Genomic DNA, 115,343 nt, shown 5'->3' on the forward strand with positions numbered 1-115,343 from the left:
ACCAGGCCCTCCGCGTATCCGCCGAGAACCAAGCGGCGCACTTCCAGGTAGCCCGGCCGCCAACGCGGGTCCAGAGGCCGCGTTGCGTCGGCGATTTCTCGCACCACCCGGTGGCCTTCCCGCTCGGCAAACCGGCGCGCGGCCGCCAGCGCCTCCACCGTGGACCCCCCGGCAGAACGACGGTCCCATGTGCCATGTCACCCGGCTCTGCCTGTGGCAACCACCGTGCTTCGGCACACCCGGGCGCACACCGTCCGGGCGGGACGCCTTGGTCGAGCGCATCAAAACCAAGGCACTGCCCGGAAACGGGGTGAGAGGCCGCCTGCGGGGAGCTGCTTTCGGCCGGGAGGCTTCCGGACCCGTGGCGCTGCCGACCGGGGGGAGGGAGCCCGAACGCTGCACCCGGGGCGGCGGCCACGCGCGACAGCGGCCGGGAACTCCGGGCGGCCGCGATCCGGGCCCTGCTCGCCCGCATAGCTCCCGCTGACCCGACAGAAAGCCCCCATCCGGGCCGCGTCCCGCACAGTGTCGCGTTCGAGGAATGCAGCCGCACGGCCCGCGCCGCCCCGATTGGCCGGGAGAGAGCACTCTGTCCGGGTGGGGTTCACTGCTCGCCCCGCGCGCCAACACCCGGCCCCACACGGTCAGGGGATGCGATAGCGACCGCTGCGGAACGACCATCGGACGGGCTCCTCCCAGCCCCCGTGGCGCTGTCGACCGCGGGCAGACCCGGCAGCCGTCACACGTCGCCGGCACCGCCCCCGGTCGGCAGCATCCCAACCACGGCCCTTCCCCGGCCGAGGGGCCCCTGCTCGCGGGCGTCGATGCCGAACAGGTCCGGTCATCCCCGAACCCCTTTTGAGGGTGGCACTTCCCCCGCACGCAGGTGGGAGGCCGGACAGGTGCGGCACGCTGGAACTGGCCCGCCCGGATGGGCCGCAGGCCGGTTCGAAGGGGTGGGTGTTGTGGACAGACGCTGAGGGACCTGGGGGCTGCGCACAAGGGTGCGGTGGGGGTGCTCCGGGAGGACGGCAGCGAGCCGGGGCCGGTGTACTTCGACGTGGGCAGCGGCGGGCACATGCCGTCGTCGACGGCGTGGCACGCGTACGACGGACGGTTCGGCCGGCCGAGGGCCGCCCGGCTGCGGGGGCCTGTGCGTGTGGGTGGCGCGGGGCGGCCGAGTACCCGCTCGAGTGGACCGTGCTCGACGACCAGCGCCCGCTGTACGAGGCCGACGTCGACCTGACCGCGCCGGTCGCGGACTACCAGGCCCACCTCACTGTGGTCCGGGACATGGTCGTCCCGCTCTCCGAACCGCTCCATGCCCTGTTGTCCGCTCTGAAGGAGAGCCTGGAGGCCGCCGCGGTGACGGACCCGCTGGTGGCGTTGAAGGCGCTCGCGGACCTGCGGTATCTGATCGCCGAGGCGGGAGCGGACGCGGCTGTGGCGGTGCGGACCGGCAAGATCCCGATGGAGAAGGTCGCCACCGCGCTCGGGACGAGCGAGGCGGCCCCGCCCGCCGCTACGTGAACGGCTTGTTTCACCTCTTCTGAACGAGGGCGTGAAGGGTCCTGCCCGGGTTCCGGCAGCACGCTTGGAAGGCGTGTACAGAACTGGGCAACAGCCTGGGGAGGCGGGCTCGTTGGACTCCTCGACGGGGAAGAAGGGAGCAGCATGATGGACAGCCGTGCGACCGCCTCGACCACCGCCACGGCGCTGGAGTGGCAGCTGGCCCCCGCGGTGCGCGGGGCTCTGCACGAGGTGGCCGCCCTCGCGGCCGCGCTGCAGGAAGCCGGTGGGATGCCGCCCACCACGCGGTCGCCGACCTGCGCGACGCGCTCTTCCGACTCGACGACTTCCTGCCCCACGACTACGCGACAGGCCACGACCAGCATCAGGATTTGCAGGCTTTCCCCCCGCCCGAGCGTCTTGCTGCCCTGCTCGCGGCGGCCGGCCACCCCCTCGCCCTGGTGCGTACCCTCCTCGAGCAGGGCAGTGTCGACGCCCTCCGCGTTCAGGCGCAGGACCAGCTCCGCGCGGACCTGCGGGAGTTCGCCCGGACCGTGGGCGGACGCGATGACCTGCTGCGCCGCGCGGGCAGGCTCGGACTGTCGGAGAGCGAGACCGCCCGCGTTGCCGGAGTCTCCCGCACGACCGTACGGGCCGCAGAGGGCAAGGGCACCGCACAAAGCTGCGATGAGGATCTCTGACATCCAGGCAGCATCGTCACTGTCGGTGGGCATCCGGCCTCAGCACCACAGATCAGCTCGCTGGTAGGCCGGCCCAGTACGTCGGCGTCCAGTCAGGATCGACCGTCGGCACCGATGCGTGGGCCTGGTACGCCGAGCCGTCCGAGGGGGGCCTGGTGGGGGAGCGGGAGCACTGGCAGTCGCACCGACGATCTGAGCGACCCTCAGCGCGCCACGGCCGAACTCCTCAACTACGCGGCCGCCACCTGGAACAAGCAGGACCTGCCGCTGCGCGAGCATGCCCAGGCCGTAGCCCGCACCTTGCGCAGCCGGCAGGAGGGGATTTGTCCCTCTCAGTTCATACGGACTCGGCGGGCCTTGGCAACGAGTCTGCGAGGCAGCTTCGGACCCGCACATGCGTATTCGACCAGTAGGTCCCGATAGGTGGTGTTCGCGAGTTCCGGCGCCAGGGTGATCAGGGCACTCAGGTCGTCGGACGAGCCGGAAAGGCGTGTGCAGTAGGCGGCGCTCGCGGCGCGCAGGGTGACTTCGTGAGGCTCGTATTCCAGGCCCTGATCGGCGAGGCTCGCGGCTGCGGCGAAGTTGCCCTGCCCGGCGCGCACGTCGGCTAGGTCCAGGTAGAGGGACCAGTTGGCGGAGTCGAGGAGCAGCGCGCTTTCGAAGGCAGCAGCAGTCTGGTCCAGGTCGCCCATCACACGCCAGGTTGCCGCTCGTGCGACGGCCGTCCACATGACCCGATCGTCGGCATCGGCGCGGTCACACAGCGCAAAGGACAGTTCGTACCGACCGCAGGCCCGCGGCAGCCGGGCCATGGCCGCCAACGACTCCGGCACGGGGTCCCGTTCGGACACCACGTCGAGGGCATGGAACCCGGGCGGGAACCGCTCCCGCATCTCGGCGGTGTCCACGCCGCTGCCACGCCGCCGCGGCCAGGTCGGGTATGCGGTGTCGTGACGCCCGCCCACCCGCACCGGCCCGCTCAGCCGGATCAGTCGAAGAGGCCGAGGTCTGCCAGCTGCTGCCGCTGCTCCGGCGGGAGTGGCATGCGAGCGGGGAATCCTTGCTGCTGTCCCTTCCCGGGGCGGGCGGGGCGGGGTCGTGATCGCCGGAGTGATTGTCGGCAGACGGTCTTTTCACGAGCGGGTCGGCCGGTTCGGGGGGATTGCGGCTTCGATGTGGGCGAGGTGGGCGGCGAGGATTTCTTCGAACGCGGCGCGGCGATCCGCCCCGAGGGGCCGGACGGCGCGGGCGAAGTGGGCCAGAGCGGGGAAGCGTTCGGGGTCGGCGCCGAGGACTGTGACGCGGAACAGCTCCATGCCCTGTTCGTGTTCTTCCGGGGTGATGGTGCTGACTCCGGCCTCGGCAGAGATCAGCGCGGCGATGAGGACCGCGAGCCGGTGGTAGCACGCCGGGATTTCTTCGTCGGGCAGTCCCGACGCGCGCAGGGCCTGGAGTACCGCTTCCACGACCAGCCGGGAACCGGCGCCTCCCGACGCGTAGCGTCCCCAGACCGCAGCGAGCTGGGGTTGCTGGCCGAACGTCTCTCTCATGCGCAGGGCCAGGGCGGTGATGCGCTGCTTCCAGTCGCCTTCGGCGCGGTAGCCGTCCATGGAGGTCAGGAGGATGCGGTCGGCGAGCGCGCGCAGCAGTTCGGTCTTGCTGCGGAAGTGCCGGTAGAGGCTGGAGGAATCGGTCCCGAGCGTCGCGGCGAGTTTGCGCACGCTGAACGACTCCGTGTCGCTCGTGCGCAGCAATTCCCCGGCTGCATCAAGGATTTCCTCGGTCGACCAACGCCTTCGGCCTGCCATCTCGCCCCTCTCGTCGGACACATCCTACCGTTGCACTTGGTGTTGCACGCACCGCGTGCATAATGAGGTCTGAGCGTGCCGAGCGACCCGCAGGCAACGGGGCCGACGAGGCACGCGTTGCCCTGTCACTCGGGTCGGGCAGCCGATGCGGAGCTCGCTCCTACCGATGCGAAAGGACGCACCGTGAGGAAACCCCTGGATCCGGCGGCGCTGGACGCCGCCATCGAGAACGTCCACCACGCCGGGATGCCCGGCCTGTTCGCCGAGGTGCGCGACGGCGACCAGGTATGGCGAGGCGCGGCCGGCGTCGCCGATGTCACGACAGGTCGCCCCATCACCGCCGACATGCGACACCGCGTCGGCAGCATCACCAAGACCTTCACCGCCGCAGCCGTTCTCCAGGAGGTCGAAAGCGGCCGGATCGGGCTCGATACACCGATCGGCCGGTACCTCCCGAAGCTGGTTCCCGGAGAACGCGGCAACGCGATCACGGTACGGATGCTGATCAACCACACCAGCGGCCTCGCCGAGTACCTCCCGTACGCCTACCCCTCCCTCAGGGCAATGCCCGTCGTTGCGGACACGAGTCCCCAGAGCCTGGACGACCACCGGTTCACGCGGTTCGACCCCGTGGAACTGATCGGGATGGGGGTCACGGCGCCTTCTGTCGGTGTTCCGGGCGCTGCTCCGGGGGTGTACTCCAACACCAACTACCTGCTTCTCGTCGAACTCCTGGAGCAGGTGAGCGGCACTACGGCCGAGCAGCTCATCACCCGGAACGTCATCGAACGCGCCGGCCTTCGGGACACCGAGCTCCCCGCGGAGCCGTACGTGGACGGGCCGCACTCACAGCTCTACGAGGCGTGGTTCGGCATGATCGACCCGCCGCGCGACTACAGCGTCTACGACATGTCATGGGTAGGGCCGTCGGCCTCGCTGATATCCACTGTCACGGACCTCAACCGCTTCTTCGGCATGCTGATGGCCGGCGAGATCGTCAGCCTGTCGTCGCTGGCGCAGATGCGGCGCACCGTCCCGATCATCTCCCAGGAGGGAAAGATGATCGACTACGGCCTCGGCCTGTACCCGATGGAGGCTCGGAACCAGGGCCAGGGCGCCTTCTGGGGCCACGGTGGCACGGTCTGGGGAGGTGGGGCGCTGGCCATGATCCGTGCCGACGGCAAGCGGCAGATGGCGGTCGCGGTGAACCTGCAGAGGTGGAACAGGCTCGACTCCTCCGGCAAGCCGCAGCCCCATCCCATCGACGACGCGCTGGCGACCCTGTACCGCGTGGCGATGTACGGCTGACCGGCCGCCTGACACAACCGCCTGCCTCGCCACGGGCCCCGTCATCCGCGCAAAAAGAGAAGGCTCATCGACCGCGTCGAGCGCCGCGCCGCTCGGAGGACCTTTTCGCGGAGTGTGGCCCTACGCCCCCCTGGAGCTATGAGTTCCGTCCGACAGAACGACAGCCCCAGCCGGCAGTTGCATCGTTTGGACCGGTGGTTGCCGGTGCGGCAGACGGAGTCCGCCGTGTCCCCACGCTTGGGTGTGGGGTGCGGCGGGCACCCTCCGGAGCTGTCGACCTCGCTCGGTCCGACCCGTCAGGCACTCCTGCGGGCGTGTATCCAACACTGCGGCGCCGGCTTTTCCGACGGGCCACTGGCGAAGAGTGCGGCGGTCTCTGCGGAGGTCCGTGGCGCAGGATCCCGGCTCGGGCGTATCGATCCCCTCATAGTGATCAACGCATGCCACTGTGGCGTGCCGCTCGAGGTCGGGCGACTCCATCCACGTCCCGGTGCGCTGGAGGCGACGCCGCGACGGGCGAGCAGGGGCCGTAACGCCTCACGGCCCGGGGCCGGATCCAGCGGCCGCGGCCTTTCCGCAGGTAGCCGGCGAGCTGCGGATGTACCAGCGGTCGGAGGGTTGCCGAAGCCTGGTCGGGCGGGTGGTGGCTGTCTGGACGACGAAGTCCCCGTCGTCAGGACGGAGCACGCGCGGACGGTCTCCCGTCCAACGAGTGAGCAGACAGGGGGAGGCCGATCATGTTGAACGGCTGGACCACGCCGCGGACGGTGTCCTCTTCGGCCTGCAGCCGGTACTCGGGCACACCTCGGCCGTGCCGACGCCCGGGCAGCTGGGCGGGGCGGTGCAACTGCTCGGCCCCCGCAACAAGAACCCACGCCTCACCGTGTGGAAACTGCGCAGGTCACCCCGCATAGGACGCGGCCTGTCCTCAATGGAGGGCATGCTTCCGACAGGGCTTCTCGAGGCAGGCTGTGTGCTTGTGAGAAGGCCCGGCCCTCCTGCCCGCATCGGAACCCGGCCGCCGCCATCGCGGTGAAGTGTGCGGCCTTCTACACCGCCGAGTCTTCAAGGCACCGAACTGGCCCGCGGACGAACTCGTCTCCCACCTCGACCTGACCTTCGCGGTCTGCGCGGTAGGGCGGGTCGTCCGTACGCCGCGCCTGACCGGAGAAGGGCGGGGCGTCACGCTGCCGTGGGTACGGGGGCGGCGTGGAGGCTCAAGGGTTGAGGTGCCAGATGGACGCGTTGAGGGCGCTCGCGAAGGCCACCCACAGCATGTAGGGGACAAGAAGGAGTGCCGCTGGGAGGCTGAGGCGCCGGAAGTGGATCACGGTCGTGCCGAGCGCGGCCAGGAGAAGCAGGATGTCCAGCAGCGCAAGTCCGTACTGGCGGGCCGTGAAGAACAAGGGGGTCCAGGCGAGGTTGAGCGCGAGCTGGATGGACCACCAGACCAGTGCCGTTCGGGCGCGGTCGCGGTCGGGGTGGCGCCAGACGAGCCACGCCGCGATGCCGATCGTGGCGTAGAGGACGGTCCAAACGGGACCGAAGAGCCATGCGGGAGGAGCCCACGCAGGCCGGTCCAAGGCCTCGTAGACCATGCCCGCGTCGGCGGAGGCGAAGGCGCCGAGAGCAGCAACGCCGTAACTCACGGCGAGGAAGAACAAAAGGGCCCCAAGGCTTCTCGCCCCGCGCCGGCGCAACGGCGGCGTCGCAGAAGTTGCCACAACCTACTCCTGGTGACTCGGTGAACTGGGCGTCCGGATGGTGGGTCCGGACCCGGGGGCCTTGCTTGGCGTCTGTCCCCTGTTTCGTCTTTCACGCGGTCATCGGATGCATCCGAGGTGCATCCGGCCAGGATATTGCCAGCGCCCGCTGGCTGGCCGGCGCGGACCCGGAGAGCGCCGAAGCGGTGGAGGCCTTCTGCCACGCGGCCTCCCTGCACACGCTGGGCCAGGGCGCCTCTCCCCGTCCGGCGTTCCCAGATCCTGGTTGACGCCTCGGGGCAGGCCGGCACGTGGTGCAGCGAGCAGCCGGCGTTCGCCGCCGCATGCGACGCAGTAGCCGCCGCGACCGTGCGGCGCGCGGAGCGCCGTCTCCCCGGTTCGCACGGAGCGGCGCCGAAGTTCCTCGGGCATCTGCGGGCCGGGGCGGCCACGACCGAGGCCGCGGCCGACGCCGGCATCACCAGCGCGACGGCCTACCGGCATCGCCACCGCGATCCCGACTTCGCCGAAGCCATGGACCAGGACCAGGGCACGGCCGACGAAAGCACCCCGGAAACTGGCGTCGCCGCCACTGACGCACACGGGAGCGCCCTCTACGAGCCCCACCCACTCATGGCGTGCTCCGCCAGGGGGCCCTCGCCGCGGGGGTCCCGCCGGAGGCGGCCCACGATCGGCGTGGATCAGACACGGATTTCGTGGTGCATGCCAGACGACGCGCGTCTTTGAGGCGAGGCCGCGCCATCGACGGGCACGGCTCGGTGCCGGGGGTCGGGCGAGGCGGGAGCCGGCCCGGGACCGCATCTCGCCCGCGGCCCTGCGGATGTCCTCGCTCGGGGTGGTGGCGGTGACGCCGCCGAGTGGGGTCCAGAAGGTCCGGTGTCTCGTCGATGCCGGGCACAACCCCGTACGCGCGCGTCACGGCACAGTTTTCCTGGCGCACCGCACGGTCCGGGCGGCTACCCTGCCGTGTCCGGCTGTGGGACGCAGCAGTGGGCCAGGCCTCCGGGCGTCCTCGACGACAAGGCCGGGCGCATCCTCGCCGCGTACGGCACGACCCTCGTCGCGGGATCGATCGCCTGAGGCATGGTGCCAGCGGCTACCGACCCGGCCGCTACGACGTTATCGGCGCCCTGGCCTGCCTCGCAGACATTGCGGTGATCAGGCGGGCCCACGCTCGCACTGACTGCGTTCCAGCCCCGGACCGCCGGCTCAGGCGATTCCGGACATCCGGGACGAGTCGCGCCGAGGTCGTATCGAAACCCGATCGGCACCATAGGCCGGAGAAGCAGGCTGTGCTGTTCGGCCACTGCCGGTAGCTGAGCTGAGTGACTCGGTTCGGCCAGGGGCGTGGCGGCCGATCCAGGTCGGGTAGGCCGGGCGCCCCGGGTGGTACTGGTCACGGCGCCAACTCGCAGCGGCGTCGCAACGCCGGGAGGAAGGGAAAGCGCGTGAGTCGCGTCTTGATCGTCGCAAGTCATGACCGGTCCGGCCTGCGGCCGGTACTGGAGGCCGCCGACGCGATGGTGGTTGTGGGTGAAGCGGCTGACGCCGTGGAGGCCGTCAAAGCCGCCAAGGAGTATCGGCCCGATGTCGTGATCATAAATCTGCCTTCCCTTGCCGGCCAAGGCGCGCTTGAGGCCACCCGTCAGCTGTTGGGGCTCGGCTTCCCTCCGAAGGTTCTCGCGATGACCACCTCCAGCCCCGACGGGAGGGTCCTTGAGGTGCTCCGCGCCGGAGCTTCGGGCTTCGTCGTGCAGGAGTGCAGTCCCGACGAACTGATTCACGCCGTGCGGATCGTGACGGGCGGCGGCAACGTCCTCGATCCGGAGATCATGCAGACGCTGACTCGAGGCCGTCCCTCAGCGGGCTCCCATGATCTGTTGGAGACAATGGGCCGCCTCACGGACATGGAGCGGCAGATGCTGGCCCTCATCGGTGGCGGGCACACCAACCAGCGGATCGCAGATGAGTGCCGTCTGTCCATCACCACTGTGAGGAGACACGTCTCGCGGCTGGTCCAACGACTTGGACTGGACCATCGGATCCAGGCCGCGGTTTTCGCCTGGGAAGCCGGGATCGTCGGACGGGACTGACTGCCGCAGACGGCAGGACGGGCCGCTGCGAGAGGCACAGATACCCGGCCGACGCTCAGCCGTCCCAACGAGGCGGCCTACGTCACCGACCCCGGATCAGGCTGTGATCGAGGCGGAGCGACGGACCCGGGCCGCTCGCCCTCGCCCGCAGGGGCAGTGGCGCTGGCAGCGGTGGCCGTGGCGGAGGCCGCCGTTGGACCGGGCCGTGCTGCGGGGGTGTGTTCTACGGATTCCTGTCGATGGTAGGCACTACCGGGCGGCGTTGAACGAGTAGGTGGCGGTGCCTTTGAAGAACTTGTAGTCGTCGAGTTTGCCGAGCTCGAACTCGTAGGTGCCCGCCGGGGTGTCTTCGAACTTGGCCGTCCGGCCTGCGCGGCACTTGATCTTCTCGGTGCCGGAGACGTAGTTGAAGCCGTCGGTACGCCGCAGCAGTACGGTCATGTCTCCGTTGGGGTGGTCGCACTTCTTGACGGTGAAGTGGATGCGGCCCCGAATGCCCGTCTCGAACTCGGGTGTCAGCCAGATGTGCTGGTACTCGAAGTTGACGGTCCGGCTTGCCGCGTGGGCAGGCGCCGCCTGTGCGACGGCGAGGACCGCAGAGCAGCACAAGGTCGCGGCGACGTGCGACAGACGTCGCGGTGGGGTGCGATGACCGGGCATATTGCACACTTTCCCTCGGTGTGTACGATTCGTTACTCATCTTCCCGGAGAGGGCGCGGCCGAGGGCATCGCACGTCCAGGTGACGACGGCGCCGTGAGATTGACCGGTACTGGCATGCCCCGCCTAATGCTGCCCATACGTCCTGGTTGAACAAGTTCATCGGTGCGGCGGCGGTGCTCGCCGGCGGGACGATCATGCCGCCGGACCATGGGACCGAGCCACTGGCGCCGAGCCATGCCGGCCCCATCCGGGCTACGGCCGCGGTGGCGGTGCACCTGCTCTGCCTCGGTCGCGCCAACCGCTGGGCGGCCGACTCCGTGCGCTGTGGCGGCGAACCGGAGGCCGAGCAGGAGGCGGACCGATGAGCACCCCCGCCGGCTTCGATGAGCTGATCCACCCCGCCCTCGACTGTCGGTGGTCGCTGCCGGCCGCCAGCGAGTGAGCGGACTTCACGTTCGTCCGCGACAGCCTCTCGCTCAGCGACTCCGCGCTCTCCCAGCAGCAGCACAGCTTGGAAGGGGTCGGGTGCGTGCAGCTCCAGAAGGAGGGCGGCGGCCGCAACCGCCGTACGAAGGTGCGGCTGACGGACCGCGGTCGCACCGCCTTCGAGGGACATGTGGCGGCGCTCCGGGCCATCGTCGACAGCGCCGGACCGGCGACCGGCGCGGCACGACGCCAGCCCCACGCGGAGGCGGGCCGATGGCGACGTTCGGGCGCACGGGTGTCCAGCCGGTGATCCGGGCCCGCGAGCTGACTGTGGCGTACGCCGCTGTCGCCGTCCTGCACGACGTCGACCTGGACATCCACCGTGCTGAGGACTTCGCCGCTCGGGCCCTAGGGTGCGGGGAAGACCACGACCCTCGAAGTCACGGGAAGACCGGGCCGGTCGCGCCCGCAGTCCGTCAGAGGCCGGCACACAGTGACGGGTCAGACAGGGGACCGACCATCCCATCCGTTTCGCTGACGGCAGTCATTTCTGCAGGCACCGACGGCCGACCCGGTGAGGAGCGACGTCGTCCCGGAAGCCGTTGCCGTCGAGCGCCTTGCCGCGCTCAGGGGCGCGCTTGGGGCGCTACGGGCCCTCGACGGGAGTCTCACACGGAGTTGCTTGCGCTCCGTGCCGTCGGCCACGGTCACAGGCTGGAGCACCGGGACCTCACGGACGGCATCCTGACCGAGGCGGGCGTGAACCGGGGGACAGCCCTGCGCGCCCACAACGGCTGATGTCCGGCTGCTGAGCCTGAACCTTGGGGTGGCACTGACGCTTGCCGTCCTTCGGCGGCGACGTGTGTGACCAATTCCGAGGTCAGCCCAGGGCAGGCGAACACAGAGCCGCGAGCTCCAGGGACCTCAACATCGCTTCCCGGTCCGCCGGCACGTACTCTTCCGCAGCGGCGGCCGCGTCCAGGACCTCCCCGATCTCCGAGGCCGTGAGGCTGCGCGCCTCGGCCGCGGCCAGCAGGCAGTCCGCCCGCCCTCGGGGCAGGCCGCGCTCCGAGGCGATCAGGTCGCGCAGCGCTTCCTCGCGCACCGCGAAACGGCTCATTCCGCAGTCGAGGCCGTCGTCGTCCAGCTCGTCCGGGTAGGGCGCGCGGGCCCAGGCGCCGTTCTCGTACCAGTACACGCAGCCCAGCTCCCAGCCCTCCAACAGCTCCCGCAGGCGCTCGTACGGCAGCCAGTCCGGCGCCTGCGCCAGCATGTCGATCGCGGGTTCGTGCCATTTCACGGCACTGGACTCGTCCTCGCCGTACAACAGGAAGCGGCCCTCTCCCATGTGCTGCAACGTCCACCAGGTGCAGCCGCGGTCGTCGAGGTGCAGACCCTGGCCGTCGATCCACGTGCCGCCGCGGCGGACGTCCCGGGTCTCCGCCTCCGCCGTGGCCTCCAGTACGGCAACCAGGGCCCAGCGCGCCCACAGCACTTCGGCCGCCGGCAGGTCCTCCGGTCGGCCAGGCCTGTCGATCGCCATGTCGTGTCCCCCGGTCCGTCCAGTCCGCGTACGGCGTCTGCGTGATCGCCGAACCGCAATCGTAGAACAGCACCTGGACGATCCGGACTTGGTGCTTGTCAGCGCCCCCTCGCGGACAGCACCTGCGGTGCTTGCCCGGCGTACTCGGCCCGGACGTGCGGGCAAGAGACGTGGGCGGGCCCGAGCGGGCAGCTCGCGATCGGCGAAAGCGATCGCGAACTCCGGCGGCGGCGCCCTGCTGGCTGCGCCGTCGCCGCTTGGGAGCGTGCGCAGACCGGGGGAGTGCCGGCCGTCAAAGTGATGTTGATGGTGTGGCAGGGTGAGGGGTATGTGGGCCTTCGGGGCCTGTGAACGCGAGAGAGGTATGTCATGAACGAGGCCGAACTCAAGGCGCTGTTCGACGAGATCGACACGGACGGCGATGGGCGGATCAGCATCGTCGAACTGGCGGAGGGGTTCAAGGCCGAAGGTGCCCAGGAGCACCTCGCCGAAGAAGTGGAGAAGGCCATGGTGGCCGATGTGAACAACGACGGGGTCCTCGACTTTGAAGAGTTCCGCACCCTGCTGAAGTAGCGGCAGGCCTGACAGCCTGAGCCGTTGGGCAAGCCCCCGCGAGAATGGGTGGCGCAGGTTGTGTCGTTTCGGGCTGTCCAAGCCCGGGCGCAGGACGTCGGCGCAGGTCCGGGCCCGGGCACCTGGCTCGCCCAGATACCTGCGCACCGGGCCGATGCCCGAGGCCGCCCAGTGCTCGCCCAGCGCGGCCGGTACGGATCGGTGGAAAGTGTGCGGAGCTGGGGGTTGGACCGGGCGGTGCAGGGGCCCGGGCCGTTCGTGGTGGGCGGTCACGGCAGCGGCGTCTGTCAGGAGATCCGATCGAGACCCGCCGGGGGACCGGCAGCTTGGGGTGTCGATGACGCCGTTGCGGGGGTTACCCCTGGCCGCACGTGCACGTGCGGCGGCTGGTACCCGGGCTCACCCGGTTGCTGTCGGCCGCACCAATGACCCTGGTGGATGACAACGGCGCCACTGGGCAGCTCGTACCACTCTTCCCTGTAGAAGATGGGCCGACGGTCCGGTCCCATCAGCCGACCGCCACCCTGCCGGTCGGGCTTCGTGGCCGGCACCCGGGCGTCCACGTGCCACAGTTCCTGGCCCTCCGGTACGCCCGCGTCGCGCGCTGCTTGGGCCCTGGTCCCGTCCCTGCCACGGCCGAAGCGGAGCGTGTGCAGGCCTGCGCGCCGGTGTTCCAGGTCGTGGTGCCCCACAAGGTGCTGCGGGTACGTCAGGCAATCCGGCCCGCTTCGCCGGCGAGTTCTGTCGGCGCGTCGCTGAGGTCGGTGACGATACCGAAGAACGGGCGGTCGATCTCATTGCCCTCCGGGCCAGTGTGTCAGCTTCTCGGTTCGGGGCAGAGGGTGAAGGCCGTCGTGGTCCCAGGTGAGGGTGACGGCGTGCGGTTGGTCCGGCGTGGTGGTCGTCTGTTCGCATAGGGTCATGCCGTCCCGGGCGAAGACGGAAGGCTCTGTCGAGGGAGGACAACTGATGGTCTGGCTGGCGACCGCGACGGGTGCCGCCTTGGTGCTGATCGTCCTCCGGGACGTCTTCCACACCTTGTGGCACCCGACGCGCCACGGTGGGCTGAGCCGACTGGTCATGACCGCCGTGTGGCGGTGTTCGAAGATGCTGGGACGCCGCCGCGGTGCCGGCCTCGCCGGCCCGGCCGCAATGGCGGTGGTGGTGGCCATGTGGTCCCTGACGGCGGTCGTCGGCTGGGCCCTCATCTATTGGCCCCACATGCCGGAAGCCTTCACCTACACGTCCGATCTGCGGCCCGCCGACCACGCCTCGTTTCCTGACGCGCTCTACGTGTCCATGGTCCACATCTCCACCCTGGGCCTCGGCGACATCGCGCCGGGCGAGGGCTGGTTGAGGATCGTCGCCCCGATGGAGTCCCTCGTCGGCTTCGCCCTGCTGAGCGCGACCGTGGCGTGGACCCTGGGGATCTTCCCCGCCCTGGCGCGGCGCCGCTCACTCGCTCTGCGGATCTCGCACCTGGTCCGCACGCATCCCACGACGGAGCAGGTCGACACCGACGCGGGAGCCGCGATGCTCGACGGCCTCGCCACCGCCGTATCCGTCATCTCCGTGGACTACCTGCAGTACGCCGAGTCGTACTACTTCCTCGACGGCGACGATCAGACCTCGCTCGCATGTCAGATTGTCGGCGCCATGAACCTGGCGGATCAGGCCTCGGCCGCCCGCCACCCCGACGTGCGATTTGCGGCGGGCGTACTGAGGACCGCCCTGGACGACCTCGCGGGCGTTCTCGACAATCGCTTCCTGCATACCGCAGCGAGAGCGCGTCAGGTCTTCCAGGCCTTCGCACGCGACCACGGTCACGCAGGATCCGCCTGATCCTCCGCCCCCTCGTCCGCCGCTGCGGCGGTGCGGAGATGCGGGGGTGCGGAGATGCGGGGGTGCCAGCAGCCCGGCGGCTCACCGGCGGCTCGACCACCCTCATCGGTGTCGCCCTGTACCCCCAGCCCGGCCCCGGTTTCCCCAGGCGGCCCCCAGGCAGTGCTGCGCTCCCACACGGATTTCCTGCTGCTGTTTCCGCACGACCGGCGCATCGTCCTCGAAGTCGACGGATCCCAGCACTGCACCCGCGCCGCGGCCGATGGCTTGGCCGCCCTGTTTCGGCCCCGCTTTGCCGGTCTGCGATGGCTTCAATTTTCTCGAGCCGCACCCGACAGCCTCCCGGACGTGTCTCGGCCCCGGGACCTGCGCCGGCTCCACGCCCTGCTGCTGCCTCAGCCCGACCTGCCCCTGCCGTTCGCGACCAAGCCCGCACCATGCTCGACCACTAGGAGTTGTCGTCAAAGTGTCAGGCCCACATCAGGAGCGAGGCGAGGGTGACGTCCTGGCACGGCACGCCTGTACCCAGGCCGCGCTGACACAGCTCACCACCGACCTGCACCGACGTCTGGGCGGTGCCCCACATCAACGGGAAAATGGTGTGGGCGATGCCGCGGCATCGCAGCCAGGTGCGGATGGCTTTCGCGCTGTAGCCCTTGTCGCCAATGACGTGATCGGGCCGGATGCGCGGGCGGCCAGGCCCGACGCCAGGCACCCCGTATCGCGTTCTCCCGCAGGTAGGCCGGCGACCGGCGACGACCTGTCCGAACAGCACCACCGGCTCGTCAAGAAGTATCCGGACCCCCGCATGGGGCGTCCCACCCCTTCGTCAAGGGCGATGGGCTGACGAGCAGTCATTGATCTCCAGGCGCTGTCGGGGCACGATGCAGGAATGACCGACCAGCGCTGCGACCACGGACTGATAGTCGGCCAGTGCGGACACTGCAAGCCGGTGCCGCACGGGCTTACCGCCACTGTCTGGACCACCCGTGGCGGTTCCGTCTTCCACCGGACAGTCGCCTGTGAAGCTCTCGCCGACGGCCAATCGCGCGCCGCACGCTTCGGCCGGGACGTTCACCAGCCGACCCGTACCGCACTTGCCGACGCCATGGCCCAGGGCCGCGGCGCCTGCATTCCCTGTTTCCCCGCTTACAGGCCGTCCCGCACCGCCAAGCCCTGCCTCGTCCGTGACAACGGCCGGTGGCTGCCCGGGCTGCTCACCGAGTGGCGGCGCGGCGGGGACGGTCGGTGGAGCGGCGTGGTCTCGTACGCCGCCGACGGCGATCAGGTCACCGTCCTCAAGGACCAGGACGACTTACGCCCCGCCCCTTGAACCGCCAGCCGCCGCCTCCCACGCCCCCGCCCGCAGCCCCAGCCAGCCTGGCCGTCGATGGGTGATCGGGGGATGCACCTGACGGCCCCAGTCGGATGCGGTAGGTCTGTCCGGGTGGGTGAGATACGCGCAGGGCGGCGGGCTGACCGACGCACAGAGCCGCGCGGGAGCGAGTCCGGTTGCAGGCCGTCGCCGCGCCGATCGACGCGTTCGGTGTGCGCGTCAGGCGCCCCTGCGGTCCACCCGGATATCGTCCCGCTCGGCTACAAGGCAGCCATCTACTTTCACCGAAAGCGCACCTCGCCACGGCCCGTCACAGCGTGCCCGCCCTCACCCCGGACCGTCGCCGGATAAATCCTCCGCCGCCCAGAACCTGTCCCGAAACCGAACACCTCCAACTGAAGAGCGTCCGGGCCAACTTCCCGGAAATCGACGCACTCACCAGGCATGCCCGGTCCTTCGCGATCACGCTCACCGAGCGACAGGGCGAGCGACTGCCGGACGCTCTCCGCTGTCAGACGGGAGACTTCGCCGGCCCCCACACGCTCGCCGCAGGCATCGGCCGCGACCGCGAAGCCGTCATCGCCGGCCTCGGCCTTCCCTGGAACTCGGGCGTCGTCGAAGGCCCGTCAACCGCATCAAGATGATCAAGCGCCAGATGTTCGGCCGTGCAGGCTTCCCACTCCTCCGCAAGCGAGTCTTTCCATTGTGACGCAGAGTCACGACTCCAGAGAAGCTGAGCCATAACCGCGAAAGGGAATCGTTCGCCGACGGCTTCGGGAGTCACCGCGTGACCCCCATCGCTTGATCGAATTCGATGAAGTCGGAAGTCGCTGACGGCTGGGTCGAAGTCGTGAGGGAGCTCCACGATGCGGTCACGGCGTGCGGATTGATCGACGTACTGGGTTACTGCAGTGAGCACTGGCGGTGGCGCGGAAACCCCATGGGGCGGTCGCGATGGTTGCCGGGGAGGTCAGTCCCAGCGCGCGGTTGTCCTTACCGTCCCGCATGTGGTCGAGCCACCGTTCGTACCACCTGAGGAAGTCCTGTGCGGAGGAGACGTTCGGGGGCCAGAAGCCGTCCGCGTTGCCCGCGACCACACGGCCGGTGAGGGGGCCCGTCACTGCGATCAGGCACAGATCGGTGCAGCCCATCTCGACGATGTGGAGGAACAGGTCACCCTGCAGCGCGTCCGGGTGGTCGACATGAGTGAATCCCCGCTGGCTGCCGTCCGCCGGTTTCCGGTTCATCGTGAACAGCCTGCACTCCTCGAGCGGGAGGAGACCGTAGAAGGGGCCGGCACCGCCGCCCCCGAGTTCGATGAGAAACGCTCGGTAGGCCGCAGGGAGGACGATGCGGTGCTCCGCCTCGAAGGCGTCGGCTTCCCAAGCGCTGATGCGCGGGCCGAGGCGGAACTGGTGGCGCTCCGCACCCACCGAGTGGCTTCGTTGCGCCTGGTACGGGATTTTGGCCAGCTTGGAGCGTATGCGGGTGATGCGGGAGTCCATCGGAGGATCTCTTCTCTCGTCCCTGGGACTCTACCGAGTGCTCCGGCAGAGACACATCCAAGGGTGTGGAAAGCTCCTGCTTGCGGGCGCGGCCGCCGACCTGGTCGCGGCTGGCGGCACGGTGCGCAGTGCGCGACGCCTGAGGGTCGCAGTACATGTCCCCACCCGGCCAGCGGCACACCTGCCGAACCCGTGATATCGACTTGGCCGCCTTCGGGGTGCCTCCCGCGCCCATCGACAAACGACTCGCGTTATCGGTACTGGCACAGATGGCGACCTGCAGAGCATCGGGGGCACCGCGCCGAGCGCCCTCGGCGTACGCGCCCGCCCGGTCCCGGCAGATGATCTTCACGCCGGGGCGGCGGTCCAGCCAGGCGGCCAGCGGCCCGGTCTCGCGCGTCGGGAGCAGATGGACCACGCGACGGTCTTCGACGCCGGTGAAGACCGTGGAGGAGGTCTGGCCTCGACGGATCGCGAAGTCGTCCACGCCCAGCAGCCGCGGAGTACTGGACCGCGGATCGGGCAGGGCCATGACCCTGCGCAGCAAGGTCGTCCTTCCCGCACCGGAGCCGAGGTGGGCCGCCAGGCGGGCGCCGACCCGCCGCCGGCCGCCTCCCCGGGCGAGTCCCACCCGCTCCAGGGCTCCGTTGAGACGCGTGGTGAACCACGAGTACGGGACAGTCGGCCGGGAGACCGCTCGGCGAACGTCCGGCGCGGGCAGTCTGCCGGCCCGCAGAGGGAACGCCTGACCGCCTGCCGGATCACAAATTGCTGCTCAGCCAGCGCAAGGTCCTCCAGCCTGTGCTGGTAAAGGTCGCGGACCCGGTCCGAGAAGCGGAGGCAGTCCGGACATGCCGCCCTTGCCGCTCGACCTGTCGCCATGACCTCGACCGTGCCGAACGCGGCCGTAGCCGCCTCGACCTTTACCTCGTCGATCCCGTCGAACACCAGTGAGTCCCAGAACAGTGCATCGGTCTGCATGACCAGCACCGTCGCCGTCCACCGCCGACCATGGTGCAAAGGAGAGAAAGCCGATGGAGCGTCAGCTGTGAGTGCCAGACGGCACGGCGCACGCCGTCTTGCACGAGCTGCCTCCTCGCAATCGAACCCGCGATAACTCTCCGAGACCGCTCCCTGAAATCTGTGCCAGAGCCGAGAACGACAGCAGATGTTCACGACTTCGAGCGGCGTGGGTCGGGGGGCACCGTGCATGCCATCGGCAAACGACAGCCAGAGTCGGAACGCGATGTGATACCCGATCCACCCGAGGTCACACCGGCCAGGAAGAGGGTTCGCATCATCGAGCGATCTTGCACCCGACATGGGCTTTAAATGGGCTTTGGTGGCGATTCGGTGCCTACTCTCGGGGCGGGCGCGCCGATGCGCCCCTCACGTCACTCCCGCGAAAGGGCGATCATGGCTACCGTCACCGCTGACCCGATCACCACCAAGCTGGCCCGGCTGTTCGACACCACCGACAACAACAACGACGGCTACATCGACTGGAACGACTACCAGCGCATCGTCGACCGCTACCTGAGCGCCTACAAGATCGACAAGAACGACCGCCGGGCCCATGCGCTGCTGGCCGCGCACCAGATGCAGTGGATGGAGCTGCTGAGGCACGCGGACGGCAAGGACCGCCTGTCCAAGGAGCAGTACCACCACGCGAGCCGCGCTGCGAGCGTGGACACCAGCCGCTTCAACATGGTCGAGGGTCTTCCGCACGCCATCTTCGACGTCATGGACACCGACGGCGACAACACCATCAGCAAGGCCGAGTTCAAGAAGCACCTGGAGGTCTGGGACGTCACCGATCCCGCCGCCATGGACGCCTTCAATGAGCTGGACGTCGACGGTGACGGGGCCATCAGCCGACAGGAGTTCATTCGCGCGATCAGGGAATTCTTCTACTCCTCGGACTTGCACGCGCCGGGCAGCCTGTTCTTCGGGCGCCTGTCCCGCTGACACGCGGGCTGTCGACCGGCACGCAAAGCCCCGGCAGTCTGGTCCCCGCTCTACGGGGCCCCGGGCTTCGCACCCTGAACGCGGTCCGGGTCGGGAACCATGGATGGTGGCTCCGGACCCGGACCGCATTCGACTGTACGGGGGAGGGCCTTCGGCCTCGCAAGCGTTGTCCACATCGCATCCGGCGCCGACACGACAGGACCGGCCAGAGCAGGCCCGCCCCACGACAGGATCGCGAGCTGCACGCACCGCCGATGGGCGGCCTGCCCCCGCCGATAGAAGCGCTCCCACAACCCGGAATCGCGCTGTGCCAGCTTGTACTTCGCTTTGGCAAGCTGGGCTCGCAGGGCCGTCGATGCAGTCCCACGGCCTGGCGTTAACGGTTCGAATTGGCCCCACGTTTCCGGTCTGGGGTGGCCCCACTTCGTGGCTAACGCGACGACTGTTCCGGCCCGAGGTAGCCCCGGGTTCCGGCCTCAGCCGGCCCAGCCCGGGGGACTCGGTCGGGGAGGCTTGATGTCGCGGGGCGGTCATGAGAGAGAATGCTGCGCATGACGACTTGAAGAGCACCGGCCGGGCGGCAGCACTGGGTCAAGGTCGCGTCCTGGGACACGGTCAAGGATGGTGATCGCCGAATCTGCGCCGCTTGCGAAACCGAGGTCTGCTCCTACCGGTTCCGCTTCTATCCACCTGAGTCGGCGATGTTCGAGCGGTGCGTCGGCTTGGCCTGGTGCTCCGGATGCCGGATCTATTCCGGTGCGATGGTTCACGTTCCCCGAACACATGTCGTCGTCGACGCGCTGGCTTCCCTTGCTGCGGACGAGCGCGATCGGCTGCTTCGCAGCGAGGTGAAACTGATCAGGTATCTCGAGAGCCGCGGCGGCCGGCAGTGATCGATATCCACCGGGTGACCGGTGATCTGTGAGAGCTACTTCTTCGTCTGCTGCTGCTTCGCTTTGGTCTGCGCGAGGCGGTAGGACTCAGTGCCGGTTTCGATGATGACGCCGATGAAGATGAGCCGGTCGACGATGGCCGCGCTAAGACGTGGGTCGGTGAACGTCTTTGTCCACCCTCCGAACGATTCGTTCGAAGCGATGGGGGCACTGTTCTTTTCCTCCCTCTCGGTCAACAGGGGCTTCGGTCCAGTCTCGCAGGCGACGCCAGGCGGTCACGCCCGAGCAGCCAACCACACCGGCGGGCACATCCCGCCAGGCCACACCTTTACGCAGCACGTAGACGATGCCCGCCAGTGCGACACGGTCAGGCACCCGAAGCCGGCCTGGGTGTCGGTGCCTTCGCGCGGGCTGGGGTGGCAGCAGTGGGGCTATGCGCTCCCACAGGTCATCTGGGACAAGATCATCGGACACCCCGAAGACCCTGCCCACGAATATCACCGGCTGCCTGCCGACACGACGATCTCATTGTGAAACGATCAGTCGGTTGAGGCGGAGGCCTGTCCGGCGTGCTCATGCAGCTCCGTCGTCTCCTCCACGACGGCCGTCAGCCGCACAAGCTTGACCGTCCGGCCTGGGCGCTGTGCATAGTGTGCTCATGGATCGATTCGCGGGTCAGGTCAGCCTCGAATGGTGGGCCAATCGCGAGGTCTGCCTTGAGAAGTACGGCATCGACATCATCGTCACTGTCGACGAGGTCGGTACGTGGCAGGCAACCGGGCGGCATGCCAACCTCCTCGACACGACCCAGCGACAGGGCTGGGACTTCCTGATGGAGACGGACCCCCACTTCTCCGTTGTGTTTCCCGGCGAGGACAACAGTGGAATCTTGGTGAGAGTCTTCGAAGCAGAGGATGGAACCCTCACGCTCATGGAGGCGCCGAACGGGCACGGTTCGGTGAACATTACCTTCGACCTCACCTGAGCTCAGTTCCATGGGCAGGAACCGACTTGGCCGCCCTACCCCCCAACATGTCGCTCCTCGCTGATCTCTCAGAAGGAAGTTCGCAGACGGCGAAGGCATGTGAAGCTGCAGGCCAGTTCGAGCAGGCCTTGATGCAGATCCGCGCATCGTTCGTAGCGGACGCGGAGCCGCTTGAACTGATGCAGCCAGGCGAAGGCGCGCTCGACGACCCAACGCACCATGCCCCGGCCGGAACCGCGGGTGACGCCGCGTCGTGCGATCAACGGCTTGATGCCGCCCTTCCACTGGAGGCCGCGGTACTTCGAAGTCGTAGTCCCGGTCGGCATGCAGACGTCGGGGCGTGCGCCGGGGGACGTCCCCGCCGACCCCGAATCGGCGGAACGGCGTTCAGCACCGGCAGGAACTGGGCGACGCCATCCGTCGTCCTGGTTCCCGCCGGTCAGTGTCACGGAGAGCGGCGTTCCGTGGCGGTCGACGATCAGGTGGTGCTTGGAGCCGGGGCGGGCGCGGTCGACGGGCCCGGGGTCGACGTGATCCCCCCTTTGAGAGCCCGGACGGGCGACCCGTCCACGGAGCAGTCGTCCAGGTCCGGTCCAGCACGTCGGCGCGGCGAAAGTCGGCCAGCAGGGTGGTGTGCAGGCGCGGCCGGACACCGGCCTCGGTCCAGTCCCGTGGCGGGGCCCGGCCGTTACCCCGGAGCAGCCCACGGTCTCGGCGGGGACATCGCGCCACGCGACACCGTTCCGCAACACGTACATGACGCCGGCGGGTGCTGCCCGGTCGGGAGAACGCAGCCGCCCGGGATAATGGCGGCGCCGTTCGGGAGTGGGCGGCAACAGCGGGGCCACCCGCTCCCACAGGTCGTCAGGACGCAGGGACGGGGGAGAAGGGAGTGGCGGCGGGGCTGGTGGTCAACCAACCGTCCACTTCTGATTGGCGGCGCCGGTGCAGGTCCAGGTCTGCAATCGGGTGCCGTCGGCAGAGGAGTTGCCCTTGGCATCCAGGCACTTGCCCGCCCCGGTGTTGATGAGGTCACGGGCGGCGGTGTACGTCCACTTCTGGGCGTTGGTGCCGTTGCAGGTGTAGAGCTGGACGACGGCGCCGTCGGCGGTGGAGCCGCCCGCGACGTCCAGGCACTTGCCGAGGGCGCGGATGGTGCCGTCGCCTTCGATTGTCCACTGCTGGGCCGCGTTGCCGGTGCAGTTGTGCAGCTGGATGGGGGTGCGGTCGGCGTCGGAGCCGCCGGCCACGTCGACGCACATGCCGCCGATGCCACGGATCGGGCGGGCGGCGGGGGCGCTCGCGGAGGAGGCGCGGACATAGTCGACGGTCATCGTCTGCGGGAAGGAAGTGGAGGCGTCCGGGCTGCCGGGCCAGTCCCCACCGACCGCCAGGTTGAGGATGATGAAGAACGGGTGGTCGAAGACCCACTTGTTGCCGCCGGTGTCGGCCGGGGTGAGGGTCTTGTACGTGGTGCCGTCCACCGACCAGACGAGGGAGTGCGGGCTCCAGTCGACGGCGAACGTGTGGAAGTCGTCGGCGAAGGCGCGGCCGCCGGGCAGGTTGTACGCGGCGCCGAGGCCGCCCGCTCCGGAGTAGCCGGGGCCGTGCACCGTACCGTGCACGGTGTTCGGTTCGCGGCCGATGTTCTCCATGATGTCGATCTCGCCGCTGTTGGGCCAGCCCACGCTGCCGAGGTCGTTGCCGAGCATCCAGAAGGCGGGCCAGATGCCCTGGCCGCGGGGGATTTTGATGCGGGCCTCGAACCGGCCGTATGCCTGGGTGAAAGTCTTGGCGGTGTTCAGTCGGGCCGAGGTGTATTGGCACTGCCCGTACCAGCAGCCGAGGCCGGCGTCGGTGTTCTTCCGCGCGGTGATGACGAGGTTGCCCTGGCCGTCGAGCGCGGCGTTCGAGGTGCTGTTGGTGTAGTACTGCAGCTCGTGGTTGCCGAAGCCCGAACCGCCTGTCTCCAGTGTCCACTTGGCGGGGTCGGGAGCGCGGCCGGCCGGGCCGTCGAACTCGTCGGACCAGGTCTGCGCGACCACTGCTGCACCGGCGGGTGGGGTGACCGAACGAGTGAAGGACATGAGAACCGCCGCGACCAAGGCGATGGTCACGAGGAGCACCACTCGGCCGAGAGAACGGCGACGTGCGCGATGAGCAGCAGCCATGGGCATGGTTCCTTGTCTGGGTGGGGGAGGAGGGGGCAGGACGGGCGGAGCCGTGAAGAGTGACCGGAGGAGGTACGAGAGCGCTCTCAACCGTGACGCCATGTCACCCGCGGCAATGAGTCTTACGGAGGGGTGACCGTCAGGGCAACATCAGACGTCGCTGCTCGCACGCCTCTGAGCTGCGTCTTTCTCTTGCGGCCTTCGGCTTGACGCTCTCTTAAGGCTGGCTTGAAGCAGAGACGTGTGAAGAGGAGCCTCACGTGATCGTCGGCCGGACGGCCGCCTCGGGCACTCCGCGCGGGCATCCGGACTGCGTGCTGCCGGCCACGAATCCAGCCCGGCCGAAGGCTCCTCGTCCCTGCGTAGGTGTGGGGCGTCGCGCCGCCCGTCGATCGGTGCACCGGCGTCGGTCCGCGACACACGGGACACATCGACGAGCAGCGCCGTCGGCCCCGTACGGGGCCGGGCAACAGGTCCTTCCGGGTGCTCGCGCCCGGAAGGACCTGCTGTCGCGCCGGCCTCAGGCGGTGTGCAGGGTCAGGCCGTAGCGGCCGAGGATCTCGTTGATCGGCTGGAACCACGTCTGGCCGCCGGACGAGCAGTTGCCCCAGCCGCCGGAGGTGACGCCCTGTGCCTGGTCCCCGCTGAGAAACGAGCCGCCGGAGTCGCCTCCCTCGGCGCAGACGCTGGTCTTCGTCATCTGGTGGACTGCGCCCTGGCTGTAGTTGACGGTCTCGTTCTTGGCGAGGACGGTGCCGCAGTGCCAGCGTGTTGTGGACCCCGACCGGCAGATCGAGGCGCCCACGGGTGCCTCGGCGGAGCCGCGTACCAGCCGGTCAGGGACGGTGCCCCAGCCGAGCACCACCGGTACGGTCCACCAGCCGCTGTGGATGCCCACGTAGGCGTAGTCGTTGCCGGGGAACGAGGATCCCTGGAAGGTGCCCATCGCGGACCCGTCCCAGCCGCGCACGGCGGCCCCCGCCTGCCCGCAGTGCCCAGCCGTCACGAAGCCGCCGTACACGGAGAAGCCGATCGAACAGCGGACGTTGCCGGTGTAGTACGGGTCGCCGCCGACGGTGCCTGCGGCGTACGTACGGGGCGCCTGCGCCGTCTCGGCGACGGTGACGGGGCCGCCTGCCCGGGCCAAGTCGACGAACGCCCGTACGGCGGGAGCTTCCCGCTCGGTACGCACGACCGTGACAACGACGCTGTTGGTCTTCGGGTCGACGTGCCAGCCGGCCACTCCGGTGGGGGCGTGCAGCGTGTCCAGGCGCGCTTTGGCGCGGTCCAGCGCGGCGGCGCTGTGCCGGACGAGGCGGGTGTCGGCGCCCAGTGCCTGCACCGCGGACTCCTCCGCGCGGTCGGTCACCGCGACAACGAGCCGGCCGGTGGACGGCTCGTACCACGAGCCGCCGTACGCACCACCCGCGGCCTGCCGTGCGGTCTTCTCCACGGCGGCGGCGGCCTTTTCTGCGCTCAGCCGTTCCTCGGCCTGGGAAGCGGTGAGGCCGAGGTCCCGGCGCATCGCGTCGAGCAGTCCGGCCGAGGCGGACGGCGCTGTGGCGGACGATGCCGCTGCGGGCTCCCGAAGTGGGACGGCGCTCGCCACGCCGGCGTGGGCGGCGCCCAGGCCGACGGTCAGGAGCAGGGCGCCGAGGGCGGCGCGTAAGGGGGTGGTGTCTTTCACGAGACCTCCTGGTGTGGGGGATCGAGCGCTTGAGAGCGCTCTCACAGAGAGTCGGGAGCCACGCTAACCGACGTCTCTTGTCAGGTCCATACCAAAGGCTCCGGTCGAAGAAGTTGGTCAGCGCGATCCGGATTGACCGGCCGTGCAACGGGAAGACGTCCGGCCATGGGCGTACCGCAGATGCGGCCGACCGTGGAGGGCCGGTTCCGCCACCGCGGGGCCGAGCTGGCGTACGACGACACCGGCTCGGGACCTCTGGTGGTCTACGCCCACGGCGGTTTCGTCAGCCGGGCCGTGGAACGGCGCATGGACCTGTTCGACTGGGCGCCGGTCCTTCGGGCAGGGTGCCGCTTGGTCCGCTTCGACGCACGGGCGCACGGCCGTTCCACCGGCCGGCCCGTGGAGGAGGACTACACCTACGCCTCGCTCGCCGACGACCTCCTCGGCCTGCTCGACCACCTTTCCGCCGTGGGGCCGGTGGACGCGATCGGCATGTCGATGGGCTCCGGAACCTGTCTCCACGCCGCCGTTCGGGCGCCGGACCGCTTCTCCCGCCTGGTGCTGCTCCTCCCGCCGACGGCCTGGACGACCCGGGAGGAGTACGCGCGGGCCAACCGGGCTGCCGCCGCCACCATCGAGCGGCACGGCCCGGAGAGCTGGCTCGCCGCTCGGGGCCGGGCGCACCGCCCCGCCGTCGTCGCGGATGTCCCCGCCTTCCCTCCCACGCCGGCGGAGCCGCTCCTGCCGTTCGTCCTGCGCGGCCTGGCCCGCTCCGACCTGCCGCCGCCGGCCGCGCTCGGCTCCCTTCGCTGCCCGGCCCTGGTCATGACCTGGGTGGACGACCCCGGCCATCCCGTGTCGACGGCGGCCGCCCTGGCCGACTACCTGCCCCGGGCCGAGCTCCACCTCTCCCGCACCCGTGCCGACGTGCGGACCTGGGGACTGCGCATCGCGGACTTCCTTACCGGCGCCCGCCCCTGACGCGCCACGTCACCGTCGTCTGAGCCGCGGCGGAACAGCCCCGCGGCAGGGCACCTCCGGCCGGCCCCGCGTTGTCGCGCCGGGATCGCCCCATCACCACGCACCGCGGCACCGAACCCGTGGCCGACGCGGCGCGGCCGGCCCCGCGGTCGCGCCGCAGTTTTTTCGGTCGACCACCTGGTGCAGCGCACCTCACCCACCTGCCGCGCTGCGCCAGTACGCCAGTGGCCCGATGGACATGGGGCGACTTCATCGAGGACGTGGACCCGCTGGTCCCGTGCCGCGGAGACCTGATGGCGGCTCGGTCCGTGCTGGCCTCGCACCGGCTCGCGCTCGGCGAGCCGACCTTCCGTCTCGCCATCTCAGAGGCGGGCACGCGGGGCCAGCCCGCGCCGATAGCGCGTGCGCGGGTGAGGCCCGGTGCCCAGAACGCTCTGGGGGCTGCCTACCGCGCCCAGTAGACCCCGAGCCGGGCCAGTGCCTTCAGCTGCTCCCGGGTGAGCCGGTCGCGGGGGGCTTTCTGGTTGCCGATCCAGATTCCCACCCGGTGTTCGGTGCCGTCGGGCGGCTGCTCGACGACCGTTCGTCCCGGCAGTCGGCTTTCCAGCGCCGTGTACTGCTGGAGGGCCTCCAGCTCCATCAGGAAGGCCGTACCGCAGGCTGTAGGTGCCTTCACCGCCGTCGTGCGGGGCTGCATTCGACGATTTCTCGCGCAGCAAGCAGTCTGCTGGGGTGGTCGCCGATGAGTCTGCTGGTGATGAGCAGTGCGCTGATGATGGGGACGCCTTGATCTTTCAGGTGCTGCTGGACGGAGTCCATGTCGATACCTGCGGCGAGGAGGGCCCTGCACTCATCGATGTGGTCGGCTGTCCGCTGGGCCTGCTCGGGGGACAGCCCGCTGACTGAGGCGAGTAGTTCTTCTGCGGTGGGGCTCGGCATGGTGGGGATTTTTTCAAAGATCGTCTGCAGGCTCCACGGGGTTTCAGCTGCCGCCTCTTGCGCCTACCGCGCCCAGTCCATGTCGGCTTCGGCGAGGGCTGCGAGTTGGGCGGCGTTGAGCTTGTTGCGTCTGCTTTTGGCGTTGGTCAACCAGATGCCGAGCTACACGGCGTGCTCGTCGCCGTCGAGGTCCACCGGTCTCGACATGTGCCCTGGGGACCGTCACCGACCCCGTACGCACCGTGTACTGCTGCAGGGCTTCCAGGCCCGTCTGGAAGGCTGTCCCACCCGCGCGTGGCCCGGACGCCGCCGCCGTCTTCGCCGGCGTCGTGCGGGCCGGAGTGGCCTTCTTCACGCCGAGCGCCTCGAGCCGCTGCTGCTCGGCGTTCAGTCGGTCCGAGTTCCGGCGCTGCGATGCGAGCCACCGTCCGACGCCTGCGCGGCCCGCCTATACCCGGCACCCTCACTGGTCCACGGCCCGGTCGTCGACACCGCCCCACTGCATCGGTTGTTGGGGTGGCCCGGTGTGGGTGGTGATGTAGGTGGCTTTCTGGAACGCCTGTTGTTCGGGGGAGAACGCACTCTTCGTCGAGGAAGTGGTGTTGCCGAGGCTGAGACCGCCGCCGTGCTTGCCTCAGGGCCTGGGTGCTGGGTACGACGCACGTCGACAGAGGCATGCTGGTTTCTGCTGGTCGCCCTGCAGCGCGGCAGGGAAGGGCCCGCAGACCGGCTTCTCGGGGGCAGATTCGTGTTGCGTGACTGAGTCGGGGTGCATCGAACGCGACGGGGCAGCAGGGCTGGGGAGGCTGGCGGGTCGCGACAGGTGTTGCGCTCACCCTCGCGGAAGTCGGAAGACGGAAGACGGGCAGAGCCCGCTCTCAGAACCACGCCATGCACGCGACGTGCCTGGATACCGGAGCGAGTGAAGCCGCTGTCAGAGCAACAGCCCGCCCTGTCCCCTGAGCGTATGCCGTTGGTGGTGCAACTTCGTGATCTACGCCCGTACAACCGGATTGCGCCATCGTAGGTCAACGGGTCATGCTTTCATCCCAAGTACTCGTCAAGGGCGACTCAACCGCCACCCTCCGCCGCGACCACGTGAGCATCGAGCTTGAGGGCGGCCGGGTGCGTGTCGCCATACCTCTCGTTGCCATCCAGAGGGCGGGTCTTGATGGCGAAACGGCCATCAGGATCGTCCTGACCGACGGGGAGCCTCGCTCGATCCAGGGCGGCAACCCCACCGCCACCGAGGCGTTTCTCGCCGCCCTGAACGCTGTGCTCCCCGAGGAACGGGACCCGGCCGGCAGCGCCCTGGTCACCACCGAGGAGGATTCGTCCCCCTTCAGGACGTGGCACGTGGCGGCGGGGGGCGGTGCCGTCCTGCTCGTCTACGTCGGCTATGTCTCCTGGATCGGCGGCACGTACGGCATCCCCCACGCGGCCCTCTCCACCGTGTCCATCCTGGGGGCCCTGTTCGGCGTGCTGTGCACCGGCGCCGTTGTGGGCAGCTTCCTCGACCGGGTGACGCTCGCCCGACGCGGCATCACCGTCGTCGCCACCCGAGGCCACTACCCGAACGGAAGGCGGCAGAGCTACTTCACCTACACCGACACCAGCGGCAACGAGTACTACAACCACAGCAGCCGCTCGTCGCTGACTCTCCACCTCGTCTACGACCCGCAGAGCCCGGGCACCAGCGCCGTCCGGCAGACATTCGCCTGGATGACGGTGAAGCACATCCTTGGACTGACCCTCGCCCTCGGCCTCGCCTGGCTCTGCGTGCTGGGGATTGCCGCCCCCTTCCGCTGACGCGTGAGCGCGCCGGGTCCGTCGGACGGCTTTCCCGGGCGCGCAGCAACGCGCCGCAGGGCCACACCTCCTGTGAACGCATCTCAAGTAGCCAACAAAGGCTCATCACCTCGCGTCACACCACACCTGATGCGTCCCGCGAGTAACGGGTTCCCGCCCGTCCCGTAGCGGTACGTGGACGCGGTGCTCGCCGATCCCGAGGCAACGGCGGGTACGGTGCGTGTCGGCTGGAGCGAGGAGTACGCATTGATCACGGTCGATGTCCAGCACCGCGGCAGCACGGCCCTGCTCAGCGCCAGCGGCTCGTGGGATGCGGGGAGGAACATGGGGCGGCGGGGCGCTCACCCACCGACCGTGGGGCAGGATGGACGCGATGCCCGGCCCTGTCCTGCGTTGAGGAGCAGCCCATGAACCACTCCGCCCCCACGACCGCGCTCGACAGGGAAGCCCTGCGCGCGGTCATCGAAGCCGCGATCGTGAACTACCTCGACGGTGCCGAGGAAACGGATACCGCCGGCCTCGCCGCCCACGTCACGGCCGCCGTCGAACGGCTGCTGGCTGCCGGACCGCCAACCGAACCGGTTCCGGAGGGCGACGAGATCTGAACCTTCTCCGGCACGAACGCCAGCACGGGCACGCGCCGAAGGACTGACCGAAGGCCCGCCGCCGACAGGCTGCGCTGCCCGGCTGCACCTCGGCTGAGGCGCTCGGGTGTACGAAAGCGCGTCAGTGGCTGTCAGTGGCTGAGGCGCCAGTCGACGGGTTCGCAGCGCACCCCGGGCGCCGCTCACGCACCGCCGACGGCGGCAGCGGGGCCATCCCGACGGGCATGGTCAGCCCTGGACCGCCCGGACGGCCGGGGATCGGCAGCACATACCGCGCCGCTTCGCCGCACTGCCCGCCTTCACCGTGACATCGCTGTTCCGATGGCCCGGCCGTGCGGATCGCCGCAGGCCAGCGACACCTCGCCGTGGGGCACGCCAACGACGTCGGCTGGTCCTGCCCGCAGCGCACCCGGCGCAGTTGCTGCCGCGCGAACCCCGCGAGCGGCTCCGGGGCCGCGAAGGCCGTCGCCGTCGTGAGCGCCACCGACACGGCCGTCCGGACGGAAGTCGTTCGTCCAGCTCGCAGCGCCGTGCAGGCCTGCAGGAGGTCGCCACACCTGCATGCTGCCGGTCAGAACGCACAGCAAGCTCATCGCCTCGTGCGCCTGAAGTGGGCATCCGAATTGTCGAATCCGAGATAGGGCCCGAGGCCGACCGCTTCGGGAGGGTGCGAGCCGGTGGCGGCGCCCGAGCCGGCCGGACCGTGTCCGCAGCGACACGGTGCCGTACGGGGTGCTCCTGGCGGGCGGGGACGCCGAGGCCGGCGAGCGGGTTGCTCTGTCCTGACTGTTCAGGGTGACGTAGCTGCACGAGGCCGAGGACCACGGTGAGTGAGACATCGCCGGTGCTACCCGGGTACCGCCTTCCGCCCGTCCGGGCGATCGCGGAGGTGAGCTACGGCCCTGGTGCGGGCCCCACCTCACCGGGCGTTCAGCGGAGTGCGAGGGCCATGTCCGCCGTCCGCCGTCCGCCGCCCACCGTTCCCCTTACCCAGCCACCACGTTCGCGAGCAGACCACCCGGCCGCAGGCCATCGTGTCGGCGGGTGTTGGCCAGATCCGACAAGGGTTCCTTCGATCCGGGTATTCCGGTGGATGCCCTTCGGCGCGGCGCAGGCCGGCCATCGGCCGGTGGACGGCCTGCGCCGCAAGGGGATGATCAGCGAGCCAGGAAGGCGAGGATGCGCTGGTTGACTTCCTGCGGCTTCTCGGCGAGGAGATGGTGACCGGCGCCTTCGATCATCGCACCGTCCGATCCGGGGGGCAGTATGGCGATGATGTCGGCGAGTGTCGCCTCGTCGACCACGGGGTCCTCGGTTCCGTGCAGGTACAGGGTGGGCTGGGAGGGCAGCTTGTCCAGCACGCGGGCCATGTCCCATTGCGGGGTGCCGAACGTCGCGGCCGGGAAGTTCTGCCGGTAAAGCTCCAGGCCGAGGTGGAGCCTCTCCGGCGTGTTGAGTCCTTCCTTCATGGCCTTGCGGTCCTCGGTGGAGTCGTAGCCGGGGACGGTCCCCGTCCAGTGGTCCCAGAGCCAGTCGAGGTAGGCGAGGTCGTTCGCTGCGACGAGTTGGTCGGCTATGGCCATCTGGAAGAAGTAGAAGTGGACGTACCGCTCGATCCTGGCGGGATCCGCGCTGTCGCGGTCGTAGAACGGCAGGGGCGGGACGTCGTTGACGACGACCTTGGCCCACCGCTCGGGTGCGGCCGCGGCGGCTCCCCAGGTGGTGAAGCCGCCCCAGTCGTGCCCGATGAGGACCGCGTCGGACCCGCCGCCGAGCGCCTCGTGCAGGGCGTTGGCGTCGGCGATCAGATCGGGAAGGCGCATGCTGCCGTCCGGCGGGATCTGGGAGGGGGCGAAGCCCCGCATGGTGGGGACCACGGCGTGGTATCCCGCCTCGGCCAGTGCGGGCATGAGGTAGCGGTAGAGCCTTGGTGTGTCGAAGCCGTGCAGCATCAGGGCGAGCGGCCCTTCTCCTGCTTCGACGTAGGCCAGCTCCAGACCGTTGACGGTGATCCGCTTGTGTTCCATCTCCAGCTCCTTGTTGGGCGAGAACCTCTAAAAAGAACGTTCTAACTAGTCGGAAGCTAGCAGATCGTTCGCGTGATCCACAAGCTAGAACGAACGCTCTATCCAAGGCGTTCAACGGTGTATGCGGCGGGCCCCCTGATGCGGTGTCAGGCGGCGGCACGGGTCTGAGGGGACCGGCATCAAGCAGGTCGCCCAGGGAGGCCCAGGCCGCGCTCGGTTCGGGCCAACACGTCTTCCCGTGGTGGGCGGGCCGGGGGAGTGGCCGCAGTCCAGTTGCCGACCAGGAGTTCGCCGACCTGTGTCGGCGTCACTGTTCAAAGAGGCCGACCCGGCGAATGCCGTCACCGCCTGCGCCCGCGCGCTCGCTCGTCAGCTGCGCGACTCCGAGTGGGTGGACGCTGCCCGATGAGCGAGACCACACTGCAAGTCGCGGGCGGTCCCACGCTGTCGAGTAGCCGTCCACCGAGTCTCCGGTACTGGCGGGACATGGTGGTAGACACCCTTCGCGAAGCCGAGTCACCGGTGACGGTCGCGGAGGAGCACCTGGCCCGGCTCGTCGACGCCTGCACGGGGCGAGAGCCACCCGCCGTGCGGACCGTACGCATTACCGGCTCGAAGTCATGTGTCAACCAGCCCTCGTCGCCGGCCTCACCGCCAAGGCCGGGCCGGACCTTCGGCCTTCATGCCCGGCCATCAGGCGTCGAGGATCAGCGCTGGGTCGGGGCCGTCGGCAGTGGCTTGGGCGGGTAGTTGCGCAGGACGAGGGAGGTGGTGACCGGTCCGTAGCGGGCGAGCGAGTCCACGACCTGCTCAAGGCGTTCGGCATGAGAACAGTGCACGTCGAGCAGCAGGCAGTCCTCGCCGGTCAGGCGGAGGGTCGAGACGACCTCGGGAGTCCGGGCGGCAGCGGTCAGTGCTTGGCTCAGCTGTGCGTGGGTGGTGCGCAGCCGGACGACGGCGTGAATGTTCAGTCCGACCGAGGCTGGGGCGACGACGGCGCGGTATCCGGTGATGATCCCGTTCTTCTCCAGGCGTTGGATGCGGGCGCTCGCTGCCGGCTGGGACAGCCCGACTCGGCGCCCGACCTCGGCTCCGGTGAGCCGGCCGTCGGCCTGGAGCAGGTCCAGGATGGCGCGGTCGATCTCGTCGAGTGATTCCATCGTTGTCGCCACCACTTTCTTTGCGATCACTTGCCGAGCCTTCTCATCGGCGCTGATCCGTCAAGAATCGCCCCCAGGCGTCCCCGTGAACTGACCGGGGCCACGATCGGATGGGCGGTGGACGATGGCTGCGTACGTCATCATCCCGGGAATCGACGGTTCGGATGACCGGCACTGGCAGAGCTTGTGGGAGAAGCGATGGGGGCGCTCGGCGGTCCGGATCGCACCGGACTCGTGGAGCAGGCCGGACCTTTCGGACTGGGTTGCCGCGATCCAGGCTGCCTACGAGGTCGTATCCCAGCGGGACGAGCGGGTGGCGTTGGTGGCTCACAGCCTTGGCTGCTGGGCGGCCGCGCACTGGCTGGAGCGGACACGGCCCGACGCGGTGGCGGCGTTCCTGGTCGCGCCTCCCGATCCCCGGGGGCCGGCGTTCCCGCGTGGGGCGGCGCCGACGTTTCTGGACCTGTCCGCTCGCCCCCTGCCGTGCCCGAGCCTGATGGTGGCCAGTGACGACGACCCATACTGCGACCCGAAGGCGTCCGCCTCCTTCGCGCAAGGGTGGCAGGCGCAGGGCCACCTCGTCGAAGGTCGAGGCCACGTCAATTCCGCCAGCGGCCTCGGTGAGTGGCAGGCAGGCCTGGAAATGCTTCGCGGGCTCGTCGACTGCTGAGCTGACCCATCCGACGCGGAGGCCCCGCGTCGGTGCCGGTCGCAACCCCCGTTCGCCAAGCCCGCGCGCGGTCTGATCGACCCCTGCCGGAACCACCCGTTCTCCCAGGTCACCGCAAGGCGGGAATCGCGCGCGGGTGTGCGTCGAGCGGGTCAACCGCTGCCGCGGCAGGCCTGTCGTTTCCCGTCGATGAAGGCCCCGTCGGGGGGCGTCTTGCCCACGCAGGAACTGGGCGCGGGGGCGGGCCCGTCGGCGCCCGGTACGGCACGGCGGGGTCAGGCGGCCTCGAGGGAGTCGATCCAGGCGATCAGGCGAGCGCCCTCACGGTCCATGACCCCCGGGTCCCGCAGGGCGTTGGCCAGCAAGGACATGCCCTGATAGGCGCCCACCAGGGCCAGGGCCTGGCCCTCGGGATCCGGCTGGCCGAGCTCGCGGAATTGGTGCTCCACCCAGGTCAGCAGCAGCCGGATGACCCTGCCCGCCTCCACGTCCAGGCCGCCCTGGTCGCGTTTTCCCAGCTCCGCGGCGAGAGTGCCGGTCGGGCAGCCGTAGCGGACGGCGAGGTCACGCTGACTCACCCAGCCCTCGATCAGGCCTTTGAGGCGCTCACGGGGATCGGGGAGCCGGCTCAGCTGGCCGAGGAGCAGGTTCAGATTTCGCTCGTGCTCCGACAGGGCCGCGGCGACGAGTTCGTCCTTGGTCTTGAAGTAGTAGTACACGTTGCCCACGGGCACCTCGGCCGCGCGCGCTATGTCGGCGATGGTGGTGCGCTCGGCGCCTTGCCGGTGGACGACGTCGGCCGCGGCTTGCATGAGTCGCTGCCGCTTCGCGCCGGCGACTCGGGCGCGGGCGGATTCCTTTGGGTGAGTCACCCGACTAACCATACGGCCGCGGACGTGCTACGCTCAGCGAGCAAGTCAGTCAGTCAACTAACTAAGAAACCGTGATGTGAGGAGCCCTTCGTGATCGTCGTCACTGGCGCCACCGGAAACGTCGGCCGCACGCTCGTCCGCCTGCTGGTCGAACAGGGACAAGAGGTCACCGCAGTCGCCCGCCGCATCACCCGGGCCGACGTCCCGCCCGGCGTGCAAGTCGTCGCCGCCGACCTCGGCCAGCCGGCCGCCGACCTGCCCGCCACGGCGGCCGCGGTCTTCCTGCTCGTCGGAGGGGACCTCATGATGACCGGAGATCCCACCGCAGTTGTCGCTCCGTTCGCGAACTACGGCAAAGTCGTCCTGCTTTCCTCCCAGGGCGTTGTCACCCGCCCCGACTCCCTGTCTCACGGACAGGCCTTCGCCGCCTACGAACAGGCCGTCATGGACTCCGGCACCGACTGGACTCTCCTGCGTCCGGGCGGTTTCGCCTCCAACGCCTACGCCTGGGCACCGTCGGTCAGGGCGAGCCGCACCATCTCCGCACCCTTCGGCGACGTCGGGCTTCCGGCCATCGACCCCGACGACATCGCTGCCGTGGCCGCCGCCGTCCTCACCCGGCCCGGTCACACCAAGGCCAGCTACGAACTCACCGGCCCTGCCTCGACCACCCCGCTCCAGCGGGCCGCCGCCATCGCCGACGCGATCGGCGAGCAGGTCACCTTCACCCATCAGACCCGGGAGGAGGCCCGCGCCCAGATGCTCACCTTCATGCCCGCCCCGGTCGCCGATACCACCCTCGACATCATCGGCACCCCCACCCCGCACGAGCAGACGGTCAGTCCCGACGTCGAGAAGATCCTCGGCCGCCCCGCCACCACCTTCGCCGACTGGGCCAGGCGCAACGCCGCCGCCTTCGCGTGACCGGCGGCGCCGCCACGCATCGCGCGGCCGCACGGGTGCCGTACCGGGGAAACCGACCGTGCATCAGAGCTCCGAGAAGGACCATCGCTCTGGCTGCCGACCAGATCGGCCGTGCTGTGACCTCCCGGGCCGGAAATCCGGTTCCGGGACACCGGCGATCACCATGGGGTAGCCGCACAGGTGTGCCCCCGCAGGCAGCGGATCGCAGGACGACCGCGCCCCCGCTGGACCGCGGCGCCGGAGGCGCCGGTGTCCGCCTGGAGGGGAGGGGAGGGGGGCGTGAACGGCTGGCAGGCTCTCGCGAGCGGCTGAAGCGATGCGGCGGGCGCTCGAATCTGACAACTGCTATGCGCTCGTACACATCAACAAGGGCTGCCTGAGACCGAGATGGCCATGATCCCCACAAGCACGACGCGATCCCCGCGTCGAGGGAAGTATCTCGGCAGGCACGATCCGGGGCGGAGGTGCCTTTCTCCACACCCGTGCCGCGGTCGGCGTCGCCGGCCGCACCGAAGCGCTGCTCGACGAGATCTGGGACGACGTCATCAGTGCCCATGCGCGCGGCCTGGCGCTCGCCCCTGCGGGAAGTGCGCTGCCGCCGATCCTCGACCGCCTGTAGCGGGAGCCGGCCCAGACGGTCGTGTCCGCACGCACCACGGCCCGGGCTGGTGCGACGGTGGAAGGAGGAGACTTGTAGGGCTCGCGATCCGTGGCACAGGCAGTGCTCCCTGACCAGCGGTGCCTCCGCTGTCTCAGGCCGTGCCGCAGCAGCCCAGTCTCACGGACTTGGCACTCCCTCACGGCTGTGCCCTCGCCGGCACCCCCACGGGCAGAGCTGGCTCCACGAAGACCAGACGAGCCCTTGACCGGATGGCAGGACGGGGCCGCTCCGGCGGTATTCAGATCTGTTGGTCGTTGCTGTGGTGGCCGAGGGCGCGGCCGAAGCGTTCGGAGATGGCCGGCATCAGGCTCTCGCCGTCGGCTGGGCGATCCAGTCCGAAGACATAGCCGGGGAAGTCCAGGTCTTTCTGCACGGCCCAGATCCCGTCGTGGTCCTCCGGCGGAAGGATGCGCGCCGGGTCGCCGACGGCGACCCAGCCGATGGGCACCACGGAGTCGGCGGGCAGCACGGTGCGCAAATGTACGATGCCGTTGATCCGCACCTCGGAGCGGGTACCGATCCGTGCTCCGTTGAAGACGCGGCTGCCGGTGGCCAGAAAGACTTCATCCTCGACCCGGCAGCCGGTCAGGTAGGAGGTAGGGCCCACCAGGACCTGCCGTTCCAGGACCAGCGGATCCCGGCGGGTGCCGCGCAGAACCGCGTTCTCCATCACGATGCTGCCCTCGCCCACATCCACCGGTCCTCCCTCGGCGGTGAGCACCGCGCCGAAGAGCACCCGGCACCCGGACCCCACGCGCACATCCCCGCACAGCGTGGCGGTCGGGGCGACATAGGCCGTGGGGTGGACGGAGGGCGAACGGCCCTCATGAGTGATGAACATGGCCACGATCATGCCGCCTTTCCGTGCGCCTGCGGGTGTGCGCCACGTTCGGTCATGAGGAGGGGGAGCCGGTCAACGCGGCGACGCACTGAGCGAATTCGGTCCGCTGACGGCCGGTCAGTGCGGCGTACAGCGGTGCCTGCAGCTCGTCGGTGAGCCGCTCGGCGCGCTGCCACCGGGGGACCAGGGCCGCCGCGACGGGATGCGGCTCCCGCCAGCCGTAATGGGCCGCCTGCTCGACGCCGAGGTTGACGACCATCGCCTCTCGGGCGCTCAGCCCGCTCAGGCGCACCGCCGTCAGATGGCAGGCGCCACGGTGTTCCCGCAGGACGTGGAGGCGCTGCATCGCCGCACCGACCGGGTCGTCGCCGGGTACGGGCTGCTCGCGCCAGCCGGCGAACAGCGGTAGTGCGTCGGCGTCGGCGGCATCGATCAGCTGCTGTGCCAGGCGGTTGAAGTGTTCCACGTCGGCTTCGCCGGGAATGTGGGCGCGTCCCCACGTCCGGACGGCCCGTGCGTAGCAGGCGGCGGCCTCCTCCGCCGGCATCACGGATCGTCCGGCCCGCCATCCGGTGATGACCAGCTCGGGGCCGAGGAAGCCTTGTATTGCTTGGACCACCGGGGCCGGCGCCTCCCCGAGCACTCCGAACCGGCCGCGGCAGTAGAAGCCGCGCCCCGGGGCGAACCCGGCGCGCAGGCCGATGGCAGCGGTGGCGTCGTCGGACATGAATTCGTCACCGAAGTTGTGGAGGGGTCGGGCCACCGCGGAGATGCAGTCGAGGATTTCCATACGTTGAAGGTCGCTCACGGCAACTCATCAGGTCAAGGGGATGATTCTGGAGGTGACCCTTTAGGTAACCTATCGAGTCATGCTGGATATTCGCCGTCTGCACATGCTCAAGACCGTCGCCGCCCGCGGCTCCATCACCGCGGCCGCCCAGTCCCTGGCGCTGTCCGCCGGTGCCGTGTCCCAGCAGCTGGCCGCGCTCAGACACGACGTCGGGGTCGATGTCCTGCGGCCTGACGGGCGAACCGTCGCACTCACGGAGGCGGGCCGCGTCCTCCTCGAGCACGCCGACCGAATCCTCGCCGCCATGGAGGAGGCCGAGTGCGCTGTCGCAGCCGTCAAGGGCACGGTCGGCGCCACCGCCACGCTCGCCGCGCTGCCGTCGACCGTCGCCAGGATCGTGGCCCCCGCCCTGACCGCGCTGGGCTCGGACCATCCGCAGCTCGCCGTGACCTGCCTCGTCACCGACCAGGCGCAACTGCGGGAACTCACGCTCGGCACCGTCGACGTGGTGCTGGGGCAGCGCTACCACCACCTACCGGAAACCGCACCCCAGGGCATCGCGGTCTCCCCGCTGCTCGACGATCCGCTGCTGATCGTCACCGCCGACCGAACCGACGGGCATCCGGTCACCCTGCGCGAACTGGCCACCCACAACCTTGTCCTGCCACCAGCGACCACGGACTGCGGACAGGCCATTCTGCATGCCTGCCGCCAAGCCGGATTCACACCCGCGACGCGCTATGTCACCGCCGACATCGCCGCCCAGCTCGCTTTCGCGCAAGCCGGCCTCGCCACCGCGCTCATCCCTCAGACGGCCATCGACCCCGCCACACCCGGAATCCGAACCGCACCCATCGAGGACCACCCGATCCTGCGCCTCCTGTTCGCCGCTACCCGTCACACCGAAGCGACCAACCCGACGACCGCAGCCGTTACCGCGGCACTGCGCACAGCAGCGCACCAGAACCGCACCACGCACCTCCCGCGGTCCTGAACGCCATCCCGTATGAGCGGGAGTCACCCACGATGCCAGCGCGGTGTCCGCGACGATGACGACGCGGAGCCGGAGGTCGTCCGTGCCGCGGCCGGGCGGGAGGAGACGTCGGCCGGCCCCGGATCGCACCACTGGCGCCATCGTGATGTCCCACCTCTGATCCCAGCCAGTCGATGTACCGGTGAGTGAACATGACCAGCTTCCCGACCTGGTCCAGGAGCGGGACGAGATCGGCGGCGGCTGCCCGACCGTCGGACCAGACGATGCCGCGGTAGGTGCCGCCGGTGATCAGCCGCTCCTTCTGTGTGCGCGAAGGCTGAGCTCTCTGCCGACCGCCCATCTACAAAGGCCTACGCTGGGCACCGGTGTGCATGGTGCTGCGCCGACGAGACGATGGGCGTTCGTAGTCGGCCAGAGGGGTCGCGGCTGCAACACCCAGCCACAGCCGGCGGATGCGTGGCCAGGCCGGGCGGGGCGGCCGCCTTGCGGGCGGGGAACGGGGACGCGGCGGTGACCCCGACCATCTGCCAAACGTCGTCCTGATCGGCCGGGGTGAGCGGGGCGCCACTCCCTCCGCGCAGCATCGCCCGGCCGGGGCGGAATGGCTGCGGGCAGCGGCCGTCGGCCGCATGCCGACGGGTTCGCCTCGGGGACATTGCGCCGCGATGAGTGCAGCCGCGCATCGGACCAGGGCCTCGCGCGCGTCGGTCTCGGCGTCGTCGAACGCGTTCGGCGCAGTCCGCGGCTGCGTCGTTGTCGAAGGGACCGGTATCCCAGTTGCCCATGCTGATCCCGTCTGTAGGTTTGTTCGCTTCGGGGCAGCTTGTCCGCCGGTACTTGACGCCGACCGTATGGCGCAGTCCCATGAATACGGGTGAAGGGGGAGCCGGGTGACCGACGAGGACAGCGACGCTGAGGTTCGGGACGACGAGCGCCCGCGAGTCCCGGGTCCGTCGGGATTTGCGGACCATTTCTGGCTGGTGGTGCTCGCGCTGATCGTGGTGATTCTCTTCCTGGTCGGTCTCATGGGCGTGGACACCGGGCCCGCGCACCAGGACGGGTATACCGGCTGGCGTTGACCTCCTCTCTCCTCCGTGATGGCCCGGGTGGACCATCGCCCGGGCGGTGGCGACCTCGGTCTGGAAGTCGACCGTGTCGTCGATGCGGGCCTGCCACCAGTTCGGTGTGGTTCCGGCGGGCGATGATGCTGCTGGCCTCCGCCGGTGGCAACACCGTGCCGGTGATCGCGCGGCTGGTCCAGGCGCAGAAAGGACACCGTCTGCGACGTGATCCTCGCTTCAACGAGATCGGGCTCGTAGTCAACCCACGGTGGGGGGTATGAGGCCGTCCCCACCTGCTGTGCCCCACCGGGGACAGGACCACCGCCAAGCGCTTCGACAAGGCTCTCAGCGTCACCCTCAACTCGGTCGTCTTCCGATCCAGCGGACAAGACCTCATCACGGTCGGCACCTACATCTAGATGACCTCACGCCTCCTGGAGCCCGCCCTGCTCGTCCTGGCCGTACGGGGACGGGTCAAGCGCTGACACCAGCGCGCCGGCTCCCAGCCTCCGGAAGGTGGGGCGGGCCTCGTCGGGCCGGCCACGGAGCGCAGGGCGTGGCGTTCGTCGGGGGTGAGGTCGGACAGGGTGCGGGCGATCAGGGCGGGGAAGTCGTGGTCGAAGTCGGCTGGCTGCGGGGTGCGGCCGGTGCGTCGGATCTCCAGGAACCGCATGACCGACAGGTCCAGGTACAGGGGCAGGCCGTGGGAGCGGTCGGTGATGACCTGGCGGATGTCTGGGCTGATGAGCGGCTCGCCGTAGCGGGCGAGGCGGTCGTCGCAGTCCTCGGGGGAGAAGTCCCCGACAAGGACCTGCCGCCCGTGGCCGTGTAGTGGCCGGGCGGCGCGGGCGGCCGGACGGCGGCGGGGAGGGCCAGCTGCAGCGTGGTCGTTTACCCGGCCCGCTTCTTACGTGGTTGGTGCGAAGAGGGCACCTCAGGCCGGATATTGTCTGGGCGAGAGACGGTGGCACCGGAGCGCGGTCGAGAGGGAGTGCGTGGATCATCCGAGGCCCGCGGAGCTGCTCGTTTCCACCTGGAGGTGGTCCCCAGCCCGAGCGGCGTGACGCACCACCTGTTCCGGCGGCGTGACCCGGACCGCGCGGTGTGTGACCAACAGAAGTGGGCACGCCGGTTGACGTGAACCCCGCCATCAAACGCGCCCCCCGGTGGCACACTTGTGCCCCAGGAGTGGTTCCGTGCTTCTGTAGGGGGAGATCGTCTTGGATCCTGCTGTCGCGGCTGTCGCCGCCACCGCCGCGACCACGCTCGTCACCGCGATGACGACGGACGCGTGGGGGCACACCAAGCAGGGCTTCGTCCGACTGCTCGGGATCGGGCGCGCCGACGAGGGCGCCCGGGCCGGGGCCGAGCTGGAACAGGCGCGGGCAACTGTCCTCGCCGCGTACGAGCGGGGCGACGAGTCCGCCCTGGGCGCGGCGCACGACAACTGGGCGGCCCGCCTCGGGGCGGCACTGGAGACGAACGCCCACCGGTCGGCCGAGTCCACGGGGCTGCTGCGCGAGCTGCTGGCCGGCCGGCCCGGCGCCGAGGGCGAGATCCGCGCCCTCGACGCGGCGCTCCACCGGTCGGCCGACAGCGGCGTCTACAACCAGGTGATCCACGAGGGTGGCGCGGGCGCGCAGGGGCAGGGAGCCAGCATCACCATCAACAACAACCATTACGGGCCGGGTGGTTCATCGGCGCGGGCGCCGATCGGCGAGTCTTGACCGAGCCGCGCTACGAGCAGCACGTCGCCGCCGGCGCGGTGGCGGCACAGGGCCCGAACGCGACCGCGACCGTCAACCACTACTACGGGACGCGGCTGCCCACGATCGACGCGTTGCCGGCCCCGGCCGCCCCGGACACCGCGTGGTTGATGGCCCAGCCCAGCCGTCTCCTCGACGCGCGGAGCCACGTCGTCCCCTTCATCGGCCGGACGGCCGAGCTGGAGCGGCTGCAGCAGTGGCGGGACGCGCGGGACGCACGGCTGTCGGTGCTGCTGCTCCACGCGCCGGGCGGCCAGGGCAAAACCCGGCTGGCCACGGAGTTCGCCGAACTGTCCCGGAGCCCCGGCCTGCCGGCGGCCGAGCGCTGGGACGTCCTCCAGGCGGGTTTCCGGGGCGGGCCTCCCAGTCCGGCGCCGTCACCGCCCGCCGGCAGAGCCGGTGTGCTGCTCGTCGTCGACTACGCCGACCGCTGGGCGTACAGCGAGCTGGAACGCCTGCTTGCCGATCCGGTGCTGCACCAGCAGCGCCCCACGCGCGTCCTGCTGATCGGCCGTACGGTCCGCTGGTTCGCGGCCCTGCGCGCTGAGCTCGCCGACCGTCGCGCCGACGCCGATGACCTGCTGCTGCCGTCCCTGGACGAGGACCGGCTGCGGATGTTCACCGCGGCACGGGACCGGTACGGCGCGAGCGACCTGTACGGCCTGCCGGACCCGGCGGACGTCGAGCCGCCCGCCTCCCTCGGCCGCCGCGACTTCGGCCTGACGCTGAACCTGCACATGGCCGCCCTGGTGTCCGTCGACGCCCGTGCGCGCGGCAGGCGGCTGTCCCTCGCGGAACCGCACGAACTGTCGGCGTACCTGCTGGACCGCGAATACCGGGCGTGGCAACGTCTGTTCGACGCGGGCGGGCAGGGGCAGGACTATCGGACCCGGCCCGCGGTCATGGCCAAGACGGTGTTCACCGCCGCCCTCACCGGTGCGGTGGACCACGACACCGGGCTGGCGGCGTTACGGTCCCTCGACCTGCCGGGCCACCCGCAGGACCTCCTCCTGGACCACCGGTTCTGCTACCCGCCCTCCGAGCGCGAGCTGGTCCTGGAGCCGCTCTACCCCGACCGGCTCGCCGAGGACTTCCTCGGCCTGCTCACGCCCGGGCACGACGTCAGCGCGTACGACCCGGACCCCTGGACGAGCAGTGTCCCGGCCGCCCTGCTGAACGGCGAGCTGCGGCCCACCGTGTCCCCGCGCGCCGTGACGTTCCTGGCGTCCGCCGCAGACCGCTGGGACCACATCGGCGAGCGGGTGCTCTACCCGCTGCTGCGCGCCGAACCCGGCATCGCGATCGCCGCGGGCAGCCCCGCCCTGACCGCGCTCGCGGCCCTCGCCGACACGCGCGCAACTGGGGCGGGCGGGGCGGCCGAGCGAGGTGGTGCAGCCGCGCAGCGCATACCCCCGTCCCTGCTCGCGGCGCTGGAGGCCGTCGAGTCGCACCTGCCCTCGGGCCGTCACGCGGACCTGGACAGCGGGATCCTCGCCGTCGTCGAGACCCTGATCGCGCACCGCCTGGCCTCGACCACGGACCTCGCCCAACGCGCCTGGCTCTACGGCACGCTGGCGTGGCGACGGGCCAACGCCGGGCGCCGGGAGCAGGCGGTCGCCCCCGCCGAGGAGGCCGTACGCCTGCACCGTGAACTCGCCGGGGGCGACCCCGCCCACCTGCCCCAGCTGGCGAACGCCCTCAGCGTGCTCGGCGACCGGCTGTCCGCCGCGGGCCGCTGGGAGGAGGCGCTGTTCCTCGCCGAGGAGTCGGTGGCGATCAGCCGCCGCCTGGCCGCGTCCGACACCGCCCACCAGGACCGGCTGGCGGACTCGCTGGCGGGGCTCGGCGACCGGCTCTCGCGGCACGGCCGGACCGAGGAGGCCCTGGCCGTGACTCAGGAGGCGGCCGGGCTGTACCGGCGCCTGTGCGAAGCCGACCCGGTCTACCGGCCCGACCTGGCGGGGCTGCTCAACAACCTGGGCATGCGCCTGCTCGACGCGGGCCGCGTCGAGGAGGGCCTGGGCGCCGCCGAAGAGGCCGTTGAGCTGTACCGGCGCCTTTCCGACGCCGACCCCGATGCCGAGCGGCACCACTTCGCCATGTCGCTCGCCAACCTCGGGCTCGCGCTGCGCGCCTCCGGCCGCTCCGAGGAGGGCCTGGAGATCGCGGAGGTGGCCACTGACCTGTACCGCGGGCTCGCGGAGGCGAACCCCGCCGCCCACCAGCCCGACCTGACCACCGCGCTGATCAACCTGGGAGCCTTCCTCGGCGACCTGGGCCGCGGGGAGGAGGCCCTCGCCCCGGCCGAGGAGGCGGTAGCCATCCAGCGGCAACTGGCCGATTCCGACTTCGCCGCTCACTGCCTCGACCTGGCGAAGGTCCTGAACAACCTCGGCACCCGGCTCCTCGCCCTGGGCCACGAGGAGCGCGCCCTCGCGGTCACGCGGGAGGCCGACGACCTGTACCGGCGGCTGGCGCTCGCCCACCCCACGGTGGACCTCCCCGAGCACGCGGACGTACGCCACCGGCTGGCCCTGGTCCCGGCCCGAGTCCGGGAGGAGGCGCTCGCCGCCACCCGCGGGGCGACCGAGCTGTACCGGCGGCTGGACGAGACCGCCACAGCCGCCGAACTCACGGACACGGCTACCCTGCTGGGCAAGACAGGCCAGACGCTGGCCCGCCTCGGGCGCTTCGACGAAGCCGTCACCGCGGTGGAGCGGGCTGCGCTCGTCCACGTCGGGACCGGTGATCGCCGGCGCGCGGCGCAGCTGCTCCTCGAGTCCGGCCACGCCCTGATGGGCATGCGGCGCACTGCGGACGCGGCCGCGCTCTTCGACCGGGCCGCCGGCTATTTCCGCCACACCGGTGATGTCGTCCTGGAGGGCACCGCGCTCACCAACCTCGGCACCGCTCTGGCCGGTGACGGCCGTGCCGACGAGGCCGTCACCGCCTGCGAACGCGCCGTGGCCATCTTCCGGGGTTCCACCGAGCGGCTCTTCGAGATTGCGATGCTCACCAACCTGAGCAACGCGCTGACGGCCGCGAAGCGGTTCGCCGAAGCCGCGGACGTCAGTCGGCGCGCCGCCGCCCTCGCCGACGAGAGGGCCGCCGCATCCTCCGGCGGAACGGGTGACGGAACGGGTGACGGATGCCGACGTGAGGGCATCCCGCTGCACAACCTCGGCAACGCCCTCATCAGACAGGGGCGGTTCGAGGAGTCCATCGCCCCTACGCGGGAGGCCGCGGCCATCTACCGCGAAAACGGCGACCACGGCCGTGAGGCGGACTCCCTCGGCAACCTGGCCGACGCCCTGTACGCGACGGACCGGCTTGACGAGGCGATCACCGCCTACCGTCGTTCGGCCGCCCTCTTCAACGAGACCGGCGAGCGCGGCAAGGAGGGCCGGATGCTCAGCCGGCTCGGCACCACTCTGGTACGCACCGAGCGCCACGGCGAGGCCGTCACGGCCACCCTTCAGGCCGCCGCGGCCTTCCGGGAGCTGGGCGACCGCACCGGTGAGGCGTTCGCGCTGATCAACCTTGGCAACGCCTTTACAGCGACCGGCCGCTACGCGGAGGCGGCCACCGCCTGCGGGAAGGCGGCCGCGTTGCTGCGCGAGACCGGTGACCGCGGACACGAGGCCGACGCGCTGGCAAACCGCAGCGAGGCCCTGGCCGGAGCGGAGCGTTACGAGGAGGCCGTCACCGCCTGCGAGCAGGCCGCCGCCGGTTACCGCGAGGTGGGCAATCCCGCACGCGAGGGGGCGCTGCTGCACAGCCTCGGTACCCATCTCTTCCAGCTGCACCGAACCGCCGAGGCGATCACCGCGTTCGAGCGGGAGCTCGCCGTGAGCCGGGAGGCCGGCGACCGCGACGGCGAGCGGTCGGCGCTGCACAGCCTCTCCCTCGTCCTCGTCTACGAGGGCCGGTACGCGGACGCCGTGAGCGTCTGCGAGCAGGCCGCCGCCGGGTACCGGGAGGCCGGCGAGCACGGCACCGAGGCCGAACTGCTCGGCCGGCTCGTGTCGGTGTTCATGGAGCTGGGGCGCGTCGAGGAGGCAGTCACCGCACGGGAGCGGGCGGTCGCCGCGCTCCGGGCGGCGGGGGACGTGCGGGGCGAGGGAGCGGCGTACGGCGAACTCGCCGAAGCCCTCGTCCACGTAGGCCGGTATGAGGAGGCCGTCACTGCCGGCCGGCACGCCGCCCGCATCCACCGGCGGTCCGGCGACCGCGCCGGGGAGGCCCGGGCGCTCACCGTCATCGGGCGGGCGCTGATCGGGCAGGGAAAGCCCAAGAAGGCCGTCTCCGTCTGCACCGAAGCCGTGGACCTCTTCCGCGAGGCCGGTGACGGCCGCACCGAGGCCGAAGCCCTGCACCAGCTCGGTGACGCCCTCGCCGCGGCGGGCCGGAGGGCGGAGTCCGCTGCCGCCGTGCAGCGGGCCGCCGTCCGGTACCGGGACGCGGACGACCAGCGCGGCGAGGGCCTCACCCTCTACCGTCAGGGCGAGACGCTCATGGCGGAGCGCCGGTACGAGGAGGCCGTCACCACCTACCGGAGGGCCGTCGCGCTGTTCGAGGCGGTCGGACTCCCCGGCCTCGAGGGTTCCGCGCTCCTCAACCTGTACCGCGCCCTGCGGGAGCTGGACCGGGGCGAGGAGGCGGTGGCCACCCTGCGGCGGGCCGCCACCGTCTACCCCCGGACGGACGACCGCGAGCGGGAGTCACAGGTCCACTTCCACCTCGGCCAGCTCTTGGAGCAGATGGGCCGGCGCCAGGAGGCCGCCCCCGCCTACCACCGCGCCGCGGAACTGTTCCGCGCCCGGCAGGACCACGGCAACGAGGGCCAGGCCCTGTTCCGGCTCGGCATCGTGACCGTGGGCCTCCGCCGGTACGAGGAATCCGTCCCCGCGTTCGAGCGGTACCTGCGGATCTGCCGGGAGACCTCGGACGGTACGGGAGAGGGCACGGCTCTGCTCATGCTCGGCGGCCTCCTGGTCGACGTGGGCCGATACGAGGAGGCCGTCACCGTCAACGCCCAGGCAGCCGAACATTTCCGCCGCTCGGGCAACTCCAACTCGGTGAACCTGGCCCTGAGCCACAAACAGAAAGCCCTGCGCGCCCTGCGCCGCGCCGGCGACTCGTGACGGGGGACGGGGCGGCGACTCGTGACGGGGTACGGGGCGGAACGGCGACCCGCGTGGGCGGGGCCTCGGCCTCCGGCGTAAGGATCAGCGGCAGGAGAATGGGTGCGGCATCGGATCCGCGCGGGATCGGGGGGACCATGGCGCACCCACGCCGGTGCAGAGGCAGAGGCTGCGGCGGCATGAACGCCGTCGTACGCCGCGACACCTATCGCGTTGGGTCCTGCCGTGCGTTCTCGAATCACCTTGGCCCCCGCTGGCTCCCGGTAGGGCGCCATGGTTGTGGGCAGTCCGCGCCGACACGGGTGTGCGGGTCAGGGCCAGTACCCCCACCGCTACGCTCACCGTCGCCCATCAGGGCATGTAGGGGCGTTTCGTGGACATGGCACGCCACGGATCCCCCGCGGGTCCAACGTTCGCTGTGCCGTTTCCAGTGGAAGCGGCTCGCTGGAGGTGTCCTTGAAATGACGGTGGAACACGCATGCGGATGTCTCTCACGCCCCCTTCGGCGGAACTGCCGGCCGACCTGCCGGATGTCGAACTCTCCGAGGACTACGAGTCGCTGGCCATGGACGCGTGCCAGTTCCTTTCCGACACCGATGCGCGGTTCGTCGTCTCCGGGTTCGGCCAGGAGGAGTGGCCGGGCAACATCTCGTACGATCTCTCCTCGTTGATCGAGCAGCCTCCGCGGCGATCGACGCTCTGCGCTCGGGCCTCCCCGCCGAGATCGACGGCCTTCGTACCCGCGGGGGACGCGACGGAGATCCGATGCACCTCGGGCACGGCCATGGCGTCCGGATCCAGACCGGGAGGTCCTGTCACATGCGGAAGCACTGGAGCTCCTCGCCGGTCTGGCCCGTAGCCTGACGCCGTCGTCAGCAGCGGTGCGCCCGCTCCAAGGAAGTGCGGAGCGGGCGCACGCGCGGCTCAGCGAGCCGCGGTGAGCGGGCCCAGCAGGTAGTTGCCGGGGGCGTCGGGGTCGGTGCTGAGGTAGAAGTCGACGATCGCGGCCCGGTACTCCTGGCGGCTGATGACGCCGTCGGCGTTCAGGTCGACCCGCTCGAACGCGGGCCCGGACAGCTCCTCGGGCACACCGAGCGTCCGGTACAGCGCGATGTACTCGCTCCGGCTCAGAACGCCGTCCCGGTTGGTGTCCGCGGCTTTGATGACGGCGTCCGCGATGCCCATCACCGCGCTCTCGAAGTGGGCGGGCGCGGTGACGCTGTCGGCCATCGCGGCGGTGAACTCCTCCCGCGAAACCTGCCCGTCGCCATCGGTGTCGGCATGCTTGAGCAGCAGCTGCCACCACTGCCCGAACGCGGAGTGGATCGCGGTGCGGTTGGCCAGGTCGTCCTCGGCCGCGACCCGGGCGAAGACCCCTGCGGTCGCCTCCAGGTCCCGCTCGGTGAGCCGGCCGTCCCCATCCTGGTCGAACCAGCCGAACAGAAGGCTGAACTTCTGGTCCGTCATCGTGCTGTTCATCGTCGTCTTCAAGCCGAGGGCCGCCGCCATGCTCGGCGAGCGGCGTGTCCCGCCAACGCTAGAGCGGCCCAACCGACGCTCTTGACCCTTCCGACCGAAGTCCTTTTGACGCCAGGGTCGGCGGCGGATCGCTCCGGGCGCCAGCCGCGTGCCGAGCAGGTCACGCCAGTGCACGCCTGTCCGCGCCCGGTGCAGAAATGACTTCAGCGCACCACGCGCCATTGGTGCCGACCCCGCCCCGTCCACCCGCCGGCTCTCCCTCGACCGGGCCGGCTTCACCAGCTGCTGCACGAAGCCGCCGTCGGCGACACCATCCGCATCGCTGACGCCGCCCGCCTCTTCAGGTCCGTGGCCGACATCCTTGCCCTGCGGCCGATCCTGATCCGCCGAGGGCTGCACCTGCGCGTCAAGTCCGGGCTGCTGTCCGGCATCGGACTCGCCTCCGACGACCCCGGCACCAAGACGATGGTCTCCGTCCTCGCCGCCGTGCTGGAGTTCCAGCGCGACATGATCAGCGAGAACACCCGGGAGGGCGTCGCTGCCGCCGAAGCCGCCGGGAAGGTATTGGGCCGCCCCGCCCCGCCCCGCCGCGCTGGACGAGGCGTGGCCGCCGACGTCGTGCAGGCGTACCAGCAGGGCGCCGCAGTCAAGGCGCTCGCCCGGCTGCACGGGGTGGACCCGAAGACCATCCGCCCCGTCCTGGACGCCGCCAGTGCCCGCCAGCTGCCCGAGCAGCTCGACGTCCTCCCGGACTCGCCCGCCGAGCAGCAGCCGGAACCGGACCCGGAGATCACCCTCGACCTTCCCGGCTTGCTCGCCGATCGCCTCGCCGGCGTTGGTGGCGAGACCGTCCACGCGGCACTCGCCACCGGCCGGACCATCCGCCGCGGCACAGGGCCACTCCCTCCGCGTCACCGCCCCGCTCCAACTCCACCGCACCGCGCTGCAGCAGGCCGCTGCCCTCGCCGACGAAGCCGCGGGCCCCGCCAAGCGCCAAGGCCCACAGGGTCTACGCCACCCGCATCACGGCCGTCATCAGGGGCTTACCGCTAACCACGTCCCGATTGATCCCCGAAGCCGCATCCGCTCCGGCCGCGGCCCCCGGCGCCGGAAGCCGGCGAAACTGCATGCCGACGAGGGCTACGACTACGAACACTTGCGCCGATGGATCCGCGAGCGCGGCATCCGCCACCGCATCGCCCGCAAGGGCATCGAGACCTCACAACGGCTGGGCCGACACCGCTGGGTCGTGGAGAGAACCGTCTCCTGGCTGGCCGGCTGCCGACGGCTCCACCACCGCTACGAACGCAAGGCCGAACACTTCCTCGCCTTCGTCGGCATCGCAAGGGCAATCAGCGTGATGTTCCAACGCTGCTGGTCCAGACACGCAAGGGCGCGATCTCAGGCTCCGTCATGGCCTGCTCCAAGTGGCCCTCCGCCTCGTCCAGGTCCGACCAGGCGACAGCGCCCGGCATGTTGTCGGCCAGAAACCCCTCGATGATCCGACCAAGATGGTCGGCAACCACGTAGGTGTCGTTGAACGGCAACTCGTCCGGAGGAACGGAGCCGGTCGAGCACCGGAGCTGCCCGGCCTGCCCGTCGTGCCACACATAGAACGTCGCCACTCCGGAGAAGCCCAGCTCGCGAATGCGTTCCCGGATGCCGGCAGCAGTCTGTTCGAAGGCAGCGACCACCTCGGCAGCGGACAACGGACACCCGTCCTCGTCCCCTGCACCCAGCGACCAGGTGTTGGTCTCCCACTCCACCCGCCGGTTACCCGGCTCCAATGCCAGCGGCTCTTCGGCCACCTCAGCGATCCATGTCAACAGCACTGAAGCAGTATCCCCGCCTGGTTGCCGTCGGTGAGGTCGGTCGCCTCCCAGGCTTCGAGGGCGTCGGCGACGTGGATGAGTGGATCGGTACTGCTGCTCACGGAGTTTGACTCTCTGTTCAAGCAGGGCACCGCGGGCCGGTGGTACCAGGGGGCTTCGCCGCCCAATGCAGTTGCCTTACGGCCGAGCCCCAGAGCTACTGGGCTGTCTCGGTCGACTCCTGGCTCCGGCGTAGTTCGTTCACCGCCTCTGCCGCCTCCCTGCGGACCTCGGGGTGGGGGTGGTGAAGGAACCGCTCGACGATCGGCAGTGCCGCCAGGTCGTGAGTCGAACCGAGGATTGCCAGGACGTAGTCCAGGAGCAAGGGCTCGAAGCCATCCGCACCGATGGCGAGCGGCTCCACCACCCGGTAGGGAAGTTCGTAGTGCGTGGAGGCGGTGCAGGCTGCGTGCAGCGCGGACTCCCGCACCGGGTAGCCCTCATCAGAAAGCGCGACCGTGACGAGGCGCTCGACGGCCCGCTCGGCGTCATCCGGCGTCAGGCGGCCCGTCTCCAGGACGTCGCTGATGACATCAAGGCAGAGGTCCCGACGGCCCGCATCGGAGCCGTTCAGCTTCTCCCAGGCCGATTCGATCAATGCCGTCAGGCCCTGATATCCGTCCATGGCCAGAGCATAGGAGACGGTCGCCGCCTGGTCTCAGGGATAAATGACGGGGTCAGGGCGGTGAAGCGGCCTGTGTTCCCTTCAGCGTCGGCCGTCCAGCTCTTCGGCTGCTCTTCGCCTTCGAGGTTGGGTTGTGGGCCCATCGGCCGGGCTGGACCGTGTCGCGTCTGGCGCGGGTTCTCCGGACGGGCCAGCGGTTCGGTTTCTTGATGGCGCGTGGGCAGTCCCGGTTGCGCCGGGCCGGAAGAAGGCGGCTGCGCGCCTCCCGTCCGGCTACGGCGAACGAGTGCGTGAGCTTGGCGGTGGTCGCTCCGAGCTGGGGCGGGATGCTGCGGCGGATGACGCGGACGCACTTCAGGTAGGAGACGCGGTCGGCGTCCACCGCCGGGCGGGCGAGCGCGGCTGTGTGGGCAAACTGGCGGATGGCGTGGTGGACGGCGAGGTAGGCCCAAAGCTCCTGCCGGACGCCCTCCGGTGTGCGCGACCTGATGGGCCCGCCGGGGCCGAGGTGATCCTTGATCTCGTCAAAGGCGAGCTCGATCTCCCAGCGTTCTTGGTAGAGCGCGACGAGCTCGGCGGCCGGGTACTGCTCGGGCTCCAGCAGAGTCGTGCCTAGTGCCGCATCAGGCAACGTTTGCTCTGTCCTGACGTGTCGCCCGGTTGCTGTGCCGGGCGGCACCGGACGGCCAGAATGATCACTTGGCTGAACGCGTGCAGGTCCGGGAGATTGACGACGACGGCAGACGGCCGCTTCGGATCATCCGCAGAGGTGCCGGCTCGGTGGCGACCTGGCGGCGAGCCCACCGAACGGCTCGTGCTCCGCGCGTCCGAGGCCCGGGACCGCACGGCGTTCGTCGAGTTGTTCGCCTCGCCCGAGGTGGGCACCTACATCGGCGGCGCCCTGCCCCGCGACGAACTCGAGCGCGCGATGCCCGAAGTGCCGGGCGGACGTCCCGGCTGTTTCGTGGTCGAACGCGACGGAACGATGATCGGCATGATCACGCTGGACCCACGCGACGTCGAGCGCCGGGGCACGTCCACCCCGAGGCCGGGGTGACCGAGCTCGGTTATCTGTTTCTGCCCGAGGCGTGGGGACATGGTTACGCCTTCGAGGCGTGCGCGGCGGCACTCGACTGGTTCCCCAACTGCTCCCCGCACGGTCGCCCCGCGGGGAGGGAACTGACGATGCCCGCTCCTGTCCTCGCGCGGCCCGGCTACCGTGACGGTTAGGACCCGCCGCCGGGAGGAACCGTTCATGAGCGTACAGCCCGACCACTCACCACTCACCCCCCAAACGCTGCTATGAGTACGGGAAGGTGGCTGTGGGTTTGTCTACACCGCTACGTCCTGACCGCCGCTTTCGGCTGGACAGCCGCGGTTTTGGTGTTGCCCTTTCTGGGCGACGATCCCTTCTGGGCGTCGTTCGGCGCGGGGCTGGGAGTGGGGCTGATCGGGGTGCCGCTCCTCACGGTCGTGACCATGTTCGTCCTCGTCCTGCTGGCCGGTCGGCGGTTCGAGCCGCCGACCGGGCGCATCGGGGTGTCGGCGGGGAGGCTGGAGAGCCTCGGTGGCGGCCACGGCGTGCCACCAGCCGCGCGGCAGGTAGAGCATGTAGTACGACGGCGAGCTCATCGACGGCTTCGACGACGACATGGGAGCAGTCCTCGTTGCTTCCGCTGAGGCAACCGACGAGTCTGAACTGGTGGACGTACTGACCAAGTGGCAACTCGGTCCCCACCAGTTCGTCTACCCCTGGGATAGCGAAGACCCCAAGTAGCCGTGGGGCATCCGCTCAACAAACCGAGCCTCCACTCCCCACTTGGCATGATCGCCTCAGACGTAGGCGCTCAGGTGTCGTACTCGCCGTTCCACGGAGCCGAGAAGCCCAAGCCATCGGGATATAGCTCAGCCCAGTCGGCCTCGCCGTCCGCGTCATCGGCATGGCACTCCGTGATGAGGCCGAAGAGCACACCGTCAACGGTGAGCTGGAACGGCCGGATCGCGATGTTGCAGTACTCACGCTCGGCGAGGCCGGCGAGGACGGCGGTCAGCCGGGCTTCCGCGCGGGCAACCACAGAATGCTCGTCACGCGGACGCTTCATCTGCTCTGCCCAAGTACCGGCGCACCAGATGTCGGACTCCTGGTGGTGCCCGTTGTGGTCGAACTTGTGGAGCACGGCGAAGAGCCGCTTCTGATCCTCCCCGCCGTCGCCCATCGCGAACCCGTCTGGGAAGGCATGGGTGACCGAAGCCAGAAACTGGCCGCCGCTGAACCGGCCGATGGTGCTCGTTCGATAGTCCGGCTCATGGGCGATAGGGATGATCTCAGGGACAGCCATGCCCGCACCCTAAACACCCAGGTGAGCCCCGCCCCTCACCGGGTCCGGGATCGGAAACAGGCACTGATCTTGTGCTTTATGGTCTGGCCTGGTCGCGTTCGATGATGCTCTCGGGGCGTCGGACGGTTTTGCCCACGTCGTAGCGGGTGGCGGGCCGCTGGTTCTTCGAGCCGAGCGGCCTGCCGGGACCGGGTCGGGAGGGTTTGGGCACACGGGTCGGGCAGGGCAGGTGGGGGCGGATATTCCTGAACCCCCGGCGAACCCTGGCCGGGGTGAGTCTGTTCGGTTCCACCGGTCGCTCCCAGGGTCGGCGGATGTCCTCGGCAAGTGGCCTGGTGAGACGAAGCTGGGTGTGTGTGTCGGCGTACGAACGGAAGGCCCCAGCACGGTACGAATGAACGTCCCCAGTTCGGTGGCTGGGATCGTGGCCGTGCGAGGATGCGTGCATGGGGACCCTCAGCGCTTCCGACCGCTGGCAGCGCCTGATCGATGCGCTCGCTCTTCTTGGTGCGGACTCGGCCGATCAGCTGGCCTGGATCGACGAGTACCAGGTCGTGACCGACGAACTGGCCTTGGAGTTTGATGGCGCCCTTCGCCTGATGGCTGGCTTCCAGGAGGCAATGCCTCTGAATGAGGACGCCATGGGCAAGCTGCGACTGATCGACTCGGTCCTCGATGAAATGAGCGGGATGGAAAACGCCGGGCGTTGGTCAAGGGAAGCACTGGCGACAGACGCTGGATGGTGCCAGGTGCGGACCCTCGCGCGTGACGCGCTCGTCAGCCTGCAGGGCGATTGGCACCTGCCGCTTCCTGACATCGTGGTTGTGCGGTGACGACTCAGGGGTCGTTCAGGCGACGTCTGTGTCTCGCTCGATGGCCTTGAGTCGGTTCTTGAGGCGGTAGCTGGGTCCGTTGATGGAGATCACGTCGCAGTGATGCAGGAGGCGGTCGAGGATCGCGGTGGCCAGGACTTCGTCGCCGAACACCTGTCCCCATTCGCTGAAAGTCGCGTTTGAGGTCAGGATGATCGATCCCTTCTCGTAGCGCTTGGAGATCACCTGGAAGACCAGGTTTGCTTCTCCGCGTTCGAGGATTTCGTAGCCCACCTCGTCGACCACGAGAACACCCGGCCGCAGGTAGGTGCCGAGCTTGTTGGCCAGACGCCCCGCGGCTTCGGCGGCCTTGAGGTTGCGGACCATGTCGTCGAGGCTGGTGAAGTAGACCGAGTAGCCGGCCCGGCAAGCCGCGACCGCGAGAGCGACAGCGATATGAGTCTTACCCACCCCGGGCGGTCCCAGGAGAGCGGCGTTCGCCTTGGCCTTGACGAACGAAAGCGTCGCCAAGTCCTTGACCTTGCGCGGGTCGAGGTCGGGCTGGAAGGAAAAGTCGTACTCATCGAGCGTCTTGTGATGTGGCAGCCGGGAGAGCGCAGGCCCTGGCGAAAGCGGCGGTCGTCACGGACGGCCAGTTCTTCGGAGAGGACCAGGTCGAGGAAGTCGAGGTAGCCCATCTTCGCCTCGTCGGCCCGGCGGGCGAACTCGTTGATGGTCTCCGCGAGGTGGGGCAGGCCGAGCTTGCCAGCCGTGGTGCGGATGCGGTTGCCGGTCAGCTCACTCAAGACGTTTCCTTCGTCGCTCGGTGGGTGGTGAAGGGGCGGGTGCCGGTCAGCTCGTCATAGACCGATAGTGGCCGGCGGCCGACGTCGACCTGAGTGGCTGCGGCCCGGTTCAGCAGGGCCTGCAACGGGCCGGCCTCATGGCCCGCAGGCCGATCGTGACGAGGCTGGAGAGGGATATCGCCGGTAGTGGACCGGCGTCCCTTCCCGGTGGGCAGACCGTCCCAGTGCGTCTCGTCGACGACGCGGGCCCCGCGGCCAACCGCGCGGGTATGGGCGGCCAGCAGCGTGCTGCCTCCTGCGAGGGCGAGGGTCGAATGCAGCATGACCTGGGTCTTCGTCGCCCGGATCTCGACCAGCTGGCCGGGGCGGACTCGGCGGGCCGGCACCGAGTAGAGGTTGCCGTCGAAGGCGACCAGGCAGTCTTTGCCCACGTGGTGAAGCTGCCGCTCGGCCACCAGATACGGAGTCGGTGGCAGCGGCTTGAGAGCCGCGTGATCCCTGGCCGCCCGTTCCGCGATGACCTCACGGTGGGTCTTGTGGATCTGGGCTCTCCGTCGCGGCACCCATGCCGCGAAGGCGGCGTCCATCTCCTCGATGGAGGAGAAGGAGCGGCCGGACAGGACGTGGTCGAGGACGATCAGGACCTGCCGCTCGACCCGGCCCTTGCCCTGCGGCCGGTAGGCGGCCAGGACGTCGATGTCGAAGTCGTAGTGGCCGGCGAAGCCGACCGCTTCGGGATGCAGCGGGACTGCCTCGCCGGGTGCGACGTGGCGGCGGACGACGGTCTTGGTCCGGTCGTAGACGATTGTCATCGGAGCCCCGCCGAAGTGAGCGAAGGCCCGCCGGTGGCAGTCGAAGAAGGTCTGCAGGTCCTGGCTGGTGGTGAAGCAGCAGAACGGGTCGCGGGAATACGACAGCGTCATGTGGAACGACTAGACCTTGCCGATGCCCATGTGAGCGAGGATCTTGCCTTCGTCGCCCAGTCCACCTGGGCCTGGGCACCGGGGATGACCTCGAACCGGCGGTGCATGCCCGCCAGCTCCTTCGGCGTGATCCCGAGTTCCTCGGCGATCCTGGGGCGGGCTTCTTGAACGTAGAGCTTGGTCCGCTGGTAGTTCCCGGTGAACCCGTACTCCGCAGCCAGCCGCTCGTGGATGACCGCGGCCTTCATCAGGATCTCGGCTCGGAGCATCGAGTCGATCACCGGTGCAAACTCGTCGATCACCCTCGCTCGCGACTGCCCCGTCGGCGAACGGCGGGGAGGCGTCGCCGGACCCGGCGCCGACAGGTACTTGCGGACCGTCTTCCGATACAGCCCCGTCTCCCTGGAGATCTCCGACAGGCTCATCGCCCCGGACTCGAGCAGGCTGCGGAACCGCCGAAGCTCCAGCCAACGCTGCGGATCCAAGACCACTGCCAGCCTCCTCCGCCACCCGAAACGACCAAGCAGCAGAGTGCCGAGCAACAGACCTCACCGCATCAACAACTGTCCCTATTCATCCGTACGAAGCTGGGGACGTTCGTGTGTACGCCGACACCACCCCGAGACGCTCGGCCATCGGCTGCATCGACTTCCTGCGGCCGTCCAGCAGCAGACCCCGCAGATACAACTGTCCCTTATCCCGCCAGTTCGCCGCACCAACGGCGCGAACACCTCGGAAGCGAACTTCTCCAACCGACCCCGCACCGCCGCAAGCTCCCCAGCCCTCATGCAGCCAGCGAACTACCAGACACCCGACGTGCCAAGACCGGGTAACAAAGCACTACCAGGTGTTCTCCCGCGCCCTGGCACGCCAGAGGTCGTTCTGGGCGCAAGCCTTCCCCCAGAGCCGGTCGATCCCGTCGGGTCCGAGGTCGTCGAGCGGGACGAGGAACCGCTTGCGGAGCGTCGCGGCGAAGTCGTTCCTGTCGCCTATCGTGCGGGATCTCGCGACCTCGGCGCCAAGCTCCCGCACGGTGCGTGAGAGCAGCAACGAGGTGACGCCACCGACAGGACGGGCGGCGATCAGAGTGGTGACATACGGCGAGTCCGGGGCGGTCGACAGCTCGTGCGAGCGGGCGGCGACGTCGGTCGGCTCGCAGGGCCGCATGCGGAAGTCGTAGGAGGCGATCGTCCCGCCGGGGCGGTGGTGGAAACGCCAGGCGTCCGAAGTGAGGCGCTCCAGCCGGAAGGTGGACTCGCCCTGGGACTGCGGCCCTTCGCTCAAAGGCAGGGGCTCCACGAAGCCGTCACCGATACCGGCGTCCGCCAGCCACCGTTGGCCGTCGAGGTCCACCAGGAGCGCCGTGTGATTGCCCCACATCGCGTCGCCGCGTGCCTCGCGCATCACTCCGGCCTCGACCGTCGTCACCTGGAACCCGGCGAGGCGCAGCAGCGTGGCGAGACCCGCGTTCTGTTCGAAGCAGAAGCCACCACGGCGTCGCCGAACGAGCTTGTCGAACAGAGCACCGGAGTCCAGGTCGACCGGACGGCCCAGCTGAATGTCGAGGTTCTCGTACGGCACCGTCTGCCGCCAGGCCCGGTGCAGGCTGATCAGTGTGCCCAGGTCGGGGGCCACCCGGCCGCGGAATGCGATCCGCCGCAACATCGCGTCGAGAGTCATCCTGCCCTCCGGTAAGTGATAGAGTGTCCGCCGCTTATCGCAAGTATATAGAGATTAGCTCTCTCGTATACAGTGGTGCGGTGGCACCTTCGACTTCCAGCCGCGCCTTGCGGGCCGACGCCCTGCTGAATCGGGAACAGATCATCGCCGCTGCCCGCGCCCTCATCGCCGAGCGAGGGCCCGATGTTCCGGCGGAGGAGGTGGCCCGCCGCGCCGGCGTGGGGACCGGCACGCTCTACCGCCGATTCCCCGACCGGCAGGCGCTGCTGGCCGCCGTGGCGCTGGACGGCTTCCATCGGGTGGTCGACCTTGCCCGTACGGCGGAAGACGACGAGCCCGATGCCTGGCGTGCGCTGGCGCGGTTCGTGTGCCAGGCCACCGCGGAGCTACGCCAAGCGACATGGCTGTCCCTCTGGTTCGCCAGCACCTGGACCGAGCTACGGCAAGACCCTGAGAACGTGCGCCTGCGCCGAATCCTGCTGAAAATTCTCGACCGGCTCGTTCGCCGGGCCCAGGCCGACGGCGACATGCGCCAAGACGTAGACGCCGGTGACCTGGCGTTGATGATCGCCGTGGTGCTCCGCCCAATCCCCGGGCTTCCCGAGGAAGTCGCCCGGCGCACGGTGGACCGCGGCCTGGCGCTCCTCCTGGAGGGCCTGCGCCATCGCGACGACGCCCAGCCACTGCCTGCTGGCCGGATCACCCTCACCGACCTCGATCGTGCCCCCCAGGCCTGAGCATCACCTCAGCCGAACACTGGACCGCCGAGGCCGCGGCCGGCCGCATCCACTACGCAGCTGACTTGGCCCAACGCTGATGAGGCTCCGCGCCGGACCCATGCGCCAGCCGGGGCCTCGTCGGCGTCCGTGGTGAGCCCAAAGGGCAGTTGGATGATCTTGGCGGTAGCAATGCGGTTCGGCGCGAGAAGCCGGGTGGTTCTCCTCTTCCTGAAGGTCCTGCCCGCAGATCAGACGGCTGAGGGCGATTGCCCAGCACCCCGTCTGCCGCGGGCTGCCATCATGCTCGAATGGCCCACGACATAGTGTTCTTCCTCGCCCCTGACGACGAGACCGCCGCCTCGACGCGTATGCGGGGACCTGGCGGGGACTGTGAGTCCGTGACCTGCCGTTTTATTGAGCCGGACAGTGCCATCGCCGAGTGGGACATGTACTTCGAGGCGCCTTCGACCGAGGCCCCGCCGCTTGAGCAGCTCTATGCGTGGCGGCCGTGGCCGGAGTGGGTCACGGCCCCCTTGAACGATGGCGTTGAGGTGTTAGCTCTGCCGAAGCGGCTGACCCGAGCGCTCGGCAAAGCGAGTTCCGCCGAACTCGAAGAGCTCGCAGGCCGCTGGGTTGCGCGGCTCCGGGCTGAGGATGGCGACGACATGACCGACGATGATCTCCTTACGGTTTTGCAGGGCGTTGCCCGCCTCGCAGCGTCTGCGGCGAATACGGGTGGCGGCCTCTACAGCTGGAGCTTCTGACCGTCTCCCCGCGTGACGCTGCTGCACGCCAGGAGCTCGGTCCCAGTGGCGTCGAAGTACAGGGTGAAGAACCAAGATCGTTCTGCTGCGACGATGTTGCCTGTACGCAGTTCCTCATCACGGTGCCGGGCGCGGAGGATCTCAACGGTCTCGTCAAGGCCGACGGTCGTCAGGCCGATCTTCAACGACCGCCTCAGCCTTGTCGCAGCTATGCCAAAGACCATCCAGTGCGCGGCCTGTCCGTCGTAGAGCATGACCTCGCCGCCGGCGGCGATGGCGTCGCGCGCTGCTTCGCAGGCACTGGTCTGGCCTTGGAGCATCGCGGTGATGTCGGGCTGACTTGGGTTTTCTTCCTCGGTGGCCATGCGGCGACTGTAGGGAGCGAACGCGGGCGTTGCTACGGGATTCGGCGTGGCCTGCGCGGGGCCGTTGGGCCGTGGGGAGCCGTATCAGGCCGCCTACCCGGCGGACGACGTTCGTCGATGGCGCGGCTACGTCGCGCTGATGGCCGCAGCCTGTGTTCGGCATCGTTCCAGCCCTGCAGTCACCTCTTCATAGTCCGGGCTGTCCTGGCTGGCCAGGAGTTCGCCAGCCGCGGTCATTGCTGCCCAAAAGTCGCGTGGTGAGCCGCGCCCGTCCCGGAACCGGGTTTTGGCGAAGTAGAGGAAGATCTTCGTGAGCTCCCGGTGCGAAACCAGGCGAGCAGGCCGCCCGGATAGCCTCCGCGGGCACCAGCAGCGGTTCCCAAGAGGTCGCGGATGCGCTCCTCGTGTTCCTCAGAAGCCGTTGTCGTACCGATCTTGGTGAGCATGGGTTCGAATGCGGCGGCTCGGTCGGGCGATCTTCGGTACTGTCCGTGCATGAAGACAGGGCCCCTGGTGCAGCTCGGGGTTGTCGAGACCTTGAGCACACCAGGAGGCCCTACCGATGGCATCCCGGCACCTCCACCTCAGAGACGACACAACACCTCGTCTCTGCCGCCGAAACACCGACCCTATGCCTGAACAGGGCAAACGCACCCGTCACTCTCGGAAGGACAGCGGCTTCTAGCCGGCCCGCACGGGAAGCGTGTCAGAAGTCTGGTCTAGTTTGGCCTGTGAACCACAGCAGCTCCAAGGCCAGGGCGCCCCGCGAGCCTGACTTGCCGCCGTATCAGGTAGTCCTAGCGGAGACTGATTGGGGTTCGCTCCAGACGGCTTTCGGGAACGGTGAGTGCCTTCCCAAAGTCCTGGCACGGTTGCTGGAGCCTGATCCCAAGGCGCAGGTCACCGCTTTGTCGGAACTGAGTGAACTGGTCGGCCACCAGAACAGCATCTACGAAGCCACAGCCCCCGTCGCCATGTACGTCGCCGGCATCCTCACCCACCCGGCGGCCATGACCCTCCGGCCGTATCGCAACGTCCCCATCCGCGCGACATTGTTGAACTGGTTGGTTTCCACGGCCTACGACGCCTCCGACGAGATTGTCGACCGCACCGAGCAGTACTTCCCTGGGTTCTTCACCCACGACACCCCACTGGCGGCTTTCCGGGACCTGCGCCCGATGCTTTATCGAGCCGTCGCGCCCTTCCTGCAGGACAGGCACGAGGACGTGCGCGAAGCCGCCGGCCTCGCAGCGCTCATCCTCGCCGAACACCCCGCGCTTGCCCAGCGCCGCGATCGCCTCGCCGTGCACGCGCGCCGCATCCTAGACACCAGCAGCGACGCCCCTAAGCGGCGCGTTGCCTGGAAGGCCCTCGAAGCATGGGGCCACGATGTCACCGACATGGAATCTTTTCAGGAGGAGCCCTGGGACTGCGGGCCACATAGCGATGGCCGCGGCGATCTCGAACCTCCCTTCTGACTGATAAGCGCACAGCCCGCAGGTTCGAACGGGGGGCCGGATCGGGTGAGTTCGCGGTTGGCAGAGCATGAAGGAAGGGCCTCCTGAACAGCTCGTGGTTGTCGAAGCCCGAGCGCCAGGAAGCCCTGTTGCCGCAGTTGTACGTGGTCGTTCCGGTGGCGTCCAGCCTGTTCACCCCGGGGTGTGACTGTCTTGCTCACAGGTTCGGGAACGCGGCCGACAAACCGGGCCGCCGGCCTCGCTACACGTCGGACATGACGGACGCGGAGTGGGCCGTGGTGCGGACGATACTGCCGGTCCCGGCATGGATGGACGGCCGGGGAGGCAGGCCGGAGAGCTACTGCCACCGGCAGACGGTCGACGCGGTGCGGTATCTGGTCGACAACGGGATCAAGTGGCGGGCCGGCGGACCTCCCGCCCTGGGACCGGGTCTACGCGTTCTTCCGACGTTGGCGCGACAACGCTCTGATCAGGGAGTTCCACGACCGGCTGAGGGAACGCGTCCGCGAGGCGGAGGGCCGGGACGCGGAGCCGACCGCGGGGATCGTGGACTCGCAGTCGGTGAAAGGGGACGCCGTGGTCGGCGCGGCCTCCCGCGGCTTCGACGGCGGCAAGTTGGTCAACGGACGCAAGCGGCACCTGGTCGTGGACTGCCTCGGCCTCGTCCTGGCGGTGCTGGTCACCCCCGCGTCGGTGACGGACCGCAACGCCGCCTGTGGGATGCTGCCCGCGCTGCGCGAATGCTTCCGCCGGCTCCGGCTGATCTGGGCGGACGGCGCCTACACCGGCGACGTCCTCACCGAAGCCGCCCACCGGCTCGGCCTGCGCCTGGACATCGTCCGACGCAGCGGCGACAGCCGCGGGTTCACCGTCCTGCCCCGCAGATGGGTCGTCGAGCGGACCTTCGCCTTGCTGATGCGCAGCCGGCGGCTCGCCCGCGACTACGAACGGCGCTCCGACACCAGCGAGGCGTCGTGGTCGATGACCATGGTCATGAGCCGCCGCCTCGCCCGCCACGCCACCCGCCGCCAGCAGCAACGGCGGAATCTCGCTCCGGCAGCGTGAACATACCCGGTCGGCTCTCCGCCAGCCAGCCCCGCTCGACCAGCCGCTTCAGCCTGCCCCGCGCACCCTCCACCGGGCCGGAACCGAAACGTCCCAGACCGGGCCCACCGCCACTTGCCGCGCCGACAATCCGTCACCGCCCGCCTTTTCGAACACGGCCATGATCCGTCGGTAGTCCGGGCCGAGAATGTCGACCTCGACCCCGTCCTTCCTGCGGGCCACCACCCGCCGAGCCCTGGCCGTCGACGGGGCCGCCGCGTCGCCCACCACCGGCTCACGAACAGGCTCAGGCTCGGACGGCCCTGAAGCCTCGGAGGACTCGGGACCTCCCAGTTGGGTCAGCGTCTCGAGATACTCCTCCAGGCCGATCACCCGGCGGTTCAGCACCTCTTCCGCGTCGGCGAGAGCCGCCCGCACCCGCTCGAATTCGGCACGCAATTCCTCCACTCGCGCCAGCGCGGCCCTCTCACGGCTCTCCATCACAGCCCGCATCGACGGCATCCGCCACCTCACGTCATCCACGACGAATCAGACGGCCCCAGCCTGCCTCGACAACGCGCACATCACACCTGACCTGCGGAAACACACACATCAGATCCGGAAAAGCAACGGCTTCTTACTGCAGTGGGTCATGGCGAGTTCTCCTGCGAGGAGAGAGCGGGACGGACCTCTGCCGTAACTCCAGTACGCTCCACCCCTCGCCGGCCCTTGCCGCCCGTCACGCCCCTGCATCCCGTGGCTTGACAGCCGTTGTCGCGCGCGCAGGCACACGTTCTCACCAGGCGGAACCCCCTGATGACGACGGATCGCGGCCGGATAGTCTCCGTCTGATCATTCGCGCCGCCCGAGGGAAGAGCCATGCCTGTACCTGTCGCACGACGGACCTGCGGCCTGCCGGTTCTTGTGGCCTTGGCCGCACTGGGCCTCGCGGGCTGCGGTGCGGTTTCCGGGGAGCAGGCCGCTCTGCCCGCGCCCGCCTCCTCGCCGCCCCCGCCCTCCGCGCCCAAGGCTCCCCCGAGCCGCACGATGACCGCCGAACAGCTGGTGGCGGCCGCGCTGCCGACCGGGGAGATGGGCGACTCGGACTGGCATCCCGTCGAGGTCCGCGAGCCCTGGCGCGGCGAAGGCGGGTACGAGGTGTCCGACCCCGCCTGCGGGCGGCTGCTGGAGGCCGCAGGCGCCCGGAGACCCTCCGAGCCGAGCCCGGCCGTGGTCGACCAGACGTTCAACTGGAAGGATGACCTCTGGGGTGGCAGTTCCACCCTCGCCTCTTACGGGAATTCCGGTGCCGTCGCGGTATTCGAGGAGGTCAGCGAGGGCCTCGGCAACTGCCGGTACTACGAAGCCCAGGGCCCGGCCTCGATGGACAAGGGCACGGTCACCGCCGGCCAGGCGCCGCCGCTCGGAGACGAGGCGGTGCAGTTCGAGATCACCGCTCCGAGCGAGATGGGCCCGCACGTGACGCAGTACACGGTGGTCCGCATGGGGAGCGTCATCGCCACGTTCACCAAGCTGTCGGTCGGCAACGACACGGTGCGGGCGTTCCCGCCTGCCCTGGTCGCCCAGCAGATCGCCCTTCTCCGGCAGGCGCAGAGCTGAGGCACACGGCCGAGACGCCCCGGCTAGTAGTGCTTTGTTAGGTGGTGTCGTAGGGCTGCCATGGCACGGTCTGTCGGCAGGTGGGGCAGGTGCCGGTCCAGGTGGCGATGAGGTGTTGGAGGAGGTCCAGGGCCTGGTAGAGGGTCAGGCCCTGGCAGGGGCTTTTGGGTTCCTCCGCTGCTCGGTCAGGAACAGGTGGGCGGCGGTGACGAGGGTGACGTGGCGGTGCCAGCCGGTGAACGAGCGGCCCTCGAAGTGGTCCAGTCCCAGGCAGGTTTTCAGCTCGCGGTAGTCGTGCTCGATCCGCCAGCGTGCCTTGGCCAGGCGGATCAGATCTTTGGCGGGGATGTCGGCGGGCAGGTTCGAGATCCAGTACTTCACCGGCTCCGCCTCGCCTTCGGGCCACTGGGCGATCAGCCAGGACAGCGGGATGGTGCCGTCGCTCGAGGGCTTGGGACGACGCCCGGCGAGCCGGATGCGCAGGAACACGAAGTCGAGCTCATCGCCGCTTTGGAGCCCTTGCGCCAGGTCACGGTGCGGCCGCTGCCGCGGCCTGCGGCCAGAACGTGCTCGCGTAAGGAGACCGGGCGGGTGCGGTAGCGGGGCAGCGGCCGGGGGCCCAGCCCGCCGTAGGCCGGCTGGTGAGGCTCGGCGTCCTCGCCGTGGGCGGTCATCTCGGCTTTGACCTGCAGCACGTAGGCCCGGCCGCGGTCTTCCAGGCCGCGGCGGAAGTCGGCGTTCGCGCCATATCCGGTGTCCGCGACCAGGACGGCGGGCCGCAACCCATGGCCGTCGAGTTCGTCGAGCATGTCCAGGGCGAGCTGCCACTTGGCCCGGTGGTGCTCGCCGGCGGGAATCCGGCAGGCCTGCCTGCGGGCTTCGGCGTCGGGCCCGTCCCAGGCGGCGGGCAGGAACAGCCGCCAGGACAGCGGGCACGAGGCGGTGTCGGAGGCGGCGTGGACGCTGACGCCGATCTGGCAGTTGCCGACCTTGCCCAGAGTGCCGGAGTACTGCCGGGCCACCCCGGGCGAGGAACGGCCGTCCTTGGGAAACCCGGTGTCGTCCACCACCCATACCTCGGGCCGCACCGCTGCCACCGCCCGCCACGCAAGCCGGGCCCGGACGTCTGCGACCGGCCAGGTCGAGGACGTCATGAACTGCTGCAGCTGCTGGTGATCGACCCCGAGCCGTTCAGCCATCGGCTGCATCGACTTCCGCCGGCCGTCCAGCAGCAGCCCCCGCAGATACAAGGCGCCCTTCTCCCGCTGGTCCCGCCGCACCAGCGCGCGAACACCTCGGACGCGAACTCCTCCAACCGGCGCCGCACCGCAGCAAGCTCCCCAGCCCTCATACAGCCAGCGAACTACCACACACCCAACGTGACAAGACCAGCTAACAAAGCACTACTAGGAGTTGTCGTCAAAGTGTCAGGCCCACATCAGGAGCGAGGCGAGGGTGACGGCTGCTTTGTAGGACTGGGCGGTCTTGTCGTAGCGGGTGGCGATGCCTCGCCACTGCTTGAGGCGGTTGAAGCACCGTTCCACGACGTTGCGGTGCTTGTAGACCTCCTTGTCGAAGGCCGGAGGGCGGCCGCCGAGGCCGCCCTTCCGGGCCCGGTTGCGCACCTGGTCGGCCCGCTCGGGGATGGTGTGCCTGATGCCGCGGCGCCGCAGCCAGGTGCGGATCGCCTTGGAGCTGTAGCCCTTGTCGCCGATGACGTGATCGGGCCTGGTCCGAGGCCGGCCCGGTCCGGTCCGGGGCACCCGGATGGCGTCCATCACCGTGGTGAACTGCGTGCAGTCGTTGGTGTTCCCGCCGGTCAGGACGAACGCGAGCGGGCGGCCGACCCCGTCGCAAGCGAGGTGGACCTTGCTGGTCAGACCGCCCCGGGACCGGCCGAGGGCCGGGCTTTGGCGCCCCCTTTTCGAGCCCCGGCGGCATGCTGGTGGGCGCGGACGATGGTGGAGTCGACCGACACCAGCCAGTCGATGTCACCCGCGGCGTCCGCCTTCGCCTGCGCAGCCCGCAGCATTCGGTCGAACGTGCCGTCCGCCGCCCAGCGGCGGAAGCGGGTGTGCAGGCTGGTCCACGGGCCGTATCGCTCGGGAACGTCCCGCCAGGGGACACCGGTGCGGAACTTCCACACGATCCCGTTGAGGACCATCCGGTCGTCCAGCCGGGGCCGCCCCAGCGCAGGCCGGGGCAGCAACGGACGTATGAGGTCCCACTCGGCATCGGACAGTTCATGGCGACGTATCACCACTCCATGATCCACAATCCAAGATCACTTTGACGACAGGCTCTAGAAGCCCTGCCTGCTGGGAGCGCTGCTCGGCGATGATGCTGAGGGCGCCTTCGATGCCGCGGATGGCTTCGTTGCAATAGTCAAGGCCAAGGATAAGGCGAGGTCAGAGCAGGGGGCGGGGTCGCGGCCGTCAGCTCAGGAGGGGCAGGACGGCGGCCGGGACCTCGCCGCCCCGGCCGGACAAACACCACCCGTCCGGGAATAACGGGGCGAGCGACGACCGAGGGGGGAAGGGTCGGGGGAAACGGATGTGCGATTGTCGGTGCTGCGTGATAGTCACTACCCTCACGGGAGGTGACCAACGCCCTCCCCGTTCGAACGCAACAAGGGGTGGGGGGCATGGCATTGCTCCGTCAATGGGGACTCACGCTGGGCAAATGGGCTGGTAGGCCCGTCGCGCAGGTCCAGGAGGATTCGGGCGATCCCGACGTACGGCGCGTGCGCGAGGCCGCCGCGGCAGCGGACTGGGCCGCCGTGCGCGGGGTGCTCGAAGCGCGCCCTGAGAGCGAGGACCGGACCGAGCTGCTGTGGGCCGTCGGCGATACCGCGGGGGTGGAGCGGTGGATCGCCAAGGTCCTCGAAGCGGATCCCGAGGCCGCCCTGCCCCGGCTCGTGGCCGGGATCCGCCACATCAGCTGGGGCTGGGAGGCGCGGACCGGGGCTCGGGCCAAGGACGTCTCCCGCGAGCAGTTCGAGGTCTTCCACGCGAGGCTGCGTACCGCCGAGGCATACCTGTACGAGGTTGCGGAGCGAGAGCCGCTCTGGACCTCGCCCTGGTACGGCCTCCAGATCACCGGCCGCGGACTCCAGGTCGGGCAGACGACCGCCCGACGCCGCTTCGAGGCGACGGTGCGCCGCGACCCGCACCACCTCGGAGCGCACCAGCAGCAACTGCAGCAGGTCTGCGACAAGTGGGGCGGATCGCACGAGGAGATGCACGCCTTCGTCCGCGCGTCCGCTTTCGGCGCCCCCGCCGGAACGCGGCTGGGTCAGCTCGTCGCCATCGCCCACCTGGAGCACTGGCTCTCCCTCGACGCCGGACCGGACGCCGCCTACATGCGCCGGCCCGAGGTCGCGGCCTCCTTGCAGGAGGCGGCCGACCACTCCTACCGCCACCCGGACTTCGTCCGGACCGGAGGGTGGATCCAGATCCTCAACACGTTCGCGATGGCCTTCTCGCTGGCCGGGGACCGTGAGGCCGCAAAGGAGTGCTTCCGCATCACCGACGGCCGCGTGACGGAGTTTCCCTGGTACTACCTGAACGGCTCCGATCCGGCCGCGGCCTACCGCAAGCAGCGGTCGTCCATCGGACGCTGATCGCACGGGAGCCACCGGAGCGATCGGAGCGACGAGAACGACGGGGCCGCGGGGGCCCGCGAAGGCCGTGATCGCGAAAGTCCCACGCGGCCGCCCACCCCTCACCAGGTGCCCGGCCAGGACGGCCGGTTCTCCGTGCCCCTTCCTCCCCTCCCCGGCAGCTGCCGCCTCCACCCCCGCCGCACACCCGTGCACCCCTTCCCTCCGCTGACCCGCCCACGCCGCTCGCGGCCGCGGGACGCGCCCACCGAAAGACTTCGCCAGGTGCCCCACTCAGAGACTGCCCACACCTTCCAGGTCGACCTGCGCGGCCTGGTCGACCTGCTGTCCCACCACCTCTACTCCAGTCCCCGCGTCTACCTTCGCGAGCTGCTGCAGAACGCCGTGGACGCCATCACCGCCCGGCAGGCCGTCGCCCCAGGCGCCCCCGCCACCATCACGGTCCGCACCGGCGACACCCTCACCGTCACGGACACCGGCATCGGCCTGACCGAGGCCGATGTCCACCGCTTCCTCGCCACGATCGGCCGCAGCTCCAAGCGGACCGCCGACGGCGTCCTCGACGGGGCCGGCCTCGACACCGCCCGCGGTGACTTCATCGGCCAGTTCGGCATCGGACTGCTCGCCTGCTTCGTCGTCGCCGACGAGATCACGGTGCTCAGCCGGTCCGCCGCCGACCCTTCGGCGCCCGCCGTCGAATGGCGCGGCCACTCCGACGGCCGCTACACCATCCGCACCCTGCCCGCCTCGGCCGTGCCCGAGCCCGGCACCACCGTCCGCCTGACCCCGCGCGCCGACAACGCCGAGTGGACCACCCCGCAGCAGGTCATCTCGCTGGCCCGCCACTACGGCGGACTGCTGCGCCACCAGGTCACCGTCGTCGACCCGCACGGCGAAACCCACCAGATCAACGACACACCCCCGTGGGAACGCGCCCACCGCTCCCCGCTGGCCCGCCGCGAGGCGATGATCGCCTACTGCCGGAGCCTCTTCGACTTCACCCCCCTCGACACCATCGAACTCGACCTGCCGGCCGCGGGGCTGCGCGGCGTCGCCTACGTCCTGCCCGCGGCCGTGAGCCCGGCCCAGCGCGCCGGCCACCGCGTCCACCTCAAGGGCATGCTCCTCACCGACCAGGCGCCCGAACTGCTCCCGGAGTGGGCGTTCTTCGTTCGCTGCGTCATTGACACCACCAGCCTGCGCCCCACCGCCTCCCGCGAAGCCCTCTACGAGGACGGCACCCTGTCCGCCGTACGGGACGCCCTCGGCGACCGGATCCGCGACTGGCTCACCGGACTGGCCGCCAGCGACCCGTCCCTGCTGCACCGCTTCATCGACACACACCACCTCGCCGTCAAGGCCCTCGCCCGCTACGACGACGAGCTGCTGCGCATCGTGCTGCCCTGGCTGCCGTTCGAAACCACCGACGGCAACGTCACCTTGGAGGAGTTCACGCGGACGCACCCGACCCTCCTGGTCACCCGGAGCGTCGAGGAGTTCCGACAGGTCGCGCCCATCGCCGCGGCTGCCGGTCTGGGCGTCGTCAACGGCGGCTACACCTACGACCGCGACCTCGTGCACCGGCTGCCGGAGATCCGCCCCGGCACGGCCGTCACCGACCTCGACCCGGCCACCGTCACCGCCCACCTCGACGCCGTCGACCCGTCCGCGGAACTGCGCGCTGCGGCCTTCCTCGGCGTGGCCCGCGAGACCATCGGCCTCCACGACTGCGACGTCGTCCTGCGCGACTTCCAGCCCGTCACCGCCCCCGCCCTGCTCCTCGACAACCGGGACGCCCGCCACGAGCGCACCCGGTCGAGCATGGCCGCCGACAGCGACGGCCTGTGGGCCGACATCCTCGGCTCGCTGCGCCACGAGACCCCGCGGGCCCAGCTCGTCCTGAACCACCTCAACCCGCTGGTCCGCCAGGCCCTCACCATCACCGAACGCGGACTGGCCGTCACCACGGCCGAGGCCCTCTACGGCCAAGCCCTCCTGCTCAGCCGCCGCCCCCTGCGCGCCGGCGAGAGCGCCCTGCTCAACCGGGCCTTCATCGGCCTGCTCACCCACGCCATGCACCACAACGCCACGGCGGCACCCGGCTCCGAGCCCCGGAAGGAACTGTAGATGCTGGACACCCCCGAGGCCGTCGTCGAAGCGCTCCGCGAGAACAACGACCGCCCCCACGGCCTGCAGCGCACCATCACCGCCGAGGAGCTCGTCGAGGCGGCCGAATCCTGCGGCGAACCCGCCAAGCCCGACGTCCTCGTCACCGCCCTGCTGGAGCTGATGGAGGCGTACGAGCACACCGGCGAGCACCGCAAGTCGCCCGTCGTGTTCGCCCGGGTTCTCAAGCTCTGGGACACCGCCCCCGCAGCCTTCAGCCAGTGGGAGGCCCACCAGGTCTTCTGGCGCTTCAAGTGGGTGACGACCTCCCTCCTCCAGGTACCCGAAATGCCCCTGGCCACGATCCAGGGGTGGATCGAGCAGATGCGCACCCGCTACGCGGACGCCGACCACGGCATGCAGCCGGTCGCGGCGATGCGCTACCACGTCGCGCACCACACCGGCGAAGGCCTCGCCGACGCCTACGACCTCTGGGTCACCCGCCCCCGTACGGAGCTGAGCGACTGCGAGGCCTGCGAGGTCCGGTGCCTCGCCGAGCACCGGGTGACCTCGGGCGACGACGCCGCAGCACTGGAGGTCTGGCAGCCGGTCCTCGAAGGGGATACGAACTGCACCGAGGAACCGCAGATGAGCCAGGCGCGCGCCCTGCTGCCGCTGCTGCGCGTCGGCCGCACCGACGAGGCCCGCTCGCACCACCTCACCGGCTACCGCCGGGTCCGCGGCAACACCGGCATGCAGGACGAGGTCGGCCTCCACCTGGAGTTCTGCGCCCTCTCCCGCAACGAAGGCCGAGGGCTGGAGATCCTCGCGGAGAACCGCCCGCTGTTCGAGGCGACCGGCGCGCCCCTGGCCCACCTCGGCTTCCTCACCGGCGTCGAAGTGCTGCTGACCCGCCTCGCCGAGGACGGACACACCGACACGGCCGTGGCGGGCCCGCCCGGACGCAACTGGACCGCCGGCGCACTCCTCGCCCACGTCCGGGCCGAGGCGGACCGGCTCGCCGCCGCGTTCGACGCGCGCAACGCCACCACCGCCGTGGGGGACAGGCGCCGCAAGCGTCTCGAGCAGCGACCGTTGCTCGCCGAGCCGCTGCCGCTCGGCCTGCGCGCCTCCCTCTCCCGCACCTCCCCCGCGCCCGCCGTGACAGCGGACGTCCCCCAGGACTTCGTCGCCCTGGTGCGCGAGGCGCGCCGTCTGGCTCTCGCCGGGCATCCGGGAGATCACCGGCTCTGGACCCGCATCGAGGAGCGACTCGCGGACGGCAGCGCCACGCACACCGAAGAACTCGGCCCGGAGGAACTGCTGCGGGCCCAGCTCGCCGAGCAGCGTGCGTTCCGGTTGTCCAAGGACGACCGCGAAGCGGAGAGCACCGCCGAGCTGAAGCGGGCCGCCGAGCTGTTCGAAGGACTGGGCATGCCCTGGCACGCCCTCTCCGCGCGCGCCCGCAGCCTGGCCTGGCTGAGCGCCTCCGACGACGCGGACCACGAGGCGGCCCGCACCGGCCTGGACGCCCTCCTGGCCGAGGCGCAACTCCTCATGTCGGAAACCGGTTTGACGCCCACCGAGCCGGAGGTCGCGCTGGAGTACCTCACCGTGCTGTACGCGGCCACTTTCGCCGCCTACCAGGAGACCGTGCGGACCCTGCCGGAGCCCGATCCCTCCGCCCGGGAGCGTTTCGAGGTGCACGCCGGGAGGCTGAAGGCGGAGGCGGAGCGCCTGTCGGTGCCCCACCACGTGGCCAACGCACTCCAGTTCCTCGCCGACCTGGCGGCCCGCGCCGGCGAGTCCGAACGCGCCGAGGAAGGCCTGCGGGCCGCCCTCGCGGCCGTGGACGCCTCCGACCGACCCTGGCGCGGCTCGCGCCCCCGCGCCCTGCTCGCCCAGCTGCTGCTCGGCAAGGGGCAGCCGGCCGAGGCGGCGGAACTCCTGCACCGGGCACTCGCCGACGCGGCCCGGTACGACGACGCCGACTTCGCGGTCGCGCCGACGTACGCCCTCCTCGGACACGCGGCCTCGCACCTCGACGACGTGCACGGCGCCGTGCGCCACCTGTCCGAGGCGGCCGCACGGTTCGACCAGGACGCAGCCCACGACGAGGCCATGGACGCACGGCTCCAGCTCGCCGATGTCCTGGCCGGGGCCGGCCGGCAGGCCGACGCCGTCGCCGTCCTGGAATCCGTACTCGCAGGTGAGGGCGCCGCCTCGGGCGACGAGCGGGCCATCGCCCAGGCCCGCCTGACCCTGGCGCGCGGACTGCGGGAGCTTGGGGAGTACCTGCCCGCGGCCGAGGAGTTCGTGCGGCTCGCGGACGCCGTCGCCGGCTGGGAGGAGGACGACCGCCAGGTCCTCACCCTGGTGGCCGCGGAGGCGGCCACCACGCTGGCGCTGGCCGATCGCTGGGACGCGGCGACCACGGCATACGAACGGGCCGTCGCCGCACATGCCGAGGCAGCGAACCCGCCCCTGATCATCCACATGATGTGCGAGTTCGCCCGCCTCACGCTCCACGCCAGGGGACCGGAGAGCCTGGACGCGGCCCTCGAGCACCTGACGCGGGCCGACGCGGTCCTCGCCGCCGTACCGCAGGACACCGACGACTTCGCCGCCTGGTACGAACGCGGCAACGTGCACTACCGCCGCGCCCGCGTCCTCGCGGAGGCCGAACGCTTCGAGCAGGCCCTGACCGAGGCGGAGGCCGCCATCGCCGCCCACGAGGAAGGCGGGGAACAGGGCGAGGTCCCGCGTGCCGAAGCCGTCCGCATTGCAGCCCTCATCGAGGGCAACGGCCTCGCCCGCTTCAAGGAGGCGGCGGCCCGCCTCACCACGGCCGCCACCCGCTGCCGCGCAGCCGACCTCCCGCACGCCGCCCACATCCTGGAGACCCTCCGCGAGGACTACATGAAGCGCTAGCAACGGGGCCCTGCCGGGAGATCGATGCTGATCGCAGCGCGGTACTTCACGTGCCCCCCACTGCTCGGGGCCCAGGGGAGCCGGCCGAACGTCGGCGGTCTCTCCTGGGCCCAGCTCTTGCGCCTACCCCCCCCGCGATGTTCAGCTCTTGCTCCCCGCCGGCGGTGCGTTTGCCGGTGTCCCACATCGCCCGGAGTCGTCCGTCTGCGGCGAAGGCGGTCCGGCGTCCGCCCTCCTCGGCATATACCAGGCTCAGGGGCGCCCGGAGGGTGCGGTTCCTGACCTCCCAGCCCCACCACTCGCACCAACGACGGCCACGGTCGACCGCGTGCCCGCATCCGCCCCGACCTCCCCGCTGGCGCCCACCACCACGGTCCACCAGATCGCGGACCAGGCCCCCGAAGAGCCGGTGAGCCCCCGAGGAGGTGCGGAGCTGCACCTGTGAGGGACTCGCCGCGCGGCGGCGCGGTCCCGAACCAGCCGGAATCCACGTCCTGACTCGGGCGCGTGACCGCCGGGCTCCGCCCCGCCGGTAGGGTTCACTGTCATGAACACGGGTGGGGATCAAGCACAGCGGACCGAGCAGGCGGCCTTCGTCTACGGGCTGACGCTCGCAGACCTTCAGGGCGTCGTCCGGGTGCGTGCCCGTCGGACGGGAGCGGGGCGTGCGGAGACGCTCCTGCCTCCCCTGGCGACCGCTGGCCTCGTGCTGGCGTTCGCGCTGTTCCGCGGGCTGCTGCCGGGCGTCGTCGTGGTCGCCGCGGTGCTGGGGCTCGGTGCCGGAGTCCTCGGAGTCGTACGGGGCCGGCGCGGTATGGCGCGCCGGCTTCATGCGGTGTGGGCTCCGTACGGGCAGTGCCGCACGGTGGTCGACGACCGAGGCGCCGTGACCACGGGCGAGACCATGTCGCACACGGTCGACTGGAAGCTCTTCACGCACTACGCCGAGACGCCGGACCTCTTCGTGCTGGTCGGGGCCCCGCGTGCGGGCTGCCTCGCGGCGGTGCCGAAGCGGGGGGCCGAGGAGCCCGCCGACGTCGACCGCCTGCGCGCGATCCTGGACCGGAACCTGCGCCGCCTCTAGGAGGCGGAGGCGCAGTCGGCGCAGGTGCCGAAGATCTCCACCGTGGGGGCGGACGTTCACGCAGCCGTGCTCGGCCGCGATGGACTCCGCCCACTTCTCCACGGCCGGACCCTCCACCTCGACGGACTTGCCGCACTTGCGGCTGACCAGATGGTGGTGGTGGCGGTCGCCGGTGGAGCAGCGCCGGTACACGGACTCGCCGTCGCTGGTGCGCGCACGGGGTGACTCGGGCTGAGGGCTGTTGCTCGCCGGGGCGGGTCAGGTGGGCGGCGGGTCCTCGGAGGTGGCGGTCAGAAGAGCCTCGGCCACGGACGTGCGGGCGTACAGCACGCAGCGTCCGGCCCGGTGGGCACTGACCAGACCCGCACCGCGCAGCGCCGTGAGGCACTGGGAGACCCCGGCCACCGACAACCCAGTGCGGCGCGCGAGTTCGGTCGTGGTGGCGGGCGAGTCCAGTTCTGCCAGCAGCAGGGAGCGCGAGCGGCCGAGTACGCGGGCCAGGGCGCCGCCCCCGCCCCGATGGACGGGCCCACGGCTTCCCCGAGCAGCCTTCTCCCGCTCGTCCCCATCGCCTTCGCGGCGCTCGCGTACCGGACGCTGGGCTGGGAGCCGGCTGTCCGCAGCGACTACCTCCCGCACGCGCTGGTCACCGGCTTCGAGACGCGAGGACCGCGGGTCGCGGGGTTCGGCCGGGACCGGCGGCCGGACGCTGTCGCCGCACTCGCCGCGGGCCCGCTGGTGGTGGAGCGGCCGGCCTGCGAGCGGGAGGGGATCGAGCGGATCGAGGCCATGTACGAGGAACACCTCCAGGAGGCGTTCACCCCCGTCGACGGCAGGCCCCTCCCCGTCTGGCGTCTGGGCAGCGTCCTGGAGGACCAGAAGCGCCTGTTCCGGTGGCGGTCGGGAAACCCCGGCGACATCGCGGACGCGCAGCTCGCCACGCTCCGGCTGGCCTCACAGACGGGCGCTGCCCTGTTCCGCATCGCACTGGCCGAGCCGGACACCGAGGTCGAGGTGTCCATCGGCGGCCGCACCCCGCGCTACCCGGTCAAGCGCGGGAGGGAAGCCGGCCCTGGTTACTGGCAGATGGCCGTCGCCTTCGCCCTGATCACCGGCGTGCGCGAGGAACTCGCCCCCCTGGTGCTCACCGGCCCCACCTTCGCCGGCCCGGACGGCTCCGCGTTCACCGCGTACCGCGAAGCCCTCCACGCCTATCTGACAGGCGCCGAGCCCGAAGCGGCCGCGCAGCGGGCGCTGCACGAGGCGGAGAAGGCCAGGGACTGGGGATTCGCGATGCCGCCGGCCGTGCTGCTGTCGCAGCTCGTGGAGGGCGACGAGGAGAGCTTCAACCTGGCCCTGGCCGACGCGCTCGAAGCCCACCGCGCCCACTACGAGGTCGCCGACCGCGCCGACGGCCCCGAAGCCTCCGTCAACCTCGACGTCCTCGCCCTGGCCTGCCACGCCCGCCGCCGCGGCTGGGCCATCCGCGTCGATTCTCCCTACCTGCCGCAGTACCTCCTGGCGGCCGCCGAACCCTTCTAGCACCCTGCGAACGCTCCAGCTACCTTGTGGTGCGTGTCCGGTGGGCGCTCGCCCAGTGCTCGGGCCCTCTCCGCCGGGATCGGCTGTGCTGCAGCCGGGAGCGCCGGACGGAAGCCGTCGGTGTTGGTGGGCCGCATCCTCGGAGCCGGTATCGCTCGGCCCGGGCCTGGCGAGGCGTTTTCGTATGCTCCAGCCGCACTGCGGGCAACGCCCTCGCCCGCCGGTGCGGCTGGAGCCGGTCGGCGGCCCCAGCGCCAAGACGCAGGGCTGGAGGACTTGATGCTCGGCACGACGGTCGCCGGCCGGTACCGGCTGAAGGAGACGATCGGCCGCGGAGGCATGGGCACCGTGTGGCGAGCCGAGGACCTCCACGAGAACCACGACGTGGCCGTAAAGCTCATCTCGGTGGGGGAGGGGGATCCGGCGCGGGAAGCGACCTTCCGCCGCGAGGCACAGGTCGCCGGACGCCTGGCCCACCCGAACGTCGTCGCGGTCCGTGACCACGGCAGTGCCGACCTCGGTGGGCAGCGGATCCTCTTCCTGGCCATGGACCTCGTCGAAGGCCGCCCGCTGAACACGCTCACCGGCCGCCCGATCCCGCTGACCGAGGCCCTGACCTGGATGATCCAGATCAGCCAGGCCCTCGAAACCGCCCACGACCGCGGCATCGTCCACCGCGACCTCAAGCCGTCCAACATCCTTCTCGACCAGGCACGCGGCAACGCCGCGAAGCTGTGCGACTTCGGCATCGCGCGCCTGGCCGAAGCCACCCACCACACCCTGACCGTGACCGGTCTCGCCATCGGCACCCCCGCCTACATGTCGCCCGAGCAGGCCCGCGGCGACACCACCCAGGGCGCACCCAGCGATCTCTACTCGCTCGGCTGCCTCCTCCACGAGCTGATCACCGGCCGGCCCCCCTTCACCGGCGCCGGCTGGCAGGTCCTCAACCAGCACCTCAACGACGCGCCGGCCCCGCTCGCCGCCCTGCGCCCCGGCGTTCCTCGCAAGCTCGAGCACCTGGTCCTCGAACTCCTCGACAAGGACCCCGCCCGCCGGCCGACCGCGGCCGACACCCGCATCCGGCTTACCCGGCTCCACACCGAGCTGGCCTCCTTCGCCGACGCACCCACCGCGACAGCACCCCGGCACCCGCCCACCCTGGTCGCCACGACGACCTCCGCCGCCGTCGGTGCCCTCCGCCGTGAACCGGGCGCCCGCGCCACCACGATGTGCGCGGCCGGTCTGACCGCGGCCGCCGTCACCGGAACCCTCTCACTCACCACCGCCCTGCCGACGCCTTGGACAACCGGCCTCGGCGCGCTCGCCGGGCTGCTGCTCGCCGTCCTCTACCTCCTCGACCCGCCCCAGCCGCCGCACTCCGGACAGCTGAGGATCACCACGGCCGCCCTCATGACCCACCTCGCCCTCACGGGCGGCGCGGCGCTCACCATCCTGGTCACCGACGTTTCCCTGTGGGCGGCCGCGCTGGCCATCAGCGTCCTCGGCGGCCCCGGCCTGGTCGCCTGCGCCACCGGAGTACGCCGCCTGATCGGAGAAGCGCTCCACCGCACGGCCTGGCACGCCGACCTTGCGACAACCGCCGGCTCCCTGCAGACCACGATCATGCTGATCGCCGCCCACCACGCCGGCCTTCCGCCCCTCACCCTCACAGCCGCCACCGCGGTGTTGTGGCCAGCCACAGCACTTCTCACCGCCGTCCTCACACCTCACCGAACCCGCCGCGCCCCTCACCCGGCAGCCCGGACGGAAGCCACCGAACTCCGGCGAGTCACCCGACCCACGAACCATGCGCCCCTGCCGATGCTGTGACCTGAGCCGGTCGGCCCGGCACCTGGGCACCGAAGCGACCGGCGCGCAGCGCATCCCGTCGGCGGCAACGCGGCGGTCGGCGATGTCAGTGGCCGCTTCTATGCTGCGCCGCACAGCGAGGCACGACCCCGCTCACTCTTCACGAGCGGGGAGTTGGAACATGGCGCACACCGGCCGGCCACGGAAGGACCCCCGCGAGCCGGAAGAGATCATGCGGGCGGCTGGCCTGGAACCGCTAGAGCCCTACCCCGGCACCTCCGCGCCCTGGCGGTGCCGCCACACGGCGTGCGGGCGGGAGGTGACCCCCCGCCTGAGCAACCTCACCAAGGGACAGCGCGGCTGCGTGTACTGCTCCGGGCGGGCCCGGATCGAGCCCGAGGCCGCGGCCGGCGTGATGCGGGCGGCCGGACTGGAGCCCCTGGAGCTCTACCCCGGCAGCGACCGGAAGTAGTGGTGCCGCCACGTCGCCTGCGGACGCGAGGTCACCCCCACTTACGTCCGGATCAACTCGGGCGCCGGGCCCTGCCGGTGGTGCGCACCGAACGCGCCGGTCGACCCGGACGTCGCCGCAGCCGACATGAGGGCCGCCGGCCTGGAACCCCTCGGCCCGTACCCGGGAGTGGACACGCCGTGGCCCGTCCGCTGCCGGGCGTGCGGAGCGCCTGGAAAGCCCACGCTGGGCTCCATCCGGCGGGGGCAGGGCGGCTGCTACCCCTGCGGCCGGCGCAAGGCCAACGAATCGATGCGCCACGACGCCGAGACCGCGGCCGCGGTGATGCGGGCGGCGGGCCTGGAGCCGCTGGAGCCGTACCCCGGAACGGCGTTCCCGTGGAAAAGCCGCTGCACCAAGTGCGGGGCCATCGTCTCCTCGCGCCTGGGCTCCCTCTTCGGCCGGAGCCGGCCCCCGGGCTGTAAACCGTGCGCCGACCGGGCCACCGGGGCGGCACAGCGCCACGACGAGGACCTAGGGCGTTTCCTTCAGATCATCGGATCGTTGGTTGATGTGTGTCGTTGACTGACGCCCAGTGGGCACGCATCGAGCCGTTGCTGCCGGACCGGACCCCTCGGCGGGGCGGGCGGTGGCGGGATCACCGGCAGGTGATCGACGCGATCGCGTTCAAGTACCGCACCGGCACACCGTGGATGGACCTGCCTGAACACTTCGGCTCGTGGAAGGGCGCCCACAACCGGCTGCGGAAGTGGGCCGCCGACGGAACCTGGGAGAAGGTCTTCACAGCCCTACTCGCCCAGGCCGACGCCGAAGGCGACCTCGACTGGGTCGTCGCCGTCGACTCCACCATCGTCCGCGCTCACCAGCACGCCGCCGGGGCCCGTCAAAAGGGGCCCCTGCCGGCGAGCCGGCCGACCATGCCCTCGGACGCTCCCGAGGCGGACTGACCACCAAGATCCACCTTGCCGCGGACGGCCGCTGCCGCCCGCTCGCGTTCGTCATCACACCCGGCCAGGCCGGCGACGCACCAGCGTTTCCACAGGTCATGGCCCGATTACGAGTGCCCCGACGGATCGGCCGCCCAAGGATCACGCCGGACGCGGTCCTGGCCGACAAGGCGTATTCGTCCCGGGCGATCCGCCGTCACCTGCGGCGACGCGGGATCCGGGCGGTGATCCCGCAACCCGCCGACCAGGCCGCCAACCGCAAGCGGCTCGGCCAGCTCGGCGGCCGCCCGCCTGCCTTCGACCGCGCCGCCTACAAACAGCGAAACACCGTCGAACGGTGCATCAACAAGCTCAAGCAGTGGCGCGGCCTGGCCACCCGCTACGACAAGACCGCCACCATCTACCTCGCCGGACTCCACCTCGCCGCCATCTTCATCTGGTCAGCGAGGTGATCCGAAGGAAACGGCCTAGCCGTCGCCGAGATGCGCGAGCACGGATTCGAACCCCAGGAACCGTACCGCGGAGTCAAATACCCCTGGCGGTGTCTGTGCCACGGCTGCGGCACCATCACCTCACCGACCTTCGGCTCCATCCTCGCCGGCCAGAGCGGCTGCCGACGCTGCGCCGACCTCCGCGCCGGAGCCGCACGACGCGAAGACCCCGAGCGAGCCGCCGCCTCAATGCGCGAGGCCGGCCTCGAGCCCCTGGACCCCTACACCACGACCATGACGCCCTGGCGCTGCCGCTGCACCACCTGCGGCCGGACCCCCACCCTGTCCAAGATCCGCAGCGGCCGCGGATGCAAGTACTGCGCCCGCTTCGGCTTCGACCGCGCCGCGCCCGCCCGCGCAGCACGGCGCCGTCAAGATCGGCGTCGGGGGCCCTGCAGCGCAACGACCGCATCGCCCAGCACCGCCGCCTGGGATGGACCCTGTTCTACGAGCACCACGTGGCCACCGGCGACGACGCCCTGTCCGTCGAGCAGACGATCCTTCGACGCCTGCGCACGGCAGGACACGGTGTCTTCCTCACCGCCGACCAGATGCCCAACGGATGGACCGAGACGTTCGACGCGGCCCGCGTCACCGCCGCCCAGCTTCGGGACGCGATCCGGGAACACCAGAGCACGCCGGTCCCTCCCCAGCCGCTGACCCTGTTCTAGCCGCCCGGCCGGCCCGGGAAGCGAGCCCACCTTGGCGCGCCGGAACTGGGCTATCGGGGTGGGCTATGCCGCGCCCTGGATCGGGAGGGCCGCCGACGCAGCCTGTCGGGCGGACTCCAGCGCCTTGCTGAACGTCGCGGCGACGACGACGGCCTCACCGGCCAGCGCGTCGATCTCGGCGACCGCCAGGTCGTCCGCCGCGGTGTGGGCCAGGAGGTCAAGGAGCTCGTCCCTACCCGTCGCCAGCCGCTCGATCTGCCGGACCTCCGCGAAGCGGGCGTCGGCCCCGGCGACCTGTGCGGCGCACGCCTCCAGCGCTGCCACCCGCCGCTCGATGCCGTGCAGGCTCGTCGCGAGCACACCCCGGCGGGAGGTGAGCAGCTCGGCCACCGCGGATCTGTCCGTCTCCAGCAGCGCCCGGTGATCCTTGCGAGCCACGCGGCTGTAGTCCCGCAAGCCTCGGGCGATCGCCCACTCCTGACGGGGGAAGGCCGCTACATTGCGCGGGGCGTCGAGCCATTGCTCGCGGTGCACCTTGGAGTCGAGAACGGCCGTCATCGCCCGCTGGGCCCGGGCCAGGAGATCCCGGGCGTCGTCGGTCAGATCCTTCGGGTGCACGACGTGTTGCTGGGCCGCGGCGAGCCGGCGCAGCTGCCTGTTGTAGAGCGCTCGGTCGACGACCAAGCCAGCGCACGCCAGCGTCACGAAGCCAGCGGCCACCGGCCACAGGGCCAGCAGCACATGTGCCAGGTCGACGGGTTCCTGCACTTTCCGGCCCAGCGTGCCGACGAGGGTCGAGCGGTCCGCGGCAGAGCCCGCGACCTCGAGGCCATCGGTCCACCACGACAGCACGGCGGCACCGGCGACCCCCGCTCCGCCGCGCCGCAGAAGCGGGACGGCCGCCCACAGCGGGTTGGCCGGACGACCCACCTCGCGTCGCGGGTCCTCCAGGGACAGCCGCAAGGCCCTCCGGGTAGTGTCCGAGAGCTCCGCATCAGGGTCGAGAACCGGGCGCACCACGCCGGCCGAGGGCTTCATGGACTCCGTCACCGCTTCCTCCCCTGTACGAACCCAACCCGCCGGGCCACGCTTCGCCGTCGCCGGCCCTGCCGCCGCGCGCCGACACGCCGGTCCGCGCCACGGTACGTGAACACCCTCCGACGCCAGCGGCAGAACCTTGGCGCGCACTTCACACCGGCACCGGCGCCGCCGCGTCCATAAGCAGCAACGCCGGTACACCGATCCGAGCAGACCCAACTGGGAAAAGCGGTGGGCCCGGTCCCGCGTCGAGCCGATACTGGCGACGAAGGAAGTGAGGCTCCCGTGCCCCAGGTCGAACCGAGTGTTCTCGCCGCCCTCAAGGAAGCGGCCCAGGACGCCACTTCCTACGAGGCCATCGCCCGCGTACTCGCGGCCGCCGACCTCGACACCAACGAGACCACCGCACACCAGCGCGATGCGCTGCTGTCCGCGCTGCGACTTCGGCTCTCCGGCACCGGCAGGGCTCAGGACTTCGCTGCGCCGCTCCCCAGCCAACCGCGGCGGGGGTGGATGGTGAGCCTGTCCGAGGCCACCCCCGACCAGTTGGAGATCTGGAGAACATACGCCGACGCCGCCGGCCACCCCTTCGTCCGGGGCCGCCTCCATCACCTTCTCCTGATCGCGGGCCACGGCCGCAAGCCCGATCACATCCGCGGCGCGGCCACCGGATACCTGGACGCGTCACCGCTGCTCCTGGCCACCCCCCGACGCTTCGCCGGCCTGGAGGCCGCGACCGACTGCCTGCGCTGGGCTGGTGACCTTGCCCGGACCTTCAACCAGAGCGAGCTGTGTAAACGCGTCACCGACTACACCGCAGCCTTGGCCGAACGCGTCCTTGCCTATCCCGAAGACGATTCCCGGATCGTGGCCAGCCTTCTGGACGGTCTGCGCGTGCAGCGCTACAACATGACGGACCTCGCAGAACGCGCCACACATCGCTACGCCCACGATGTGAACACCCACGTCGACTTCCTCAAGCTGCTGCGCGAGGAGGCGCCCGAGGACCGCCGACCCGCCATCGACACCACGATCGTCAACGCCCTCCTCGACGCTGCCGACGCCGACACCGGGTTCCGTCGCCACGACCTCCTGATCCGGGCGGCGACCGAAGCACGCGACCGAGGCCTGTCCGAGCTGAGAGTGCGTGCCGAGATGGCCCTGCAGCAGACCGACCCCGAGTCCCTCGGATGGACCCGACTCGGTCACCCCCTCACCCTCCCACCAGGTCTGTTCGCCGGCGCCCGAGCGCACATCGACGACGCCACCGACCTGACCGAGGCGCTGTGGCGAACCGCGCAGGACCCCCATCCGGCTATGCGCGAGCAGGACCCGCACTCGACGGCCTGCTACGGCTCCCGCGCACGCGCATCAACACCGCAGGCCCCATCCAGGTCGCCCCACCCGTCGAAGCCGACGACGACCACCTCGTCCAGCTACAGGCCCTCGGACTGGAACTCCTCGGACACCTCGTCGCCGAACAGCTCGACCGCATTCAGGAGCGCTTCGACCCGGACGCGGCCGAGCTGACCGGCGCCCTGGTCCACGAAGCCGTCCTGCCGCCGGCGCGCGCCCGGATCCTGGCCGATGCCTTCGGGTACTTCTGGCTGGGAGAACTCGACGCGGCGGCGTGCATCGCCCTGCCCCAGGTGGAGCAGATCCTCCGCCAGCTCCTGCGATCCCGCGTCTCGATCGTGTCCGTGTCCAAGGGACAGACCCCCGGGACCGTCGACCAGCTGGGCGGACTCATCCGCAGCATGCCGGTTGCCGGGTACCCGCAGGACTGGAGCCGCGCCCTGGAACTGCTCCTCGTCGACTCCGACCGCGGCATGAACCTGCGCAACGACGTCTGCCACGGCCTGATCGACACCCCGCCCAAGCACCGCGTCGCACTCATCCTCCAGGCCGCGCTGTATCTGCTCAGCCACGCCCACGGACATCGAAGCACCGCCGCACCCACCCCCTGAACGTCCATCCGGCCCGTCCGTTCGGCGCCTCGGAAACCACCGCGTTTGTTCTCCGACATCGAACCTGGATCGGTTGCCATCGAAGTTGGACGACCGAACTTCGTGACTGCGAAGTTGGAATGTTCGGAAGCCGCAGGTCGGCACGGGGCGCAGCCGCTGGTGTGGAGCCCCGGACATTGTGCCGGGGCTCCAGTCGGGCATTGACCGTTCCAGAGGTGGTGCAGCGTCGTCGTACGAGCTGCTGCTGGACGTGTGAGCGCAGCCGCAGCCGATGTGGCGCCGGGGTGCTTCTGGAGTGGCCTGAGGTGGGTGCAGGGTGACCGGGTGATGCCCGCTCAGGGCCTACCGGTCAGGGCGGTCAGCTGAAGACGACTGACCGGAACTTGACCAGAATCCCCCCGGTCTGGCCCGGGTTCAGGACGGTGAAGGTGTCGCCGTCGCAGTCGAAGTCGAGGAAGATCGTGGCGGTCGAGGTGGTGAGGTTTCGCGGGGACTGGGCCGGGAGAAGGTTGGTGGCCTCCCCGATGTTGATGCACTCCTGGTCGGGCGGGTCGATGAGGGTGTGGGAGCCGAGGAGCGGGCCTCGGTACTGGAACTCGCCGGTCGCTGCGGAAGCGGAGTTCGGCACCGACACAGTGATCAGCAGGGCTCCAGCCGCTGCGGCCAGGACGGGACGAAGGCGCATAGATTTCCTCCGGATACGAAGATGCCGGAGAATCCGGCACCGCTAGGTTCCCCTGCCGCCGGCACCTCGGATGCGGGATCCACCCGAATTAACTACCCGCATCGTCCAAACTCAGCCAGCCGTACGTCGTCACCGCGGCACTCTTCCAGATGCCCCCTCCCTACGGCAGATCTCCTGGCTGCTCGTGAGTGGTCCAACTTCAGTGGCAACCGGTCCCGGATCAATGGCATAGGACAGCGTTCCCCAGCGTCCGAACGTCCTTCCCAAATTTGTCCGCTCCGACTGTCACACCGCGTCCCGTCCGCACACCTGTACCAGGTGACAGCGGACCTCACAGCGGGAGCAGCACGTGACCCACACTGACACCCTCGCCTCGTACCCGCCCCTGAAGCAGGGCCTGCGCACGGCCGACACAGCCGTTCCCCCGGTTGCCTTGCGCCAGATGGCCACGGGCGAATCCGAAGAGACGGCCCGAGCCGCACTGGCCGACGCCGAGCACCTCATCCCGACTCCCGCGCCCGACCAGGTCCGGGGCGAGGCCCGGATCTTCCGGGCGCTGATTACCGTCTACGGCCGCCACCGCCCCGCCCTCGCCGGCGGCCCGTTCGGCATCCGCAGCCTCACGCCCCGCCCCGACGAACTGGTGGTGCGCATCGCGCCCTCCCAGCTGGACCAGTGGATCGACGCCCTCGCATTCCGGGAAGGCGGGGGCGGCGTCGCCGGCATGCGCTGGGCCGACTGCCCAGACGGGATCGCCCTGACCCTGCCCGGCACGCGTGTGGTGCTCGACGGCATCAGCGAGACGGATTGGCGTGTCGCGCTCGGACGCCGGGCTGCCGACCAGAGCAGCCTGATGCCGCACTGGATCCCCCAGTTCCGCCGCGAACCCGAGTACACCGCCGCCCAGGACGCCGAACTCGCCGGCCTCGCCGACCACCTGTCCGCCACCCTGCGCAGGATCCGGCTCCTCGACCCCCTCACCCGCATCAGCGGACACGTCCACCTGTTCATCACCCGACACCACGATGACCTCCACCTGATCGAGGCGTGCGAGGCCACCCCTACTGTCCAGCCGCTGTGGACCTCCCGGTCCCTCCCCCTCGCCCTGTGGCCCGCCGGGCCGCTCCCCGGCCAAGGCCCCGCCGACCCCCGCAGGGCAGTCCTCGACCTCCTCACTGAGACCGAACCCGCCCGGGCACCCTCCGGCACCGCCGACCACCCCCCCGCCCGCGCCCTCTGCCGCATCGCCGGACTTAGTACGCACCCCGTCCTGGTCCAGGCCGCCGAGCACGTTCTCGACGTCGCCACCCACGTCCTCGCCGACCCCGCCCACACCAGCGTGTACGCCGCGGGCGGCTGGGCCGGCACCTGCCGCACCTACCCCGAAGGCACGGTCCACGGAGCCGACCCCTGCCTCCCGCCAGGCGCCGAGACCGTCACCGACCTCCCCGGGGAAGCCCTCCAGCGCCTGGGCAGCCGCTTTGCCGGCCAGCCCTCGGCCACCTCACGCACTGACCTCGCCGACGCCGGCCGGACCGAGCTCATCCACCTCCTCGACTGGGCCCTCGCCGCCGCGACCCGCCCCGCCGGTCGCCCCGAATGGACCCGGAGCAGGATCGACGGCACGCTCCAGCACACCCGGCCCCTGCCCGACCGCGACGGCACCCTGACCTTGACCGCCACCACCACCGGCGTCTACCGCGTCAGCCTGGACGAACTGGGGCTGAACGACCTCGCCGACGAGGACGACACCGTGGAATGGGAGCGAGAGGCGGCGCCCTCGCAGAGCGCCGCAGTCCTGCTCGCCGAACACGCCGCGATCGAGGCCGCGGTCTGCCTGCCCTTCCAGCGAGAACACCGCAAGCAGCGCCTGCTGCTGCCCGCACCGGTGTCTCACGAGCCGACGCCCCGGTCCGTCATCGCCGGAGCCGACTACGTCCTGCGGTTCTTCGCCTTCGCCAGCGTCCTTGGCCGCCTTCACGAACGCGTCGGCTCCCTCCAGGGAGCCGACGACGGCCACTGGCGAGGCGGCACCCACCCGGAAACCCCGGCCACCCTCACCGCTCTCATCAGCGAGTGGTGCGCGCTGCCCTCACCCCACCACGGGGAAGCCGCCAACACTGCGACCGTCGACACCCCTTCCTACCTCCGTCACCTCGCCGCCCACCGCACCGCGCTCGACCGTTCGTCACCCGCTACCTCGCCGCCGCCGACAGCCTCCCGGGCGCTCGCACTTTCGAAGAGCGGCACCTCGCCGGCACCGCCGCCCTGCGCACCGCCGACCTGTCCGCTCTGGCCCGCACGGAGGTGCACCCCGTGCGCGACCGGCTCCTGCGCCTGGTCAGGTCCATTCCACAGGACCCCGCCCAGCTGACCGCCTGGTACGAATCCCACCTCGACCAGGCCTGATCACCGCCACAGCGACTGAAGGAGTGACCGTACGATGAGCGACCAACTGGCAGACGCTGCCGCGTTCATAGGCCCCCTCGGACGGGGGAAGGCTCCGCTGCCGGCCGACGCCGATGCCGACCAGCGCGCCGCCGTGCTCAGGCGCGCCCTGCACGCCGTCGAAGGCCGTGAACTCGGCCCGGAAGCTGCCCAGAAGAAGTCCGGACTGTTCGCGGACACCGCGGCCGGCCTCGTGAGCATGCTCATGGACGAGAACCAGCTCCGAGCGCGCCACCTCGAACACGCCGAACTCCACAGCCTGGCCCGCACGGTCCGGGAGAGGGGACCTGCCGTTGACGTCGTACTGGTGGCGCCCGGACCGACCACGATGGTCCTCGACGAGATGGCCCACATCGCCAACACGGTCGCCGGCCGCGGCGCCGACCCGGCGCTCAACGGACGAACGCGCTACGTGTCCGACATGAGTCGCCCACGGCGACCGGTGTGGTGGTCTCCGAGAGGGGAACATGAAGCGACAGACGAGCGGTGAAGATCGGGATCCGCTGTGTGTTCGCAAGGTGAGAGCGAGCGGCAGGCCGCGGGTCGGGCGCACTGAAGGACCAGACCACGGGAAGCGGCCCGAAGGAATCTCCTCGGGCCGCAGTTCGGATACTGGATACGCTTTCGCAGCCGGCCTGGGCGCCGGCCTTCAGCCGGGCTCGGCCCGGGACGAATCAGGGGGACGAGATGACCACTACGAAGACCGCAAGCTCGGCAGCTCCGGGCACTCTCGGGGCGCTCTTCAGCGACGAGGCGTCCGCGGTGACGAGGGCCGTGCCCGGCGCGGCGCGGAACCTGCCGCGGCCGCTGGACACCTTGACCTGGAAGGAGCCCCCCGCGGTTGAGGACACCGACGACGATGCACGGTGACTGCATGGCCGGGACCGGTTCCCTCCGCGCGCTCGCCTGACGGACCATGATCGTCACCAGCAACCGGGCACCCAGCGACTGGTGTCCCCTCTTCCCCAACCCCGTCGTCGCCGAGTCACTCCTGGACCGGCTCATCAACACCAGCCACCAGGTCATCATGAACGGCCCCAGCTACCGCCCGAACAAGCGCCCCAAGAACCCGACGGACAAGCCGCCGACCAGCTAGAACGACCAACTCAGACTATGTGAGAGGGTCGTGCACATGGTCGAGTCCTGGATCTTCACCGACAGCGCCGTGCCCGCTTCGGCCGCCACGGCGCTAGACGTACTTCAAGAACGGATCGCAGCCGGACACCTCGAGACCTGGCTCACCAGCTCGCGCGGCCGTTCCCTGGCCATCATCAGCAACACCGACCGCGCGATGGTCATGCTCCTCGATGACGAGGCCGATCCCGGCGAGCACGCCCTCAGCCCCGGCACCAGCAGCTCGAGCAGCGGCTTCGTCCTGGCGAACGGACAGCACGACGAGTATCCCGACGAGGACACCGTGCCTCTGGCAGAAGCGATGCGGATCGTCAGCCACGTCCTCACAACAGGTGTCCCACCCACAGACGCTCCCTGGGCGATCGACCGCTGACGAGGCCAGCACCTGGGGAATTACGTGAAGTTAGCCCTGGGGAAATGAGTGACCGTCCACAGGCGGTCGTGCCCCGGCACGAGCTGGCCGCCGCGATCGCCGCGCTGTTCGAGCTGACCCCGCCGCTGGACTCCGACGCGGACGAGGCATGGCGGTCCATGCTGGTCAGCCGGTTCGGCACCGTCCGGCCGTTCCTGAAGCTCCTGGTCAAAGTCGTCGACTTCGGCGCCACCCCGGAAGGACTCCCGGTCCTGACTGCCCTCAACTCGCTGCCGGACCTGATGGGCCGCAAGAAGGTCGGCCCGGCCGAGATCGACACCGGCCTGCTGGCTGGCTCATGGAGGCGCTTGGTGCTGTCGGCCCCGCACCTGGAGCCGGGCACGGTGGACTGGAAGGCGTACACGTTCTGCATGCTGGAGCAGCTGCACCGGATGCTGCGGAGCAAGCAGGTGTTCGCGAAGAACTCCTCGAAGTGGGGCGATCCGCGGGCGAAGCTGCTGGACGGCGAGGCGTGGGAGCAGGCCCGGCCGACCGTGCTGGCCTCGCTCGGGCTGCCTGGCGAGGCGGGCGAGCACCTGGCGGCGCGGGCTGGGCTGCTGGACGGCACGTACCGGGAGGTCGCCGGGCGGCTGCCGGACAACGCGCAGATCGTCTTCGACGACGACGGCCGGCTGCACTTCGCCGCGCTGGAGCCGGAGCCCGAACCGGCCTCCCTGCTGGACCTGCGGGCGGCGGTGAACGCCATCCTGCCCCGGGTGGACCTGCCGGAGGTGCTGCTGGAGGTGTTCTCCTGGACCTGCGCCGACCAGGCGTTCACCTCGGTCACCGGCGGCGAGGCCCGCCTGAAGGACCTGCACGTCACGATCGCCGCGCTCCTGGTCGCCCACGGCTGCAACGTCGGCTACACCCCGGTCATCGGCGGGGTGGACGCGCTGAAGTACGGCCGTGGGGGCCACCGGAACAGTGGTTCACGGTAGCGACGGTTCCGCTTGTGGGTCTCGGCTGACGCGCTCACCACTACCTGGACTGGTGAACAGAATGCTGGACAAGCACGATCGGTCGCCGACCTGGGTGGAGGTGGCCCGCGCGCGTCTTCGGCCGATCTGCCTGACGGACCATCGACGAGTCGGCCAGCCGGGCTGGGAGAATACGGAAGGGCCGGACCCACTGCCTTTGGGTCCGGCCCTTCCGTGCGGCAGCACTACTTGACGGGGGCGCTGTAGGTGGTGCCGAAGCCGGACTTGCGGAAGTACACCTTCGCGGGGGTGATCTTGCCCTTGAAGGTGACGGTGCCGGTGACCTTCTCGCCCTTGTAGAGCTTGACTGCCTGAAGGTTGTCGTCGGCGCCGAAGATCTCCGCAGAGTGCTTGACGCCGTCGGAGTCCGTGACCTCGAAGTAAAGCGGGTTGACAGACACCGTGTCATCGGAGTTGTTGACGACGGTGACCTGGACCGATGTGTAGTCGCTGCCGTCGTGCAGCGACGTCGGCTTGAATACGGCCTTCTCCGCTGTCAGCGTGACCGGCGGAGTCTCGTTGATCTCCTTCGTGGGTGCCGGCTCGGCCTTGGTGGACGCGGACGAGGCCCCGGACGGCGTGGTGGCACGGGTCTGTCTCTCGCCGCCTGTGCCGTTGCCGCTCCCGGCGCTGAGGATCGCTGCGCACCCGGACATGAGGACGAGCGCGCCGACGATGGCGCCGCAGCCTATGCCGACCTTCGCTCCGGTACTCATGCCGGGCTTGACCGGCGGTGGCGGCCAGGGCCAAGTACCCGGTGCCTGCGGCATCCCGGGCTGCGGCGGGTAGGGCGGCTGATGCCCGTAAGGACGTGGCGGGTAGGGCGGCTGGTGGGGATTGTGCGGGGGCTGTCCCTGCGGCGGGGTTGGGGTGGCCATGGAGATGCTCCTGTCCGTGCGGTGTTGCCCGATGATGCCTGGTGACCGAGCGTTCCTGTCCGTCGAGGCCGGGCGGCCAGGTCGTCCGTACCGAAGTCTGGGGCAGTCGGCCGTGAGGGGAGGCGCACCCTCAGCCACGCAGAGGCGGACGGCACCGTTCTTCGCAGCCGGTGACACAGTTCTTACCGGTACCTGCTCCTTCAAGCCACTGTGTCTGAGATGCGTGGAGCCATCCGGCCCGGCTCAGCGTCTCGCGTCGCCCGGGGCAAGCAGGCTGGTGAGCTCGGCGATCGCCTCCGGGGACGGCTTGAAGTAGCGGCGGACGTTCTCCGGCTTCTTGTGCCGAGACTTCGCCATCAGCATCAGCAGCGACGCGCCCCGCTCGCCGAGGTGGGTCAGAGAAGAGTGGCGGTACTCGTGCAGATCCCAGCCAGTGCCAGGCCCGCGTACGGCAGTGTGCTCGTCCAGCAGGGCTCGGGACTGCCCGTACGACAGCCGGGCGAACCCGGTGTCCGGGCAGACGTCACGCGGGCTGACGACCTTGCCGGGGCCGGGCTTGCGGTGGGTGACGAACACCGGCCCGCGGGTGCGGCCCTTCAGCAGCCGGGGCAGGAGCCGGGCGGTGCCGGCGTCCCAGTACACGGTCTCCAGCACGAAGTCCTCGCGGGCCTGGCCCCGGCGCCGGGTCTTGGTCCGCGCGCCTTTCGCCTTCACCGGGCAGCGACGCCCGGCGAAATCCAGCTCCTCGATGTTCACGCCGAGGATCTCCTCCGCCCGCCCCGACGTCTCGTAGAGCATCCGCCACAGCGTCTTCTCCCGCAGATGTACCTCGCGCCGGGCGATCAGCCGGTCGATCGCCATCTTCGAACGGGCAGGGGTCTCGGAATCCGGCACCGCCAGCCGCTTCGCCCAGGCTGGGACCGAGGGACCCTCATAGCCACGCTCGCGGCACCAGCCCGCCAGGACTGCACCCCGGCCCGGCGGGAGTTCCAGGTGTTGACCGCCGCGGTGCCCCAGAGCAGTTCGAGGGCCTCGCCGATCTCGTCGTCAGCGACCGTCGCCAGCGGCCGGCCCTCGCCGATCCGCTCGGCGGTCTTGCCGACACCGATCCCGTAGTTCCGGACCGTGTTCGGATTGCCGAGCGAGTCGAGGAACACGTCGGCCGCCGCCCGGACGGTCAACGCCTTCCCGGTCGGCAACTGCACGACGGTGGACACAACGCTTCCCCCTTGCCGCAGATAACAGGGCCGCTTCGTGTAGCGGCCGGAGAACGTCACCGCAGGTGACGGATCAAGCTACCGCAGATATTGGGGTGTTATCTGTGGGACCACTTCAGACCGGTCCTGCCGCCGCCGACCCACCGGCCGCCCACCAGGGCCGACGGAGGCTTAGCGCACGATCTGACACCGATGTTCCTCAGACCCCGAGTCCCTGCAGCGCACCGTCCGCACCGCGGCCGCGCTCGCGCACGGTGACGCGGACTTCCTCGACCGGCTCCGCGACGCCGGTGTCCGCGTGCGCGAACGCCGCGACGACGACGGGACGCTGGTCGGGTATGCGGTCGCGCTGCCCGGGGACCGTGCCGACCGCGGCAGCCGGCCCGTCTGGTTCGCGGGATCCACCCTCGCCTACGACCTGTCCCTGCCGCGCGTCCGGGAACGCTTGACCCCGCTCGTCACGGAGGCCGACTGGGCACTCGCCGAGCACCGGATCCGGGAAGCCGCCGAACTCCTGGGCCGCGCCGGGCAGGACGAGGGCGCTGGCGACGTCGCAGCCCTCGGCGACCTCCTCGCCGTCGCCGCCGCCCCCGCTCCGGCCGTGGTGTGCGACCGCGTCTAGGCGGCGGCCGACGCCTTCGAGCAGGCCGCCCGCGCACCAGGCGCCCGCACCCTCGAAGGCCGCGCCCGAGCCGGCTGGCGCGCCTCGACCCGCGCCCTGGAACTGGCGCCGCGCGCCGCCCGCGGGGGAGGCGCCGCGGTCGTCCTGACCCTGCTGATCGCGCTCGTTCAGGCGGTGGAGGCCGCCGCCGACTGGCACCGAGCGCAGGCCTACCGGGCCCAGGCGAAAGCCGCCGCCGACGCGGCGGTCCTGCTGCGGGAGGCAGCCGCCCTGAGCGGCAATCGGCCCCCGACCACCACGCCGCGCACCGGCCGGGTGGTGCGCACCGCGGCCCGTGGCCTGCCGCCGGCTGCGCCCGTTACCGGTGTACCGGCCCGCCCGCGCCCCGATCCCGGCTGGCCCGGCCCGTCCCGCACACGCTGACCCCGTACTCGAGGGAGCCCTCCGCCGATGACGTACCCGCCTCAGCCCGAACCGTTCGCCGAAGCCGCGCAGACCGCGGCGATGGCCTACCGGCTGGTGATGACCATCAACGACGCCGTCCGCCGCGCCACCCAGAAACGCCTCACCGGCAAGGAGGAGGAACTCAGCGAGGACGCGGCCGAGATGGCCCCGGACTGGTCGGCCGACCAGCTGCGCGGCCATCTCGGCGACGGCATCCTGGCCGTACTGATGGAGGGTGTGGACTGGCCGCAGTTGGCCTGCCCGGCTCGTGGGCCTGCAGCAGGCCGGTGTCGACCTGGGTGTGTTTCTGCCGCGGATGGGCCGCATAACCGCCGGAGTCCACCAGGCCGTGGTGGCGGGCGCGGCCCGGATGAAGGCGGAGGGCACCGACCGGTGGGCCGACCTCCTGAAGGCGACGATCCGAGGGCGTGGTTCGCGACGCGATCCTCGCCTCCCCGGCCTGGCCCGACATCGCCGCCCAGATGGGCCGGCTCGACGACCGGGGGATCGACGTCGCCCGGATCCTCCTCGACGTCCAATCCGCCGGGATGGGCGCCGACCAGGCCGTCGCCGCCGTCACCATCGCGGTCGCGGCTCCAGCCCCTTCGACACAGCATCGCGAGTCCCAGCGGGTCCACCATTCCCATGATCGGTGGCGGCGGGCTTGTATCCGGCATAGCAGTGACGCCGGGCTCTTCCTCGCGCTAGAAAGCCTCCCTCACCACTTCCCGCGTCCGGTAGAGGCAGTGACGATGTGGCGGATGATGGCTGCGGCTTCGTTCGGGTTGTGGTCCAGCCAGTCGGCGAGGTGTTGGCGGATGACCTCTTGGACGTAGCTGTCCGCTTCGGGATTGCTGAGCCTGGTTCTGGTGGATCCCTCGAAGACGGGATGGGCGAGTTTTACGGACACGACCGCGGTCAGGCCTTCGTGGACGGCCTCGATCGTGAGGTCCTCGTCCTCTGCGGATATGTGCCCTTGACGGCGCGCGTGCTTGTCGACGACAGACGTGAGCGCGGTACGGAAGCCCACTTCGTGTGCGCCGCCTTCATGAGTGCGGGTGCTGTTCGCGAAGGAGCGGAACTCTCCCGAGGACAGGGTGCTCCACTGTATGGCGACCTGCACGGAGATCGTCTGCTCCTCGTTCTCCGACGTGAAGCCGATGGCGGGGGGGTGGACGAGGCTCGAGGGGTAGGGGTTGAGGTGGGCCACGTAGGCGCGAAGGCCGTCAAGGTGGTGGTGGCGGACCGGCCGCTCCGGACGCTCGTCGGTCAGCGAGACGGCCAGACCCCCGTTGAGGAAGGCCAGTTCCTGGAGGCGCTGCGACAGCGTGGCGAACGACCACAAGGTGGTCTCGAAGATGTCGGCGTCTGCCAGGAACACAATCGCGGTGCCGTGTCCGCTGCTCTCTTCGTGCCTCGTCAAGGCACTGATCGGGATGCCCTTCTCGTACTCCTGGGTCCAACGGTGGCCCGGTGGACCTCGACCGTGAGACGGCTCGACAGCGCGTTGACCACGCACAGGCCCAGCCCGTTGATGCCGCCGGACACCCAGTAGCCGGTGCGGGGCTTGGGGACGAAGGACAGCTCCGTCAGCTGGCGTTCGACGGCGGACTCGCCGGCGGGTTCCTGCGCCTCGACGGGCAGGCCGCGCCCGTTGTCCGCGACGCGAATGCCGCCGTCCGCAGTGATCGTGACATCGATGGCGTCGGCGTAGCCGGCCAGGTGCTCGTCGACGGCGTACGAGACGACCTCGTAGACCATCTGGTGCAGGCCGCGCTCGCCAGTCGAGCCGATGTACATGCCGGGCCGCCTGCGTACCGCCTCGAGGCCCTCGAGTACCTGGATGTGACTGGCGTCGTACGCGTTCACGTTTACGGGCTGACTGGGGTTGCCGGATTCGGTCATGAAGCACCCTCCCTGGGACGTCCTGAGCATGGTGAGCGCAGGTCACCAAAGCGCGGGCAACACCGCTTTTACGCTGTCGCCCGTGCACGTCTATCTTAGGTATCCGGAAGAAAACATGCAGGTCAGAGCATATGTGTCGAGTTCGCAGGTGGCTGCGTCCACGACTTTGCCGACAAGATCGTTCTGGAGTGCCGCCACCGGGAGCAGGGCAACACGTAGACCCCGCCACAGGCGTGCAGGGGGCGTTCTAGGCTGGAGCCGGGGGGTCTTTCCTCGCGAATTTCCCGGCAGCGTGTGACTCGCCTGCCCTGGAGAGACCACGCCGAGAGGTCGGCCCCTGGACCTCTGCCACAACCGCTACCACGCCCAGCTTCGTGAGGGCGGCGTGCTGGTCGGTGGTGAGTTGGTCGCGTCGGCTTTCGGTGTTGGAGACCCATACGCCCAGCTTCACGATCACCGGTGCCACCTCGCCTTCGATCGCGACCTCCTCGCCGTGTGCGCGGGGCACCGGCCGGTGGGCGCCTTCCCGTTCCACCCACTGCGCGAGGGCTGTCAGGCCGCGCTGGAATGCCTGCTGTGCCTTGCTGGGCTCCTTCCCGCCCCACGCGGCTGGCCGCGGGGGCGGGAGCGGGCGCTTGGTCAGGCGGGCCTCCCAGTGCAGTCAGCCGTTGCTGCTGTTCGGGTGGGAAGGGCGGGAGAAGGTCGCCGAGGGCAGGCGGGGCGCCGTCGCGCGTGAGGGGAGCGGTGCGGGCAGTGCTACGCCTCGATAAGAGCGTGTCCTATGTGGTGAGGCGGACGAGCCGCTTGTAGCAGCACAGGGCTGCCGCGAGACCGAGAAAGGCCAGGTAGTCGCGGGGATGGCGCTCGTAACGGTGGCTGAGTCGGCGGTAGCCGGTCAACCAGGACATGGTCCGCTCGATCACCCACCTGCGTCGCCCGAGTCGCTCTGATGACTCGATGCCTTTGCGGGCGATGCGGACGCCGATCCGCACCGGCGGTGGGCCGTCGACTTCGATATCCCGAAGCAGGGCGGCAGAGCCTGCCAGGCGCACCCGCTGACCAGCACATAGATGATCGCGGCGAATAGCGTCTCATCAGGCGTGTCCTGCGTCCCGCCGCCCTGCGACCGCACTCTCGACGGTGGGATCAGCGGCTCCGCGATCTCCCACAGCCCGTCCGGAACAATCCAACTCCAAGTACCCCGCCCCATACCGACGTCAACGGCACCTCACCACATAGGACACGCTCTAAGGCGTCGGGGCCGGCCCAGCCGTTTGGCACCCCTGAACAGGCCGCGTTCCGACGGCCCGGTGATCCAACGGGCGTATGCCCGGGGCCCGCGTCCTCGACGAACCCGGCTCCAGGCAGACACATGCGTGCCAGCAGGCAACCCCTTCGGGCGGTTGTCCACTTGAGGCGCTTACGGGGCCCACCCTGGGCGCCGGCGATTCGCCGCAGCCGGGGTGATCATTCTCACGCATACCGGCCGGCTGCGGATCGTCCGTAATGACTTAGGGGCATTTTTCGGCCGCCGCTCCAGTGGGCCCAGCCTTGCCGCTGGGTGTCGACATTGCGGAGAGTCTGTGAAGACCTCTAGGAATAGCCCCACTTGTAGGTTTCTTGTGGGGGATCTCTGTGCGTGTTGCGCGTTCGCTTGTTCTCGCTGTGGCTTTCGTCATGGCGATCTTGGCCGGTACTGAGCAGGCGGCGACGGCCGCAGTCCGATGGGTGGCCGACAAGAGGGTTCCCGCCCCGGGTGAACGTCCCAAACAGGTATGGGGATCGGCACGTGGACTGGGACACGATGCTCCCAGCGGGGCGACCGAAGCCGTAGCGAACGATGGGCGGGGCGGTGCGCAGGCGGCTCCGGACGAGCTTCCGCCCGCCGGTGGGGTCAGCCACCCTGAACTGGGCAGACGGCCGGCTCCCGAGATGCCGAGAACCAGTCCGGCAGCTTCTCCGGCGGTCGCAGCGCCAGTCGGCTTCGATGCGAAGCGCAGCGTCGAGTTGCCCGGTGAGCGCGCCGAGCGCGCCCGTACATACCACAACCCCGACGGCACGAACACCACACGCTTCTTCGATGAGCCGGTCAACTTTCTCTCAGCCGATGGAATTTGGCACCAGATCGATTCTTCGCTCGCGCGTTCCGCAGGGATCAAGGCGATGACTGCTTCCGGCTCAGGCTGGGAGACGCGTTCCACCGATGACCTCATCTACTTCTCGGAGTACGCAGACGGCAGCCCGTTGGTGCGCATGGGCATCAACGAAACCTTTTCCGTGGGATACGGAATCGAGGGTGCCCGGCACGCACAGGGCGTTGTCGAGGGCAGCACTATCACCTACCCCGAGGTGCGCCCGTCCGCGGACGTCGAGTTGGTGGCTGGCGGTGACCAGGTAAAGGAAGTGTTGGTCCTCAAAGATCGCAATGCTCCCACCCAGTGGCGGTTCCCTCTCTCCCTGGCGGGTCTGACGGCCAGGCTGGACGGACAGGGTGGCGTCGCGTTCGTCGACGCCCAGGGCAAGCAGCAAGGCTGGATGCCGTCCGGATGGATGGAAGACTCCAACCTGGGTGAGCGATCTCATGAGGGTGCCATCTCGAATGGCGTCACCTACGGGCTTGCCGAGGACGCCGGCCGTCAAGTTCTGGTGGTCACCCTGGACGAGAAGTGGCTCACGGCCCCGGAACGCGTCTTCCCTGTCAAGGTCGACCCGCCGATGTCTGCGCGTGCGACCTCGTCCACGTACGTGGACGCCAAGCACAACACCAACTTCGCCAACAGCCCGGACCTCAAAGTCGGTACCCACAGCGGCGGCGACAACAAGGCAGCCTCCTTCCTCCGCTTCGACAACGTCCAGAGCAGCCTGAGCAATGCATGGATCGTCGAGGCGAACCTGGCGCTCTACAACTCGTGGTCGTACTCGTGCGACGCACGCCCGGTGACGGTGCACCCCATCACCTCGAACTGGTCGGAGAGCACAACGTCGAGCTGGCCGGGCCCCGCCACCGGTCCGGCGTTGGCATCCAAGTCGTTCGCACATGGATGGCGTCCGCTCGGGACGAATACGTGGTCGTGCGGCCCTGCCTGGGAATCCATCCCGCTCGGCGCGGAAGGCCGCCAACTGGTGGATGACTGGACCCACGGACGCAAGCCGAACTACGGCCTCGCCGTCAAGGCATCCACCACGGACTCCCGAGCATGGAAGCACTTCGACTCCGACGACACCACCACCGGCAAGCCGAGCCTCGACGTCATCTGGACCCAGTACGGCGCCACCTACGAGCTCGGCGGGTTCGCCACCCCGATGACGGCGACGACCGAGGGCACCTTCAAGGTCAAGGTCACCAATAAAGGCCAGCAGACCTGGGGTAAGAACAGCAGTTTCAAACTGAGGTACGACCTCTACGACGCAGCAGGGAACAAAGTCGGCGGCGACTACTGGAGCAAGATCCGTTGGACGGACATGCCCCACGACGTCCCGCCGGGCAGTTCAGCAAACCTCGACGCCAGGATCGCCCCGTTGTCACCCGGGACGTACACCATCGCCTGGACCATGGACGAATACGGTGTCAGCTCCTTCGCCGCACAGGGGGTGCCGGCGGCTGCCGTCAAGGTCAACACGGTCAACATCCCACCCCACCTGACCGGAGCCAATCCTCCGAGTGGCACGGTCAGTGACACCCTGACACCTACCCTGTGGGCCGCCGCAGCCGACCAGGACCTCTTCCCCAGCGCTCTGACCTACCAGTTCGAGATCTGCGAGGTGGAAGGCCGGGAAACGCGAAGGAACTGCCGTCAGTCCGACTTCACGTCCTCGCAGAGCTGGACGGTGCCGGCCGAATGGCTGAGCTGGTCCAAGACGTACGCCTGGTACGCCTACGCCCACGACGGACAAGGCACCTCGGCACGCCCGGGTCCCTCGCTGCTGACCACCCAGGTGCCGCAGCCGGTGATCACCTCGCACCTCGGCGGCGCAGACAGCGGGCGCGGGTTCGGGGAACGTGCTGGCAACTACGTCACAGCGGCCACTGATGCATCCGTGTCGGTCGTCGGGCCGGAGCTGGCTGTCGTACGCACCTACAACTCGCAGGACCCCAGGACTGACAATGCCTTCGGCGCAGGCTGGGCCACCCGCTGGGACATGCGGGCCAAGCCCGAGCCCGATAGCAGCGTCGTGATCACGCTCGCCGACGGCAGCCAGGTCCGCTTCGGGCGCAACTCCGACGGTTCTTTCAGTGCGCCTTCCGGTTCAATGGGTGTCCTCGCTGCGGTGGACGGCGGAGGTTGGACGCTGCGGGACGCGAGCGGCGCACTCTACTCCTTCGACGCGACCGGCCTGCTGACGAAGATCAAGGACGGCTATGGCCGTGAACAGCAACTGATTCATACCAACGGCAAGGTCGCCAAGGCCACCGACTCCCTCTCGGGCCGTTCCTTGTCCTTCGCTTGGAGCGGCAACCACGTCAGCGCAGTGTCCACCGACGCGGTCAGCCCCGGCGCCCCCGCATTGACCTGGACCTACTCCTACACGGCTGGCCGCTTGGTGAAGGTCTGTCCGCCGACCTCGCCCACCGCTTGCACGACGTACGCCTATACGCCCGGCTCCCAGTACCGGAGTCTGGTGCTCGACGCCGCTCCGATCGGCTACTGGCGACTGAACGAGTCCGAGGGTGAGATCGCGGCCAGCGAGGCAGTCTCCCGTACCGGCCTCAACGCTGGCCGCTACAGGGACGTCGGCTTCGGCGCCACCGGTGCGCTGACGGCCACCAACAACAAGGCCGCCTCCTTCAACGGCACCAACTCCTACATCGAACTGCCCGAGACCGCATTGGCGCCCTCCAAGCTGCTCACCGTCGAGGCGTGGTTCAAGACCACTACGCCCGGGGGTGTGCTGGTCGGCTTCCAGAACAACCGCCTCGGCGAGCCGACCTACCGCTACAGCCCGGTGCTGGCCATCGACTCCCAGGGCAAGCTCAGGGGCGCCTTCGAACAGTCCGACGGTTGGCACGATCCGTTGTCCTCGGCCGGACCGGTCACCGACAACGCCTGGCACCATGCAGTCCTCGCCAGTACCGGCACCAGCCAGACGCTCTTCCTGGACGGCCAGCCGGTCGGCACCCGGACCGGCCCTGTCGACCACTCGAACAAGACCTTCGCGTATCTCGGTGCCGGCCAGTCCTCCGTGGGGTGGGACGGGACCAACGTTTGGGGTGTGCGCCACTACTCCGGCCTCATGGACGAGGTCGCCATCTACCACCGGGCCCTTGACGCCGGCACCATTCGGTCCCACTACGAGGCCCGCACCGGGACGGCGAAACTGACCAAGAGCACGCTCCCCTCGGGCCGGACCGGCGCGGAGGTCTTCTACGACGGCAACACCGAGCGTGCCACCCAGGTCAAGGACAGCACCGGCGGCACCTGGCAGATCTCCGCCCCCGCCTACAGCGCAGGCTCGCAGGCGTACGCCGATGCCGTGCGGGCGAGCGGGGCCGTCAACTACTGGCGCCTGGGCGAGAGCAGCGGAGCCATGGCGGCAAACGACATATCCAGCGGCGGTGACGGTTCATACCGCGACGGTGTCACCCTGGGCGGCGTCGGAGCCTTCATGGACGGCGACGACGGCTCTATCACCCTCGACGGCAATCGCGGAGCGATCTCTGTACCAGGTGAATCGCTCACCGGGGCGACGTCCCTGTCCGTGGAGCTGTGGTTCCGCACCGACAAGGCGAACAGCGTCCTGCTCGGCCTGCAGAACACCGAGCTCGGCGTACAGCCGCAGAACTGGAACCCGAGCCTTCTTATCGACGGCGAGGGCAAACTGCGCGGCCACCTTTGGCACGGCTCGTACGACTCGCCGATCACCAGCGCCCGCACGGTGACCGACAACGCCTGGCACCACGTCGTCATCACCGGCGGCCCCTCCGGCCAGACCCTGTACCTCGACGGTGCCAAGGTCGGATCCCTTGCCGGGGCAGTCTCGCCCGAGACCCTCGCTCACGCCTACCTCGGCGCCGGCTACTCCAGTTCCACCTGGGACGGCCAGCCCGACGGCACCAAGTACTTCTCCGGGCAGCTCGACGAGGCCGCCTTCTACACCAAGGAACTCAACGCTCAGACCGTCGCCGACCACTACAAGGCCCGCACCCGCCTGGTCACCGGTGACGGAGACCGTTACCGGGGTGCGGTTCTGGCCGACGCGCCGGCCGGATTCTGGCGCCTGGATGAGACGAGCGGCACCCAGATCGCGAACAAGGTCGCGGTCACCGGGGGAACCGGAACCTCCACCAAGGCCACCCCCGGCACGAACGGGGTCTTCGGGGTGGGAGACGGCTCAGCCCTGCAGTTCAACGGCGATGGATACGCCGAACTGCCTTCTGCCCACCGCGCGGCCCCGGGCCTGTCCATCGAGCTGTGGTTCAACACCACCAAGCCCGGTGTCCTGTTCAGTTCGACGCAGAAGCAGCTGTCCGACCCTACGGCGGGCACGGGGACCTACACACCCGCTTTGTACGTCGGCGCCGACGGCAGACTCCGCGGTGAGTACTTCTCGCCGGGCGTAGCCGCTCTGAACGCCTCGCCCGAGCCGGTGACGGACGGCCAGTGGCACCACGTCGTCCTCAATGCCAACGGCGGCACCCAGAGCCTCTACCTCGACGGCACGCAGGTTGCGTCAAGGACGGGCGCTCCGCACAGCTACCAGTCGGAGCAGTACACCTTCATCGGTGCCGGCTTCACCAAGTACTGGCCCTCATCACCCGGTGACGGCATCAGCTACTTCACCGGGCAGATCGACGAGGTTGCCGTCTACCAGCGGCCCCTGACCGCCGAGCAGGTAGCCGGGCACTACAACGCGCGCAGCCGGGCGGGTGGATCCACCCTCGGCGCGACGGTGACCGTAACCGACCCGACCGGTGCAAAGACCAGCACCACCTACGACGCCGTACGCGGCCAGCGGAAGGTGGCCGCAACGGATGCCGCGGGCGGGGTGACGACGTACGCCTACGACACCGGCGGTTTCCTCCGCACCGTTACGGACCCCAACGGCCACTCCACTGTCACCGGCCACGACAAGCGCGGCAACACCGTCTCGACGACCACCTGCCGTGACGCCGACTCCTGCTGGACGGCTTACGCGAGCTACTTCCTCAACGAGGACAACCTGCTGGACCCGCGTAACGGCAAGCGCACCGCAGTGCGGGACGCCCGCTCCACCGGCCCCAGCGACAATAGCTACAGGACCATAACCAGCTACACCACCAGCGGACTGCCCTTCGCCGTCCAGCTCGCGGACGGCCGACAGACACTTACCACCTACACCACCGGCACCGAGCCGGCGGTCGGAGGCGGCACCGTCCCGCCCCGCCTTGTCGCCACCCAGAAGACACCCGGCGGTGCCACCACCAAGTACGCGTACTACGCCAGCGGTGACATCGCCCAGACCACCGCTCCCTCCGGTCTGGTCACGAACTACACCTACGACGGTGTAGGCAGGAAGGTGACCGAGACCCAGGTCTCTGCCACCCACCCGGGCGGTGCCACCACCACCTACACCTACAACGGCCTGTCCCGGATCAGCTCTGAGACCGGCCCGGGTGTGAAGAACGAGATCACCGGCACCACCCACACTGCCCGCATCAACCGCACCTTCGACGAGGACAGCAACCTCCTCACCGAAACCACGGAGGACACGACCGGCGGCGACGCAGCCCGTACCACGACCTACCGCTACAACGTGCTGGGTCTGAACGAGAGCGTGACGGATGCAGCGGGCAACGAGACGTCGTTCGGCCACGACGCATTGGGCCGGGTCACCCGTGAGACGGACCCCGAGGGCAACGTCACCACGCACACCTTCACTCCGCGCGGCCAGCTGGCCGAATCGGTCCTGAAGGGATGGACGGGCGACCCGTCGGGCCAGCCCCGGGACCTGGTCCTCGTCTCCCACGCGTACGACCCCGCAGGCCGGCTCGCCTCTATCACCGACGCGATGGGCGCCACCACTGCCCAGACCTACTATGACGACGGCCTCCCCGCCACTACCACGGCCCTGAACGTCACCCAGGCGGACGGCTCCAAGCGCGACATCGTCCTGGAGGCCAACACCTATGACGGCGCCGGGCACCTCACCCGCCGGACAGAGGCCGGCGGCCGGACCAGCGTGCACACCGTGGATGCCACAGGTCGGACCACCCGTGCCGTCCTCGACCCCAACGGCCTGAACCGCATTGCGGACTTCACCTACGACAATGACGACCGCGCCACCGAGACCGCCCAGTCCATCGACGGTGCCGGCAGAAAGCTGACCACCACCACCCAGTACGACGCGGCAGGCAACCCGGTCAGGCAGACCGTCACCGACGGCACCGACACCCGGGTCACGTCCACCACCTACGACCAGCGCAACCTGCCGCTGACCAAGGTCACCCCGCGGGGCCACACCACCACCCACCGGTATGACGTTCTCGGCCGCCTGGTCGAAACCATCGCCCCGCAGGTCCTGGCCGAGGAGAACGGCGGCACGGCCACCGCGGTCAACCCCAAGACCCTCAACGGCTACAACGTCTTTGGCGAAGCCACCGGAGCGCGTGACACACGCGGACTGGTAACCCGTACCGAGACCGACAAGCTGGGCCGCCCCGTCGCGGTCACGCTGCCCGCTTACACTCCGCCCGGCTCGACCACAGCCGTCACGGCCGTCGCACGTACGACGTACGACAAGCGGGGCAACCCCGCCTCCATGACCGACCCGCTGGGACGCGCCACCTACTACGCCTACGACCAGCTGGGCAACCTGATACGCACGACGGAGCCGGCCGTGGCCGGCGCGCAGGGGCTGGCAGCCCCGGGCGCCACCACCTTCAGCGGCACGTCGACGGACCTGTCCGGCGGCGGCGTCACCACCCACACCTGGACGCCGACCGGTCTGCCGCTTTCGACGACCGACCCGACTGGAGCACGCACCGAGGCGACCTACGACGAACTGGGCCGCAAGCTGACCGCCACGACGGTCGAACGCAAGCCCGCCCTGCAGAACCTCGTCGCCCGCTACACCTGGGACGACGCCGGCAACCAGACAGCTTCTACCACCCCGGCCGGCCGCCGGACCACGGCCGAGTACAACATGGCCGGCCAGGCGCTGACGGTCACCGACCCGCTCGGCGGTGCCACCCGAGCGGTCTACGACGGCCTCGGCCGCCAGACCGAGTCCAAGGACGCCACCGGCCGCCGCACGGTCACCGCGTACGACGTCCTGAACCGACCCACCACGGTCACCGACTACGGCACGGGCGCAACCCCACTGAGGTCGGTGACGGCCGAGTACGACGCGGACGGAAACCCGACCGCATCGGTATCGGCCACCGGCGCCCGCCGCACCTACACCTACGACGCCCTCGGCCGCATGACCACGCAGGCCGAACCGGTCACAGCCTCGGACTCGATCACGACGACCTTCGGCTACGACGCGGCGGGCCACCGCACGCGCCTCACTGACGGCCGCGGAAAGACCACCCACTACACCTTCAACTCCTGGGGCCTGCCGGAATCGACCATCGAGCCGGCCACCACCACACACTGGAACCCCGACGTCCGTACCTGGACCAACATCTACGACGCGGCCGGTCAGCTCACGACCGAACTGCTGCCGGGCAACGTCAAGCGGACCAAGAGCTATGACGCGCTCGGCCGCCTCACCGGCGAGACCGGCACCGGGACCTCCGTAGCCACCCGGCCGCGCACCCTGTCCTACGACCTGGCCGGCCGCATGACCGGCGTCGGCGGCGACGGAGTCCTCGCCGGGAACACCTACACCTACAACGACCGCGGGCAGCTTCTCTCCACCTCCGGTCCGGGCGGCGCCTCGTCCTACGCCTACGACGCGGACGGCATGATGACCTCCCGCACGGACGCAGCGGGCGCGACGGCCTTCACCTACGACGGAGCCGGCCGGCTCGACACGACCACGGACCCGTTGACGGGAACCCGTCTCCGAAGCGCCTACGACGCGGCCGGACGTCCGCTCGCCGACGAGTTCGCCCGCCCCGGAACCGGGGACCAGTACACGGTCAGTGCGAAGCGCTCGTACACGTACGACAGTCTGGGCCGTCTGGCCAAGGACGCGGTGACCCGCACGACCGGCGGGACCGAGGTCCAGGGCACGGCGTACGAGTACGACCTCGACGACCGCCTGGTGAAAAAGACGGCCACGGGCACAGCCGGTGCCGGAGCCCAGTCCTACACCTATGACCTGGCCGGGCGGATGACCTCCACCACCGCAGGGAGCACGACCACCCCGTACGAGTGGGACAAGGCCGGAAACCTGACCAAGAAGGGGAACACCACCGGCGCCTACGACTCCCGCAACCGCCTGGAGACCTGGGGTGGCCAGACCATCGCCTACAGCGCCCGCGGAACCGAGAAGACGGTCACCGAAGGCGGGAACAGCCGCCAGATCAACTCCGACGCCTTCGAACGCACCGTCACCAACGGCACCAGCACCTTCACCTACGACTCCCTCGACCGGGTCATAACGCACAACGGATCCGCCTTCAGCTACGACGGCGCCTCCAACAACCTGGTCAAGGACGCCACATCCACCTACACCCGAACCCCGGGTGGCAACCTGCTGGCCTCAGCCGTCACCGGCACGCCGGCCAGCGCCCAACTGGCGGTCACCGACCGCCACACCGACCTGATCGCCGGCCTTACCCCGGACGGCACCTCGGTCTCCTCCTCCCGCGCCTACGACGCCTTCGGCAACGTGTCGGCATCCTCGGGAACGAGTCCCTCCCTCGGCTTCCAGTCGGGCTGGACGGACGCCTCCACGGGCGAGGTCAACATGGCCTCCCGTTGGTACCAGCCCGGCATCGGCAGCTTCACCAGCCGTGACACCCTGCAGCTGGACCCCACGCTGTCAGGCCTGCGCGCGAACCGCTACTCCTACGGCTTCGGCGGACCGCTGAACGGTACCGACCCCAGCGGACACGTGTTTCCTCTCGTGCTCGGCGGTGTCGCGATTTGGAAGGCCGTTATTGCCGGGACTGCAATCACCGCGACAGCGGGCGTCACCATCGTGGCTGTGGACCAGTGGTCCCGGAACTGGTCCGATTCGACCTCAAGCTCGTCCGCAGGCTCGCATACCACCACGTACAGCTATTCCTCAAACAGCGACCTGCGCTGGGAGAAGGAGCAGATGCGCAAGGGGCGCACCGACAGGAGCCCCCGAACCGATTCCCCCAGTTCGCCCAGGGGTCCTCACGGACCCCGGGGTCGCGGAACGACTGCCCCTAGGGTCAGCACCCAGCCCCCGCGCCCCCCGATGCCCCGCCAGAACCCCAACCGGCCAGCCCCCGAACACCTTCCCCGCTTCAACTGGGACCCCCGCAACAGCGGATGGAACCCCAAGGACGGCTGGAATATGATCATCGGGGCCGTCCATGTATTGGACGCCCTCACAGGTGAGAATTTCACCCCGGACCAGCAACCGCTGCCCAATGAGGGACTTGGAGTCGATCCCGGCTCGGGAAGTGGGGCAGAGGGGGACACTGATGACCAGGAGAACTGCACCACTCACCTTGCCAAGGGCGTAAAGAAGGCGGATCGAGGAAACTCGGGGATCGTGTGCTTCCGCGCGCCATCCAATGCTTCACAAGATCAGATCGATGAGCTGAAAGATCATATTGCGGCACTGAACTCCCAAATGGGATATCTCTCTCCGACGGGAAGGGTGCAGCCTGAGAAGGTTCCGACATTGGACTCGGCCACCGGTAAAATGCGCGACCTTGCTTTCGTGGCGGAAAAGATCAAGGGCCTTCACATTGATGACGTGAAAGGAACTGAATACGATTACGGAACCCTGGGCAAGGTTGCCGGACATCTTCCTGACACTACATGGTCAGGAAAGTCCAATCCCTATTGTTGGCATCAGCAAGATACGAGAGTGAATAGTACGGTCGGGGGTGACGCGCAGAAGTACCTTCCAGGCTACAAGCCCACCGGCTTCTACTATGCCGGAGTCAAGGGGAATCCAGGAACTTATACAACTGAGCGCGTTACCGGTACCCTTTCCGTTGGTGAGCATAAAATCTGTCAGATATCGAGATCATAGGAAGATGCGGGCATGGACCTGAGTCACGTCGTTGCGCGGGCGGTTCAAAAGTGCCTAGAGGACTACTTCGAGGACACTCGGGTTTGGCGACTCCCGGCGCTCAGGCCACCGGCCTCCGAGCGGCAAATTTTTGCCTTGGAGCAGATTTGCGGACAAGTGCTCGATGCGGACTTTCGCGACTTTCTACGCCTTTCCGACGGGATGGAAGGCCTCTATTTCACGATGTCGGTCCTGGGCTGCTCGGACTGGGAATCTGAGACTCTCCAAACTCTCGCCGCTCGCGAATATGCGGAGTCGGTCTCCTCTGGAGAGGTCCCCGAAGATGTCGGCCTGGAGGATTCCGTAAAGATTTTCCCTATCGCAGTAAATGCGGACGCGTCGGACGGAATTTTCCTGATCGAATCCCTGGTTGCGCCTGAAAGGATTTGGTGGACTGGCCAGGGGAGTAGTCGCTTCTTCCACACCTTCCGAAACCTTTTGGAATATTGTACGAACAGGTCGCTCTACTCGCCGAGAGACACCGTGGATTGATCGACAGGGTGCAGCGGTGTGCGGTCTGGCCGTTAAGGCCTGTGTGATGTCGTGATCAGCTGCCGGGTTCTGCCCTCTTCGAGGGGTGGAATCCGGTAGGACCGGGGTCGCGACACGTCTGCAACTCACCAATGTCCAGTGGAGGTTCATCGAGCCGTATCAAGAGCTGCGTGCACCAGGTCCACCACCAGCGTCTTGCCGCTGCCGGCCTGCCCGGCCACGAACACCACCACCGGGTGTTCCTGCGCTACTGCTGGTTTCAGAATGACTTGTGATGGCTCGAGGCAGGCGTGGCCTGACCCTAATGGATGTGGGGCGCCATCCGCGGGGTCGCGCCGCGGTCGAACACGGGCGCGCTGTTCGCGTGCCATGACCTCAAGTGATCATCTGCCTGACCTGACCAGACCACCCCGGACATCGATCTGCTGCTGCGGTCATCGTTCGGCTTCGACGTCCACCGGAAGCACTATGGCAAGGGCTTCAAGCTTGCCTCGGGTGCGCTACTGGAGGTGATCGCCGGGGAATCCGCCGGTGGGGCGTACTTCCTGTGCACTGAGCAGAACGGTCATCGGCCAGTGGTGTTCGCGAGTTCCGAAGGGGAAGCTGGGCTGCTCGCCGATGACCTCGCGGACGCGCTGGAGATCATCATCGGGCTGGAGTGGCGGGACTGCCTCACATTTTCGGGCGGTGGCGATGTGGAGGTCATGCAGATCTCCGCTCAACACCTTGAACGGTCCCGTGCCAAGTGCAACCCCGGCATCGACAGCGAAGCTGCCCAAGTGGCCGCAGCCCTGTCACTACGGATCATGCCGGCCGCTGACCTCCTCATCCGGTTGCACGCAGCTGCCTCGAAGACCGAACCGGACTACATCGTGACCGACGACGACGGGCAGGCGTTCGACCCGCCGTTCGGCGAGCACATGGAGCCGCGCCACGGCGGCTGGCCCTAAACCTGACCGTCCGCTGCCGGGGTCGCATCGACACCGCCATCTCTGCCAATGCCTGACATCGCGTCGGGCAGACTCTCCGACGTGTCTGCCGACCTTGTTTCCGACCCAGCTATCTCGCTGGCGAGCGCTCGTGCCGAGTGCTACTCCGCCGATTTCCACGCGCACGACAATCACCTGTGGCACATGGATTTGCTCGTCCGTGCGGAGCGGTTCGATCAACTCACTGAACTTGCGGTCACAGACGTCCATGGACGTCGGAGACTCAACAGATCGCTTCACGAGCGGGGGATGGACACAGCGCTCCGCCACCGTGCTGAGGCCGGCGACAGTGGTGCCCTGTATCACCTTGTGAGGTTGCTGTGCGAGAAGGGCCAGCTCCAGGAGGCCTGTGAAGCGGTTCAGGGCCTCGGTCCGGAGGATGAGTACGCGCACCAGCTCGTGGCCGACTTTCGAATGGCCTCGGGCGGTGCACAGTAGGTCTCCACATCTGCCAATCGCACCCGACTACGTCCGTGAATCTACGCCGCCTCCGGGCGAAGCCAGACGGCCATCGTGCTGAAGTTCATCAGCAGCTCTGTCGGCGGCCACTTCTTGCGAGGCCCCTTGCAGGCCAGGACATCCACCAGCCGGTCCTGTGGCAGGACCAGCCGGTAATGCCTTCCCGGAGCAGTGGGGAGGCGGGATGGTGCAACCGGTCCGGGTTCGCGGGTTGACCGAGCAGGAGGGGCAGCGACTCCAGCACATCGGCCGGCGAGGGAGTACCAGCTCGGTGCGGTTCCGGCGGACGATGATGCTGCTGGCCTCGGCTGGAGGTAGCGCGGTCCCGTTCATGGCCCGGCTGGTCTAGTGCTGTGACCGGAAAGGTTCGCTGGTTCTGCTGAGAGGACACCTGCGTACTCGGCTGCGACAGGCGGGTCGGTTGGTGATGGAGGAACAGTGACAGCGCAGGATGCGCCGGTGGCACGTCTACGGGTTCGGAACAACGGTGCTGAGCTGTTGGAGTTGGTCCTGGAGTGTTACGGGAGCGACCACTGGCTGCGTCCGGGTGAGACCTTTGTCGTTTGGACGGTCGGTTCTTCCGAAGGCGATCCCTGGCCTGGGACGACGCTCGGCAACGAGCCCTTCCAGGTGGACTATCGGCCAGGTTCGGTGACGGTGCATTTCAACGGCGTCCACGGATATGTCACGGATGTCGCCGGCAACGAGATCGACTGCGGCCACCGACGCCCGGCCGACGCTGAGAGTGTGTGACCCTGCCGTCCGCGGAGGGTCAGGCCGCCTTCAGTGGCCGTCCGCCCCAGCGGATGCCTCGTTCGCTGCGAATGCGGGCGCGTTCGCGTCGTTGGGCGGCCAGGACGTCGGGGTGGCGGGCGTTCTTATTCCGCCAGCGCAGGTAGGTGTGTAGGGCCCGGCTCTGGACGGTGTGGCGGCACCTGCCGACACCAGGCCGCCGCCAAGACCACGGAGGTCCGCGGGCTCACCATGCGGCAGCCATGGGCCTGGGCCCTGCTGCACGGCAAGGCCGTGGAGAACCGCAGCTGGCCCGCGGTGGGGCCGGCCAGTGCGCCACCCCGCGTCCCGGGAATCGTCCGCCCGCGGAACCTCTTCGCAGAATGGAAGATCAACGTGGCAGAATCCGAACGGTGAGTGATAACGGGGAGCACATACCTTCACCAAGCGGGCGTCTGAGGCTGGCTGATCTGGCAGCGAGTGACGATCCGCGTGATCCTGCGGCGCACGAGCCGCCCGCCGAGCCGGAAGCGCCGCCGAGCACAGCGGTGCCCGCGTCGGCGCGCGACCGTCTGCCACGGCAATCGGATGACGCCGCGGTGTCCGCCATGCGGCGGGAGTTCGCCGTAGTGCTCGGGGAGTTCCGGCGGACGTCCGTCCTGGTGCCGTTCGACGAACACGACAGCATGTGGACCGCAGACCTGAACGGCGTGCGGTGGATCTGCGCGTTCTCGGACGAGGAGGCCCTGGCCGCGTTCGCGCGGGCACGCGGGGACGCCGCACGGGAGTGGACGTACCGGACGGTGCTCGGTGCGCGGTTGTTGGACGTGATGGTTCCGATGCTGCCGGGCCCGGGCGGGGTGGCGCTGGACGCGGGCAGTGAGGGCGGGATGTTGTTCCCGCCGGTCTCCGGTGTGGTGCCCGATGCGGTGGCGGTCGATCTCGAGGGGGCTGGGCAGTGAGCGGCGGACAGGCGGGGCTGGAGGCGCCGGCGCAGGCGCTGGCGGAGATCGCGGCGGGGATCGACCTGGCGCACGCCGAGTTGAAGGACCTCGGAATGATCGGGCAGGCGACGACCGGCCGGGGCTTCTCCGACCTGGCGCTGTCCGGGCTGGAGTTGGGTGACGCGGGGCTGACGGCAGAGTTCAAGACGTTCTGCGACCGCTGGGAGTGGGGCGTGCGGGCGCTGACCATCCGCGGGAACGGCTTCGCGAAGGGGGTGGGACTGTCGGCGGGCGCGTACGCGGAGCAGGAACAGTACGTCAAGGACTCGTTCAAGATCGCCGTGAACTCGGTCAACGGGAACCCGCACTTGACCGAGGACGAGGTCAAGAAGATGAGCTGGGAAAAGATCAGCACCCAGACGATGATCGACAACCCGGACTACAGCGCCGAATCGTTCAGCCAGGCCCATCAGGAGGTCAAGCAGACCTGGAAGGACACCGGCTACGACGTCATGGACGCGCAGCTGGACTCGGTGCAGCGCACCGGCCTGCTCGATCCTTCGCTGCGCGGCAGGATGGACCAGGAGATGCGCGATACGTTCGACCCCTCCCAGGGCGCCGTCGAGCAGGCGGAGCAGCCGCGGTGGGGTGAGAACTGATGGTCAGCTGGGAGGACCTCGGCAAGGGCCTCGACAAGGGCATCGACCTCGTCGACAAGGGCATCGACAAGGGCAAGGAACTCGTCGGCGAGGGCATAGACAAAACCACCGACGCGGTCGGGTGGGGCCTGGAGAAGGTCGGAGCCGAGGACTGGGCCGACTCGGTAGAGGACTGGGGCGACGAGACCGCCTCCTCCCTCGGCGCGGAGGTCGGCGAGCAGCAACTCGGCCAGACCGAGGAGCCCAACGAGCTGGTCCACGGCAACCCGTCGAAGATCGCCGAATCGGTGAAGAACCTTCGCGACTTCCAGAAGGCGTTCGACCTGGTCGGCGCCGGGATGAAGAAACTCGACTCCGCGCACTGGAAGGGCGAGGCGGCCGACAGCTTTCGGGAGAACTTCCAGACCCTGCCCACCGACTGGCTGCACGCCGCCGACGCCTTTGAGAACGCCGCCAAGGCCCTGGAAACGTACTCGACCGCTGTCACCACCGCCCAGGGCAAGGCGCGCGAGGCGATCGACCTCTACAAGGAGGCGCAAGCGGACTACAAGACCGCCGCCGACGCCCACAACAAGAAGGTCGACGCCTACAACGACGCCCGCAACAGCGACAACCCGCTTCCCCGCCCGGCCGACTTCACCGACCCGACCAAGGACAAGCGCCAGCGGGCCCAGGAGATCCTCAAGGCCGCCCGCAGCGCCCGCACGGAGGCCGCCGACACGGCCAAGGCGGCCGTCACCGCAGCAATGGCGCACGCCCCGAAGGAGCCCACCGGTCGCGAGAAGGCCAAGCTCGAACTCGCCGACTACGCCTTCGGGCAGGGCGTGGAGATGATGCACTTCGGTGGCGGCATCGTCAAGGGCGCCGCCGGGCTGGTCAACTTCGTACGGTCGGTGAACGCGCTCGACCCGTACAACCTCACCCACCCGGCCGAGTACTACAAGAACGTGAACCTGACCCTCGCCGGGCTGGTCTCCACCGCTGCCAACCCCGACCGGGCCCTGAAGAACGCCTGGGAGGCAGCCAAGGGCGACCCCTCCGAATTCCTCGGACGCCTCGTCCCCGAACTCCTCGGTACCAAGGGCGCCGGCGGCGTCAAGTCCTTCATCAGCGCTGGGGTGAAGAACAGCGTCAAACATGGTGCGGACGACGCCGCCCGAAGTGCCGCCCGCCAAGGCACGGACGGACCGACCCAGGCCTCGCGTACGGAGGACGCGGTGGAGAACGGTCCGACGGACCCCATCGACCTCGCGACCGGCGTGATGTACCTGCCCCAGCGGGACGTCGTGCTTCCCGGCGTCCTGCCGCTGGTCTTCCGCCGCCGGGTGGCATCCGACTACCGGGCGGGCCGCTGGTTCGGCCCGTCCTGGTCGTCCACCGCCGATCAGCGGTTGGAGATCGACTCCGAAGGAGTCGTCTTCGTGGGCGACGACGGCCTCCTTCTCGCCTACCCGCACCCCGCACCGGGTGTACCCGTCCTGCCCAGCCACGGCCCGCGCAGGCCTCTGGACCGCGCCGGGGACGACTACCGCATCAGCGACCCCGACACCGGCCGGGTATGGCACTTCACCCTCAGCAGTACGGGCCTGGCGCCGCTGACCCAGATCGACGACCAGCACGGGAACTGGATCGCCTTCGAGTACGCCGCCGACGGCAGCCCCACAAACATCGTCCACAGTGCCGGGTACCGCCTCGTGCTGACGACGGCCGCAGGCCGTATCACCGCCCTGCACCTGGCAGGCGCCGCACCGGACGGCAGCGACCAGGAGATACGCCGCTACGGCTACGACAGCGGAAATCTGACCGAGGTCTTCAACTCCTCCGGCAAGCCGCTCGCCTTCACCTACGACGACCGGGCCCGGGTCACCTCGTGGACCGACACCAACGGCAGCCGCTACGACTACGAGTACGACGACCAGGACCGCTGCGTGGCCGAAGGCGGCGCGGAGGGACACGTCGCACTGCGCATCGACTACGCCGCGCCCGACCCGGCGACCGGACTGCGGGCCACCACGACCACCCTTGCGAACGGCGCCGTCTACCGGTATCTGATCAACGCCGCCCACCACGTGGTGGCCGAGATCGATCCGCTGGGCGCGGTCACCACCTTCGAGCGCGACCGTTACAACAGACTCCTCTCCCGCACGAACCCCCTCGGGCGCACCAGCCGCTTCACCTATGACGAGAAAGGCCAGCTGACATCCGCCGTCCGGCCGGACGGGCAGGAGACCACCGTCCAGTACGACGATCGCGGGCTGCCGGTCAAGGTCGTCCACCCCGACCTCACGACGACGGTGCAGGAGCACGACGAGCGCGGCAACCGGACGGCGGTCACCGATCCTGCGGGTGTCACCACGCGCTACACGTACGACGAGAAGGGCCACAGCACGGGTGTGACGGATGCCTTGGGGCATACGACCCGGATCCGCACCGACGCTGCCGGGCTGACCGTGGAGGTCACCGATCCGACGGGCGCGACCACGCTCGTGAAGCGTGACGCGTTCGGCCGACCGGTCGCTCTGGTCGACCCGCTCGGGGCCACCACCAGGTTCCAGTGGACGCCCGAGGGCAAACTGAGCCGCCGAACGGGCCCCGACGGCAGCGAAGAGTCATGGACGTACGACGGTGAAGGCAACTGCCTCACCCACACCGACGCCGTCGGCGGAGTGACCCGATTCGCCTACACCCACTTCGACCTCCTGGCGGCCCGAACCGGACCCGACGGAGCACGCTACGAGTTCCACCACGACACCGAGCTGCGCCTGACGCGGGTCGTCAACCCCGCCGGCCAGAGCTGGGACTACCGGTACGACCCCGCGGGACGCCTCATATCCGAGACGGACTTCGACGATCGCGCGCTGACCTACACCCACGACGCGACGGGCGGGCTCTCCAGCCGCACCGACGCCTCAGGCCGGACGATCCGCTTCGAACGCGACGAGTTGGGCCGCGTCATCGCCAAGGACGTACAGGGAACGGTCACCACCTTCACCTACTACCTCTCGGGGCAGCTCGCCGAAGCCGTCGGCCCGGACGCCACGGTCACCCACCTCCGTGACCGCCACGGACGCCTCCAGGCCGAGACCGTGAACGGCCGCACCATTGCCTACACCCACGACGAACTCGGCCGCCGTGTCTCCCGCACGACCCCTTCCGGGGCCGTGAGCTCCTGGTCGTACGACGTGATGGGCCGACGGAAGGAGCTCACGACCGCGGGCAGGACGCTGACCTTCGAGAGGGACGCCGCCGGGCGCGAGACCGTCCGCCGCATCGGGGACGGACTGACCTTCGCCTCCACCTACGACGCACACGGCCGCCTTACGGACCACCTCGTTTCGAGCGCGCAGCGGAGCCTCCAGCACCGGTCCTACGCCTATCGTGACGACGGCATGCTCGTCGCGATGGACGACCAGCTCTCCGGTAGCCGCCGCTTCGAGCTGGATGCCGTGGGCCGCGTGACCGGTGTGACCGCCGAGGCGTGGACCGAGCGCTACGTCTACGACGCGAGCGGCAACCAGACCGAAGCCTCCTGGCCGGCCACCCATCCGGGCCGGGAGGCGACCGGGCAACGGCAGTACGCCGGCACGACCCTCACCCGGGCGGGCAGGGTCCGGTACGAGCACGACGAACTGGGCCGGGTCGTCCTGCGCCAGAAGGCCCGGCTTTCCGCGAAACCGGACACCTGGCACTACGAGTGGGATCCCGAGGACCGGCTGACACGGGTGACCACGCCCGACGGCACGGTGTGGCGGTACTCCTACGACCCGCTCGGCCGCCGCGTCGGCAAGCAGCGCCTGGCGCCCGACAGCGACGAAGCGGTGGAGCAGGTCTCCTTCACATGGGACGGCATGCTCCTGTGCGAGCAGACGACGACAGCGGCCGACGCCGCGGCTCCGACCGTCGTCCTGACCTGGGATCACGAGGCCCTGCGCCCGCTCGCCCAGACGGAACGTGTCATACGCGACGGAACATCCCAGGAGGTGATCGACGAACGGTTCTTCGCCATCGTCAGCGACCTCGTCGGCACTCCTACGGAGCTGATCGACGAAGAGGACCGGATCTGCTGGCGGACGCAGGCCACGCTGTGGGGGGCCACGGCGTGGAACAGGGATGCGTCGGCCTACACGCCCCTGCGGTTCGCCGGTCAGTACTTCGACCCGGAATCCGGAATCCATTACAACTGTCAGCGCTATTACGATCCCGAAGTCGGCCGGTACCTCAGCGCCGACCCCCTCGGCCTCGCGCCGTCTCCGAATCCCTCGGCATACGTGCCCAATCCTCTCCAGGCCACCGACCACCTGGGACTCGCACCTGACTATCACGAGTTCCACACGGTGCAGGACCCCGCGAACGCCACCCGGCTGAGAGGTGACGGAAACCCCTGGCCGGAGGCGGACACACGAGGCCAGTGGGGCGAGGGAGTCTACTCCTGGGGCACGCTGGACGAAGCGGTCCGATACGCGGAACGCCTCCGCGGACGGGACATCGAGGTGGAGATCCTCACATTCAAGGTGTCCGCGGACGACTTCAACATGATGAACAAGGTGGACATCACGAAGATGACGCCTGACAAGATGGACGAATTCTTCGAGAAACACAGCCGCCTGTACAGTGAGGCGGGAGCGCAGCCGCACAATTTCGACTACGTTCGCGGACCCACCGGCATGGGAGTCGAGAACTACTTCAGCCGAGGCGTTTTCCACCTTCTCAAGTTCGTGGATTGAGTGAAATGATTCGAGGATTCAAGTACCGGCTCAGGAGTCCGATCGGCGGACTGGCGGCGGATCTTTCGGCCGAGGCCGTGTCACCCGGTGAGACGGCGGCTCCCTCCGTGGGGATCCACCGAGGAGTGCGGCTCCTGTTGCCGGCGTCGGGCATCTACTGGGAGGACCTGGCGTGGCTCTCCTTCGTCGTCGCGCTCCGCGCCGACGAGCTGCGCACCCGGCATCCGGACGGTGTCCACCTGCAGATCGTCTCCCTCGACTTCCCGTTGGCCGACTACCGGCCGGAGGTCGCCGCCCTCGCCGTGGACGGGTGGCTGCGCGAGGAGTTCGACCTGCCCGATATCGGCATCACCTGCTCGTACACGGGTGGCGCGGACCCCTACGCCTTCTCCTGGGGCGGGGCGGAGCCACCGCTGAGGAGCCCGCGCCTCTGAACCCGTTATAAGGACGCGGGGCGACGGGGCGGGGGGTGGAGGGGACCGCCGGCGCAGTCCCTGCCGCAACCCCACCGAACACGGTGTCGCCCCGGGTCCGGGCGACCACGACGTCGGGCCTGCCGCTTCCGTCACCCGGGGATCGCCGCGGGCGGGCCGCCGGGGATCAGGCGGCCTCGGTCACTGAATTCCGCCACGGGGCTGTCGGTCATGTGGAGTGTCTGCTGGTCTCTGGTGTGTACCGAGGCGTCGATCGAGGACGCCATCGGCCGCGCCGACCAGGAGGCCTTCACCAAGGACCCGCCCAAGACGCTGAAAGGCCGGATCAACTTCCTGCTCAAGCAGCTCAAGTCCACCCGCGCGGTTGCCGCCGAACTCGGCGTCAGCCAGCGCTCGGTCGAGCGCTACCGCAAGGGCGACCGCAAAACCCCGCCCAAGCCGGTCGCCACCCGCATCGAGGCGGCCGTACGCGCCCGCTGGCAGCCTGTGGTCCGCGGCCGCCGACGCGAGCAGGCAGCCGCCACCACAGGCATCACCGTCGAGACCCGTGCCCGGTTCGGCTACACCGCGCCCGTCGGCACCACCGACGACGGCCGCATGCGCCGCCTCACCGTCCACCTCCCCGCCGCCTACGCCCAGCGCCTCTTCGACGCCCGCGCCCGAGGCGCCGACGACCGCGAACTGCGCGCGATCGTCGCCGAAGGACTGCAGGAGATCTACTTCAAGGACGGCGGCACCCGAGCCGACCAGCTCCGCGTCGAGTTCACCGACATCGACTACTTCGACGTCTCCTTCTGAACCCCGCCGCCGGTGCCCGGCGGCGGCACCTTGAGCCGAAGCACGATAGCTGTCACATCGGCAGGCTTGTTGTCACCGACGATCCAGTGTGACCATGCGCTGCAGCTGTCGAGTGGGTGGCCGGCCTGGTGACGTTGGGTTGCGTAGGGCTGGCGTTCGTGAGCGGGTCACCATCGTGCGCGCAGCACACCGTCGCTGTCGGGTAGAGCGGCTTGGAGCAGGGGGGTGCGTTCGTCGGTGTAGAGGGACAAGGCGCAGGCCGCTCGCGCGTCGGCTACTAGGGCAGCGAGTTCCTGGTACTGGGTTTCCTCGACGGTCACGTCTCTGATCGTTCCGTCCTTCGTCTCCCAGACGAACTCGATGTGCCATTCGGTCGGCAGTGCGGTCAGGACCGCGCCGACGTCGGGTTGCAGGTCGGGACAGATGGTCAGCAGGGCCCGCGGGCCGAGACCGGCCCGCACCGTGTCCAGGTTTCCCGTGGTGAGACGGTGCCAGCGGGTGGCGTTGACAATGTGGGTTTCCTCCAGGAGCAGGCCCTGTCGCGTCGCCAGCTCGGTGCGTACCGAGGTCCAGAAGTCTTCGTCGGCGGCTTCTGTCACCTCTGGTTCCGCGGCGTAGGGGGAAGCCACTAGCGGTTCCGCGAAGAGGCCGAGTTCCCGCGTACGGGCCACGGCGTCCGTGCAGGGCCGGTCGCTGCCCACGTACACGTACTGGTCCCATCCGACGTGCACGGTAAAAACGTCTCCCGCCTCCAGCCGACACCAGGCGCCCTGCTCACGGAGCATGACGCGGATCAGCTCCAGGGCCACCGCCAAGGAGACCTCGGCCCCGTCGTGGTAACCGGTGAGGTCAGCCGGGAAGAGACCGCTAAGACCGTGTCCCTCGACCGCTGGCTCGGCACCGAAGTGGACGAGCCCGGTGACGGAGGGCTCACGGATCTCCAGCCGGTCGATGTCCGCAGCTTCCGCGAACGCCGAGATCGCCTCCAGGTACGCGGCCTCGACCGGCCCGTGGTCACTGACCGCCTCCTCCGCACCCTGGTAGGTACCGCGCTCGTCACG

At 69.6% G+C, this 115,343-nt stretch carries 87 protein-coding genes and 22 pseudogenes (1 of these 109 running past the window's edge); 61 read left to right on the forward strand and 48 right to left on the reverse strand.

Going from position 1 to position 115,343, the window contains the following annotated elements:
• The first annotated feature begins 1,200 nt into the window (after positions 1 to 1,200).
• Both ACZ6JS_RS32860 and ACZ6JS_RS32865 read left to right on the forward strand, forming a co-directional pair.
• Positions 1,201 to 1,530 (forward strand): hypothetical protein, encoded by a 330-nt coding sequence (locus ACZ6JS_RS32860; protein ID WP_469303456.1) that lies wholly within the window; start codon positions 1,201 to 1,203, stop codon positions 1,528 to 1,530.
• A gap of 371 nt (positions 1,531 to 1,901) precedes the next feature.
• The gene (locus tag ACZ6JS_RS32865) at positions 1,902 to 2,210 is read left to right on the forward strand and encodes a hypothetical protein (RefSeq protein ID WP_469303457.1); all 309 of its coding nucleotides are present in this window, start codon (positions 1,902 to 1,904) and stop codon (positions 2,208 to 2,210) included.
• A 332-nt stretch (positions 2,211 to 2,542) separates the two neighbouring features.
• Here the strand turns inward: ACZ6JS_RS32865 and ACZ6JS_RS32870 are convergent, their stop codons facing one another.
• Both ACZ6JS_RS32870 and ACZ6JS_RS32875 read right to left on the reverse strand, forming a co-directional pair.
• The gene (locus ACZ6JS_RS32870) at positions 2,543 to 3,118 is read right to left on the reverse strand and encodes a tetratricopeptide repeat protein (protein WP_469303459.1); all 576 of its coding nucleotides are present in this window, start codon (positions 3,116 to 3,118) and stop codon (positions 2,543 to 2,545) included.
• A gap of 225 nt (positions 3,119 to 3,343) precedes the next feature.
• Positions 3,344 to 4,018 (reverse strand): TetR/AcrR family transcriptional regulator, encoded by a 675-nt coding sequence (locus ACZ6JS_RS32875; protein ID WP_469303629.1) that lies wholly within the window; start codon positions 4,016 to 4,018, stop codon positions 3,344 to 3,346.
• A gap of 183 nt (positions 4,019 to 4,201) precedes the next feature.
• On the opposite strand from ACZ6JS_RS32875, the gene ACZ6JS_RS32880 reads away from it, so the two are divergent.
• Positions 4,202 to 5,326, forward strand: coding sequence for a serine hydrolase domain-containing protein (locus ACZ6JS_RS32880; RefSeq protein WP_469303461.1), 1,125 nt, complete (start codon positions 4,202 to 4,204; stop codon positions 5,324 to 5,326).
• A gap of 456 nt (positions 5,327 to 5,782) precedes the next feature.
• Here the strand turns inward: ACZ6JS_RS32880 and ACZ6JS_RS32885 are convergent.
• Positions 5,783 to 6,113: pseudogene (locus tag ACZ6JS_RS32885) on the reverse strand (IS630 family transposase); the annotation flags it as partial.
• A 430-nt stretch (positions 6,114 to 6,543) separates the two neighbouring features.
• On the reverse strand, positions 6,544 to 6,975 hold the full coding sequence (locus tag ACZ6JS_RS32890) for a TspO/MBR family protein (protein WP_469303462.1): 432 nt from the start codon (positions 6,973 to 6,975) through the stop codon (positions 6,544 to 6,546).
• Positions 6,976 to 8,498: 1,523 nt separating this feature from the next.
• On the opposite strand from ACZ6JS_RS32890, the gene ACZ6JS_RS32895 reads away from it, so the two are divergent.
• On the forward strand, positions 8,499 to 9,143 hold the full coding sequence (locus tag ACZ6JS_RS32895; protein WP_469303464.1) for a LuxR C-terminal-related transcriptional regulator: 645 nt from the start codon (positions 8,499 to 8,501) through the stop codon (positions 9,141 to 9,143).
• A 249-nt stretch (positions 9,144 to 9,392) separates the two neighbouring features.
• On the opposite strand, the gene ACZ6JS_RS32900 is transcribed toward ACZ6JS_RS32895, so the two are convergent.
• A complete protein-coding gene (locus ACZ6JS_RS32900) occupies positions 9,393 to 9,803 on the reverse strand; it encodes a hypothetical protein (RefSeq protein WP_469303466.1) in 411 nt (136 codons plus the stop codon).
• 147 nt (positions 9,804 to 9,950) lie between these two features.
• Between ACZ6JS_RS32900 and ACZ6JS_RS32905 the strand changes: the two genes are divergently transcribed.
• A complete protein-coding gene (locus tag ACZ6JS_RS32905) occupies positions 9,951 to 10,169 on the forward strand; it encodes a hypothetical protein (protein WP_469303468.1) in 219 nt (72 codons plus the stop codon).
• Positions 10,166 to 10,540, forward strand: a pseudogene (locus ACZ6JS_RS32910) (transcriptional regulator). The gene ACZ6JS_RS32905 and the pseudogene ACZ6JS_RS32910 overlap by 4 nt, the downstream one beginning before the upstream one ends.
• Positions 10,541 to 11,110: 570 nt before the next feature.
• Here ACZ6JS_RS32910 and ACZ6JS_RS32915 read toward each other — a convergent pair.
• Entirely contained in the window at positions 11,111 to 11,773 is a 663-nt protein-coding gene (locus tag ACZ6JS_RS32915; protein ID WP_469303470.1) for a hypothetical protein, read from the reverse strand.
• A gap of 369 nt (positions 11,774 to 12,142) precedes the next feature.
• On the opposite strand from ACZ6JS_RS32915, the gene ACZ6JS_RS32920 reads away from it, so the two are divergent.
• The 4 genes from ACZ6JS_RS32920 to ACZ6JS_RS32935 all read left to right on the forward strand — a co-directional run bounded on the left by ACZ6JS_RS32920 (position 12,143) and on the right by ACZ6JS_RS32935 (position 16,168).
• Positions 12,143 to 12,346 (forward strand): EF-hand domain-containing protein, encoded by a 204-nt coding sequence (locus ACZ6JS_RS32920; protein WP_469303472.1) that lies wholly within the window; start codon positions 12,143 to 12,145, stop codon positions 12,344 to 12,346.
• A 969-nt stretch (positions 12,347 to 13,315) separates the two neighbouring features.
• On the forward strand, positions 13,316 to 14,188 hold the full coding sequence (locus tag ACZ6JS_RS32925) for a potassium channel family protein (RefSeq protein WP_469303473.1): 873 nt from the start codon (positions 13,316 to 13,318) through the stop codon (positions 14,186 to 14,188).
• Between the two features lie 892 nt (positions 14,189 to 15,080).
• Complete coding sequence (locus tag ACZ6JS_RS32930; protein ID WP_469303475.1) at positions 15,081 to 15,521, forward strand: hypothetical protein; 441 nt, start codon at positions 15,081 to 15,083, stop codon at positions 15,519 to 15,521.
• Positions 15,522 to 15,841: 320 nt separating this feature from the next.
• Positions 15,842 to 16,168: a hypothetical protein gene (locus tag ACZ6JS_RS32935; protein WP_469303643.1), complete on the forward strand. Its 327-nt coding sequence runs from the start codon at positions 15,842 to 15,844 to the stop codon at positions 16,166 to 16,168.
• Positions 16,169 to 16,396: 228 nt separating this feature from the next.
• Here ACZ6JS_RS32935 and ACZ6JS_RS32940 read toward each other — a convergent pair whose 3' ends face one another.
• Together ACZ6JS_RS32940 and ACZ6JS_RS32945 are read right to left on the reverse strand one after the other, a co-directional pair.
• Positions 16,397 to 17,029, reverse strand: a complete 633-nt coding sequence (locus tag ACZ6JS_RS32940; RefSeq protein ID WP_469303476.1) for an SMI1/KNR4 family protein — start codon at positions 17,027 to 17,029, stop codon at positions 16,397 to 16,399.
• 334 nt (positions 17,030 to 17,363) lie between these two features.
• Positions 17,364 to 17,561, reverse strand: a pseudogene (locus ACZ6JS_RS32945) (ISL3 family transposase); the annotation flags it as partial.
• An 884-nt stretch (positions 17,562 to 18,445) separates the two neighbouring features.
• Between ACZ6JS_RS32945 and ACZ6JS_RS32950 the strand changes: the two are divergent.
• Entirely contained in the window at positions 18,446 to 18,997 is a 552-nt protein-coding gene (locus tag ACZ6JS_RS32950; protein WP_469303478.1) for an EF-hand domain-containing protein, read from the forward strand.
• A 928-nt stretch (positions 18,998 to 19,925) separates the two neighbouring features.
• Here ACZ6JS_RS32950 and ACZ6JS_RS32955 read toward each other — a convergent pair.
• Positions 19,926 to 20,129 (reverse strand): annotated as a pseudogene (locus ACZ6JS_RS32955) (ATP-binding protein); the annotation flags it as partial.
• Positions 20,125 to 20,364 (reverse strand): annotated as a pseudogene (locus ACZ6JS_RS32960) (transposase); the annotation flags it as partial. The pseudogenes ACZ6JS_RS32960 and ACZ6JS_RS32955, both read right to left, overlap by 5 nt.
• 184 nt (positions 20,365 to 20,548) lie before the next feature.
• Here ACZ6JS_RS32960 and ACZ6JS_RS32965 point away from each other — a divergent pair.
• The gene (locus ACZ6JS_RS32965) at positions 20,549 to 20,875 is read left to right on the forward strand and encodes a hypothetical protein (RefSeq protein WP_469303479.1); all 327 of its coding nucleotides are present in this window, start codon (positions 20,549 to 20,551) and stop codon (positions 20,873 to 20,875) included.
• A 68-nt stretch (positions 20,876 to 20,943) separates the two neighbouring features.
• On the opposite strand, the pseudogene ACZ6JS_RS32970 reads toward ACZ6JS_RS32965, so the two are convergent.
• The 3 genes and pseudogenes from ACZ6JS_RS32970 to ACZ6JS_RS32980 all read right to left on the reverse strand — a co-directional run bounded on the left by ACZ6JS_RS32970 (position 20,944) and on the right by ACZ6JS_RS32980 (position 24,733).
• Positions 20,944 to 21,750, reverse strand: a pseudogene (locus ACZ6JS_RS32970) (IS5 family transposase).
• A 36-nt stretch (positions 21,751 to 21,786) separates the two neighbouring features.
• Complete coding sequence (locus tag ACZ6JS_RS32975) at positions 21,787 to 23,046, reverse strand: family 16 glycosylhydrolase (protein ID WP_469303481.1); 1,260 nt, start codon at positions 23,044 to 23,046, stop codon at positions 21,787 to 21,789.
• A gap of 520 nt (positions 23,047 to 23,566) precedes the next feature.
• Positions 23,567 to 24,733, reverse strand: coding sequence for a S1 family peptidase (locus ACZ6JS_RS32980; protein ID WP_469303483.1), 1,167 nt, complete (start codon positions 24,731 to 24,733; stop codon positions 23,567 to 23,569).
• 165 nt (positions 24,734 to 24,898) lie between these two features.
• On the opposite strand from ACZ6JS_RS32980, the gene ACZ6JS_RS32985 reads away from it, so the two are divergent.
• A complete protein-coding gene (locus ACZ6JS_RS32985) occupies positions 24,899 to 25,714 on the forward strand; it encodes an alpha/beta fold hydrolase (RefSeq protein ID WP_469303485.1) in 816 nt (271 codons plus the stop codon).
• A 445-nt stretch (positions 25,715 to 26,159) separates the two neighbouring features.
• On the opposite strand, the gene ACZ6JS_RS32990 is transcribed toward ACZ6JS_RS32985, so the two are convergent.
• Entirely contained in the window at positions 26,160 to 26,411 is a 252-nt protein-coding gene (locus tag ACZ6JS_RS32990; RefSeq protein WP_469303487.1) for a hypothetical protein, read from the reverse strand.
• A 35-nt stretch (positions 26,412 to 26,446) separates the two neighbouring features.
• Between ACZ6JS_RS32990 and ACZ6JS_RS32995 the strand changes: the two genes are divergently transcribed.
• The 3 genes from ACZ6JS_RS32995 (at position 26,447) to ACZ6JS_RS33005 (ending at position 29,067) form a co-directional block, all read left to right on the forward strand.
• The gene (locus tag ACZ6JS_RS32995; protein ID WP_469303489.1) at positions 26,447 to 26,620 is read left to right on the forward strand and encodes a hypothetical protein; all 174 of its coding nucleotides are present in this window, start codon (positions 26,447 to 26,449) and stop codon (positions 26,618 to 26,620) included.
• A 1,071-nt stretch (positions 26,621 to 27,691) separates the two neighbouring features.
• Positions 27,692 to 28,462: a hypothetical protein gene (locus tag ACZ6JS_RS33000; protein WP_469303491.1), complete on the forward strand. Its 771-nt coding sequence runs from the start codon at positions 27,692 to 27,694 to the stop codon at positions 28,460 to 28,462.
• A 407-nt stretch (positions 28,463 to 28,869) separates the two neighbouring features.
• Entirely contained in the window at positions 28,870 to 29,067 is a 198-nt protein-coding gene (locus ACZ6JS_RS33005; RefSeq protein ID WP_469303493.1) for a hypothetical protein, read from the forward strand.
• 1,157 nt (positions 29,068 to 30,224) lie between these two features.
• Here ACZ6JS_RS33005 and ACZ6JS_RS33010 read toward each other — a convergent pair.
• Together ACZ6JS_RS33010 and ACZ6JS_RS33015 are read right to left on the reverse strand one after the other, a co-directional pair.
• Entirely contained in the window at positions 30,225 to 31,094 is an 870-nt protein-coding gene (locus tag ACZ6JS_RS33010) for an alpha/beta fold hydrolase (RefSeq protein WP_469303495.1), read from the reverse strand.
• 707 nt (positions 31,095 to 31,801) lie between these two features.
• A complete protein-coding gene (locus ACZ6JS_RS33015; protein WP_469303497.1) occupies positions 31,802 to 32,284 on the reverse strand; it encodes an Lrp/AsnC family transcriptional regulator in 483 nt (160 codons plus the stop codon).
• 94 nt (positions 32,285 to 32,378) lie between these two features.
• On the opposite strand from ACZ6JS_RS33015, the gene ACZ6JS_RS33020 reads away from it, so the two are divergent.
• A complete protein-coding gene (locus tag ACZ6JS_RS33020; protein WP_469303498.1) occupies positions 32,379 to 32,924 on the forward strand; it encodes an RBBP9/YdeN family alpha/beta hydrolase in 546 nt (181 codons plus the stop codon).
• A gap of 275 nt (positions 32,925 to 33,199) precedes the next feature.
• Here ACZ6JS_RS33020 and ACZ6JS_RS33025 read toward each other — a convergent pair whose 3' ends face one another.
• Positions 33,200 to 33,736, reverse strand: coding sequence for a TetR/AcrR family transcriptional regulator (locus tag ACZ6JS_RS33025; protein WP_469303630.1), 537 nt, complete (start codon positions 33,734 to 33,736; stop codon positions 33,200 to 33,202).
• Positions 33,737 to 33,886: 150 nt separating this feature from the next.
• Between ACZ6JS_RS33025 and ACZ6JS_RS33030 the strand changes: the two genes are divergently transcribed.
• Entirely contained in the window at positions 33,887 to 34,720 is an 834-nt protein-coding gene (locus tag ACZ6JS_RS33030; protein ID WP_469303500.1) for an NAD(P)H-binding protein, read from the forward strand.
• A gap of 899 nt (positions 34,721 to 35,619) precedes the next feature.
• Here ACZ6JS_RS33030 and ACZ6JS_RS33035 read toward each other — a convergent pair.
• Positions 35,620 to 36,222: a gamma carbonic anhydrase family protein gene (locus ACZ6JS_RS33035; protein WP_469303502.1), complete on the reverse strand. Its 603-nt coding sequence runs from the start codon at positions 36,220 to 36,222 to the stop codon at positions 35,620 to 35,622.
• Positions 36,223 to 36,274: 52 nt separating this feature from the next.
• On the reverse strand, positions 36,275 to 37,030 hold the full coding sequence (locus ACZ6JS_RS33040; protein ID WP_469303503.1) for an SCO6745 family protein: 756 nt from the start codon (positions 37,028 to 37,030) through the stop codon (positions 36,275 to 36,277).
• Positions 37,031 to 37,091: 61 nt separating this feature from the next.
• Between ACZ6JS_RS33040 and ACZ6JS_RS33045 the strand changes: the two genes are divergently transcribed.
• The 6 genes and pseudogenes from ACZ6JS_RS33045 to ACZ6JS_RS33070 all read left to right on the forward strand — a co-directional run bounded on the left by ACZ6JS_RS33045 (position 37,092) and on the right by ACZ6JS_RS33070 (position 45,977).
• A complete protein-coding gene (locus ACZ6JS_RS33045; protein ID WP_469303505.1) occupies positions 37,092 to 38,006 on the forward strand; it encodes a LysR substrate-binding domain-containing protein in 915 nt (304 codons plus the stop codon).
• Between the two features lie 890 nt (positions 38,007 to 38,896).
• Positions 38,897 to 39,085: a hypothetical protein gene (locus ACZ6JS_RS33050; RefSeq protein WP_469303507.1), complete on the forward strand. Its 189-nt coding sequence runs from the start codon at positions 38,897 to 38,899 to the stop codon at positions 39,083 to 39,085.
• Positions 39,086 to 39,177: 92 nt separating this feature from the next.
• Positions 39,178 to 39,339, forward strand: a pseudogene (locus ACZ6JS_RS33055) (IS630 family transposase); the annotation flags it as partial.
• A gap of 284 nt (positions 39,340 to 39,623) precedes the next feature.
• Positions 39,624 to 39,899: a hypothetical protein gene (locus tag ACZ6JS_RS33060; RefSeq protein WP_469303509.1), complete on the forward strand. Its 276-nt coding sequence runs from the start codon at positions 39,624 to 39,626 to the stop codon at positions 39,897 to 39,899.
• A gap of 388 nt (positions 39,900 to 40,287) precedes the next feature.
• Entirely contained in the window at positions 40,288 to 40,794 is a 507-nt protein-coding gene (locus tag ACZ6JS_RS33065; protein WP_356854099.1) for a hypothetical protein, read from the forward strand.
• Positions 40,791 to 45,977, forward strand: coding sequence for a tetratricopeptide repeat protein (locus ACZ6JS_RS33070; protein WP_469303511.1), 5,187 nt, complete (start codon positions 40,791 to 40,793; stop codon positions 45,975 to 45,977). Before ACZ6JS_RS33065 ends, ACZ6JS_RS33070 begins: the two co-directional genes overlap by 4 nt.
• A gap of 924 nt (positions 45,978 to 46,901) precedes the next feature.
• On the opposite strand, the gene ACZ6JS_RS33075 is transcribed toward ACZ6JS_RS33070, so the two are convergent.
• The gene (locus ACZ6JS_RS33075) at positions 46,902 to 47,678 is read right to left on the reverse strand and encodes an EF-hand domain-containing protein (RefSeq protein WP_469303632.1); all 777 of its coding nucleotides are present in this window, start codon (positions 47,676 to 47,678) and stop codon (positions 46,902 to 46,904) included.
• A gap of 96 nt (positions 47,679 to 47,774) precedes the next feature.
• Here ACZ6JS_RS33075 and ACZ6JS_RS33080 point away from each other — a divergent pair, with 96 nt between their 5' ends.
• Entirely contained in the window at positions 47,775 to 48,509 is a 735-nt protein-coding gene (locus tag ACZ6JS_RS33080; RefSeq protein ID WP_469303634.1) for a recombinase family protein, read from the forward strand.
• Between the two features lie 28 nt (positions 48,510 to 48,537).
• Positions 48,538 to 48,810: pseudogene (locus tag ACZ6JS_RS33085) on the forward strand (transposase); the annotation flags it as partial.
• On the opposite strand, the gene ACZ6JS_RS33090 reads toward ACZ6JS_RS33085, so the two are convergent.
• The 3 genes from ACZ6JS_RS33090 to ACZ6JS_RS33100 form a co-directional block, all read right to left on the reverse strand.
• On the reverse strand, positions 48,809 to 49,264 hold the full coding sequence (locus ACZ6JS_RS33090; protein WP_469303636.1) for a hypothetical protein: 456 nt from the start codon (positions 49,262 to 49,264) through the stop codon (positions 48,809 to 48,811). The pseudogene ACZ6JS_RS33085 and the gene ACZ6JS_RS33090 overlap by 2 nt on opposite strands.
• A gap of 220 nt (positions 49,265 to 49,484) precedes the next feature.
• Positions 49,485 to 49,952: a HEAT repeat domain-containing protein gene (locus tag ACZ6JS_RS33095; RefSeq protein ID WP_469303513.1), complete on the reverse strand. Its 468-nt coding sequence runs from the start codon at positions 49,950 to 49,952 to the stop codon at positions 49,485 to 49,487.
• 52 nt (positions 49,953 to 50,004) lie between these two features.
• A complete protein-coding gene (locus ACZ6JS_RS33100; protein ID WP_469303514.1) occupies positions 50,005 to 50,631 on the reverse strand; it encodes a transposase in 627 nt (208 codons plus the stop codon).
• 12 nt (positions 50,632 to 50,643) lie between these two features.
• On the opposite strand from ACZ6JS_RS33100, the pseudogene ACZ6JS_RS33105 reads away from it, so the two are divergent.
• Positions 50,644 to 51,119 (forward strand): annotated as a pseudogene (locus ACZ6JS_RS33105) (GNAT family N-acetyltransferase); the annotation flags it as partial.
• A 165-nt stretch (positions 51,120 to 51,284) separates the two neighbouring features.
• On the opposite strand, the gene ACZ6JS_RS33110 reads toward ACZ6JS_RS33105, so the two are convergent.
• The 3 genes and pseudogenes from ACZ6JS_RS33110 to ACZ6JS_RS33120 all read right to left on the reverse strand — a co-directional run.
• Positions 51,285 to 51,605 carry a hypothetical protein gene (locus ACZ6JS_RS33110; RefSeq protein WP_469303515.1) on the reverse strand — a complete coding sequence of 107 codons (321 nt, stop codon included), beginning with the start codon at positions 51,603 to 51,605 and terminating at the stop codon, positions 51,285 to 51,287.
• Positions 51,606 to 51,799: 194 nt separating this feature from the next.
• Positions 51,800 to 52,291, reverse strand: coding sequence for a hypothetical protein (locus ACZ6JS_RS33115; RefSeq protein ID WP_469303516.1), 492 nt, complete (start codon positions 52,289 to 52,291; stop codon positions 51,800 to 51,802).
• 76 nt (positions 52,292 to 52,367) lie between these two features.
• Positions 52,368 to 52,646, reverse strand: a pseudogene (locus tag ACZ6JS_RS33120) (NF041680 family putative transposase); the annotation flags it as partial.
• A 91-nt stretch (positions 52,647 to 52,737) separates the two neighbouring features.
• Between ACZ6JS_RS33120 and ACZ6JS_RS33125 the strand changes: the two are divergent.
• Positions 52,738 to 53,124 (forward strand): hypothetical protein, encoded by a 387-nt coding sequence (locus tag ACZ6JS_RS33125; protein ID WP_469303518.1) that lies wholly within the window; start codon positions 52,738 to 52,740, stop codon positions 53,122 to 53,124.
• A gap of 15 nt (positions 53,125 to 53,139) precedes the next feature.
• On the opposite strand, the pseudogene istB reads toward ACZ6JS_RS33125, so the two are convergent.
• The 5 genes and pseudogenes from istB to ACZ6JS_RS33150 form a co-directional block, all read right to left on the reverse strand.
• Positions 53,140 to 53,909 (reverse strand): annotated as a pseudogene (istB, locus tag ACZ6JS_RS33130) (IS21-like element helper ATPase IstB).
• Positions 53,906 to 54,832: a Mu transposase domain-containing protein gene (locus ACZ6JS_RS33135; protein WP_469303520.1), complete on the reverse strand. Its 927-nt coding sequence runs from the start codon at positions 54,830 to 54,832 to the stop codon at positions 53,906 to 53,908. The pseudogene istB and the gene ACZ6JS_RS33135 overlap by 4 nt, the downstream one beginning before the upstream one ends.
• Positions 54,829 to 55,317 (reverse strand): hypothetical protein, encoded by a 489-nt coding sequence (locus ACZ6JS_RS33140; RefSeq protein ID WP_469303522.1) that lies wholly within the window; start codon positions 55,315 to 55,317, stop codon positions 54,829 to 54,831. Before ACZ6JS_RS33140 ends, ACZ6JS_RS33135 begins: the two co-directional genes overlap by 4 nt.
• A 130-nt stretch (positions 55,318 to 55,447) precedes the next feature.
• Positions 55,448 to 55,620 (reverse strand): annotated as a pseudogene (locus ACZ6JS_RS33145) (transposase); the annotation flags it as partial.
• A gap of 52 nt (positions 55,621 to 55,672) precedes the next feature.
• Complete coding sequence (locus tag ACZ6JS_RS33150; protein WP_469303524.1) at positions 55,673 to 56,512, reverse strand: arylamine N-acetyltransferase family protein; 840 nt, start codon at positions 56,510 to 56,512, stop codon at positions 55,673 to 55,675.
• A gap of 80 nt (positions 56,513 to 56,592) precedes the next feature.
• On the opposite strand from ACZ6JS_RS33150, the gene ACZ6JS_RS33155 reads away from it, so the two are divergent.
• The gene (locus ACZ6JS_RS33155; RefSeq protein ID WP_469303525.1) at positions 56,593 to 57,249 is read left to right on the forward strand and encodes a TetR/AcrR family transcriptional regulator; all 657 of its coding nucleotides are present in this window, start codon (positions 56,593 to 56,595) and stop codon (positions 57,247 to 57,249) included.
• Between the two features lie 290 nt (positions 57,250 to 57,539).
• Complete coding sequence (locus ACZ6JS_RS33160) at positions 57,540 to 57,995, forward strand: hypothetical protein (protein ID WP_469303526.1); 456 nt, start codon at positions 57,540 to 57,542, stop codon at positions 57,993 to 57,995.
• On the opposite strand, the gene ACZ6JS_RS33165 is transcribed toward ACZ6JS_RS33160, so the two are convergent.
• Positions 57,977 to 58,360, reverse strand: coding sequence for a hypothetical protein (locus ACZ6JS_RS33165; protein WP_469303527.1), 384 nt, complete (start codon positions 58,358 to 58,360; stop codon positions 57,977 to 57,979). The two genes, ACZ6JS_RS33160 and ACZ6JS_RS33165, sit on opposite strands and share 19 nt — an antisense overlap.
• An 872-nt stretch (positions 58,361 to 59,232) precedes the next feature.
• Here ACZ6JS_RS33165 and ACZ6JS_RS33170 point away from each other — a divergent pair.
• A complete protein-coding gene (locus ACZ6JS_RS33170) occupies positions 59,233 to 59,838 on the forward strand; it encodes a hypothetical protein (RefSeq protein WP_469303529.1) in 606 nt (201 codons plus the stop codon).
• 254 nt (positions 59,839 to 60,092) lie between these two features.
• Positions 60,093 to 60,903 (forward strand): annotated as a pseudogene (locus ACZ6JS_RS33175) (IS5 family transposase).
• 48 nt (positions 60,904 to 60,951) lie between these two features.
• Here the strand turns inward: ACZ6JS_RS33175 and ACZ6JS_RS33180 are convergent.
• A complete protein-coding gene (locus tag ACZ6JS_RS33180) occupies positions 60,952 to 61,404 on the reverse strand; it encodes a hypothetical protein (protein WP_469303531.1) in 453 nt (150 codons plus the stop codon).
• Positions 61,405 to 61,761: 357 nt separating this feature from the next.
• Here ACZ6JS_RS33180 and ACZ6JS_RS33185 point away from each other — a divergent pair, with 357 nt between their 5' ends.
• Positions 61,762 to 62,502 carry a hypothetical protein gene (locus ACZ6JS_RS33185; protein ID WP_469303533.1) on the forward strand — a complete coding sequence of 247 codons (741 nt, stop codon included), beginning with the start codon at positions 61,762 to 61,764 and terminating at the stop codon, positions 62,500 to 62,502.
• Positions 62,503 to 62,646: 144 nt separating this feature from the next.
• Here ACZ6JS_RS33185 and ACZ6JS_RS33190 read toward each other — a convergent pair.
• Positions 62,647 to 63,853: pseudogene (locus ACZ6JS_RS33190) on the reverse strand (IS701 family transposase).
• Positions 63,854 to 63,929: 76 nt separating this feature from the next.
• Positions 63,930 to 64,759 (reverse strand): IS5 family transposase gene (locus ACZ6JS_RS33195; RefSeq protein WP_469303638.1). Its coding sequence is split into 2 segments (ribosomal slippage): positions 63,930 to 64,423 and positions 64,423 to 64,759, totalling 831 coding nucleotides; the frame shifts between segments, so codons are not numbered across the junction.
• A 387-nt stretch (positions 64,760 to 65,146) separates the two neighbouring features.
• On the opposite strand from ACZ6JS_RS33195, the gene ACZ6JS_RS33200 reads away from it, so the two are divergent.
• The 4 genes from ACZ6JS_RS33200 (at position 65,147) to ACZ6JS_RS33215 (ending at position 72,245) form a co-directional block, all read left to right on the forward strand.
• On the forward strand, positions 65,147 to 66,124 hold the full coding sequence (locus tag ACZ6JS_RS33200; protein WP_469303535.1) for a hypothetical protein: 978 nt from the start codon (positions 65,147 to 65,149) through the stop codon (positions 66,122 to 66,124).
• 264 nt (positions 66,125 to 66,388) lie between these two features.
• On the forward strand, positions 66,389 to 68,251 hold the full coding sequence (locus ACZ6JS_RS33205; RefSeq protein WP_469303536.1) for an HSP90 family protein: 1,863 nt from the start codon (positions 66,389 to 66,391) through the stop codon (positions 68,249 to 68,251).
• Positions 68,252 to 71,161, forward strand: a complete 2,910-nt coding sequence (locus ACZ6JS_RS33210) for a hypothetical protein (protein ID WP_469303538.1) — start codon at positions 68,252 to 68,254, stop codon at positions 71,159 to 71,161. It abuts the gene before it with no gap.
• Between the two features lie 547 nt (positions 71,162 to 71,708).
• A complete protein-coding gene (locus tag ACZ6JS_RS33215; protein WP_469303540.1) occupies positions 71,709 to 72,245 on the forward strand; it encodes a YcxB family protein in 537 nt (178 codons plus the stop codon).
• Here ACZ6JS_RS33215 and ACZ6JS_RS33220 read toward each other — a convergent pair.
• Positions 72,242 to 72,458, reverse strand: a pseudogene (locus tag ACZ6JS_RS33220) (Fur family transcriptional regulator); the annotation flags it as partial. The gene ACZ6JS_RS33215 and the pseudogene ACZ6JS_RS33220 overlap by 4 nt on opposite strands.
• Before the next feature lie 45 nt (positions 72,459 to 72,503).
• Positions 72,504 to 72,749 (reverse strand): annotated as a pseudogene (locus ACZ6JS_RS33225) (ArsR/SmtB family transcription factor); the annotation flags it as partial.
• A gap of 285 nt (positions 72,750 to 73,034) precedes the next feature.
• On the opposite strand from ACZ6JS_RS33225, the gene ACZ6JS_RS33230 reads away from it, so the two are divergent.
• From ACZ6JS_RS33230 to ACZ6JS_RS33250, 5 genes are all read left to right on the forward strand, one after another.
• Positions 73,035 to 73,787: an immunity 49 family protein gene (locus ACZ6JS_RS33230; protein WP_469303639.1), complete on the forward strand. Its 753-nt coding sequence runs from the start codon at positions 73,035 to 73,037 to the stop codon at positions 73,785 to 73,787.
• A 279-nt stretch (positions 73,788 to 74,066) separates the two neighbouring features.
• Complete coding sequence (locus tag ACZ6JS_RS33235) at positions 74,067 to 75,620, forward strand: serine/threonine-protein kinase (RefSeq protein WP_469303542.1); 1,554 nt, start codon at positions 74,067 to 74,069, stop codon at positions 75,618 to 75,620.
• Between the two features lie 160 nt (positions 75,621 to 75,780).
• Entirely contained in the window at positions 75,781 to 76,071 is a 291-nt protein-coding gene (locus tag ACZ6JS_RS33240; protein ID WP_469303543.1) for a hypothetical protein, read from the forward strand.
• A 554-nt stretch (positions 76,072 to 76,625) separates the two neighbouring features.
• Positions 76,626 to 77,470 (forward strand): IS5 family transposase gene (locus ACZ6JS_RS33245; protein ID WP_469303545.1). Its coding sequence is split into 2 segments (ribosomal slippage): positions 76,626 to 76,956 and positions 76,956 to 77,470, totalling 846 coding nucleotides; the frame shifts between segments, so codons are not numbered across the junction.
• Between the two features lie 347 nt (positions 77,471 to 77,817).
• Positions 77,818 to 78,180, forward strand: coding sequence for a hypothetical protein (locus ACZ6JS_RS33250; RefSeq protein WP_469303547.1), 363 nt, complete (start codon positions 77,818 to 77,820; stop codon positions 78,178 to 78,180).
• 63 nt (positions 78,181 to 78,243) lie between these two features.
• Here the strand turns inward: ACZ6JS_RS33250 and ACZ6JS_RS33255 are convergent, their stop codons facing one another.
• Positions 78,244 to 79,230 carry a hypothetical protein gene (locus tag ACZ6JS_RS33255; protein WP_469303549.1) on the reverse strand — a complete coding sequence of 329 codons (987 nt, stop codon included), beginning with the start codon at positions 79,228 to 79,230 and terminating at the stop codon, positions 78,244 to 78,246.
• A gap of 273 nt (positions 79,231 to 79,503) precedes the next feature.
• Between ACZ6JS_RS33255 and ACZ6JS_RS33260 the strand changes: the two genes are divergently transcribed.
• Positions 79,504 to 80,748 (forward strand): hypothetical protein, encoded by a 1,245-nt coding sequence (locus tag ACZ6JS_RS33260; RefSeq protein ID WP_469303551.1) that lies wholly within the window; start codon positions 79,504 to 79,506, stop codon positions 80,746 to 80,748.
• A 119-nt stretch (positions 80,749 to 80,867) separates the two neighbouring features.
• Positions 80,868 to 81,185 carry a DUF4209 domain-containing protein gene (locus ACZ6JS_RS33265; RefSeq protein ID WP_469303553.1) on the forward strand — a complete coding sequence of 106 codons (318 nt, stop codon included), beginning with the start codon at positions 80,868 to 80,870 and terminating at the stop codon, positions 81,183 to 81,185.
• A gap of 358 nt (positions 81,186 to 81,543) precedes the next feature.
• Here the strand turns inward: ACZ6JS_RS33265 and ACZ6JS_RS33270 are convergent, their stop codons facing one another.
• Positions 81,544 to 81,870, reverse strand: a complete 327-nt coding sequence (locus ACZ6JS_RS33270) for a hypothetical protein (RefSeq protein WP_469303554.1) — start codon at positions 81,868 to 81,870, stop codon at positions 81,544 to 81,546.
• Positions 81,871 to 82,219: 349 nt separating this feature from the next.
• Here ACZ6JS_RS33270 and ACZ6JS_RS33275 point away from each other — a divergent pair, with 349 nt between their 5' ends.
• The 6 genes and pseudogenes from ACZ6JS_RS33275 to ACZ6JS_RS33300 form a co-directional block, all read left to right on the forward strand.
• Positions 82,220 to 84,244, forward strand: coding sequence for a hypothetical protein (locus ACZ6JS_RS33275; protein WP_469303556.1), 2,025 nt, complete (start codon positions 82,220 to 82,222; stop codon positions 84,242 to 84,244).
• Positions 84,245 to 84,313: 69 nt separating this feature from the next.
• A complete protein-coding gene (locus ACZ6JS_RS33280; protein WP_469303557.1) occupies positions 84,314 to 84,808 on the forward strand; it encodes a hypothetical protein in 495 nt (164 codons plus the stop codon).
• Between the two features lie 197 nt (positions 84,809 to 85,005).
• On the forward strand, positions 85,006 to 85,188 hold the full coding sequence (locus ACZ6JS_RS33285; protein WP_469303558.1) for a hypothetical protein: 183 nt from the start codon (positions 85,006 to 85,008) through the stop codon (positions 85,186 to 85,188).
• A gap of 40 nt (positions 85,189 to 85,228) precedes the next feature.
• Positions 85,229 to 85,414: pseudogene (locus tag ACZ6JS_RS33290) on the forward strand (ATP-binding protein); the annotation flags it as partial.
• 36 nt (positions 85,415 to 85,450) lie between these two features.
• Positions 85,451 to 85,825, forward strand: a complete 375-nt coding sequence (locus ACZ6JS_RS33295) for a hypothetical protein (RefSeq protein WP_469303560.1) — start codon at positions 85,451 to 85,453, stop codon at positions 85,823 to 85,825.
• Between the two features lie 59 nt (positions 85,826 to 85,884).
• A pseudogene (locus ACZ6JS_RS33300) lies at positions 85,885 to 86,781 on the forward strand (Tn3 family transposase); the annotation flags it as partial.
• A 245-nt stretch (positions 86,782 to 87,026) separates the two neighbouring features.
• On the opposite strand, the gene ACZ6JS_RS33305 reads toward ACZ6JS_RS33300, so the two are convergent.
• Both ACZ6JS_RS33305 and ACZ6JS_RS33310 read right to left on the reverse strand, forming a co-directional pair.
• Entirely contained in the window at positions 87,027 to 87,557 is a 531-nt protein-coding gene (locus tag ACZ6JS_RS33305; protein ID WP_469303562.1) for a DUF4352 domain-containing protein, read from the reverse strand.
• Between the two features lie 405 nt (positions 87,558 to 87,962).
• Positions 87,963 to 88,936: pseudogene (locus tag ACZ6JS_RS33310) on the reverse strand (tyrosine-type recombinase/integrase).
• 298 nt (positions 88,937 to 89,234) lie between these two features.
• Between ACZ6JS_RS33310 and ACZ6JS_RS33315 the strand changes: the two are divergent.
• Positions 89,235 to 89,558 (forward strand): hypothetical protein, encoded by a 324-nt coding sequence (locus ACZ6JS_RS33315; protein ID WP_469303563.1) that lies wholly within the window; start codon positions 89,235 to 89,237, stop codon positions 89,556 to 89,558.
• A 1,162-nt stretch (positions 89,559 to 90,720) separates the two neighbouring features.
• On the opposite strand, the gene ACZ6JS_RS33320 is transcribed toward ACZ6JS_RS33315, so the two are convergent.
• The 4 genes and pseudogenes from ACZ6JS_RS33320 to ACZ6JS_RS33335 form a co-directional block, all read right to left on the reverse strand.
• Positions 90,721 to 91,425 carry a hypothetical protein gene (locus ACZ6JS_RS33320; protein ID WP_469303565.1) on the reverse strand — a complete coding sequence of 235 codons (705 nt, stop codon included), beginning with the start codon at positions 91,423 to 91,425 and terminating at the stop codon, positions 90,721 to 90,723.
• The gene (locus ACZ6JS_RS33325; protein ID WP_469303567.1) at positions 91,422 to 91,907 is read right to left on the reverse strand and encodes an ATP-binding protein; all 486 of its coding nucleotides are present in this window, start codon (positions 91,905 to 91,907) and stop codon (positions 91,422 to 91,424) included. The genes ACZ6JS_RS33320 and ACZ6JS_RS33325 overlap by 4 nt, the downstream gene beginning before the upstream one ends.
• A gap of 247 nt (positions 91,908 to 92,154) precedes the next feature.
• Positions 92,155 to 92,442 carry a hypothetical protein gene (locus tag ACZ6JS_RS33330; RefSeq protein ID WP_469303568.1) on the reverse strand — a complete coding sequence of 96 codons (288 nt, stop codon included), beginning with the start codon at positions 92,440 to 92,442 and terminating at the stop codon, positions 92,155 to 92,157.
• A gap of 244 nt (positions 92,443 to 92,686) precedes the next feature.
• Positions 92,687 to 93,117 (reverse strand): annotated as a pseudogene (locus ACZ6JS_RS33335) (transposase).
• Between the two features lie 953 nt (positions 93,118 to 94,070).
• Between ACZ6JS_RS33335 and ACZ6JS_RS33340 the strand changes: the two are divergent.
• Complete coding sequence (locus ACZ6JS_RS33340; RefSeq protein ID WP_469303569.1) at positions 94,071 to 104,012, forward strand: LamG-like jellyroll fold domain-containing protein; 9,942 nt, start codon at positions 94,071 to 94,073, stop codon at positions 104,010 to 104,012.
• 12 nt (positions 104,013 to 104,024) lie between these two features.
• Entirely contained in the window at positions 104,025 to 104,543 is a 519-nt protein-coding gene (locus tag ACZ6JS_RS33345; RefSeq protein ID WP_469303571.1) for an SMI1/KNR4 family protein, read from the forward strand.
• A 146-nt stretch (positions 104,544 to 104,689) separates the two neighbouring features.
• On the opposite strand, the gene ACZ6JS_RS33350 is transcribed toward ACZ6JS_RS33345, so the two are convergent.
• Positions 104,690 to 104,914, reverse strand: a complete 225-nt coding sequence (locus ACZ6JS_RS33350; protein WP_469303572.1) for a zeta toxin family protein — start codon at positions 104,912 to 104,914, stop codon at positions 104,690 to 104,692.
• 138 nt (positions 104,915 to 105,052) lie between these two features.
• Here ACZ6JS_RS33350 and ACZ6JS_RS33355 point away from each other — a divergent pair, with 138 nt between their 5' ends.
• The 3 genes and pseudogenes from ACZ6JS_RS33355 to ACZ6JS_RS33365 all read left to right on the forward strand — a co-directional run bounded on the left by ACZ6JS_RS33355 (position 105,053) and on the right by ACZ6JS_RS33365 (position 106,744).
• Positions 105,053 to 105,493 carry a hypothetical protein gene (locus ACZ6JS_RS33355; protein ID WP_469303574.1) on the forward strand — a complete coding sequence of 147 codons (441 nt, stop codon included), beginning with the start codon at positions 105,053 to 105,055 and terminating at the stop codon, positions 105,491 to 105,493.
• A 682-nt stretch (positions 105,494 to 106,175) separates the two neighbouring features.
• A pseudogene (locus ACZ6JS_RS33360) lies at positions 106,176 to 106,337 on the forward strand (IS630 family transposase); the annotation flags it as partial.
• Between the two features lie 92 nt (positions 106,338 to 106,429).
• Positions 106,430 to 106,744 carry a hypothetical protein gene (locus tag ACZ6JS_RS33365; protein ID WP_469303576.1) on the forward strand — a complete coding sequence of 105 codons (315 nt, stop codon included), beginning with the start codon at positions 106,430 to 106,432 and terminating at the stop codon, positions 106,742 to 106,744.
• A 19-nt stretch (positions 106,745 to 106,763) separates the two neighbouring features.
• Here ACZ6JS_RS33365 and ACZ6JS_RS33370 read toward each other — a convergent pair.
• Positions 106,764 to 106,919, reverse strand: a pseudogene (locus ACZ6JS_RS33370) (IS630 family transposase); the annotation flags it as partial.
• Positions 106,920 to 107,136: 217 nt separating this feature from the next.
• On the opposite strand from ACZ6JS_RS33370, the gene ACZ6JS_RS33375 reads away from it, so the two are divergent.
• The 5 genes from ACZ6JS_RS33375 to tpg all read left to right on the forward strand — a co-directional run bounded on the left by ACZ6JS_RS33375 (position 107,137) and on the right by tpg (position 114,282).
• Positions 107,137 to 107,685 (forward strand): SseB family protein, encoded by a 549-nt coding sequence (locus ACZ6JS_RS33375; protein WP_469303578.1) that lies wholly within the window; start codon positions 107,137 to 107,139, stop codon positions 107,683 to 107,685.
• A complete protein-coding gene (locus ACZ6JS_RS33380) occupies positions 107,682 to 108,326 on the forward strand; it encodes a hypothetical protein (protein WP_469303579.1) in 645 nt (214 codons plus the stop codon). Before ACZ6JS_RS33375 ends, ACZ6JS_RS33380 begins: the two co-directional genes overlap by 4 nt.
• Positions 108,326 to 113,050, forward strand: coding sequence for a putative T7SS-secreted protein (locus ACZ6JS_RS33385; RefSeq protein WP_469303581.1), 4,725 nt, complete (start codon positions 108,326 to 108,328; stop codon positions 113,048 to 113,050). Before ACZ6JS_RS33380 ends, ACZ6JS_RS33385 begins: the two co-directional genes overlap by 1 nt.
• A 5-nt stretch (positions 113,051 to 113,055) precedes the next feature.
• The gene (locus tag ACZ6JS_RS33390) at positions 113,056 to 113,484 is read left to right on the forward strand and encodes a hypothetical protein (RefSeq protein ID WP_469303583.1); all 429 of its coding nucleotides are present in this window, start codon (positions 113,056 to 113,058) and stop codon (positions 113,482 to 113,484) included.
• A 234-nt stretch (positions 113,485 to 113,718) separates the two neighbouring features.
• On the forward strand, positions 113,719 to 114,282 hold the full coding sequence (gene tpg, locus ACZ6JS_RS33395) for a telomere-protecting terminal protein Tpg (RefSeq protein ID WP_469303585.1): 564 nt from the start codon (positions 113,719 to 113,721) through the stop codon (positions 114,280 to 114,282).
• A 167-nt stretch (positions 114,283 to 114,449) separates the two neighbouring features.
• Here the strand turns inward: tpg and ACZ6JS_RS33400 are convergent, their stop codons facing one another.
• Positions 114,450 to 115,343 carry the 3' portion of an RNA-binding protein gene (locus ACZ6JS_RS33400; RefSeq protein WP_469303587.1) on the reverse strand. Its footprint extends 48 nt past the window's final position, so the window shows 894 of its 942 coding nt (coding positions 49-942); its start codon lies beyond the right edge, outside the window; it ends in the stop codon at positions 114,450 to 114,452.

This window comes from Streptomyces sp. NPDC046349 (assembly GCF_055587885.1).

What these genes read in the sequence shown, in the direction of transcription:
- ACZ6JS_RS32875 (WP_469303629.1), bottom strand. Translation starts at nt 4,018, where the DNA reads ATGGCAGGCCGAAGGCGTTGGTCGACCGAGGAAATCCTTGATGCAGCC.
- ACZ6JS_RS32900 (WP_469303466.1), bottom strand. Translation starts at nt 9,803, where the DNA reads ATGCCCGGTCATCGCACCCCACCGCGACGTCTGTCGCACGTCGCCGCG.
- ACZ6JS_RS32915 (WP_469303470.1), bottom strand. Translation starts at nt 11,773, where the DNA reads ATGGCGATCGACAGGCCTGGCCGACCGGAGGACCTGCCGGCGGCCGAA.
- ACZ6JS_RS32920 (WP_469303472.1), top strand. Translation starts at nt 12,143, where the DNA reads ATGAACGAGGCCGAACTCAAGGCGCTGTTCGACGAGATCGACACGGAC.
- ACZ6JS_RS32925 (WP_469303473.1), top strand. Translation starts at nt 13,316, where the DNA reads ATGGTCTGGCTGGCGACCGCGACGGGTGCCGCCTTGGTGCTGATCGTC.
- ACZ6JS_RS32930 (WP_469303475.1), top strand. Translation starts at nt 15,081, where the DNA reads ATGACCGACCAGCGCTGCGACCACGGACTGATAGTCGGCCAGTGCGGA.
- ACZ6JS_RS32940 (WP_469303476.1), bottom strand. Translation starts at nt 17,029, where the DNA reads ATGGACTCCCGCATCACCCGCATACGCTCCAAGCTGGCCAAAATCCCG.
- ACZ6JS_RS32950 (WP_469303478.1), top strand. Translation starts at nt 18,446, where the DNA reads ATGGCTACCGTCACCGCTGACCCGATCACCACCAAGCTGGCCCGGCTG.
- ACZ6JS_RS32965 (WP_469303479.1), top strand. Translation starts at nt 20,549, where the DNA reads ATGGATCGATTCGCGGGTCAGGTCAGCCTCGAATGGTGGGCCAATCGC.
- ACZ6JS_RS32975 (WP_469303481.1), bottom strand. Translation starts at nt 23,046, where the DNA reads ATGGCTGCTGCTCATCGCGCACGTCGCCGTTCTCTCGGCCGAGTGGTG.
- ACZ6JS_RS32985 (WP_469303485.1), top strand. Translation starts at nt 24,899, where the DNA reads ATGGGCGTACCGCAGATGCGGCCGACCGTGGAGGGCCGGTTCCGCCAC.
- ACZ6JS_RS32990 (WP_469303487.1), bottom strand. Translation starts at nt 26,411, where the DNA reads ATGCAGCCCCGCACGACGGCGGTGAAGGCACCTACAGCCTGCGGTACG.
- ACZ6JS_RS33000 (WP_469303491.1), top strand. Translation starts at nt 27,692, where the DNA reads ATGCTTTCATCCCAAGTACTCGTCAAGGGCGACTCAACCGCCACCCTC.
- ACZ6JS_RS33005 (WP_469303493.1), top strand. Translation starts at nt 28,870, where the DNA reads ATGAACCACTCCGCCCCCACGACCGCGCTCGACAGGGAAGCCCTGCGC.
- ACZ6JS_RS33010 (WP_469303495.1), bottom strand. Translation starts at nt 31,094, where the DNA reads ATGGAACACAAGCGGATCACCGTCAACGGTCTGGAGCTGGCCTACGTC.
- ACZ6JS_RS33020 (WP_469303498.1), top strand. Translation starts at nt 32,379, where the DNA reads ATGGCTGCGTACGTCATCATCCCGGGAATCGACGGTTCGGATGACCGG.
- ACZ6JS_RS33025 (WP_469303630.1), bottom strand. Translation starts at nt 33,736, where the DNA reads ATGCAAGCCGCGGCCGACGTCGTCCACCGGCAAGGCGCCGAGCGCACC.
- ACZ6JS_RS33035 (WP_469303502.1), bottom strand. Translation starts at nt 36,222, where the DNA reads ATGTTCATCACTCATGAGGGCCGTTCGCCCTCCGTCCACCCCACGGCC.
- ACZ6JS_RS33045 (WP_469303505.1), top strand. Translation starts at nt 37,092, where the DNA reads ATGCTGGATATTCGCCGTCTGCACATGCTCAAGACCGTCGCCGCCCGC.
- ACZ6JS_RS33075 (WP_469303632.1), bottom strand. Translation starts at nt 47,678, where the DNA reads ATGGCGCGTGGTGCGCTGAAGTCATTTCTGCACCGGGCGCGGACAGGC.
- ACZ6JS_RS33095 (WP_469303513.1), bottom strand. Translation starts at nt 49,952, where the DNA reads ATGGACGGATATCAGGGCCTGACGGCATTGATCGAATCGGCCTGGGAG.
- ACZ6JS_RS33110 (WP_469303515.1), bottom strand. Translation starts at nt 51,605, where the DNA reads ATGTCGTCGTCGAAGCCGTCGATGAGCTCGCCGTCGTACTACATGCTC.
- ACZ6JS_RS33115 (WP_469303516.1), bottom strand. Translation starts at nt 52,291, where the DNA reads ATGGCTGTCCCTGAGATCATCCCTATCGCCCATGAGCCGGACTATCGA.
- ACZ6JS_RS33125 (WP_469303518.1), top strand. Translation starts at nt 52,738, where the DNA reads ATGGGGACCCTCAGCGCTTCCGACCGCTGGCAGCGCCTGATCGATGCG.
- ACZ6JS_RS33135 (WP_469303520.1), bottom strand. Translation starts at nt 54,832, where the DNA reads ATGACGCTGTCGTATTCCCGCGACCCGTTCTGCTGCTTCACCACCAGC.
- ACZ6JS_RS33150 (WP_469303524.1), bottom strand. Translation starts at nt 56,512, where the DNA reads ATGACTCTCGACGCGATGTTGCGGCGGATCGCATTCCGCGGCCGGGTG.
- ACZ6JS_RS33160 (WP_469303526.1), top strand. Translation starts at nt 57,540, where the DNA reads ATGGCCCACGACATAGTGTTCTTCCTCGCCCCTGACGACGAGACCGCC.
- ACZ6JS_RS33165 (WP_469303527.1), bottom strand. Translation starts at nt 58,360, where the DNA reads ATGGCCACCGAGGAAGAAAACCCAAGTCAGCCCGACATCACCGCGATG.
- ACZ6JS_RS33180 (WP_469303531.1), bottom strand. Translation starts at nt 61,404, where the DNA reads ATGCCGTCGATGCGGGCTGTGATGGAGAGCCGTGAGAGGGCCGCGCTG.
- ACZ6JS_RS33185 (WP_469303533.1), top strand. Translation starts at nt 61,762, where the DNA reads ATGCCTGTACCTGTCGCACGACGGACCTGCGGCCTGCCGGTTCTTGTG.
- ACZ6JS_RS33200 (WP_469303535.1), top strand. Translation starts at nt 65,147, where the DNA reads ATGGCATTGCTCCGTCAATGGGGACTCACGCTGGGCAAATGGGCTGGT.
- ACZ6JS_RS33210 (WP_469303538.1), top strand. Translation starts at nt 68,252, where the DNA reads ATGCTGGACACCCCCGAGGCCGTCGTCGAAGCGCTCCGCGAGAACAAC.
- ACZ6JS_RS33215 (WP_469303540.1), top strand. Translation starts at nt 71,709, where the DNA reads ATGAACACGGGTGGGGATCAAGCACAGCGGACCGAGCAGGCGGCCTTC.
- ACZ6JS_RS33230 (WP_469303639.1), top strand. Translation starts at nt 73,035, where the DNA reads ATGTACGAGGAACACCTCCAGGAGGCGTTCACCCCCGTCGACGGCAGG.
- ACZ6JS_RS33235 (WP_469303542.1), top strand. Translation starts at nt 74,067, where the DNA reads ATGCTCGGCACGACGGTCGCCGGCCGGTACCGGCTGAAGGAGACGATC.
- ACZ6JS_RS33240 (WP_469303543.1), top strand. Translation starts at nt 75,781, where the DNA reads ATGGCGCACACCGGCCGGCCACGGAAGGACCCCCGCGAGCCGGAAGAG.
- ACZ6JS_RS33250 (WP_469303547.1), top strand. Translation starts at nt 77,818, where the DNA reads ATGCAAGTACTGCGCCCGCTTCGGCTTCGACCGCGCCGCGCCCGCCCG.
- ACZ6JS_RS33270 (WP_469303554.1), bottom strand. Translation starts at nt 81,870, where the DNA reads ATGCGCCTTCGTCCCGTCCTGGCCGCAGCGGCTGGAGCCCTGCTGATC.
- ACZ6JS_RS33280 (WP_469303557.1), top strand. Translation starts at nt 84,314, where the DNA reads ATGAGCGACCAACTGGCAGACGCTGCCGCGTTCATAGGCCCCCTCGGA.
- ACZ6JS_RS33285 (WP_469303558.1), top strand. Translation starts at nt 85,006, where the DNA reads ATGACCACTACGAAGACCGCAAGCTCGGCAGCTCCGGGCACTCTCGGG.
- ACZ6JS_RS33295 (WP_469303560.1), top strand. Translation starts at nt 85,451, where the DNA reads ATGGTCGAGTCCTGGATCTTCACCGACAGCGCCGTGCCCGCTTCGGCC.
- ACZ6JS_RS33305 (WP_469303562.1), bottom strand. Translation starts at nt 87,557, where the DNA reads ATGAGTACCGGAGCGAAGGTCGGCATAGGCTGCGGCGCCATCGTCGGC.
- ACZ6JS_RS33325 (WP_469303567.1), bottom strand. Translation starts at nt 91,907, where the DNA reads ATGACCGAATCCGGCAACCCCAGTCAGCCCGTAAACGTGAACGCGTAC.
- ACZ6JS_RS33340 (WP_469303569.1), top strand. Translation starts at nt 94,071, where the DNA reads ATGACTGCTTCCGGCTCAGGCTGGGAGACGCGTTCCACCGATGACCTC.
- ACZ6JS_RS33345 (WP_469303571.1), top strand. Translation starts at nt 104,025, where the DNA reads ATGGACCTGAGTCACGTCGTTGCGCGGGCGGTTCAAAAGTGCCTAGAG.
- ACZ6JS_RS33350 (WP_469303572.1), bottom strand. Translation starts at nt 104,914, where the DNA reads ATGGCACGCGAACAGCGCGCCCGTGTTCGACCGCGGCGCGACCCCGCG.
- ACZ6JS_RS33385 (WP_469303581.1), top strand. Translation starts at nt 108,326, where the DNA reads ATGGTCAGCTGGGAGGACCTCGGCAAGGGCCTCGACAAGGGCATCGAC.
- ACZ6JS_RS33390 (WP_469303583.1), top strand. Translation starts at nt 113,056, where the DNA reads ATGATTCGAGGATTCAAGTACCGGCTCAGGAGTCCGATCGGCGGACTG.